Below are 111,805 nucleotides of genomic sequence, written 5' to 3'. Positions count from 1 at the left end.
GCCCGGATGGCGTTGTGATGTGTTCCCCGTTTGGCTATGACACGCTGTGCACGTATCGCGGCATGCGCCGGCTCGCCGAGCGCCTCGCCGCTCGCGGCATACCGGTGCTGCGCTTCGACTACCCGGCGAGCGGCGATTCGGCCGGCGATCCGACCGACGCCGGCCTGTGGCGCGCGTGGATCGACAGCGTCAAACAGGCGGTCGCGCAGCTGCGCGCAGCGACCGGTGTCGAGCGGGTCAGCTTGTGCGGTCTGCGTCTTGGCGGCATGCTGGCCGCGCTTGCCGCGCAGGAACTTGGCGACGTGCACGGTCTCGTGCTGATGTCGCCGGTGCTGTCGGGCAAGACTTATCAGCGCGAATTGCGCGCGCATTACCGGCAATGGTTGAACGATCCGGCCGCGATGGATTGCGTGGTCGAGCCCGATACCGACGAGTTCGTCGAAGCGTACGGCTTCCGCATGTATCGCGACACGCTGGAGAGCCTGCACACGGCGGATCTATATCGCGCGACGAGCCGGCCGGCCGCGCGCGTGCTGTTGCTCGATTCACTGAACCCCGTGCGCACCGGTGCGCTCGCCGCGCATTACAGTGAACATGGCGTCGAGCTCGAGCGTCACCCGTTCGACGAATACAGCCGCTTCATGATGGAGCCGCTCGAAAGCGAAATACCGCACGCCGCGTTCGAGACCATCGAGAACTGGCTGCTCGCGGGCAGCACGCGAATCAGCCCGGCGGTGGCGCGCGTGCCCGAGCGAGGCGAAGAGCCGGCGGGCGGCCACTATGTCGCGCCGACGCTGCACGAGACGCCGGTATGGCTGAACGACGGCAAGGTGTTCGGCATCTACTGCCGGCCCGACGGCGCCGCGGCGGCGCAGGCGCCGGCGGTGCTGCTGCTCAATACCGGCGCGGTGTCGCGGATCGGCAACGGGCGTTTCGGCGTACATTTCGCGCGGCGTCTTGCCCGTCAGGGGATCGCTTCGCTGCGCATCGACGTCGGCGGTGTCGGCGACAGCATGCCGTCGTGCGACACGCTGAGCCTCGACGCGCTGTACTCGCAATCGAGCGCCGCCGACGCCGCATGCGCATCGCGCTGGCTCGTCGCGCGCGGTCATGCGGGCGCGGTACCGGTCGGCATCTGCTCGGGCGCCTATACCGGCCTGCATGCCGCGACGCGCGAACCCGCCGTGGTGGGCGCGGTGATCGTCAACGTACAGAAGTTCAGATGGCACAACGTCTGCGACGAACACGGCAAGCCGATGATCCCGGTGTCCGCGTTCGGGTCGACGCGCAACTACATGCGCTCGATGAAGCAGCCCGGCAAATGGCTGCGCGTGCTCAAGGGCAAGACGGGCGGCTGGGGCCTCGTGCGCGAGCTGGTGGTACGGCAGCTCGCGAAGACCGGCGAAACGCTGGCCGACCGGATCGAGCGGTTGTGCGGCCTTGAACTCGGCGCGCGGGATGAGCGGCATCTGTTCGCCAACCTCGATGCGCGGGGCGTCGACACGCACCTGGTGTTCGGTGTGCTCGACGAAGGCGTCGAGGAGCTCGAGCGCTACTTCGGTGCGCGGGGCACGCGGCTCGCGCGCTTCACGCGCATTCACGTGGCCTTTTGCAAGCACACCGATCACGCGATCCTGTCGTCGGTGGCGCAGGAAAACATCATGTCCTACGTCGAGAACGTCTATCGCGGCGGCTTCACGAAGCTGCGTCAGCCCGACAGCGCCGCGCTCGACGGCGAACTGCACAGGCAGCACCCGGAACACGATGAGCATCGCGGCCCGGGGGCGTTGCGTCCGTTCGGAGAAGCATAGGGGAACACGCGGCGGACAGAGGGGCACGCGCGTACGACCAGAAACGATTGCGACCACGAGGCACCTGCCGGCGTCATGCCGGCCGGTGAACAGGAGTTGGATTCGAGAGGATCGCAAATGAACCGAATAGTAGAGCCAGGTAATCCGCTGGCGCCGGGGACTCGCGCCACCGGCGCGCTTCACGAACTGACCGTGCAACCGGTGATTCTCGTGGGCGACTCCGGTACGAGGCCGTGGCCGCTGTCGCGCGAACGCAATTCGAAGCGGCTGGCCGGTCCGATGGACGACCGCTGGCGGCTCGAAGCGACGCTGCGTTGGCTCGACGATGCATTCGACTCGGCCGCGCACGACGCGGCCCGTACCAGACCGTCCGCCGCGCCGCTGGTGGTCTGCCGCGACGAACCGCGGCTGCCTGCGCTAGAGCGAGTCGAGCGGCGGTACCGCAAGCCTGCGCGCTTGCTGCTCGAACCGATGGCGCGCAACACCGCGCCGGCGCTGAGCGTCGCGGCGCTCGCCGCGCGCGCGTCGGCCGTGGCTGGCGACGATCCGATCCTGGTCGTGCTGCCCACCGATCATCCGAGCGCCGATCACACTGCATTCGGTGCGGCGCTCAACGAGGCGCTCGCGCATGCCTCGCGCGGCGCGATCGTCGCGTTCGGGGTGCCACCGCAGCGTGCGGCGATCGGCTACAGCTATATCCGCACCGACGCGCCCTTGGGCAACCGTGGCGCGCGGACGATCGAGCGCTTTGTCGAGAAGCCCGATGCCGAGCTTGCCGAGCGCTACTTCGCAGCGGGCGAGTACTGGTGGAACTGCGGCATGTTCGTGGTGCGCGCGTCGGTATGGCTCGACGCGATCGGCTTGTGCCGTCCGCTGATCGCGGCGGCCTGCAAGGACGCATTCGCGGGCGCGAGCATCGACGATGCCGGCGCGGTGCATCTCGCGCGCGACGCGTTCGCCGCGTGTCCATCCGACTCGGTCGACCATGCGGTGATGGAGCGCATCGGTACCGACGCGCGTCTTCTCGGCGTGACGGTACCGCTCGGCGAGGGCTGGCCGGACGTCGCCGCGCCCAGGCGCGTCAATGCAGCTCAAGCCGATAAGCCAGCCGATGAAGCGCGGTCGCCGTCATTCGACGAGCGGCGCTTTCGTCATGCGCTCTCGCGCTTCGCAACCGGCGTGGTGGTGATCTCGACCGGCAGCGGCGACAGTCTTCACGCGATGACCGCCAACGCGTTCATGTCGGGGTCGCTGAAGCCGCCGCTGATCGTCGTGTCGGTCGGGCATCGTGCGCGCATGCATGCACGGCTGATGGATGCCGAGCTATTCGGCGTCAGCGTGCTGTCGGAGGCGCAGGAGTCGCACAGCCGCCATTTCGCGGGCGAGGCGCAAAGCCGCCTCACGCCGACTTGCGCACCGCGCTTCGCGGCGGTCGACGGCCTTGCCGGCGTCGTGCTGCTCGAGCACGCGGCCGCGCGCTTCGCCGCGCGCGTGGTGGACCGCCATCCGTGCGGCGACCATACGCTGTTCGTCGGCGAAGTGCTGGTGTTCTCGCTCGACGAGCACGCGCCGCTGCTGTTTTTCGGCGGCCGCTATGCGTCGGTGGCGGCGAGCGCGTCGAACGAGGATTCGGCGTGATGCGATTGCCATCGCATGTTTGTTCGCCCAAGCACGCAATCGCCGGACCACGTCCGTGCAGATCAGACAATTTCGTCTTGCCAACGTGCGAATGCGCACTAATTAAACCGGGTAACGCAGGCACGCTTTGACGGGCGAGCTTTGAGCCTGGCGGAACAGATTGCGTTACACGAACGAAACAAATCTTCAGAGGGATAACCCTGTCAGGAAGTGTCCCAACTGGCGCATCCGTTTCGAAGCTAGCAACGTATCGGAAAACGATCCTATTTGCATAGCAGATACGTACGGGCCCTTCATCAACAGGCCACGCGGGGTCAACACCGCTTCGGGGATATGTCATGGAACACGCAAACAAGGATCGCTCGCTGGTGAGCAAAGTAATGGACGGGCTCGTCAGCGGCATCGTCGAGGAAAAGTACGGCGCGATTCTGCCGCCGCAGGATGTGCTGTCGAAGGAATTCGACGTGAGCCGCACCGTGATGCGCGAGGCGCTATCGATGCTGCTCGCGCGCGACATGCTCGACGTGCGCCCGAAGATCGGCACGCGCATCCGGCCTATGAGCGATTGGCGCATGATCGACGAGGACGTCGTCAACTGGCGTTTTCGCGCGAAGCCCGATCCGATGTTTCTGCGTGACGTGATCGAGTTTCGCATCCTGATCGAACCGCGCGCTGCGGCGCAGGCGGCCGCACGCGGCAGTGCCGCGGATGTCGCCGCGATTCGCGAGGCGTTCGAGGCGTTTCGCGTGATCCGTCCGGGCGAGCCCGCCTATCAGGAAGCCGACGAGCTGTTCCACACGCGTATCGTGATCGCGAGCGGCAACCAGTTCTTCAAGCAGATGGCCGCGATCATTCGCGGCGCGCTGTCGACCGTCACCCCGATCGTGCATGACCGGACCGGGGTGTGGGAGGGCGCGATCGCGTCGCATCAGCGCGTCGTCGAAGCGATCGAGCGGCGCGATCCGAAGGAGGCCGAGATCGCCTCGCTGGCGATGATCGATTACTCGGCCGAGGAGATCGGCGGCCGGTTTTCCGCGGAGCCGCCGGCGCGGGTTTGAGACTCGGTGTGAGCGTCGGTTTGAGCCTGGCTGCGTGAGTGCCTGGCCGCGACAGCGGCGGCGCGGGTGTCGAAGGTCGGTGCGCGGCTGCGATGTCGCATGGTTCGGATTGGCCGGGTTCGCCGCATTCTCAAACGGCATCGGCGACAATAGCGGCTGTTCCGAACCGCATGGACCCTCGCACAACGATGACAGACACGACAGCGGCACCGCAGGCAGCCACCGCCCAACCGACCAATCGGGCAACGCAGGACACCACTTCATCGCGTGAGATCCGTTGGGGGATCGTCGGCACTGGCCGAATTGCGCGCCGCTTTGCGCAAGGTCTCGCCTTCGTGCCGCGCGCGCGGCTCGCCGCGCTGTGGTCGCGTCGCGTGGAACCGGCTCAGGCGTTCGCCGATGAATTCGGCGGTACCGTTTGCGACAGTTTCGATACGCTGCTCGCGAGCGGCATCGACGCGCTCTATATCGCGACGCTGCAGGACAGCCACGCCGACTATGCGATCGCCGCGTTGCAAGCCGGATTGCACGTGCTGTGCGAGAAACCCGCGTGTATCAATCGTGCGCAGCTCGAGCGCGTGCTCGAGACCGCGCGCGCTTCGCAACGGCTCTTCATGGAAGCGATGAAGCCGCCGTTCTATCCGCTTTACAGAAGGTTGCGCGAGCACCTCGCGGCCGATCCGATCGGCGAGGTCGGCCTCGTGCGCGCGGGCTGCTCAGTGCCGGGCGTGCCGGCCGATCATCCGTCGCTGTCGTTCGAGCATGCGGGCGGCGCGCTGCTCGATATCGGCATCTACGAGATGTTTCTTGCGGTGGATTGGCTCGGCGCCCCGCGCGACGTGCGGACCTTCGGCCGGCTCGGCGCCACCGGCGTGGATACGTTCGCGAGTCTGAACAGCCAGCACGAGCGCGGCGGCATCGCGCAGCTATTCTGCGGGCTCGATCTGCATGGCAAGGGCGATGCGCTGCTGATGGCCAAAGGCGGTCACGTGACGCTGCACGAGCCGTGGTGGAACCCGTCGCGCGCGACCATCCGTTACGCGGACGGCCGCGTCGTCGAACTCGACGAACCGTTCGAAGGCGGTGGTTTGAACTACGAGACCGCGCACTTTTGCGAGCTGATTCGCGCGGGTGTGCTGCAGAGTCCGCTGATGCCGCACGACACGTCGCGACAGATGATCGCGATGGCCGACGCGGCGCGCGCGGCGTTGGGGCTGAAGTTCGCTGGCGAATGAGCCGCGAGGGCAAAGAAAGGAGTGCGCGGCGCTCAGTGCCGCGTCGGTAGCGACAGCCGCCGCTCGTACCAGCGCTGCGCCCACTCGAGCACCTGGCACAGTACCCAGTACACGGCCGCGGCGGCCAGATAAAGCGGCAGCGGTTGGTAGGTCGACGCGATCATTTCCTGCGCGCTGCGCAGCAACTCGGTCACCGTGATCACGGACACGAGCGAGGTGTCCTTGACCAGGCTGATCAGGCTGTTCGACAGACTCGGCACCGCGATGCGCAGCGCCTGCGGCGCGATCACGTAGCGCAGCGTCTGGCGCCGCGACAGCCCAAGGCTGTACGACGCGAGCCACTGGCCCTGGTGAATGCCCAGAATCGCGCCGCGCATGCTCTCGGACAGATAGGCGGCGACGTTCGCCGACAGCGCGATTACGCCGGCCGGCGTCGGTTCGAGCGAAATGCCGAAGCTCGGCAGACCGTAGTAAATCACGAAGATCTGCACCAGCAGCGGCGTGCCGCGCATCACGCTCACATAAACGCGTGCGATCCAGTTCAGCGGCCGGCTGTGGCTGATCCCCATCAGTGCGAGCACGGCGCCGCCGATCAAGCCGAAGATCATCGACAGGATCGCGAACTTGATCGTCAGCAAGGCGCCTTGTGCGAGTACCGGCAGCGATTGGAGCAGCAGGGATGTGATGGACATGGGTAGTGTTCTTATTGACGCACAAAGCGCACATCATAAACTTTGGCGCGCGTTCAGGCGCGGGTCGCGCAATGCGGCTCGGGGTATACGTGACGCGCGGTTCGGGTCCAAGGCCCCGCGCGGGCCGCATAAACGCGAAGGGCGGCATCGTGATCGATGCCGCCCTTCGTTTGACTACACGGGTGTTACTTGATCGGCTTGCTGACGTCGATGCCGAACCATTTGTCCGAGATCTTCGTGAAGGTGCCGTCCGCTTCGAGCTGGGTCATCGCATCGTCGATCGCCTTTGCGAACTGCGGGTTGCCCTTCCGGAACGGAATGCCCGACGGGTTGCCCGGGCCGACGTTCGCGCCGGTGCGCAGCGGCAGGTTCGAGTTCTTCAGCAGGTACGCGAGCATCAGACGGTCGTTCAACGCCGCGTCGAGCCGGCCGGCGGCCAGGTCGCGCAGGTATTCGGGCGCGCCCGGATAGGTCTTCACGTCGATGCCGGGCACCGACTTCGCCATGTCCATGTAGTTCGTGCCGAGACCGACGCCGAGCTTCTTGCCCTTCAGGTCTTCGAGCGACGTGAACTGGCGCGTGTCGTCCTTGCGCTGGATCAGTTGCGCGGCCGAGTACGTGTACGCCGGCGAGAAGTCGAGGGTTTGCTTGCGCGCGTCGGTGATGCCGACCTGATTGACGATCACATCGAACTTGCCCGCCTGCAGACCGGCGATGATGCCGCTCCATTCGGTCGTGACGAACACCGGCTTCACGCCGAGCTTGGCCGCGACGGCCTTGGCGATGTCGACGTCATAGCCGACCAGCTCGCCCGACGGCGCTTTCGAGTTGAACGGCGGGAAGGTGCCTTCGAGACCGACGCGCAGCGTGCCGCGCTGCTTGACCTGGTCGAGCAGGTCTTCCGCGTGCGCGGCGACGGCGGTCAACGACGCGCCGATCAGCGCGGTGGCGAGGAGTTTCTTCAGCAGGCCAAATTTCATCGTGTTCCTTTGTACGTCTGACGTTTTGACGGTCGAGAGCATAGCAAACGAGACTATCGCAATCTAAATACCGTTTGTTTATGTCTATATGCACCGCGGGTGCGGATGCTTAGCGCAGCGCCTGCGCGCATTCGGCGACGAGCGCCGGACCGCGGTAGATGAAACCAGTATAAAGCTGCACCAGTGACGCGCCGGCCGCGAGCTTCGCTCGTGCGTCTTCCCCCGAGAAGATCCCGCCGACTCCGATGATCGGTACCGCCTCGCCGACTTCGGCGCGCAGCTTGCGGATCACTTCGTTCGACGCGTCGAATACCGGCTTGCCCGACAGGCCGCCGGCTTCGTCCGCATGCGGCATGCCGGTGACGGCAGCGCGCGACAGCGTCGTGTTGGTCGCGATTACGCCTTCGAATTGGTGGCGCAGCAAGGTGTCGGCGATCGACTTGATCTGCTCGTCGTCGAGGTCCGGAGCGATCTTGAGGGCGAGCGGCACCAGCTTGCCGTGCATGTCGGCGAGCCGTTGCTGCTTGTCCTTCAGCGCGGCGAGCAGCGCGTCGAGTTCGTCGGCGCCTTGCAGCTGGCGCAGGTTCTTCGTATTCGGCGACGAGATGTTGACCGTCACGTAGCTCGCGAACGGGTACACGCGCTCGAGGCAGTACAGGTAGTCTTCAGCGGCGCGCTCGATCGGCGTGTCGGCGTTCTTGCCGATGTTCAGACCGAGGATGCCGCGATAGCGCGCGGCCTGGACGTTCTTCACGAACTGGTCGACGCCGGCGTTGTTGAAGCCCATCCGGTTGATCACCGCGTTCGCTTGCGGCAGCCGGAACATGCGCGGGCGCGGATTGCCCGGCTGCGCGCGCGGCGTCACGGTGCCCACTTCGATGAAGCCGAAGCCGAGCGCCGCCAGACCGTCGATGCACGCGCCGTCCTTGTCGAGGCCGGCCGCGAGTCCGACCGGGTTGCGGAACGTGAGGCCCATCACGGTGCGCGGCGAATCCGGCACGCGCGCGGCGAGCGCGCCGGCGATGCCGGTGCGGCCGGCGGCGCCGAGCATGCGCAAAGTCAGATGGTGAGCGTCTTCCGCGTCCATGCGAAAGAGTTGGGCGCGAACGAGCGGATAAAGGGAACTGAACACGGGATGAAGCCGGACGGCCGGAAAATGGGAACCCGCTATTTTACCGGCTTTGGGCTTTGATGAGACTGTAGGGCGTTGCTGGCGGCGAGCAGGGCCCGGCGACGACTCGGCGGACGGCGCTTCGGCTACGGCCTGAGCGGACCGCGTCGTCCATGCATCGGCAGATCGACCGGCGGAAAGTCGATGCTGGCCGGATCGAGCACGCGCCACTCGCCGTCGATCAAGCCTTCGAGCGGCCGGAAATTCGCCTTGTACGCCATTTTCGGGCTTTCGCGAATCCAGTAGCCGAGATACACGTACGGCAGGTTCAGGCTGCGTGCCTGCTCGATCTGCCAGAAGATGTTGTACGTGCCGAAGCTCGCATGGGGCAGGCTCGGCTCGAAGAACGTGTAGACCGACGACAAGCCGTCGCCGAGGATATCGATCATGCTGATCATGCGCAGCGCGCCCTGTGCATCGGGGCGCGGATCGGGCCGTCCATCGGGACGCAGCGGCGCCGGCTCGCGAAACTCGACGAGCCGCGAGTTGATCCGGCTTTGCAGCAGGAACTGCTCGTACTGATCGCGGCTGTCGCGATCCATGCCGCCGCCTGCGTGGCGCGCCGACTGATAGCGCATATACAGCGCGTAATGCTCCTCGTCGTAATGCAGCGGCGCGACGGTCGCGATCAGCTCGCCGTGCTTTCTCCACACACGCCGCTGAGTGCGGTTCGGCTGAAAACGCTCGACCGGCACGCGCACCGGCACGCATGCGCGGCAGCCGTCGCAATACGGACGGTAGGTGAACACGCCCGAGCGCCGGAAGCCGGCCTTGACGAGATCCGTGTAGACGTCCGAATTGATCAGGTGACTGGGTGTGGCGACCTGCGAGCGCGCGATGCGGCCGTCCAGGTAACTGCAGGGATAGGGCGCCGTTGCATAAAATTGCAGCGCGGAAAGCGGCGAAAGAGGCAGCTCGTTGGGATGAGTCACGTTGGCAGCTCTCGAAGCGTCTCTGGTAATGCAAACCCGGCGCGCCTGGCGGTTGATGCCGCGATTCGATGGGCGGCGGACCCGGATTCGGCCTGATTTTTCCTACGCCGCGCGCACGAGGATTTCGAGCAGGGCGGTCTTGTCGAAGCGCCAAGGAATGGCCGGTGCACCGACAGACGCGCGAACATGCGCGACGAACGCCTTGCGCGCTATCTCGCGGCCGCCGAGCGACGCCAGATGCGACGTGTTCTGCTGGCAGTCTATCATTTCTATTTCGTGACGTCGCAAGTGGCCGACCAGCGCGGCCAGCGCCATTTTCGAGCCGTCGGTGACGTCGGTATACATCGATTCGCCGAAGAACATCCGGCCGAGCGACACGCCATACAAACCGCCTACGCGCTTGCCCTCGAACCACGTTTCGATGCTGTGCGCGTCGCCGAGGCGATGCAGCGACGAATAGGCTTCGACGACGTCGGCGGTGATCCACGTGCCGCGCTGGCCGCGGCGCGGCGCCTGCGCGCAGGCGCGCATCACGGCGGCGAAATCCTGATCGACGCGGATTTCCCACGCGTCGTCGCGCAACATCCGCTTGAGCGTCTTGCGCAGCGACGGCGACAGCTTGAACTCGGCGGGGCGCAGGATCATGCGCGGATCGGGACTCCACCACAACACGGGCTGGCCGTCCGAATACCACGGGAAAATGCCGCGCTGGTAAGCGTCGATCAGACGCGACGGCAGCAGATCGCCGCTTGCCGCGAGCAGACCGGGCGCGCCGCTCGCGGCGCCGAGCGCGCGCTCGACGGGCGGAAACGGATCGTCAGCTCCGAGCCAGGGAACCATGCGCGCCGCTCAACCTTCGCGCAGGGAGCGGAAGATGTCGCCGGTATGCAGGCCGAAACTGCCGGCCGCGCGGTCGGCGAAAAAAAAGCGCAGCGTCTGGCCGACGGTTGGAAACGCGATCTCGTCCCACGGAATCTCGTGCTCCTCGAACAGCTTCACTTCGAGACTTTCTTCGCCGGCGGCAATGTCGAGATCGAGCAGCCGCGCCATGTAAAACAGATGCACCTGATGCACGTGCGGCACGTTCAGCAGCGAAAACAGGTTCTGCACCTCGACGCGCGCGCCGGCTTCCTCGAGCGTTTCGCGCGAGGCAGCTTCGGCAGTCGTTTCTCCCATTTCCATGAAGCCGGCGGGCAGCGTCCAGTAACCGTAGCGCGGCTCGATCGCGCGGCGGCACAGCAGCACTTTGTCGTCCCACACGGGAACGGTGCCGACCACGTTACGCGGATTCTGATAATGCACGGTGCCGCAACTGCTGCATACGAAGCGCTCGCGATTGTCGCCCGGCGGAATGCTCAGACTGACGCCGTGGCCGCAGACAGAACAGAATTTCATTGGAAAGGGGACGAGAAAGGGTGATAGGAGTTTATCACCCGGGCGGGCGATTACTGAGGCGCCGGCGGGGACTGCGCGATGGGAGGTTCGATGCGGGGAGCGCCGCCGCGTCTGACACGCTTGACAGTCGATTTTCGAATGCGCTCGTCAGATCGTGGCCACAAAAACAAAAAAGGGTTACACGCCAATGCGTTGTAACCCTTCAATGATTTCGTTGTGGTTGCGGGGGTAGGATTTGAACCTACGACCTTCGGGTTATGAGCCCGACGAGCTGCCAGACTGCTCCACCCCGCGTCCGTCGAAGAAAAGATTATAGACCAGCCAGACAGACAGCGCAATAGCCATGTAAGGATTGGCTTCATTGCGCTTTGCGCCGCGACCGCTACGTCACCTATCGGAAAGGCTCCGGAAAGCCGCGCGCGGACGCTGCGCTAGAATTCAGATTCTCCACGCGGCTCGCTGGATCTTCACGACGGCGACCTCTTCGACTCTTCTTCCGACCCGTTCTGAACCCCATGGATATCGCTCACGATCTGCAGGTCATCGCTCTTCAGGAAAAGACCCTCGTGTTTCCCCGTTTCGATGCCGACCGTGCGTGGCAAGTCGGCGCGTATCTTCACGAGGTCGCGAAAGCGCGCGGCATTGGCGCCGCGATCGACGTGCGCACATTTGGCCAGCCGCTGTTCTTCAGCCTGCTCGACGGCGCGACGCCCGACAACGTCGACTGGGCGCGCCGCAAGGGCAACACGGTTGCACAATTTCGCCGTAGCTCGTACGCGATCGGTTTGAAAATGCAGCTCGCGGGTGCGACGCTCGCCGACAAGCACGGTCTGCCGGCCACCGAGTACGCATCGCACGGCGGCGCGTTTCCGCTGACGGTGGAAGGCGCGGGCGTGATCGGTTCGATCACGGTGTCCGGTCTGCCGCAGCGCGCCGATCATGAGCTCGTGGTCGAAGCGCTGTGCGCGCATCTGGGTCACGATTACGGCAAGCTCGCGCTCGCGAAAAGCTGACGCGATGCGCGTACCCCCGTATGCGCTGCTCGCGATCGCGATCGTCGCCGAGGTCATTTCGACTTCCGCGATGCAGGCCTCGGACGGTTTCTCGCGGCTGCTGCCGTCGATGGTCGTCGTGCTCGGCTACGGCGTCGCGTTCTATTGCCTGTCGCTGACGCTCAGGAGCATTCCGGTCGGCATCGTCTATGCGATCTGGTCCGGTGCCGGGATCGTGCTGATCACGCTGGTCGCGCTGGTGCTGTACCGGCAGGTACCCGACGTGCCGGCGATCATCGGGCTGGGATTGATCGTCGCTGGCGTCGCGGTGTTGAATCTCTTCTCGAAGATGCAGGCGCATTGAGCGCCCGCGCAAGCCGCCTCGGTTGCCGCACGGACCGTAAGTCGGCTTATTTGCAGCGCACGATCATCGAGCGGCCTTTCACATTCGCCGACGCCACGTTGGTGACGCTGCCGCCAGCGGTGCCACCCTCGTCGTTATCTTTCGACACGATGTCATAGCCGGTCGCGCCGCAGGCCTTACCCGCTTGCACGTAGCACGAGGCCCAGCTCGAGCCGGCGTTGGCGCCGCTGCAGTTGACCGCGAAGCCGGTCTGGCCGTTCGGCAGATTGATCAGCGTGGTCGTGTTCGACGACGCGCAGCCGCCGAGCCCCGCGGCGAGCAGCAGCGCGGCGGGCAATGCGGCCGTCAGCGACGCGCGACGCAAGAAGGCAAGCGCGGCGCTGGATCGGAGGCGGTGGAATCGGCCGGCGCGCCGCGGTTGCGTCGTGAAATGCATCGTGTTGTGTCCTTTCATTCAGATAGAGGTTGCGGCCGCGCTGGAGCCGGTCCGTGTGGAACACGCGGGCGCGCGCCAAGGCTCAGGTCGCTTCGACGGTGATGCCCGCCGCGCTGACGAGCCGCCGGGCTTCCGCGCCTTCTTCAGTGGCCGCGTCTTCCCAGATGCTGATCGCTTTTGGGATGTCGATCCCATGACTTTCGGCGTACTCGAACCAGCGGTTCGCTGCATCCGGCTCGGGCAGTTCGTGATTCTGCAGAAAATATTTTCCCATATTGCGCTCGCTGGCCTCGAAATGGTGTCGTCATAGTACCTTTTGACAGCATGGAGTATGCCGATCTGGACCGTTCGACCAGCGCGCGTGGCTGACGTGCGGCGCGGCCGTGGGGTGGGGCGAAAGTGGGGCTCGCGAGCGCGCAGAACTTATCGCGCTGTAACGCGCCTTATCGGAATGGGGCGGGGCGCCCGCACACCTCCGGTGCAGCGGCGCGCCGCATGCTGAAGCATCAAGGCGGCGCCGTCGCGACTGGCTCCAGCTCCGCAACCGCAACAGGAGGACGAAGATGGCTGAACGGGTCAGTGGCCCTTATCGCGGCTATTACATCAGCGCCACCGCGCGCCTCGTGCCGGGGGGCAGCACGTCGGGCGCGTCGGGCGAAGCGCACGCCAAAGCGGATGGTACTTACGTCGGCTCGGTTAGCCTCGCCGAAGCCGGCCCGGACGATCCGCATCGGATGGAAACGTTGCTCGAACTCGGCGACCGGCGACGCTTCAGTAGCGAAGAAGAGGCGCTCGCGTTCGTCGAACGGGCGGCGCGTGAATATGTCGACCGATTGCTGGATGGGCAGTGAGCGTGTCGGCGATTCCCGCACGATGCCCTGAAGCAGGCGCCCGCGCACGCTGGACCGTGATCCGGCGGCGCGGGTACCATAGCGGGACCCGCGCGGATCGGCGGCGCATAGCGGCTTTCCACGCGTGTTACGTTCCCGCCGCCACCTTTTGATGAGGCGACTATGGAAATCCGTTTTCCCGAAGACGCGCCTGCTTACCGTGACTCCAATCTGACCGTCGTGTTTTCAGCGCTGGTGGACGGTGAGCCGGTGCCGTGCGCGATCTCGGTGGAAGCGCTCGAGGATCATTTCGGCGCTTACAGCGAGGACCTCGACGGCTGGCTGCGTGCGTTCGATGCGGGCCGGCCGCGCATCGAGGCCGTTGCGCGTGAGCATTTGCAGATCAGCAACGGCACACCCGTGCTGCTCAAGAGTGGTCACTTTCCGCCAGGGCAGATGGCAGGCTGAGCGGAACTTTCCTTCCACCAACGCATCGTCAACGCGTTGCCGCTAATTCACGCCATGCGCCGGCACTGCCTCGCGCGCCGCTTCGAAGCACCGCCTGATCCCTTCCTGATACGAAGTCTTGCTGAACGGCCCGATCAACGTCGCCAGCGCGGTATCGTCGAGCACGATCGGCTCGGTCAACAGATAGTTCATCTCGACCAGTTCGCGCATCAGCGGATTGAACAGCCCGAGCACGCGCAGCATGCCCTTGCCGGCCACCATCAGCTTCGGCTCGCGGCCCGCGAGCGCGTAGGCCTCGTGCGCCACTTCGCGCTGCGTGATCGTGCCGACGCCGCCGAGATGCCACCAGCGGCCGTAAGCCTCGGGTGTGCGCGTGAGTCGTTCGACCACGGGGCCGACATCCGGCAGAAAGATGAATTCGTGCGGCACGTCGATGGGACCGAGCACCTGTGCGCGCTTACCGGTAGCGGCGCCAACGAAGACACCATGCAACAGGCTGCGCTCAACCCCCGGTCCGTAGAAATCGGGCAGCCGCAATACCAGCGTTTCGAGACCATTCCGGCCATGCGCGGCCAGCACGAGCTTTTCCTGTTCGAGCCGCATGCGGCCCTTGAACGTGTGCGGCTCGCGCGGATGATCTTCGCGAATCGGATTGCCATGCGCGCGGCCATACGGATACACGGTGCCGATCAGAATGAAGCGCTCGACGCCGGCGGCCGTCACGCCAGCCAGCGTTTTCTCCATCAACGGCGGGTGCTGCGCGAACTGGTCGTAGGGCACGCCGACGAGATAGATCACGGTTTGCAGACCGGCGGCCGCGGCGCGAATCGAGGCGGGGTCGTCGGGGTTCCAGGTGACGATCTCAGCGTGCGGATCGTCACCGAAGCAGCGTTGCAATGCCTCGCGCGAGCGGCCGACCACCCGATAATCGCGGCCCGCCGCACCAAGCGCCGCGGCAATGCTTTGACCCGCTGCGCCTGCGGCACCGAATAAACCGACCTTTCCCTTGGCTTGCATGACGACTCCTTCAGATGGCGGCGCGACCTCGTCGCGTGTGCACGTGGCGACTCAGTTTGACCGATGAAAATGTACTGAACACTGTTCAGTAAACAGCGTTCAGTTTAATTTGACTTTTCAGTTTGTCAACCTGAAAATTGCGAGTCATGGGAATCGCTGAACGAAAACACCGCCAGAAACAGGCGCTGCGCGAACGCATCCTCGATGCCGCGCGGCGCATCGTCGTGCGCGAGGGCTTTGCCGCGCTGTCGATGCGCAAGATCGCCGACGCGATCGAATATTCGCCCGCCACGTTGTATCTGCATTTCGCGAGTCGCGACGACATCGCGCGGGCCTTGTGCGAGGAGGGTTACGCGCAGTTGCTCGCGACCTTCGTGCCGCTCGTGCAGATCGCAGATCCCGCCGAACGGCTGAAGGCGCTCGGGCGCGCGTACGTCGCGTTTGGCGTTCAGCATCCGGAAACGTACCGGCTGATTTTCATGGAGGATCCGAGCTATACGGGCGCGGCGCTCGGTGGCGCGGCGGCGGGCGCAGGCAAAGACGGCGGCAACGGGGACGATGCAAGCGCGAACGCCGGGACCGGAGGTTCAACCGCGTCCCGAAGCAACGCCGACGACGACCCCGGCGACGCCGCGCTGCACATCATGATCGACGCGCTCGACGAGTTGCGAGCAGCGGGGCGTCTGTCGGCGTCGGTCGCATCGATGGAGTCGGCCGTGTGGGCCGAGGCGTTGTGGGCGAGTCTGCACGGCATCGTCGCGTTGAATCTCACGTGTCCGGTGTTTCCGAGTGCGCCGCTCGAGACGCTCGTCGGCGTAACGCTCGACGCTTGGCTCGGCGCGCCGCAGCCCGTGGCAGCGGGAGCATCGAAGAGCGCCGCAGTGCGCGGCAAGAAAACCGTCGCGCGGCGCCACTCCGAGCCTGCCGACTCCACGGACCCGGCTCCCGAGCCCGCCACCAAACGCAAAGCGGCAGGCCCGTGATAACGTTCAGTTCCACGTCAACCCGCGCCGCCACGCCCAGCTTTCCATGCCCACGTCCGCCTCGCCCGCCACTAGCGACGAAATCGCGACCCACGTAACCAACCGCATCGGTTTCATCGAACTGGAGCGGCCGAAAGCGCTGAATGCGCTGTCGACGAGCATGATTCGCGCAATCCACACGGCGCTCGACCAGTGGCGCGACGACCCCGAGGTGCTGGCCGTCGTCGTGCGCAGCCGGCATGAGCGCGCGTTCTGCGCGGGCGGCGACATCCGCTTCATGTACGAGGCGGCGCAACGCGGCGACCAGCAGGCCCGCGACACATTCTTCAGCGAGGAATACCGGCTCAATCACGCGATCTTCGTGTATCCGAAACCGTATATCGCGTTGATGAACGGCATCGTGATGGGCGGCGGCATGGGCATTTCGCAGGGCGCGCATCGCACCGGCGGCCTGCGCGTCGTCACGCAATCGACGAAGATGGCGATGCCCGAAACGCGTATCGGCCTCTTTCCGGACGTCGGTGCGAGCTGGTTTCTCGCGCGCACGCCCGGCGCGCTCGGCCGCTATCTGGCGGTGACGGGCGAGACGATCGGCGCGGCCGACGCGTTGTACGCGGGCCTCGCCGATGTCTACATCGACGACGCGGCGTTGCCCGCGCTCGTCGCTACGTTGAGCCGCGAACCGTTCGAGCGCGGCGCGGATGTGGTTGCGTGCGTCGAGCGCGAAACGCTCGCCTATCAGGTCGCGCCGCAGCCCGAGGAGAGCGCGCTCGCGAAGGCGCGCACGTTGATCGACCGGCATTTCGCGCAGCCCGACGTCGCGCGGATACTCGCGTCGCTCGAACAGGAGCGCGAGCGCGGCGGCGACGCGGCGGAGTGGGCCGAGCGGACGATCGCGGTGCTGCGCGAGCGCTCGCCGCTGTCGATGGCGGTCTCGCTCGAAGTGGTCACGCGCGCGGAAGGGTCGATGGCCGACGTGCTGCGTGTCGATCTCGATCTGACACGTTCGAGCTTCCTGCTCGGAGACACGGTGGAAGGCATTCGCGCGCGCATCATCGACAAGGACAACGCGCCGCGCTGGCGTTTCGCGCGCATCGAGGACGTCAACCAGGCCGATGTGGAGAAGATGTTCGACAGTCCGTGGCCGGCGAACGAGCATCCGCTAGTCGCTCTGCGCGGGTGAACGTGCACTGACCGTGCACTGAACGCGCCGCCTCGCGAACCCGTCCGCGAAAATCTACGCGTTGCGCGTATTCACGCGCGACGCGCTCATTCCTCGGCCTCGCTCGCCATGAACGCGCGCATGAACACGAGCGCGCCCCAGCCCCACATCGCGTTCGCCGCGAAGCCCACCGCGAGGCGCGGCAGCATGTTGCCGCTCGGCCAGATGCCGCGCAGCGGATCGACGACGAACACGCTCGCCGCCGTCAGCACGATGCCGCCGAACACGAACGCCGGTACCCACGGCGCGTGCCGATGCGGCGCGACGCGCAGCAGCCAGGCCATCAGCACGGCCCAGCACGCGCTCCAGATTGCGTTCGCGATGAATTCAGGCAGGCCTAGCGGCAAAAACGGCGCGGTCGAAAAACCGGTGGGGTCGATCATGCCGGCGGCGTGCATCAGCGCCAGCGTCGATTCGCGGAAGAACAAGGAAGCCAGAAAACCGGCGACGAACGGCAGAATTATTTTGTGCATGCATTGCACCGGCAACGTACTGGCGACGCGAATCGCAACGCCTGTACCGGGTGATTGGAAACGAGCGCCATTATATCGATCGAGGTGCGGCGGCCGCGGCCGCGTGTGTAAAGCGCAACAACCGTATGCGGTAGCGCCGGGCTAATCACGAAAGCGGAATTCCTAAGCTAAAAAAAATCGTTCAAAAGCCGCGGACCGCTCCATAGACTGTTTCCTCATGCAGACGGCGCTGGTGTCGCCGTCATCCGTTAAATCGAGCGCACCACGCGCACGTTGGTCCAGGAAAACCGTCGCAATGTCGAGCCTCATGCCGAATCTCCGTTGCCGCAGGGCCCGCGTGCGGTCGTGTTCGCGGTGTCGTCCGCCCGGCGCATAGGCTTTCAGCGCTTTTGCCGGTGGCCTGAGTCCACCGTCCGTTTCGCAATCCTTCAGCACGTCGCAGCGCCTTGCCGGTTGCCGGCTCGATGCGCGCGGCCGGCGCTCGCGCCCACCGTTTTCTTTCAAGAGCAGGCAGGAGCAACAACATGAATGTGTTCTGGTTCATTCCGACTCACGGCGACAGCCGCTATCTCGGTACGTCCCAAGGCGCACGCGCAGCCGATTACGACTACTTCCGGCAGATCGCCGTCGCCGCCGATACGCTCGGCTACGAGGGCGTGCTGCTGCCGACCGGCCGCTCGTGCGAGGACGCCTGGGTCGTCGCGTCGAGCCTGATTCCCGCGACCCAGCGGCTCAAGTTCCTCGTCGCGATTCGCCCGGGACTGTCGTCGCCGGGGCTCGCCGCACGCATGGCGGCGACGTTCGACCGGCTGTCGAACGGGCGGCTGCTGATCAACGTGGTGACGGGCGGCGACGCGGCCGAACTGGCCGGCGACGGCGTATTCGTCGATCACGACACGCGCTACGAAATCACCGACGAATTCCTGCATATCTGGCGCCAGCTGCTTACGGCTTCGCACAGCAACGAAGCGATCGATTTCGACGGCGAGCATCTGCAATCGAAAGGCGGCAAGGCGCTGTATCCGCCGGTGCAGAACCCGCATCCGCCGCTGTGGTTCGGCGGCTCGTCGGCGGCCGCGCACGATATCGCGGCCGAGCACATCGACACCTATCTGACGTGGGGCGAGCCGCCCGAAGCGGTCGCAAAGAAAATCGCCGACATTCGCGCACGCGCCGCGGCACGCGGCCGGCAGATCCGCTTCGGCATCCGTCTGCACGTGATCGTGCGTGAGACCGAGGAAGAAGCGTGGGCCGCCGCTGACAAGCTGATCAGCAAGCTCGACGACGACACGGTCGCGCGTGCGCAGGCGTCGTTCGCGAAGATGGATTCGGAAGGCCAGCGCCGCATGGCCGCGCTGCACGGTGGCAAACGCGGCGGGCGCGAACAGCTCGAGGTCTATCCGAATCTGTGGGCGGGCGTCGGGCTCGTGCGCGGCGGCGCGGGCACTGCGCTGGTCGGTAGTCCGGAGCAGGTGGCCGCGCGTATGAAGGAGTATGCGGCACTCGGCATCGAGACGTTCATCCTGTCCGGCTATCCGCATCTCGAGGAATCGTACCGCTTCGCCGAACTCGTGTTTCCGCTGCTGCCGCAACGCTTCAGCAAGGTCGCCAACGGGCCGCTGTCGGGGCCGTTCGGCGAAATCGTCGGCACCAGCGATCTGCCGAAGGCGGCGAGCGCGAGCTGAGTGAGCGCGAAGCGAGGGCGCGCGGTCTGCGCGATTCCTGCACGACGATCTCGACCGGCAAGGAGAAAAGCCAACATGAGTGACACTGCTTTGAAGGCGGCTACGGGAGCAACCCCGCAGCCCGCGTCCACCACGCGCGCTGACGTGTTGCGCCGCTTCGGCGCGCACCTGGTGCCGTGGCTCGCGCCCATCGCGATCCTGCTCGCGTGGGAAATCGCCGCGCGCAGCGGTGCGCTGTCGACACGCGTGCTGCCCGAGCCGCTCGCAGTCGTGAAGGCGGCCTGGTCGCTGATCCAGTCCGGCGAAATGTGGGCGGACGTGAGGGTCAGCACGTGGCGCGCGGTGTCGGGCTTCGCAATCGGCGGCGGAATCGGTCTCGTGCTCGGACTGGCGACGGGTTTGTTCAAGACCGCGGAAATCGTGCTCGATTCGACCGTGCAGATGATCCGCAACATCCCCGCGCTCGCGATGATTCCGCTCGTGATCCTGTGGTTCGGCATCGAGGAACAAGCGAAGGTGTTCCTCGTGGCGCTCGGCGTGTTCTTTCCGGTCTATGTGAACACGTTCCACGGCATCCGTTCGGTCGATGCGAACCTGATCGAGATGGCGCGCAGTTATGGCGTCAAAGGTTTCGCGCTGTACCGCCACGTAATCCTGCCGGGCGCGCTGCCGTCGATTCTGGTCGGCGTGCGCTTCGCGTTCGGCCTGATGTGGGTCACGCTGATCGTCGCCGAGACGATTTCCGCGCAATCGGGCATCGGCTACATGACGATGAATGCGCGCGAATTCCTGCAAACCGATGTGGTGGTGGTCGGCATTCTGCTGTACGCGGCGCTCGGCAAGCTCGCGGACATGCTCGCGAAGAGCCTCGAGCGCGTGTCGCTGCGCTGGCATCCGGCCTATCAGCGAGGAGCAAAAGCATGAGCGCAACGACACTAGCGACGACCTTCGGCGGCATCGCGGGCAGCGACCTCGAGACCGAGCTCGCGCAGCCGCGGCTCGCGGATCACGACGCGAACGAGGCCGCGGAGATCGAGCGGGACGGGGCGGCCGGCTTGCAACCCGCCATTGCACTGGCCCGTAGCGACGCGCGCCCCGCAAGCGACTACGCGGTGCAATTGCGCGGCGTCGGCAAACGCTATGGCGAGCGCGAGGTGCTGTCGGGCTTCGATCTGTCGATCGAGCGCGGCAGCTTCGTCGCGATCGTCGGCCGCAGCGGCTGCGGCAAGTCGACGTTGCTGCGACTCGTCGCTGGTCTCGAAGAAGCCAGCTGGGGCGTGCTCGAAAAACGCGCCGGCAATGGCGGTCCGCTCGACACCCGCATCATGTTTCAGGATGCACGTCTTCTGCCGTGGAAAAGCGTGCTGCAGAACGTGATGCTCGGCCTCGGCCGCGGCCGGGGTGCGCGCGACGATGCGCGCGCGGTGCTCGCCGAAGTCGGCCTGCTCGAACGCGCGAACGACTGGCCCGCGCAACTCTCGGGCGGTCAGCGGCAGCGCGTCGCGCTAGCGCGCGCCCTCGTGCATCGTCCGCAATTGCTGCTGCTCGACGAGCCGCTCGGCGCGCTCGATGCGTTGACGCGCATCGAAATGCACACGCTGATCGAACGGCTGTGGCGCGAGCATCGCTTCACCGCGCTGCTCGTCACGCACGACGTGCACGAAGCCGTCGCGCTCGGCGACCGGATTTTGCTGATCGAGGAGGGCCGCATCGCGCTCGATCAGCCGGTCGCGCTTGCGCGGCCGCGGGCGCGGGCGTCGGCGGGCTTCGCCGCGCTCGAAGATCACGTGTTGCAACGCGTACTCAAAAACGCGCCGAACGACGACACGCTCGCGCATCGCGCGTACGAGCCCTATGACCCGTATGGCTTGCCGGAACCGGGCCGTCTGACGCGGCCGACCGAAGTGCGCTGGGCCGTCTGAGCTTTCCAGCAAATCGATCCCATCTGATCCATTCCGTTATCAACCGCTTCTGTGGAGTTATCTGAAATGAGCATTTCCGCCATCAACGTGCGCAATCAATTCAAAGGCAAGGTCAAGGAAATCATTCGCGGCTCGGTGGTGTCCGAAGTCGACGTGGAGACGCCGTTCGGCATCGTCACGTCGGTGATCACGACGCGCTCGGTCGACGAACTCGAACTGAAAGTCGGCTCGGAGGTGGTTGCGCTCGTGAAGTCGACCGAGGTGTCGATTGCGCGGCTTTGACGAGGCTTTGACGACGTTGCGCTAGCGCGAGCGGCGTGCGCAGCGGCTACTTCGCGTTTGCGCTGCTTGCTGGCGGCTCGTGCGACATGTGGTCGTTGGTCGGCTTCGTCGGTCGCTTGATCGGCATGTTGTCCGGGTTGCTCGAACCTCCGGCGCCCGATGCCGCCTCGGGCGGTTTGGCCATCGGCGCATGGCTGTCCGGCGGTGCGCTGGACCCCGTCTGCGCGACGGCGTTCGCGCCGCTCGCGAGCAGCGCCGCCAGCGCTGCAGCAGTGGCCGTAAGGGTGGCCCAATTGACTCGCTTCATGTCGTTCTCCTTCGATGTCGCGCGTCGGCTGTAGACACGCGGCTGTATGCACCATTCACTAGTAGCAGACTGTGTTCCGGGGCCGCTGCGGGCGCGCACGCCTGCATCCGCCGATGAAACTTGCTACGATGAATTGACCATTCCGACGGAGACGGCCATGTCGAAGTCCTTGAGTCCCGAAGCGGTCGAAGCGTTGCGGCGTCTGAACGACGTCGGCGTCGGACAGACGGCGCCCGAAGTCGCGCAGTCCGTCGCGGCGGAGTTGCTGGCATGCGACCTCGTCGCCGAAGCGGGCAGCGGTGGGGTCGAAATCAACTGCAACGGCCGGCAGTATCTTTCCGGCGACTGCAATTGATCCGCTGATCGGCGGCCGGCCGCGCGGCCGGGGTGAAGAGCGAGGCGGCGCGTCGCGGGTGAGTCGCGCGCGTTCGTTTGCCCGCGATCAGCGAAACCACGGAGACGAACATGGAGCCGAAGGGCGTCGACATGGGCGACTATCAGGCGCGTTATGGCGACTATGACATCGAGGTGGCGGTCGAACAGGTGCTGACCGGCGTCAAGGCGCATTTCCGGGTGCTGCGCGACGATTCGACGGTGGTCGACTGGCAGCTCGTGCATATCGATAGCTTGTGGTCCACCGAGCATGCGGCCGCCCAGACGGCTTTCAGTGCGGCGCGCGAGTTGATCGATGCGGGGCTGGCCAGCTAATGGCGGATAGTCGCGACGGAACGGTGCCGGGCGCACTACAGCCGGCGTAAACGCAACTGGGCGCCGGCATCGATACTGCATGCGCGGCGCCCAGTTTGATCGCTGCCTGCAGAGGCAGCGGATCCGACGGTACTGCTACTGCTGGCGGCTTAGTGACCGAAGTACACCGATTGCGGGCCCGACTTGGACTCGCTGCGCGAGCCCGATTGGGTCGACACGCTATTCACGCCACCGTACGCATTCGATTGCGCGTTGGCGCGTTCAGCAGCGACGGTCTCGGCGTTCTGGCCTTGTTGTGAAGCCGGCGCGCCAACCGACGGACGATAGTACGGCGCCGGACCATAGCCGCTTGCGAAAGCGGGAGCGGCGATCGAGGCGGAAGCGGCAACCAGCAGGGCGGCGATAAACTTGGTCTTCATGGTAGGACTCCGATAACGTTTCGACTGCATTTCAGGAAGATGTTGCAGGAGCCAGTGAACCAGGTGTCTGCAACGTCGATGGAAGGCAGTGTATACCCCTACTATCGAGAATTTGTGCCGATAATCTGAAATTACTATTCCCGATGAGGAAACAATCGTTCAGACGTAAGCGCGGCAAGCCAGAGCGGTGATCCGGCCCTGCTGGCCAAGCGGTTTTTGAGAATAGGAAGGAGGCGGGAAGGGGTGATGCGGGCCGGAAGACCGCGCATTCTTCATGGAAAACGCAGAAGGCCGCCAGCAAAACGAAAACGGCGTTGTGATTGCTCACAACGCCGTTTGCTTGAATTCTTTGGGGTGGCTGATGGGACTCGAACCCACGACGACAGGAATCACAATCCTGGACTCTACCAACTGAGCTACAGCCACCACTAACATCCGCTTGACTTGCTTTAAAAACCTGTCTCGCCGACGAAGAAACGAGATTATAGGGACTAGATCTGGCTTTGCCTAGTCCTTTATTCAAAAATTTCGAGGGGCTCGCGCAGATGCTGTCTCGCTTCGTCGAAGATGGTCAGATCGCGGGCCGCAAGCCGCTTGCTGTCGGACAAAACTCGACGCCAACCGCGCGCGCCAGCTTCGCCGCGATACAGCCCGAGCGCATGGCGTGTGATCGCGCCGAGATAGGTGCCGCGCGCCATTTCGGTCGCGCAATACTCGATCAGTTTCGCTTCGACCTGATCGCGCGTCAGCGGCGCATGCGTTGCCCCATAGAAGCGCGCGTCGACATCGGCGAGCAAGTACGGGTTGTGATACGCCTCGCGCCCGAGCATCACGCCGTCGACGTGCTGAAGATGCGTGTCGACTTCGTCGAGCGTCTTGATGCCGCCATTGATGATGATCTCCAACTGCGGAAAATCGCGCTTCAGCTGATACGCGTAGTCGTACTTGAGCGGCGGAATCTCGCGGTTTTCCTTCGGGCTCAAGCCCTTCAGGATCGCGTTGCGCGCATGAACGATGAACACGTCGCAGCCGGCTTGCGCGATCGTGCCGACGAAATCGCGGACGAAGCCGTATTCCTCGACCGTATCGACGCCGATGCGGTGTTTGACCGTGACCGGCACCGATACGACGTCGCGCATCGCCTTCACGCAATCGGCGACGAGTTGCGGCTCGTTCATCAGGCATGCGCCGAACGCGCCGCGTTGCACGCGCTCGGACGGGCAGCCGCAATTCAGGTTGATTTCGTCATAGCCCCATTGCTCGCCGAGCTTTGCCGAACGCGCGAGATCGTCGGGCTCGCTGCCGCCGAGTTGCAGCGCGACCGGCGCTTCGTCGGGCGTGAACGCGAGATGGCGCGGCACGTCGCCGTGCAGCAGCGCACCGGTCGTCACCATTTCCGTGTAAAGCCACGTATGGCGCGAAATCATTCGATGCAGCGAGCGGCAATGACGATCCGTCCAGTCCATCATCGGGGCGACGGACACGCGGCGGGGGCTGGGAGTGCGGGGTAAAGACATGGAACGGCCGAGCGGGCTTGAATCAAAACGATAATTTTACCGCAAGGCCAGAAAGCGCCGGGCGCGCTGAGGCCGTGTCACTGTCGCGACGGAGGCGGGCACCGATTCGTCGATGCATCAAGGCCTCAATGCCTGAATGCCTCAGTGTCCATGTCCCCCCATCCCGCCACCGCCGGTCCACGCGCTGCCGCCGCCGTGCATGCCGCCGAATCCGCCCCCGTGCCATCCGCCGCGACCGTGCCAATGCCATCCGCCGCGACCGTGCCAATAGCCATGGCCGTAATAGCAGCACGGCCCGCCAAAACCGCCGTAGAAACCAATCGAGCCGTACACCGGCCCGTAGTAAGGCGGTCCGTACGCGTAGGGATAATAGGGTTGCGCATAGCCGTAGTCCGCTGGCGGCGCGACGGCGCATCCAGTGATGCTCGCTGCCACGGCCGCTAGCAGCGTCATCGATGCAATGAGCCTGGTCACGATTTTCTCCTTCACGTAAACCTCAGAAAAACCGCGCGCAACGGAGTTCGGCCGCGTTTGTGTCCGAGCGTTACCAGCGTCGGCGCGGTGCTGTGCGCTCGAGGCTTCGACTGTGCGAGCCGTTGCCGCGACGCTCGACCTTTCCGCCGATCTTCTCGCGTCTTACCGAGCGGCGCTGCGGTAACACTTCGTTAACCATTCGAAACGTTACTCAAGGGCATCGCTGCAAATTTCCGTCGGACGATTCGTCTTTTGAGTCGCAAGCGATGCGACGCAGACGATCCGCTGCGGATCGACGTCGAGATGCTGAACAAAGCGGGCGCGGCGCAGTGGAGTGCTCTCGGCGCGGACTATCTGTCACCGCGCCTACGATCAGTTGATGGCCCACTAACGGCGCGTTCTTCCCCCGGGCATGAGGCTCGAGATCGAATACGAGGAACTGGTCGACGATTTCGAACCGAACGTGCGTCGCATGCTCGCGCATCGCGGACTCGAGTGGGACGAACGTTGCCTCCTCCCATTTCACGAGACGACGCGGCCTGTGAGTGCCGCGAGTTCTGCGCAGGTGCGCCGGCCGTTGTATCGCACGTCGATGCGGCGTTGGCAGCCGCGACGCGAATTGCTCGAACAGCTATGGGAAGGCTTCGGTCCCGAGCTGGCGGCGGCGGGCGCTCAATGCGCGATCACCGACACATGATGCAGCCACGGGTACACGCCGGCAATGAACGCCGCGTAGATCGCCGCCATCGTCACGCCGGCGGCCGTGCCCCACACGTCTCGCGAGGCCGCGCCCTGGCGGAAATGCACGGGTAGTCCGACCACGACGTAGCCGATCACGAAGAACAGGATGACCGCATGCACCGGCGACAGATCGTGACCGATGAAGTCGAGCAACGCGGACAGATTGAATTGCGACATGGACATACAGGCAGTCACGAAGGCGGGGGGATCGCACGGCGCCGGAACACAAGAAACAGTGGAGTGAACGACGACTGAACCACTTCACTATCGACGTTCCACAGCGCGACGACCTAAGCCGATTAAAGGCCATGCAATCGCGATCCGCAAGGAAAAAACCTGTCTGAATTCGGACTGCCCGACATTGCTTGCGGCCTGCCTGCGCCGCGACTTTCGGCGGGCTTGGCAACGCTTTCACGGAGACGGTCTCAACGCTCGTTGGGCTTCGGTTTGCGCAAGGGATCGAGCAGCGGTTTCAAACCGTTGTGATCGATCTCGTGCATCAACGCGAGCAGCCGGCCGATCTCGCCGGGCGGAAAGCCCTGGCTCGCGAACCAGTTCAAATAGTGGCCGGGCAGGTCGGCGATCACGCGGCCTTTATATTTCCCGTAGGGCATCACGCGCGTGACCAGCAATTCGAGGTGTTCGTGATTCATGGCAACGAAGTCATGATGAAGCGCGCCTCATGAGCGCAAAGCGTGTACTACGCAAATCGCCAGGCGGCGCGCAGCAACGCATGGCCCCGCATTCTAGCCTTGCTGCAGGTAATGCGCCGGCGTGGTAACGTCTGCGCTTTCCGTTCATCTCTTCAACAGGACAAGTTAGATGGAATACCGCAGACTCGGCGACTCCGACGTGCAGGTCAGCCTGATTGGTCTCGGCACGATGACGTGGGGCGAGCAGAACACCGAGCAGGAAGCGCACGCGCAGATCGACTACGCGCTCGATCACGGCGTGAACCTGATCGACACCGCCGAAATGTATCCGGTGCCGCCGCGCGCCGAAACGCAAGGTTCGACGGAGCGCTACATCGGCACGTGGCTCGCGCAGCACAAGAGCGCGCGCGAGAAGATCGTGCTCGCCACCAAGATCGCGGGTCCCGCGCGTCAGCCGCACAATCCGCGTCATATTCGCGGCGAAGGCAACCAGTTCGACCGCAAGAACCTGACCGAGGCGCTCAACGACAGCCTCAAACGTCTGCAAACGGACTACGTCGATCTGTATCAGCTGCATTGGCCCGATCGCAGCACGATGACCTTCGGCCGTCCGTCATATCCGTGGGTCGACGACGCGTACACGGTGCCGATCGAGGAAACGCTGACTGTGCTCGCCGAATTCGTGAAGGCTGGCAAGGTGCGCCATGTCGGCGTGTCGAACGAAACGCCGTGGGGTGTCGCGCAGTTTCTGCGCGCGGCCGAAAAGCTCGGCTTGCCACGCATCGTCAGCATCCAGAATCCGTACAGCCTGTTGAACCGCACGTACGAAGCGGGTCTGTCCGAGTACGCGCATCGCGACAACATCGGTCTGCTCGCGTACTCGCCGCTCGCGTTCGGCTGGCTGTCGGGCAAGTACGAAGGCGGCGCACGTCCGGTCGGCGCACGCATCACGCTGTTCGAGCGCTTCGCGCGCTACAGCAAGCCGCAAGCCGTTCAGGCCACCACCCGTTATGTCGAGCTCGCGAAGCGCCACGGCATGTCGCCCGCGCAATTCGCGCTCGCGTTCGTCAACAGCCGACCGTTCGTTACCAGCAATCTGATCGGCGCGACGTCGCTCGAGCAGTTGAAGGAAAACATCGCGAGCGCGGACGTCAAGCTGTCGCCGGAAGTGCTTGCGGAAATCGACAAGCTGCACGAGCTGCAGCCGAATCCCGCGCCTTGATGTCGGTGCCGCGGTAAGCGCGACGCGCTTGCCTCGGTCGCCCCGGTAGAATGCCGGGGCGGCCGCGGCAGGCACCGCGAATCAATCGGCGCGAGCCGAACTCAAGTCGCGGCCTTTGCCGCATCCACTTCCTCGCGCTTCGCCGCAAGCGGCGAATTCTCGCCGAGATCCCAGAACAGTCCCGCCATCATCTGCAGGCCCTCACGCACCACCGGGCCTAGAAGGTGCTCGTTCGGCGCATGCTGCGAGCAGGCCGGATAAGAATGCGGCACCCAGATCGTCGGCAGACCGAGCGTGTCGGCGAATACCTCGTTCGGCAGCGTGCCGCCGAGATTCGGCAGCAGCGCGGTCTTCTTGCCGGTGGTCGCTTCGAGCGACGCTCGCGCCCATGTGACCCACGGATCGTCGGGATCGAGTCGTGTGGCCGGTGCGCCGCGTTCGACGTCGATTTCGACCAGCTGAAAGCCGTGCGCATCGAGATGCGCGCGCAGATGCTTGCCGAGATTTTCCCAATCCGTGCCGACCACGAAACGCAACTGGCAGACCGCGAACGCCGACGGCGGAATCGCGTTGACCGGGTTCTCCGGATTGCCCGCCTTGAAGGCCAGCACTTCGAAGCTGTTCCAGCCGAACACGCGCTCGGGCGCCGAAAGCCCCGGCTCGCCCCAGTTGTCGTCGACGGTGGGGTCGCCAGGACCGTCGCCCACCGTGATGTCGGCAAGCGCGCGGCGCACGGCCTCCGGGATCGGCGGCGGACGCAGGCCGTCGACTGCGATCACGCCGCGCGCATCGACGAGACTCGCGAGCGCGTTGGCGAGCACCGTCGCCGGATTGCGCAACAGGCCGCCCCAGTTGCCCGAGTGATGCGCGCCGTCGCGCAGGTTCAGCGACAGCTTGAAATTGACCGCGCCGCGCGAGCCGAGAAACACGGTCGGACGACGCGCGGCGAGACGCGGGCCGTCGGAGGCGATCAGCACGTCGGCGGCGAGTTCGTCGCGGTGCGCGCGGCAGATCGCATCGAGCCCCGGCGAGCCGGTTTCCTCGCCCATTTCGATCAGCAGCTTCGTGTTGAAGCCGAGTTTGCCGTCGCGCGCGGCGAGCGTGCACGCGAGCGCGGCGAGGTTGATCGAGTGCTGGCCTTTGTTGTCGGCGGTGCCGCGACCGAACCAGCGCTCGCCTTCGATGGTCACCGCCCACGGCGTCAGCGGCGCGCGCCACTGGCTGTCGTAGCCGCGCACGACGTCGCCGTGGCCGTAGATCAGCACGGTCGGCAGATGATCGCCTTCGTGACGGTTCGCGATCAGGAACGGACCGAAACCGTCGACCGGGTTATCGACGATGCGCGTGCTGAAGCCGAGGCGCTCCGCTGCGGGCTGGATTTCGTTGGTCAGATAAGACCGCAGCAGCGCGCCGCGATCGCTTTCCTGGCTTTCGGTGCGAATACCGACGCGGCGGTTCAGGTCGGTGAGAAAAGCGCCGGATTCGAAGTGCCGGGTGGCAAGCTCGATGGCCTGGTGGCGGCTCATGTCGGTGTCTCCAATGCGGGGGATGGGCGAGGCGGGCAGAGGGCCGCGGCCCGATGGCAGGGTCTTCGGGCGATTTGTCCGCGATCTCATTGCGATCGATTCTAGAAGCGCGTCATTTTTGTCACAATGATCATGTTTCGAAGCTTGCATTGCCGCAAAGGCAAAGCGTCATCGCACCGTTGCAACCGATTCGATCGAGGCGTCCCGGATGGCACGTTCACTGCATGGCATCGCGTTGCGTTATTTCGTCGAAGTCGCGCGCAGCGGCTCGCTGAGCGACGCGTCCGAACGGCTGCATGTCGCGGTATCGGCGCTCAGCCGGCAGATCGCGCGGCTCGAGAGCGAACTCGGCGTCACGCTATTCGAGCGGCGTCCGCGCGGCATGGCGCTGTCCGAGGCGGGCGAGCGGCTGCTCGCGTACGCACAACGCAGCCTGCTGGAAGCCGAGCACGTGATGAAGGAGCTCAGCGGTCTCGCTAGCCTGCACGGCAGCCGGATCAAGATCGCGACCGCCGAGGGCTTCGCGGTCGACTTCCTGCCCGCCGCGATCGCGGATTTCCGCGCCGAGCATCCCGGCATCGATTTCACGTTGACCGTGATGTCGCCGGCCGACGCGACCCGGCATGTGCGCGACGGTGACGTCGACATCGCGTTGTCGTTCAGCCTCGCGCCGGAGAAGGGCGTCAAGGTCGAGCACACCGAGCGCGCGCCGGTGTTCGTGCTGGTGCGTGTCGATCATCCGCTCGCGGCGCGCGCGAAGCTGTCGCTCGCCGAGGTGAGCCGTTATCCGCTGGTGTTGTCGGAGACCGGCACCACGCTTCGCCAGTTGATCGACATCACCTGCGCGCTCGAAGGCATCCTGCTCGAGCCGGACCTTATCTGCAACAACAGCGGCGCGAGTTATCGCTATGCGCAGAAGTCCGGCGCGATCATGTTCACGGGGCTGCTGTCGGTGCGCGACCGCTATGCGGCCGACGGCTTCGTCGTGATTCCGCTGACCGACCCGCAGATGCGCCAGCGCAGTATCCAGGTGCAGACGATGGCGGGGCGCGAGTTGCCGCCGTCGGTGCGGGCGTTTCGCGACCATCTGATCGCACGGATCGCGGATCCGAAGCCGGCCGGGGCTCAGGCCTCGAAGGCGGACCGAGGGCGCGGCAAGCGCACGCCGCGTCGCCCGCGAGCCGATGCATGAAATGCGACACATGCCACGCACTAAGCGGCAAATGTTCTCCCGGAATCCAAATCACGACCTAAACTGTGGTGGACGGCAAGGACGGCCCTGAGAAAACGACCCTGATGGTGCGCGCCACGATCAGGGGAAACGGCAGAACAATGGCAGTCGAAGCGCGGACCGGCCGCGCAACCCGCGATGCTGCGATGCACACAAGCGGCAATAGATGCACCCAAAAAGAAACGCGGCGCGTCGTCCCGATGGCGCGTTGCCCACAACAGAGCGATAGGACCAACACATCCATGGCGCAACAGAAAACCAATCCGAAACTCGAGCAGGCGCTCACGCGCGGTGATCTCGCGATCCGCCAGGCAAATTCGGCGAGAGCGACCGCGCTGTTGCGTGCGCTCGCCAAGATGATCGTCGATGCGTCGGCGACCATCGGTGTGGAAGCCTTCACATTGATTCACGACGGCGACAAGATTTACGATCCCGCCGATGGTCTGTGGCCGCAGGCGCTGCTGATCTCGCTCGACGGTCCGGTCGAGGATGCCGATCCCGACGAATTGCGTACGGTGCGGCTGATCGCGGACGATCCGGCCACCGTGTTCCGGGTCGAATGGCAGCGCGCCGATGGCAAGATCGGGCGTCACGAGGGCGGCCCGTTCGCGACGGTCGCGTTCATCTCCGACGTCGACATTCCGTGGACCGACGACGAGGACTGAGCGCGCAACGATAGCAAACGCTCATAGCGACCACCGGCGCGTTCGGCTTACTTCATCATGCGGCGCCGAAACAGGATCGCCGACACGATAAAGCCGCCGACTGCATAAGCGGCCAGTACGCTCACATGCAGCGCCGAGTGCTCCATCGGCCGGCCGAGCATCGCCGGGCGCATCAGATCGACCGCATTGGCGAGCGGCAGCGCGGCGGTCACCGCTTGAGCGGGGCCGGGCAGCTGCGAGATCGGAAAGAACACGCCGGAGAGCAGCAGCATCGGCGTGAGCACGAGCGTCTGATAGAACATGAAAAAGTCGTACGACGGCGCGAGCGCCGTCACGATCATCGCGAGGCTCGCGAACGCGAGACCGGCCAGCACGATGACCGGCAGCGCGGGCAGCATCGACGGAAAACTCGCATAGCCGAGCGCGCCCGCCACCAGCATGATCGCCACTCCCGACAACACCGATTTGCTGGCTGCCCACACTACCTCGCCGAGCACGATATCGCCGAGCGTGAGCGGCGTATGCATGATCGCCTCCCACGTTCGCTGCACGTGCATGCGCGAAAAGCCCGAATACATCGACTCGAAGCTCGCCGACATCATCACGCTCGACGCCACCGTGCCCGCCGCGAGGAACGAGATATACGACACGCCGTCGACGTGCCCGACCATCAGCCCGAGCCCCAAGCCGAGACCGAACAGATAGATCATCGGATCGGCGAGGTTGCCGAACATCGACGCAATCGCGAGCTTCTTCCACATCAGATAGTTGCGGCGCCATACCGCGATCCAGTTCGTGGCATTGGCGGGGAAGGCGCCGAACGGCTCTTGTGCCGATGGCGTGCCGTCGTGGGTTTCGTAGGTGCGTGCGTCCATCAAGTGTCTCGCTGCGGGTTCAGTCCTGCATTTCGCGGCCGGTGAGCCGCAGAAACACATCTTCGAGATTCGCCGGCCGATGCAGATAGCGCAAATCCGCGCGCTGCTTCAGGCGCATATGCACGGGCTGCGCGTCGTTCACGTAACAGAACAGGGTCTCGCCGCTGATCTCGGTGCGCTCAGCGAGCGGTGCGAGTTCGTCGCGCAATGCAAACGGATCGGGACCATAGATCTCGATCACGTCGCAGCCGATCTCGGACTCGATCAGCTCGCGCGGCGCGCCTTCTGCGATCTTGCGTCCTTCCTCGATCACGCACAGTCGATGACAGAGCCGTTCGGCTTCTTCCATGAAGTGCGTGGTCAGCAGGATGGTCTTGCCGCGCGCGAGCAGCGATCTCAGTCGCTCCCAGATCAGATGGCGCGCTTGCGGGTCGAGACCGGTGGTCGGTTCGTCCATGATCAGCACGTCGGGATCGTTGATCAGCGCGCGCGCCAGCGTGAGGCGCCGCTTCATGCCGCCCGATAGTTCGCTCACGCGTGCGTCCGCCTTGTTCTCGAGGCGGGCGAATTCGAGCAGACCCGGCACCGCCGCGCGACACTGCGCGGCGCTCAGACCGAAGTAGCGGCCGAACACGAGCAGATTTTCACGCACGGTGAAATCGGGATCGAGGTTGTCGAACTGCGGCACCACGCCCACGCGCGAGCGCGCGAGGCGCGCGCGGCCAGGGATCGGTTCGCCGCACAGGCGGATCGCGCCGGCGTCGGGCGCCGCGATGCCGAGCAGCATGCGCAGCGTCGTGGTCTTGCCGGCGCCGTTGGGGCCAAGCAGCCCGAAGCATTCGCCGGTGTTCACATGAAACGACAATCCGTCGACGACTGTTTTTTCGCCATAGTTTTTCCTGACCTGATGGAATTCGATGGGGGCTGCGGGCATGACTCGAGCGAGGCTCCGGAAGAAGACATAACGTACGCGCAAGACACACAACATACCTGCGACGCACGCATTGCGCACAGGCCGCTTATTCTAGGGTATCGGCCACTGACGCGAGCGGGTGTCCGGGAACGCGTAATGCATGGGGATGCGATGCGTTCGCATACGAACTTTTGCGGTGCCGCAAACGTGTGCGAACACTGCTCCAGGTGGCCCAACGCTTGTGCAGACGGCTTCAGCACGCACCGACTATGCACTTAGCGTTTTCCATCCCTTGCAAGCCGAATTGCGGCGCACCATGATTGATTCAGACCGCGCTTTCCGCGCGAATGGGAGAAGACAGATGGCGAGCTACCAGAAAATCCTGTTGTGCTACGACGGCTCGCGCGAAGGCCGCAAAGCCCTGCGTTGCGGCGCCGATCTGGCGTTGGACCTGAAGGCGGAAACGCATCTGCTGTCGGTAGTAGACATGCGTTCCAGCATCGCGCAAAGCGCGGGCTTATTGACCGATGTGGCCTGCGGAAGCTTCGAAAAAACGGCCCGCGAAATTCTGCAGGAGGGCGTGAACTGGCTGACCGAGCGAGGCGTGAACGCGCAGGGGCATTTCGCATTCGGTCATCCGATCGACGAGATCGCCAATCTTGCCAACGAGTTGCACGTCGACCTCGTGGTGGTGGGACATCGCTGCCGGACCGGTTTGTCGAGGTGGTGGATGGGGGCGGGCAACACGCCGCTGCTCGACCGCGTGTCGTGCAGCATTCTGGTGGCGTGCTCGTCCGCGCAGGAGCAGCAGCAGGCGGCCGCGGCGTAATACGAACAAACCTGACACGCGGCTGGCTCCAATGGCCAGCCCGCGCATCTCTTCAGTTCACGGCTTGAACCTCACTCGTTCAGATTGATCGCCGCGAGCTTCCACGTGACCAGCCCTTCGCGACGGAAGATAGCCGAATAGTTCGCGTTGCCTTCGCCGCGCCGGTACGTGACCACAAACTCGTTGAGACTCCGATAGCCGGCCGTGCTTTGGCGCCCGGGCGGCGGCGCGCTTGCGTGCGTGGTGGTGTCGCCCGCGGCCGATGCGGCCGGCGCTTCTCCGCCCGCGGCTGGCGGTGCTGACGGTTGCTCGCCCGGTGTGCCGCGCGGCGGCATGCCGTTCAGCAGTGCCGCGACGCCGTCGGGTGTCGCATAGGCATCGACGAGCGGGCCGATCAGTGTCACGCCGATCACCGCGCCGATCGTGGCCATCTTGTTCCCGGCATCCGCTTCGAGCCGGTGCGTCAGCATGGCGCCCACCTGCTGCTTCAGGCTATCGCGCAGCGCGGGGAAGTCGACGTACTGATTGACGGTTTGCACGTCACGCGCGTCTGCCGCGCGTTTGAGATTGTTCACCGCGAGATACGGTGACGCGTAAATAAAGCCTAGCGCGGCAATCACGATCACCACGATCAGCGTGATCAGCAGCGGCCGGGTGGCGCTGCCCTGTGTGCGTTTCGGAATTGTCATCGAATGGGACTCCACGTCAGTGATGATCTAACGTCGACCACGGCGAGGTCGAAACGATCCCATTCCACGCGAATCTCTGAACATCCGAAGTGCTTATTGCATGCGTGCTCAGAATTCGCTCAGGCTTCGAACACCGCGCCGTGCACGTTGGCTTCGTCGGCTATGCAACGATCGATCATACGGCATACGGCGTCGACGGTGCCGACCATGATCAGTCGCGACGGTCCATGATAGACCCGCACCGGAGCGCGGCGCGCGGGCTCCGCGATATTCAGCGCCGAATTCAGCGATACGCGCGCAAACGCCGGCAACGACGACGGCAGACCGGAAGCTTCGGCAGGCACGTCGAACAGCGGCGGCGTGCGCGCCGCGGGCGCGTCGATCGGCGCGCAAGGCGTGAGCTTGCGCAGATGGCGCAGACGGCCGAACTGGCGAAAAGGCAGCAGGCGGGCAAGGCGTTCCATGAGTCTCTCCAGACGATGCGGCTTGAATGCGCGGCGTAATGCGGGCGTTAATGCGGCTTGGTTCGGACAAACCGGCGCGAGCGTTCCGGCAACAAAGATCAGAACTCGCTGGGGCGAATCAGCCCGACCGCGATTCCTTCGAGCGCGAAATCCGCGCTGCCGGTTTCCACGAAGATGTTGTCGTAGTCGGGGTTTTCGGCGATCAGTTCGATGCCGTTCGGCCGGCGCTTCAGACGCTTGACCGTCACGTCGTCGCCAAGCCGCGCAATGATGATCTGGCCGTCTTTCGCTTCGCTGCGCTTTTGCACCGCGAGCAGGTCGCCGTCGAGAATGCCGGCGTCGCGCATCGACAGGCCGCGCACCTTCAGCAGGTAATCGGGCTTGCTCGAGAACAGCGCCGGGTCGCACGCGTAGTGCTGCGAGATATGTTCCTGCGCGAGGATCGGGCTACCCGCCGCGACCCGGCCGATCAGCGGCAATGACAACTGCATCAGGCCCGCATGCGGCAGCGTGAACTGGTGCGGCGCATCCTCCTGCCCGGACAGCAGGCGGATGCCGCGCGACGCGCCGGCCGCGAGTTCGATCACGCCCTTGCGCGCCAGCGCGCGCAGATGCTCTTCCGCGGAATTGGCCGAGCTGAAACCGAGTTCGGCGGCAATTTCCGCGCGAGTGGGCGGAAAGCCGGTGCGTTCGATCGCGCGGCGGATCAGATCGAAAACCTGCTGCTGTCGTGCGGTGAGTTTGGTCATGGCCACTGTATGTATGAACAGGTGACTGTATTTTTATACAGTATTCGGCGCATTTCAAGCTTTACTTTAAGTTCGACGCAAGGGGCGCGCTGGGGCGTCGTTTATCGGCGACATGGCGACGATTTCGGCGTCTGAACAGCCGGTGCGTCTGCCGTTACCACTTTTGGGCATTAAAAAATGAAGAAACATTATTTTTAATGATGAAAGCCCTTCGATAGACTGGCTTCCGGTTAGCGCTCATGTGCACGTGACCGCGACGCAAAACAACACCAGACGCTTATCAGCGGACCATCACGCGGAGAGAAACTGAAATGAACCATCGGCATACGGGGCTCGCGGCTCGAACCAGAAAACTGATCACGGCGCTTGCCGTCGGCGCGGTGGGTACGCTCGGCATGTTGGGCGCAAGCGGCGTCGCGCACGCCGACACCACGCTGCTGAACGTGTCCTACGATCCGACGCGCGAGCTGTATCAGGACATCAATCAGGCATTCGGCAAAGAATGGAAGGCCAAGACCGGCGAAGCCGTCACCTTCAAGCAGTCGCACGGCGGCTCGGGCGCGCAGGCTCGCTCGGTGCTCGACGGTCTGCAGGCCGACGTCGTGACGCTCGCGCTCGCATATGACATCGACGCCATCGCGAACAAGGGGCTCGTCGACAAGAACTGGCAGAAGCGTCTGCCGGACAACGCCTCGCCGTACACGTCGACGATCGTGTTTCTGGTGCGCAAGGGCAACCCGAAGCACATCAAGGATTGGGACGATCTGGTGAAGCCGGGCGTGTCGATCGTGACGCCGAATCCGAAGACCTCCGGCGGCGCGCGCTGGAACTACCTGGCCGCGTGGGCGTACGCCGAGCATCAGCCGGGCGGCAACGACCAGAAGGCCAAGGAGTTCGTCGGCAAGCTGTACAAGAACGCCGGCGTGCTCGATTCGGGCGCGCGCGGCGCGACCACCAGCTTCGTGCAGCGCGGTATCGGCGATGTGCTGATCGCGTGGGAAAACGAGGCGTTTCTGTCGGTGAAGGAGTTCGGTCCGGACAAGTTCGAGATCGTGGTGCCGACGGTGAGCATCCTGGCCGAGCCGCCGGTCGCGGTGGTCGACAAGGTCGTCGACAAACACGGCACGCGCAAGCTGGCCGACGCGTATCTGAACTTTCTGTATAGCGAGGAAGGGCAGGAGATCGCCGCGCGCAATTTCTATCGTCCGCGTTCGAACAAGGTGCCGGCCGACCTGACCGCGAAGTTTCCGAAGCTGAAGCTGTACACGATCGACGATTCGTTCGGCGGCTGGACCAACGCGCAGAAGACCCATTTCGCGGACGGCGGCGTATTCGATTCGATTTATCAGCCGCAGTAACAAGCATCGCCTGAAGCACGGGCACAGGCAACAAGGGCGCGCCCAATGGGCGCGCTTTCGGCTAACCGGGACCCGCTGGCCAGCAGGGCGGTAGTACCGCAACACCGCAACACCGCAACACGAACAACCGCGCGAGCATCAACCATGAACGAGTATCCAGCATGACCACGTTGACCTTCCGCAAGCCGAGCGCATTGCCCGGCTTTGGCCTGACACTCGGCATCACGGTGGCTTATTTGAGCCTCGTGGTGCTGATTCCATTGGCGGCGACCTTTCTGAAAACCGCGACGCTCGACTGGGACCAGTTCGTGCGCGCGGTCACGTCGCCGCGCGTGCTCGCGTCGTATCGGCTGACGTTCTTCTCGGCGCTCGGCGGCGCGCTGATCAACGCGGTGTTCGGCTTTCTCGTCGCGTGGGTGCTGGTGCGCTACACGTTTCCGTTCAAGCGCATCGTCGATGCGGTCGTCGATCTGCCGTTCGCGCTGCCCACCTCGGTCGCGGGCATTTCGCTCGCGGCCGTGTATGCGGGTAACGGCTGGATCGGCCAGTTCCTCGCGCCGCTCGGCATCAAGATCGCGTTCACGCCGGTCGGTGTGCTAGTCGCGCTGACGTTCATCGGCCTGCCGTTCGTCGTGCGCACGGTGCAGCCGGTGCTCGAGGAGTTCGAGCGCGAGCAGGAGGAGGCGGCCGCGTGCCTCGGCGCGTCGCGCTGGCTCACGTTTCGCCGCGTCGTGCTGCCGGCCGTGTTCCCGGCGCTCTTGACCGGCTTCGCGCTCGCCTTCGCGCGCGCGCTCGGCGAATACGGCTCGGTGATCTTCATCGCCGGCAATGTGCCGATGAAGTCGGAGATCACGTCGCTCCTGATCATCACGAAGCTCGAGCAATACGACTATGCGGGCGCGACGGCGCTCGCGGTCGTGATGCTGGTCGTGTCGTTCCTGATGCTGCTGCTGATCAATACGCTGCAGTGGTGGCTGCAGCGGCGCACGAGCCGCGGCAATGCGGGGCCGGCGCCAGTGGCCACGAGCGTCGCGGCAATCGGTGGAGGTGTGCAATGAGCCGTCTTCCGACCAACCCGGCGAGCGGTGCGCGTCGCCCCGATCCGGTCAGCGAACCGCCCGTGGTGCGCTGGCTGCTGATCGGCGTCGCGCTGCTGTTTCTCGCGCTGTTTCTGGTCGTGCCGCTCGCCGCGGTGTTCTATCAGGCGCTGAATAAGGGGCTGCGTTTTTATTTCGAAGCGCTCGCCGATCCGGATGCGCTGTCGGCGATCAAGCTCACGTTGCTCACCGCGTCGATCGCTGTGCCGCTGAACCTCGTGTTCGGCCTCGCGGCGTCGTGGTGTATCGCGAAGTTCGACTTCCGCGGCAAGGCACTGCTGACCACGCTGATCGATCTGCCGTTTTCGGTGTCGCCGGTGATCTCCGGTCTGATCTACGTGCTGATGTTCGGCGCGCAGGGCTGGTTCGGCCCGTGGCTCGAAGATCACAACGTGCAGATCATCTTCGCGGTGCCGGGCATCGTGCTCGCGACGATCTTCGTCACGTTCCCGTTCGTCGCGCGCGAACTGATTCCGCTGATGCAGGCGCAGGGCAACGACGAGGAAGAAGCCGCGCACGTGCTCGGCGCATCGGGCTGGCAGACGTTCCGTCGTGTGACGCTGCCGAACGTCAAGTGGGGCCTGCTGTACGGCGTGATTCTGTGCAATGCGCGCGCGATGGGCGAGTTCGGTGCGGTGTCGGTGGTGTCCGGCCATATTCGCGGGCAGACCGACACGATGCCGCTGCACGTCGAAATCCTCTACAACGAGTACAACTTCTCGGCCGCGTTCGCCGTGGCCTCGCTGCTCGCGCTGCTGGCACTGGTCACACTGGGGCTCAAGCTGCTGGCCGAGCGTCATATGTCGGCGGAACTGTCGGCGGCGCGTGAGGTGCCCGCGCATGCGGGACCGGCGCCGGCCGATGCGTCACAGGCCAATAGCGCGCAGTCCGCTTCTCATTCGTTTTTCGTCAACGCCACGCCTGCGTCGCAGCGACATCCGCTCAAGCAAGGAGAGCTGTAAATGGGTATCACCGTTCGTAACCTGCAAAAGCGCTTCGGCGATTTCGTCGCGCTCGACAACGTGTCGCTCGACTTTCCGCCGGGCGAACTCGTCGCGCTGCTCGGGCCGTCGGGTTGCGGCAAGACGACCCTGCTGCGCGTGATCGCCGGCCTCGAATACGCGGACGGCGGCCAGGTCGAGCTGCAAGGTCAGGACGTCGCGGCGGTCGGCGCGCGCGAGCGCGAGGTGGGCTTCGTGTTCCAGCATTACGCGCTGTTCCGTCATATGACGGTGTTCGAGAACGTCGCGTTCGGCCTGCGTGTGAAGCCGCGCAAGGAACGTCCGTCGGAGAAGGTGATTCGCGAGAAGGTGCATGAACTGCTGAAGCTCGTGCAACTCGATTGGCTCGCGCAACGCTATCCGTCGGAGCTGTCCGGTGGTCAGCGGCAACGCATCGCGCTTGCGCGCGCGTTGGCCGTCGAGCCGAAGGTGCTGCTGCTCGACGAGCCGTTCGGCGCGCTCGACGCGAAGGTGCGCAAGGAACTGCGCAGCTGGCTGCGCCGCCTGCACGACGATCTGCATATCTCGACGATCTTCGTCACGCACGATCAGGAAGAGGCGCTCGAAGTGGCCGATCGCATCGTCGTGCTCAATCGCGGCCATGTCGAGCAGGTGGGCAGCCCGCAGGACGTGTACGACCATCCGCAGACGCCGTTCGTCTACGAGTTTCTCGGCGCGGCGAACCGTCTGCACGGCAACGTCGATGCGCAAGGCTTCGTCGTCGATGGCGCCGCGCTGCCGGTCGCGATCACGGCGGGTTTCAGCGGTCCGGCGTTCGCCTATGTGCGGCCGCATGACCTGCAGCTGTATCCGCAGGCGGCCGGGCATCGCGACGGCATCGTCGTCGACGTGCGGCGCGTGGTGACGCTCGGCGGCTCGGTGCGCGTCGAGCTCGCCGGTCGCGCGGGCAATCTGCTCGAAGCCGAACTCGATCGCGAAACGTGGCGTGATCTGCAACTCGCGGTCGGCGACGGCGTGACCGCGGTGCCGCGCGCGCTGCGGGTGTTTCCGGCGCAGTGAGATGGCAGCGCCGCCGTGCGGCGCTCGAAGCAGGAGAAAAACGTATCGGCCGTACTGAGTGGTTCCATTTGGCATTTGGCGGCTCTAATAACTCAACTCTGGCAGAACCGGAGACATATCGATGAATTTCCAGCAATTGCGTTTCGTGCGCGAGGCCGTGCGGCAGAACATGAATCTGACCGAAGTGGCGAACGTGCTGTACACGTCGCAGTCGGGCGTGTCCAAGCAGATCAAGGATCTCGAGGACGAACTCGGCGTCGACATTTTCATTCGCCGCGGCAAGCGGCTGACGGGCCTCACCGAACCGGGCAAGGCCGTGCATCAGCTGATCGAGCGGATGCTGCTCGATGCGGAGAATCTGCGCCGCGTCGCGCGTCAGTACGCGGATCAGGACAGCGGCCACCTCGTCGTCGCGACCACCCACACGCAGGCCCGCTACGCGCTGCCGAAGGTGGTTCGACAGTTCACGGCGGTGTTCCCGAAAGTGCATCTGGCGCTGCGTCAGGGCAGCCCGCAGCAGATCGCGCAGATGATCATCAACGGCGAGGCCGATATCGGCATCTCGACCGAGGCGCTCGACCGCTTTCCCGACATCGTCACGTTCCCGTGCTATTCGTGGCATCACGTGGTGGTGGTGCCGAAGGATCATCCGCTGGTCGGCCGTGAAAACCTGACGCTCGACGAGATCGCCGAATTCCCGATCGTCACGTACGACCAGGACTTCACGGGCCGCTCGCATATCGACCAGGCATTCGCGAAAGCAGGCGCATTGCCCGACGTCGTGCTGACCGCGATCGACGCCGACGTGATCAAGACCTACGTCGAGCTCGGCATGGGCATCGGCGTGGTCGCGGCGATGGCCTACGACCCGAAGCGCGACACCGAACTCGTCGCGCTCGATACGCAGCATCTGTTCGAGGCGAGCACGACGCGCGTCGGCTTGCGCAAGGGCGCGTTCCTGCGTGCGTACGCGTATCGGCTGATCGAGATGTTCGCACCGCAGCTGAGCGAGACCGATATCGCGGCGCAGTTGCGCGAGGCCGCTTAGGCCTCGCGCTTTCACGCATGGCGGCGCGCGGCGCATCGCTTACAATCGCCGCCATGAATACCTCGACTTCCTCTCTCCCGACTCCTCCCAGCACGCCGGGCTCCACTTCCTCGTTGCCATGCATCGCCGTGCTCGCGACCGGCGGCACGATCGCCGGCGCGGCAGCGGACGCCGCCAACACGTCCGGCTATCAGGCGGGCGTCGTCGGCGTCGATCAGTTGCTCGCGGCGGTGCCGGCGCTGTCGACGGTTGCGCGGATCGCGCCGGAGCAGATCGCCAGCGTCGATAGTAAGGACATGGCGCTGCCGCTGTGGACCACGCTCGCGCAACGTATCAACACGCTGCTCGCGAGCGACGACGTCGACGGCGTGGTCGTCACGCACGGCACCGACACGCTCGAAGAAACCGCCTACCTGCTGCATCTGACCGTCAAGTCGGACAAGCCAGTCGTGCTGACCGCGGCGATGCGGCCGGCGTCGGCGCTATCGGCCGATGGTCCGTTGAATCTGCTGAACGCGGTGACGGTCACGGCGCATGCGGCTTCGCGCGGGCAGGGCGTGCTGGTCGCGTTCAACAACCGCATTCATAGCGCGCGCGACGTCGTAAAGACGAGCACCTATGCGGTCGACGCGTTCCAGTCGCCGGAAATCGGTGCGCTCGGCTGGGTGCAGGATGGGCGCGTCGAGTTTCAACGCAGTGTGGTGCGCGCACATACGCTTGCGAGCGAGTTCGCGATCGATACGGCGTGGCCGCACGTGGAGATCGTCGCGAGCTATGCGGGCGTGTCGCGCACTGCCGTCGATGCGCTCGTCGCCGCGGGCGTGCGCGGCATCGTCGTCGCGGGCACGGGCAATGGCTCGTTCCATCAGGCGTTGCAGCAGGCGCTCGCCGAGGCGGTGTCGCGCGGTATCGCGGTGGTGCGCTCGTCGCGTGTCGGCTCGGGGCATGTGATGCGCAACGGCGCCGCCGCCGACGACGCGCTCGGCTTCGTCAGCGCGGGTACGCTGAATCCGTACAAGGCGCGCGTGCTGTTGATGCTGGCGCTGGCAGCGGGCCATACGGCGCCGGCTGCGTTGCAGAAGGTGTTCGATACATACTGATTGACGAATCCGACAGCCGGACACCCGACGACGACGTCTGACCGACCAAGGCTTCCTCGGCGTCGCCGGGTGCCGCTGCGGACCCCACTTGCCGCTCTCAGCCCAGAGCGGCGCGATTTGCCCGTTCCACCGCGCCAGCAGCCGAAGCCGCCGGGCGACGAACGGGCGCCCCACCTGTGCTCATCATTACCGCGCGGATGCCGAAGCGGCCATCAGCGCAATCGACGACGAGCTCAATCACACAGGAACCACGAAGGCAGACCTCAGGCCGCCTTCGCCTCCTTGCTATCCGGCGTTTGCGCGACCTCGTGATTCGCCATGATCTCGAGCGCGCGCACCATCGCCGAGTGATCCCATGCCTTGCCGCCGTTTGCCGCGCACACGCTGAACAACTGCTGCGCGCTCGCGGTATGCGGCAGCGCGATGCCAAGCTTGCGCGCGCCATCGAGCGCGAGATTCAGGTCCTTCTGATGCAGCTCGATCCGAAAGCCCGGATTGAAGGTGCGCTTCGTCATGCGCTCGCCATGCACTTCGAGAATCCGCGATGACGCGAAACCGCCCATCAGCGCGCGGCGCACGCGCTCCGGATCGGCGCCCGAGCGCGACGCGAACAGCAGCGCTTCCGCGACCGCTTCGATGTTCAGCGCGACGATGATCTGGTTCGCGACCTTGCAGGTCTGACCCGCGCCGTTCTCGCCGATCAGCGAGATGTTCCTGCCCATCAGCTCGAACAGCGGCTTGGCTAAAGCGAAGGCCTTCTCGGGACCGCCGACCATGATCGTCAGCGACGCGTCGCGTGCGCCGATTTCGCCACCGGACACCGGCGCATCGAGATAGTCGACGCCGAGCGCGTTGATCTTCTTCGCGAACGCCTGGGTGTCGAGCGGCGAGATCGAGCTCATGTCGATCACGAGCTTGCCTTTGCTGAGGCCGGCGGCGACGCCGTCGTCGGCAAACAGCACGTTGGCGACGTCAGGCGTGTCCGGCACCATGATGATGACGATGTCGGTGGCCTGCGCGACCGCGGTCGAACTGGCGACCACGCTCGCGCTCTTCGCGATGTCGTCTGGCACTGGATACGCGCCGTTCACGAACAGCGAGTGACCTCCCTTGATGAGGTTGCGCGCCATGTGCGCGCCCATGATGCCGAGCCCGATGAAGCCGATCTTTGCCATGTGTGAATCTCCAGGGTTATAGGGGGCGTGCGTTGAGCCTGACGAGTCTCAAGCCGCCGCATGTGCCGCGCCGCGTGCCTGACCAGCGACGCTTTGCACCCAGCCGAGGCCGGCCTCGGTCGTCGTGCGCGGCTTGTATTCGCAACCGACGTAGCCGTCGTAGCCAAGTGAGTCGAGCAGCGCGAACAGATACGGATAGTTGATCTCGCCGGTGCCCGGTTCATGCCGTCCGGGGTTGTCCGCAAGCTGGATATGCGCGATCTGCGCGAGGTTCTTTTCGATCGTCGCCGCGAGTTCGCCTTCCATCCGTTGCATGTGATAGATGTCGTATTGCAGGAACAGATTGTCCGAGCCGACTTCGCGAATCACGTCGAGTCCATCGCGCGAACGGTTCAGCGCGAAGCCCGGAATGTCGTACGAGTTGCACGGCTCGACGAGCAGCCGGATGCCGGCCTTCTTCAACTCGCGCGCGGCAAAGCGCAGGTTTTCGACGATCGTCGCGCGGGCGGTGTCGGCGGAGACGTTCGCGCCCGGAATACCGACGAGGCAATTCAGTTGCGGCACCTTCAACGCGCTTGCGTATTCGATCGCGCGGCCGACGCCTTCCTGGAACTCGGCGACCCGGTCGGGCAGACACGCGATGCCGCGTTCGCCGGCTTCCCAGTTGCCCGCCGGCAGGTTGTGCAGCACCAGCTTCAGGCGGTTCTGCTGCAGACGTTCGCCCAACTCGGCGATCGAATACGGATACGGAAACAGGAATTCGACCGCGTGAAAGCCGGCGTTGGCTGCTGCCGCGAAACGGTCGAGGAACGGCACTTCGTTGAACAGCATCGTCAGGTTCGCTGCGAATTTCGGCATGGTGCTTTTGTCTCTCAGGTCGGTCAGGGAATGGCGCTGGGCGTGATGAGGCGAGGGCGCGGAGCGTGAGCCCGGCCCTCGCGCATCGTGCGCGCTGAATGCCTCGGGTACTTCGAACGCGCGACGCTCAATCGAGCAGGCTGATCGCGGTCGGCGCGTCCTCGCGCTTTTCAGCGAGTTCCTCGAACTCGTTGATCGCGTCGATCTCGGTGCCCATCGAGATGTTGGTCACGCGTTCGAGAATCACTTCGACGATCACCGGCACGTTGAACTCGACGAGCATCGACTGCGCTTTTTGCAGCGCCGGCTTCAGCTCTTCCGGCTTGAACACGCGAATCGCCTTGCAACCGAGACCTTCGGCGACCGCGACGTGATCGACGCCATAGCCGTTGGTCTCCGGCGAGTTGATGTTTTCGAAGCCGAGCTGCACGCAGTAGTCCATTTCGAAAGCGCGCTGTGCCTGGCGGATCAGCCCGAGATACGAGTTGTTCACGACGACGTGCACGTACGGCAGCTTGAATTGCGCGCCCGCCGCGAGCTCTTCGATCATGAACTGGAAGTCGTAGTCGCCGGACAGCGCGACGATCGGCCGTTGCGGATCGGCCGCGCGCACGCCGAGCGCCGCCGGAATCGTCCAGCCGAGCGGGCCGGCCTGGCCGCAGTTGATCCAGTTGCGTGCCTTGTACACGTGCAGGAATTGCGCGGCGGCAATCTGCGACAAGCCGATCGTGCTCACGTAGCAGGTGTCGCGGCCGAACACCTGATTCATCTCTTCATAGACGCGCTGCGGCTTCATCGGCACGTTGTCGAAGTGCGTCTTGCGCAGCATCGTGCGCTTGCGTTGCTGGCAATCGGCAACCCACGCGCTGCGATCCTTCAGCTTGCCCGCGGCCTTCCATTCGCCGGCGACTTCGACGAACAGTTCGAGCGCGGCCTTCGCGTCCGACACGATGCCGAGATCCGGGCCGAACACGCGGCCGATCTGCGTCGGTTCGATATCGACGTGCACGAACTTGCGGCCCTTCGTATACACATCGACGCTGCCGGTGTGACGGTTGGCCCAGCGGTTGCCGATGCCGAGCACGAAGTCGGATGCGAGCATCGTCGCGTTGCCATAGCGATGCGAGGTCTGCAGACCGACCATGCCGGCCATCAGCGGATGGTCGTCCGGAATCGCGCCCCACGACATCAGCGTCGGGATCACCGGCACGCCGACCGTTTCGGCGAACTTCACGAGCAGGTCTTCGGCCACCGCGTTCAACACGCCGCCGCCCGATACGATCAACGGCTTGTCGGCATCGTTGAGCAGCGTCAGCGCCGCTTCGATCTGCTTGCGGGTCGCCTTCGGCTTGTAGACGGGCAGCGGTTCGTACGTGTCGATATCGAATTCGATTTCGGCGAGCTGCACGTCGATCGGCAGATCGACCAGCACAGGACCCGGACGGCCCGAGCGCATCAGATGGAACGCCTGCTGGAACACCCGCGGCACAAGGGCCGGCTCGCGCACGGTCACGGCCCACTTGGTGACGGGCTTCGCAATCGCTTCGATATCGACGGCCTGGAAGTCTTCCTTGTACAGACGCGCGCGCGGCGCCTGGCCTGTGATAGCCAGAATAGGAATCGAGTCGGCCTGGGCGGAGTACAGACCGGTGATCATGTCGGTGCCCGCGGGGCCCGACGTGCCGATGCACACGCCGATGTTGCCCGGCTGGGCACGCGTATAGCCCTCGGCCATGTGCGACGCGCCCTCGACGTGACGCGCGAGCACGTGACTGATGCCGCCGGCTTTGCGCATCGCCGAGTAGAACGGGTTGATCGCGGCGCCCGGCACGCCGAACGCGGTATCGATGCCTTCTTTTTCGAGCACCAGAACGGCGGCGTCGACGGCTCTCATCTTGGCCATGGATGTCTCCTCAATGTCGGTAATTACGTCGGTTGAGGGACACTGTAGGCCTGCGCCAAAGGTTTGATAAGATCAGTCCGGGTCGCTTATTCCGAAACAAAAAGTATGGAATGGCGTGACGACCGGCGCACGGCCGGCATCAGCCCGGCAAGAGACAGGTGGGAGACGAGCATGGACCGCTTCAAACAGATCGAAACCTTCGTGCGGGTCGCCGATGCGGGCAGTCTCGCGGCGGCGGCGCTGGAGGAGGGCGTGTCGCCGGTGATTCTCGGGCGGCGCATCGACGCGCTGGAGAAGCGCCTCGGCGTGAAGCTGATGTATCGCACGACGCGGCGGCTGGTGGTCAGCGAGGACGGCGCGGCGTTTCTCGAACGCTGCCGCGGGCTCCTCAGCGAGTGGGATCAGGCGGAAAATGAACTGAGCGCGGGGCGCCGCGCGGTGAATGGCCATCTGATCGTGTCGGCGCCGGCCGCGTTCGGCCGCAAGCATGTCGCGCCGCTCGCGCCCGCATTTTTACGCGACAAACCCGGGTTGCAGATGTCGTTCAATCTGACCGACCGGGTCGTCGATCTGGTGCGCGAGGGCTACGACCTGTCGATTCGCATCGGCGGCACGGTCGATCCGAACTTCGTCGCGGTGAAGCTCGCGTCGAACCGGCGCGTGGTGTGCGGTACGCCCGAGTATTTCCGTCGTCACGGCAAGCCGAAGACGCTCGAGGATCTGCCGGCCCACAACTGCCTCGCGTTCAATCTGCAAGGCGGCCAGAACCGCGGCTGGTATTTTCGCCGCAACGGCAAGCTCGCGACGGTGCGGGTGGGGGGCTCCCTCGACTGCAACGATGGCGAACTGCTGCATCGCTGGGTTTCGGAAGGGCTCGGACTGGGCTGGCGCTCGACATGGGAAATCCAGCAGCAGCTCGCGCGCGGTGAGCTCGAAACCGTCCTCGACGAGTATGCGCTGCCCGATTACGACATCCTCGCGGTCTATCCGCAGCAGCGCTACGTGCCGGCGCGGGTGCGCTATTTCATCGACTATCTGAAAGACGTGTACGCAAGCGACGACTACTGGAACCGGCCGTCGTACTAGCGGGCGTATCAGTTGGCGAGAGGCGCGCGGGCGAGCCCGAACTTTTGGCGATTGCTGGCGGAAGTCGGGAATAAACTGGGTCTATGGCCAGTTCTGCTGTGAAAGACACGTCAGCACACCACGCGGCGCGCTCGACAGCAGCGACCCGCACGACGCAGCCGCCATGCCCTTGGAGGGACCCACGTGGTCCAGACCGATTCAGACGCCGCCCGCGCGCGGGGCGAGCCAAGTGCCCGCCCCGCCGCCGATGCCGATTCCGATGCCGCGAAAAGCCGCCGCTTCCAGCAGCTGGCGTTGCCGCATCTGGACGCCGCGTACAACCTCGCGCGCTGGCTGTGCGGCAATCCGAACGATGCCGAGGACGTCGTGCAGGAAGCGTTCATGCGCGCGTTCCGCTTCTTCGATACGTTTCGCGGCGACTCCGCACGGCCGTGGCTGCTCGCGATCGTGCGCCGGACCTGGTACACGGAATGGCGGCGGCGCGCGCCGTCACACGACATGCTCGAATTCGACGAAACGATGGACGACGCGACCCTCGACGGCTGGAGCGCAGGCGGTGACGATCCGCAGACACTGCTGATCCGCGACGAGGATGTGCGACTGGTGCACGATGCGCTGGCGCGTTTGCCGGTCGAGTATCGCGAGGTGCTGATCTTGCGTGAGCTCGAAGAGATGGGATATCGGGAGATCGCGGTGGTGGCCGATGTGCCGATCGGTACGGTGATGTCGCGGCTCGCGCGTGGGCGGCGCAAGCTGGCGGAGGTGTTGATGGCGCAGCAGCGAGGCGGAGGGGAGCCGGTTGGCAAGGGGCGTAAAGGCGGGCAGGGTGGCCGGCAGGAGGCGCCGTCGGATCGGGACGCGCAGTCCGGGCGACTCGCGAGGTCGGCGGCCACCGCGCCCGCCGCCCCCTGCGCCCAGCCGGCAAAAAGTTCCGGCGACGGTCGCCCGGCATCGTCGGCGGGCATGCCCGCCACCGCAACAGTGACACAGCTCCGGGCGTTTGCCGACGGCCGGCCCCTCAACATTCCCGGCGCTGCCGCCGACCCCGCTCAGGAGACGCCGGATGGACTGTAACGAAGCACGGCCGCTCCTCGATGCGAATGCCGATCACGAATTGCCGGCGCCCGATGCGCGCCGGGTCCAGCAGCATATCGAGAGCTGCGACGATTGCCGGCGCGCGAGCGACAACGTGCGCGCGCTGAGCGGCGCGCTGCGCGCGGCGCCGTATCATCGGGCGCCGCAGTCGTTGCGGGCGCGGATCGTGGCGGGCTTGCCCGGCGTCGTCGACGAAGGGGCCGCGGTGTCGGCCGCGACGGCGGCGCCCGACGATCTACCGAAGAAGTCCGCCGCCGGGATGACGCAACCGGTGACGCAGCAACCTCGGCGTCAGCGTCGCGGGGCGTGGTGGCCCGCGTGGCTCGACGGATGGCTCGGGGGCTTCGGCGGCCCGCTCGGCGCGGGCGGTGCAAACCGCGCGGCCGCGCACGGCGGTCTTGCGGCACTGGTGATCGCGTTGTGCGCGGCCGCCGCGGTCCTGACGCTGACGCTGCATCGTCCGGCCGAATCCTCGCCGTTCACCGACGAACTCGTCGAAAGCCATGTGCGCGCGCAGGTCTCCGGCCGCGACATCGACGTGATTTCGACGGACCGTCACACCGTGAAGCCGTGGTTCAACGGCCGGCTCGACTATTCGCCGCCGGTCGAGGACCTCGCGGCGGCCGGCTTCGCGCTTCAGGGCGGCCGGCTCGACTACCTCGCGCATCAGCGGGTCGCGGTGCTCGTGTACCGCTACGGCAAGCACGTGATCGACGTGTACGTGTTTCCGCAGTCCACGGCGGAGGGCGCAGCGCCGGCGGCGCTCGGTCACGACGGCTATTCGATCGCGCACTGGGACGCGGCGGGCATGACCTGGTGGGCGATCACGGACGCCGCGCCCAATGCGCTCACGGGCTTCGAAGCGGCGCTCAGAGCGCGCTTGCAGAGCGGCAGTCAACGCACGGAAGCGGGTTGAGGGGCTGCCGCTGCCCGAATTTCCCGGTTCTGCAACCCCTAAGCTCTTGAAAACACATCCGATTCCACGGCCGAATCAGCGGAGTGCCTTGCAACCCGTCCCCAATCGGGTTACACTTTCGGGCTTCTCACTTGCCGCACCGGTTCCGACGCCCGGGCGGCTTCTATCCAAAAGTCAGCACAAGGAGTGTGTAATGCGTCATTACGAAATCGTCTTTATCGTGCATCCCGATCAAAGCGAGCAAGTGCCCGCCATGATCGAGCGTTACAAGAGCACGATCACGTCGCACGGTGGTCAGATCCACCGCGTCGAAGACTGGGGCCGTCGCCAACTGGCCTACATGATCGAGAAACTCGCGAAGGCTCACTACGTCTGCATGAACATCGAATGCGACCAGACCACGCTCGACGAGCTGGAACACGCGTTCAAGTTCAACGACGCCGTTCTGCGTCACCTGATCGTCAAGATGAAGAAGGCCGAAACCGGCCCGTCGCCGATGATGAAGGAAGTGCAGCGCGAAGAAGCCAAGAAGTCGGCAGCCGCTCAGCCGACCGAAGCGCAGGCTTAAGTCACACTATTTAAGCTACCAGACGCGCAGCGTCGCTCCGCTCACGTACACGAAGGCATCTCAAGTACATGAACCGGCTGCAACTCACGGCGAGCGTCGTCGAACGCGAAGCGGTGCGGTACACGCCCGCCGGCGTTCCGATTGCAAGCTGCACGTTGCACCACCGCACGGAAGTCGTCGAGGCGGGCATTGCCCGTCAGGTCGAACTGACCATGCAGGCGGTCGCCGCGGGCGAAGCGAGCGGCAAGCTAGAAAACTGTCAGATGGGCGTCGAAACGCTCTTCACAGGTTTTCTGGCTAAAAAGCACCGAAACGCGCGAACTCTGGTATTTCACATCACAGCATTGCAGGACATTGGAAAGGACTAATCATGCCCCGCCCGACTGGTAAGAAATTCGACAAGCGTCGTCAGCAACAGAACCCGCTCTTCAAGCGCAAGAAGTTCTGCCGTTTCACGGCCGCTGGCGTCGAGTACATCGACTACAAAGACATCGAAACGCTGAAGGACTTCATCGGCGAGAACGGCAAGATCACGCCGGCACGTCTCACGGGTACCAAGGCGCACTATCAACGCCAGCTGGACACGGCTATCAAGCGCGCGCGTTTCCTCGCGCTGATGCCGTACACCGACCAGCACAAGGCTTAACCCGACGACGCGATAAGGAGCATCCGAATGCAAATCATTCTTCTGGAAAAAGTCGTCAATCTGGGTAACCTGGGCGACATCGTGAAGGTCAAGGACGGTTACGCACGTAACTTCCTGATCCCGAACAAGCAAGCTCGCCGTGCAACGAAAGAAGCCCTGGCTGAATTCGAAGTACGCCGCGCAGAACTCGAAAAGGTCGCCGCTGAAAAGCTGGCAGCCGCTCAGGCTCAAGGCGAAAAGCTGGCAGGCCAGACGGTTCAGATCAATCAGAAGGCTGGCGTCGACGGCCGTCTGTTCGGTTCGGTGACGAATGCCGACATCGCTGAAGCACTGGGCAAGCAAGGCTTCGCGGTGGAAAAGGCGCAAGTGCGTCTGCCGGAAGGCCCGCTGAAGATGGTTGGTGAGCACCCGGTTCAAGTTTCGCTGCACACCGACGTTCTCGTCGATGTGACGGTGGCGGTGATCGGCGAGCACGTCTAAGTCGACCGCTGAGCGTTACGCAGGATCAGCCAGCACTTCGCTGGTGAAGGGCAGGGGCCGGGTAACCGGCCCCTGCTTTTTTTGTGCCCGACTATCCGTCGAGTATCCCCGAGTTGGCGTTTTTTCCGCTCGCAGCCGTCGTCGGATTGCCCGATAATTCCTCCCCATGAACGCACCGTCCAAAGATCCCCAACTCGAGTCGCTGAAAGTCCCCCCGCATTCGATCGAAGCCGAGCAATCGGTGCTGGGCGGCTTGCTGCTCGACAACGCGGCATGGGACCGCATTGCCGACTTCCTCGCGCAGAGCGACTTCTACCGTTACGACCACCGCATCATCTTCGAGCACATCGGCAAGCTGATCGCGGCCACGCGTCCGGCCGACGTGGTCACCGTCTACGAAGCGCTCGGCACTTCGGGCAAGGCGGAAGAGGTCGGTGGCCTCGCTTACCTGAACGCGCTCGCGCAGAACACGCCGAGCGCGGCCAATATCCGCCGCTACGCGGAAATCGTGCGCGACCGCGCGGTGCTGCGCCGGCTTGTGTCGGTCGCCGATGAAATCTCCGCCGACGCGTTCAACCCTCAAGGCAAGGAAGTCCGGCAATTGCTGGACGAAGCGGAATCGAAGGTGTTTTCGATCGCCGAAGACGGCGCGCGCGGCACCCAGGGCTTTCTCGAGATCGGGCCGCTGCTGACCCAGGTGGTCGAACGGATCGATACGCTCTATCACACCGCCAATCCGAGCGACGTGACCGGCACGCCAACCGGCTTCGTCGATCTGGACCGCATGACCTCGGGCATGCACGGCGGCGAGTTGATCATCGTCGCGGGCCGTCCGTCGATGGGTAAGACGGCGTTTTCGATGAACATCGGCGAGTACGTCGCGGTCGAGTACGGACTGCCCGTCGCGGTGTTCTCGATGGAAATGCCGGGCACGCAGCTCACGATGCGTATGCTCGGCTCGGTCGGCCGGCTCGATCAGCATCGCATGCGTACCGGGCGTCTGACCGACGAGGATTGGCCGAAGCTCACGCACGCGGTGCAGAAAATGAGCGAGGCACAGATCTTCATCGACGAAACCGGCGGTCTGAACCCGATGGAACTGCGCTCGCGCGCGCGCCGGCTGTCGCGCCAGTGCGGCAAGCTCGGGCTGATCATCATCGACTATCTGCAACTGATGAGCGGCTCGTCGGCGGGCGAAAACCGCGCGACCGAAATCTCGGAAATCTCGCGTTCGCTGAAGGGCCTCGCGAAGGAGCTCGACGTGCCGGTGATCGCATTGTCGCAGCTGAATCGCGGCCTCGAGCAGCGGCCGAACAAACGGCCGATCATGTCGGACCTGCGCGAATCGGGCGCTATCGAACAGGACGCCGACGTGATCCTGTTCATCTACCGCGACGAAGTGTACAACCCGGACAGCCCCGACAAGGGCACCGCGGAGATCATCATCGGCAAGCAGCGGAATGGCCCGATCGGCCCGGTTCGCCTCACGTTCCATGGTCAATACACGAAATTCGACAATTTTGCGGGTGCGCAGAACTTCTACGGCGGCGAGTGACGCGACGCGCCTTGGGCTGTTGTAACGGCGCTGTAGCGAGTGCGGCAATGATGGCGGAACGGTACAATATGGCGGTTTTATGTCAGCCATTACGTGACCCATTTCCAGGATCCCAATGTTCGGTCGATTCATGCCCACCGAGGGCAAGTTCTTTGAAATCTTCAATTCGCACGCAACGTGCATCATCTCGGCAAGCCGCGAACTCGAGCTCCTGATCGACAATCTGCAGGACGCCGAAATCCACAAGCAAAACGTGCAAAAGGCCGAGAAAGCGGCCGACAAGCTCACGCACGAAGCCATCGACCTTCTGCATAAGACTTTCATCACGCCGCTCGACCGTGACGAGATCCACAAGCTGATCACGACGATGGACGACATCCTCGACCTGATGGAGGACGTCGCCACCGCGATCTCGCTGTACGACGTGCAAGCGGTCACGTCGGAGGCGAGCCAGCTCGCGCATATCTGCACGGCGACCTGCGAGCGCGTGCAGTTCGCGGTCAGCCTGCTGTCGGACATGAAGCAGGCGCGCCAGATCCTGAAGGCCTGCGAGGAAATCGACCGGCTCGAATCGGAAGCCGACCGCGTGCTGCGCGCGGCGATGTCGAAGCTGTTCCGCGAGGAAGACGACGTCAAGGTCCTGATCAAGCTGAAGGCGATCTACGAGCTGCTCGAAACGATCACGGACAAGTGTGAGGATGTGGCGAACATCATCGAAGGCATCGTGCTGGAAAACGCATAATGCAATCGATACAACTCGCTATCTGGGTCGTAACCGGCCTGGTTGCCATTGCGCTGGTGTTCGACTTCATGAACGGCTTTCACGACGCGGCGAATTCGATCGCCACGGTCGTATCGACCGGCGTGCTGAAGCCGCAGCAGGCGGTGGCGTTCGCGGCGGCGTTCAACGTCATCGCGTATTTCGTGTTTCACCTGAAGGTGGCCGCAACCGTCGGCAAGGGCACGATCGATCCGGACATCGTCGATCACTACGTGATCTTCGGCGCGCTGGCCGGCGCGATCGCGTGGAACGTGATCACCTGGGTCTACGGCATTCCGTCCAGTTCGTCGCACGCGCTGATCGGCGGGCTCGTGGGCGCGGCGCTCGCCAAGTCGGGCTGGGGGGCGCTGAACTGGGACGGTCTGATGAAGACCGTCGCGTTCATCTTCGTTTCGCCGCTGCTGGGCTTCGTGCTCGGCTCGCTCTTCATGCTGCTGGTGTCGTGGCTGTACTTCCGCACGCCGCCGAGCAAGGTCGACCGGCGCTTCCGCCGTCTGCAACTGCTTTCCGCTGGCCTGTACAGCCTTGGTCACGGTGGCAACGACGCGCAGAAGACCATCGGCATCATCTGGATGCTGCTGATCGCAACCGGCTTTGCGTCGATGAAGGCGAATGCGCCGCCGCTGTGGGTGATTGGCGGCTGCTATCTGTCAATGGGTCTCGGCACGCTGTTCGGCGGCTGGCGAATCGTGCGCACGATGGGGCAGAAAATCACGAAGCTGAAGCCGGTCGGCGGCTTCTGTGCGGAGGCGGGCGGAGCGCTCACGCTGTTCACCGCGTCGGCGCTCGGTATCCCCGTCTCCACCACGCATACGATCACCGGCGCGATCGTCGGGGTCGGCGCGACACAGAAGTTGAGCGCGGTGCGCTGGGGCGTCGCCGGTAACATCGTGTGGGCGTGGATTCTGACCATCCCGGCGTCCGCGCTGCTGTCCGGCGGAGCATGGTGGCTGGGTCACCACTTCCTGTAATCACCTTGCGATGCAGGCCTGCGCTTCTCGATTTGGCTGAGTTTGGCTAAACAGCACGCGCGGGCTTCGGCTTGATGCCGCCCGTTGCATCGCATCGGTTTCCCTGCACAAGTTCGATTGAAAGCGCAATTGCGCCGTCCTGAAGGCCGTCGCGTCGCTCTTTCCGTTCAGATCAGCGGTGCGTTTGCGCCGTCCATCGGGATGATCGCGCCCGTCACATAGCTTGCACGGCGGCTCGCGAGGAACAGCGCCACGTCGGCAATTTCCTCAGGCTTTGCGTAGCGGCCGAGCGGCATCCGGGCCTGGCCGCGCGCGAGCGCCTCCTCGTTGCCGATGCCTTGCTGCGCCGCCTCCAGCTGGACCGCTTCCTCGACCCGCTCGGTCAGCGTCGCACCCGGATTGATCGCGTTGATGCGGATGCCATAGCGCGCGTAGTAGTGCGCGAGGCCAACGGTTGCGAGCATCAGCGCCGCGTTGGCCGCGCCGCCCGCGATATGGATGTCGCTCGCGACCTTGCCGCCCATGCCGATGATATTGACGATCGTGCCCGGCTCGGCGCCGCCGTTGGCCTTTGCGCGCTGGGCCATACGGCGCAGCACTTCCTGCTGCGGATAGATATACGGAAAATACTTCGCCTCCATCGTCGCGCGAAATGCGTCGGCATCGAGTGTCTCGGGGTCGTACCGGCGCGCGGCGCCGGCGCTATTGATCAGCACGTCGATCGGGCCTACCGCGGCGCTGACTTCTTCGACGATATCGGCGGCACTATGCGGTTCGTGCAGGTCGGCACGCGTGCGATGCACGTGGAATCCTTCCTGTTTCAGTTGCTCGTAGGCGCGCGCGAGGTTGGCGGGGTCGCGCGACACGATCGCGACCTTCGCGCCTTCCTGCGCGAAGGCCCGCGCGCAGGCGAAACCGATGCCTTTGCTGCCGCCGGTAATGAGCACCACCTTATTTTTGAGTCCGAGTTCCATGGTCGTTACCCGCCGTCGAAAGAATATCGATGACGATAGCAGATCACGGCCTCAGAAGTTGCCGTTCGCGAAACGGGCGATCGGGTCGTCGCTGCTTTGCGTGGGTGCGGGCGCGCCGTGGGAAGCAGTCGACGCGCGCATCAGCTGCACGGCGCCAGCGCCGTCGGTCGGCTGTGCCTGACGGGCCTGGCGTTCCGCGATGGAAGCGGGCGGCGGTGGTTCGAATGCATCGGCGGCGGCGTCGATCGCGTCGGTTGCGGTTGGCGGGAGGACGCGGGCAGTCGTGGCGGTCTGCATCGGTTGAGCGGGTGAAGGAGCACCGCTTTCGTACATGCGTGTCTGAGCCGCCGGGACCAGCGGCGGTGCCACGGCGCCCGCCGAGCGCGCCTGCAGTTGCGCGTCGCTGAGGCCCGACGGCGGCGGCTCGAATTGATCGGTTTGCGCGACGGGCGTGCTGCCACCTGCACCGGTCGCGGGGATCGCGCCGGTAGAGGTCGATGCTGGCCGAATCGCCACCGTCGCCGCGGCGCCCGCGGCAGCGCGCTCCGTCTGCGGCGCCGCCGCCTGATAGCTCGGCGTATCGAATGGCGCGGGCGTCGCGGCCGGTCCCGCCATCCGGCGGATGCCGTCGAAACGCTTCGCCCAGTAGGGATTGGTCAGATAGTCGAGCCGCACCGTGCCGCCAGTCGATGGTGCGTTGACGAAGCGCAGTTTGCCTACGTAGATGCCGACGTGTGAATGCGCGCGTCCCGTCGTATTGAAAAAGATCAGATCGCCGGGCGCGATTTCCTCGGGCTCGACGGATTCGCCGCGCCCGCTCATCTCGGCAGTCGTGCGCGGCAGGTTCACCGACGCCGCGCGCAGCACCACGTAGCGCACGAGCCCGCTGCAGTCGAAGCCGCTGTCGGGCGTGTTGCCGCCCCAGCGGTAGGGCACGCCGACGAGGCTCATCGCCTGAATCGAGATTTCCTCGCGGCCGATGCTGTGATCGACGAAATGGGGGAAGCCGGGCGGCGGCGCGTGATAGGCGCCGTTCGCGACGACGGTGCCGCCAGACCCGCGCGAGCTCTTCTGCGGCGCGCCGGCGCAGGCGGCGAGCAGCAGGACGGGCAGCAGCGATAGGGCGAGTCGGCGCATGAAGACGGCACGGGCGGTAAGCGCCCATTTACTCACTGACGATGTCGGGATGGTAGCCGCCCAGCAAGGCTGCCGCAAGAATTGTTGATAAATTACTTGAAGTTTGTGCGCTAAGTGTTGCCTGCGGAGAACGTCGGCGCAATAAAAAAGCCGCGCCCGGAACGAACCGGACGCGGCTTGCGATGAAAAGCCGGAAAGGGACCTCCGAACGCCTAGAGAATCTCCGACGCGTAGTCAGCGAGGCGCGAGCGCTCGCCGCGCGCGAGCGTCACGTGTCCGCTGTGCGCCCAGCCCTTGAAGCGATCGACCACATAGGTCAGGCCCGAACTGCCCTCGGTCAGGTAAGGCGTGTCGATCTGCGCGATGTTGCCGAGGCAGATGATCTTCGTGCCCGGACCCGCGCGCGTGACGAGCGTCTTCATCTGCTTCGGCGTCAGGTTCTGCGCCTCGTCGATGATCAGATACTTGTCGACGAACGTCCGGCCGCGCATGAAGTTCATGCTCTTGATCTTCAGGCGCGAACGGATCAGCTCCTGGGTCGCGGCGCGGCCCCATTCGCCGGCGGCGTCGTCGGTTTTTTGCAGCACTTCGAGGTTGTCGTCGAACGCGCCCATCCACGGCTGCATCTTTTCCTCTTCAGTGCCCGGCAGGAAGCCGATGTCTTCACCGACCGGCACCGTCGCGCGCGTCACGATGATCTCGTTGTAGCGCTTGTCGTCGAGCACCTGCGCGAGGCCCGCCGCGAGCGCGACCAGCGTCTTGCCGGTGCCGGCCTGGCCGAGCAGCGTGACGAAGTCGATTTCCGGATTCATCAGCAGGTTCAGCGCGAAATTCTGCTCGCGATTGCGCGCCGTGATGCCCCACACGTTGTTCTTGTGGTGGCCATAGTCACGCAGCGTTTGCAGCAACGCGGTCTTGCCGTTCAGCTCGCGCACCAACGCATGAAACGCGGGCTCGCCGTTTTGCGGCTCCAGATAAACGAACTCGTTGACCAGCATCGAAGCGCACAGCGGACCCGTCACACGGTAGTACGTGGTGCCGGTTTTGGTGTCCTGCCAGCTTTCCATGCCCTTCGCGTGCCGGGTCCAGAAGTCTTGCGGCAGCGCGCGGATGCCCGTGTACAGCAGGTCGCTGTCCTCGAGCACCTGGTCGTTGAAGTAATCTTCGGCGGGCAGGCCGAGCGCATGCGCCTTGATGCGCATGTTGATGTCTTTCGACACCAGCACGACCTGGCGATCCGCGCGATCGCGCTGCAGCGCGCGCACGACGCCGAGGATCTGGTTGTCGGCCTTGCCTTCGGGCAGCCCTTCGACGGGCTCGATCGCGGTCAGCCGGGTCTGGAAGAACAGGCGTCCGGATGCCTCGCGGCTGCCCAGCCGCGCGAGCGAAATGCCGCCGGTGATGTCGCCCGCGTTCGCGACGAGCGCGTCGAGCGTGCGGCTCACCTGACGCGCGTTGCGCGCGACTTCCGACATCCCCTTCTTGTGGTTGTCGAGCTCTTCCAACGTCATCATCGGCAGATAGACGTCGTGCTCCTCGAAACGGAACAGGCAGCTCGGATCGTGCATCAGCACGTTGGTGTCGAGCACGAAAAGCTTCTGCACCTCGACTGGCGCGGCGCTGGTGCCGCGTTTCTTGCGGGTGGCGGCCGGGGTCGCCGCGGCGGGTGCGGCGGCTGTTTCGGCCGTGGGGTGCTTCGCGCGTGCGACGACCGGCTGCGCTGCGGCCTCGTCGTCCCCGAGCTGCGAGCGCCCGGATGGAACCGGCTGCAACAGGGCGGCGGTCTGTTTGGTCTTGCGGCCACGCGCCGGCGCGGGTTGCGCGGCGGGCGGCGATTCGACGGCGGGCACGGGCCACAACGTGGTGGCGGCGTTGGCGGCGTGCGCCATCGGGGTGGCAACATTGGCGCGGCCGTAATCGGCCGACTCTGCGGATTCCCCTTCACGCGCCTGTTTTTTCGCAGTGGAGCGCGCGGGCGTGACGGCTTTGGCCTTGTATTCGTCAGGCGACAAAAGATTGCCGAGCTTGCTGGGGGGAGTAGGCAAAGGCATGGTTTCCCTCGAAATGATCGGGTCGCATATCGTGCGCCGCCCGTCGCATTCTGACGATGCCTTCATGGGGCACCCAGTCTGCGCGAGGAGGCGCGCATTCGGTCTAGAGATGCCGGTTCGCCTGGTCTTCGATAGGCTCCTTGACGGAAGCGCGCGAACCAGTGAACGAGCGGTCGCGCGCAATTAAAAAAGCCGCCGCCCCGGTATTCGGGGCTAGCGGCTCGACGATGATGCTCGCATTGCGCCTCACGCTCGGAACGGCACCGGTGGACCCGGTCAAGCGGCCGTCAGAGCTGGCGCAGCGGAGAAAAATATGGGGTGGACAGGCACTCATTGCGGCCCAATATAACGCGCATCAAAGCGCTTGTACAGCCTCCAGAATTTCGGCGACGTGGCCCGGCACCTTGACGCCGCGCCACTCCTGGCGCAGCACGCCAGCGGCGTCGATGAGGAACGTGGAGCGCTCGATTCCCCGTACCTCTTTGCCATACATTTTCTTCATTTTGATGACGGCGAAGAGGGTGCACAGCGTTTCTTCCGGATCGGAAATCAGCGGGAAGGGCAGTTCGAGCTTGGCCTTGAAGTTGTCATGCGAACGCAAGCTGTCGCGCGACACGCCGATCACTTCCGCGCCGGCCTTCTTGAACTTCGGATACAGATCGCGGAACTGCAGACCTTCGGTCGTGCAGCCCGGCGTGTTGTCCTTCGGATAGAAATACAGCACCACCTTCTTGCCCCGCAGCTTTGACAGCGTGATTTCGCCGCCCGTCGCGGCGGCGGTGAAGTCGGGGATGGGTTGGTCGACTGCGATGGACACGAGGTTCTCCGGTGGTTGGGGTCGGCGTCGCTAGGTGCCGCGGCGTCGGCCGGTCTGTCGTCGAGGTTGTTGTTGTTCGGGGATTCGGTCGGCGTGCGGCCTTGCGGTTGCCTTGCGGCTGCCCGATCGGCAGGCCACGCGGTGAACGGGCAGGCAGCAAGCGGCGTGCTTGCCGACGACGACTTTCGCACCGCGCCGCGGCCCTTCAGGGCTGGACGATCAGTTCGCCGGAGCGCCCCGGAATCTCGCCCCACGTAACAGGGTACGATGGCAGCGTGTCGCGGTCTAGCGTGGCGTAGTAATCGCCCATCGTGGCGAACGTGTGGCCCTGCGCGCGCCAGCCTTCGAGCAACTGTTCGAATACCGGCGCGAGCTTCTGTCCTTCGAGTTCCGCGTGCAGCGTGAACACCTGGTCGTGCGGATTTTTTTCGGTTTGTTTCAGCATCCACGCGGCGACGTTGTGCGTGTCGACACCATCGACACCGAGCACTTCGTCGAGCGTCGGCAGCGTGGTCGGCATCTGCACGTGCCTGAGCGTCCTGCCGTCGACCACCGGCAGATAAGGCGAGTGGCCGCGACCATCAGACGCGTAGTGCATGCCCCACGCGTCGATCTGCTCGAACGCGTGGCCGTTCATCTGCCAGCCCGCCGCGCCGTGCGTGACGGGCGGCGTGCCGAATACCTCGATGAAGCGCGCGTGGCTCTGCTGCATTTGCGCGACGGTCCACGCGCGATCTTTGGCGCGCACGTTGTCCTGCCAGTACACGTGATCCCAGGTATGGATGCCGCACTCGAAGCCGGCTTCGTGGATCGCGCGCATCTCGGCCGCCGCCCTCGCGCCGATGTCCGGACCGGGCAGCAGCACGCCGTACATCAGCTGTTTGACGCCGTAATGCTCGACCACCGACGTGCGCGACACCTTCTTCAGAAAACCCGGCCGCAGCACGCGGCGCATCGCCCAACCGGTGTGGTCGGGCCCGAGGCTGAACAGGAAGGTGGCGCGCGCCTTGAAACGGTCGAAGATGCGCGCGAGATTCGGCACGCCTTCGCGGGTGCCGCGCAGCGTGTCGACGTCGATCTTCAGGACGATGCGAGCCAAGGATGCGCCCTTATTGCTGTTCGACGAGTGCGCGGGCGTCCGCGACGTGGCCGCGATACGCTTCGAAAATCTTGCGCAGCGCTTCGTCGAAAGTCGACGTGGGTGCCCAGCCGAGTTCCTGCTTCGTGTTGTCGATCTTCGGCACGCGGTTCTGCACGTCCTGATAGCCGTTGCCGTAGTACGCGCCCGACGACGTTTCGACCAGTTGCACTTTCTTGGCCGAGTCCGCGTATTCGGGGAATTCGGCCGCAAGTGCCAGCATCTTGTGCGCGAGCTCGCGCACCGAGAAGTTGTTGGTCGGATTGCCGATGTTGTAGATCTTGCCGGTGGCGACGCCGTTCTTGTTCTCGATGATCTTCATCAGCGCGCTGATGCCGTCGTCGATATCCGTGAATGCGCGCTTTTGCGCGCCGCCGTCGACGAGGCTGATGTTCTCGCCGCGCACGATGTGGCCGAGGAACTGCGTGACCACGCGCGAGCTACCTTCCTTCGGCGTGTAGATCGAGTCGAGGCCCGGGCCAATCCAGTTGAACGGACGGAACAGCGTGAAGTTCAGGCCTTCCATGCCGTAACCCCAGATCACGCGGTCCATCAGCTGCTTCGAGCACGCGTAGATCCAGCGCGGCTTGTTGATCGGGCCGTACGACAGCTGCGATTCTTCCGGATCGAACTGCTCGTCCGTGCACATGCCGTAGACCTCGGAGGTCGACGGAAACACGAGGTGCTTGCCGTACTTGACGGCCGAACGCACGATCGGCAGGTTCGCTTCGAAGTCGAGTTCGAACACGCGCAGCGGCTGCTTCACATAGGTTGCGGGCGTGGCGATCGCGACGAGCGGCAGGATCACATCGCACTTCTTGATGTGATATTCGACCCACTCCTTGTTGATCGTGATGTCGCCTTCGAAGAAGTGCATCCGCTCATGATTGACGAGGTCGCCGAGACGTTCGGTCTGCATGTCCATCCCGAACACTTCCCAGTCGGTCGTTTCGAGAATGCGTTTGGACAGGTGATGGCCGATAAAGCCATTCACACCCAGAATCAGGACTTTTTTCATGAATGAGATTGGATGAGCTGGGCGAATTTCGCCGGACTGACGGCAGTCTCGCCGCCATCATGCTGGTGCCGCAATTCGCGGATGTTGATTGCGCGGCCGTCGCCGCAAATTGCGAAAACGGCATTATCGCTTACGTGCAGGCCCGGGGGCAAATCCGAGCGGAGCGCGCCGGGCACGGCCAGACGCGCGCGTGCGACGATGAAACGATGGCCGTTCAGATCCGTGAAAGCGCCCGGATACGGCGGTGCGACCGCGCGGATCAGGTTGTAGACCTGCTGCGCGGACTGGCTCCAGTCGATGCGGCCGTCTTCCGGTTTGCGCCCGCCGTAGTAGCTGCCGTGCGCGAGATCGTTCGGCAGATGCGGCGCCTCGCCCGCGAGCAGCGCCGGCAGCACGCGCCAGAGCGTTTGCTCCGCGGCGACCGTGACCTTATCGAAGACCTGCGCAGCGGTGTCGTCGGGCAGGATCGGCACCGGTGTTTGCGCAATGATCGCGCCGGCGTCGGGTTTTGCGGCCATTTCGTGCAGCGTCGCGCCGGTTTCGCTCTCGCCGTTGAGCACCGCCCAGTTGGTCGGCACGCGGCCGCGATACTTCGGCAGCAGCGAGCCGTGCATGTTGTAAGCGCCCCGTGCGGCGATCGCGAGCAGATCGGGCGGCAGCATGTGGCGGTAGTAGAACGAGAAGATGAAGTCCGGCCGCGCGGCGCTCACCGCGGCGCGCAGTTCCGGGCTCTTCGGATCGGCCGGTGTGACGACGGCGATGCCGTGCTCGGCCGCCACCGATGCCACGCTGCCGAACCAGATGTTCTCGCTCGGGTTGTCTTCGTGCGTGACGACGAGCGCGACGTCGACGCCGCGCGCCAGCAGCACCTGCAGGCAGCGCACGCCGACGTTGTGATACGCGAATACGACGGCGCGCGGCTTCATGGCTGGTGTCCCTGATCGGCGACCGGCACCGGCTGCACGCCTTGCGCGACGGTCTGACGCGGCGTTTCGGCGACGGCGCCGCCGTCGCGTTCTTCGAGAATGGTCTGCACCAGATAACGCGGCCGCGCACGCACCTGCTGATAGATCCGGCCGATGTATTCACCGAGCAGGCCGAGCGCGAAGATGATCACGCCGAGCAGGAAGAAGGTGATAGCGAACAGCGTAAACACACCTTGAACTTCCGCGCCGATGATGAAGCGCCGAATCAGCAGCAGGACGAACAGCGCCGCGGAGCCTAGCGACAGGATCACGCCGATGAACGACAGCCATTGCAACGGCACCACCGAGAAGCCGGTGACGAGGTCGAAATTCAGGCGGATCAGCGAGTACAGCGAGTACTTCGACTCACCGGCGAAGCGTTCTTCGTGCGCGACCTCGACTTCCACCGGATTCTGCGCGAACGTGTACGCGAGCGCGGGGATGAACGTGTTGATTTCGCCGCAGCGGTTGATCGTATCGATGATGTGACGGCTGTACGCGCGCAGCATGCAGCCCTGGTCGGTCATCTTGATGCGCGTGATGCGCTCGCGCAGATGATTCATCGCGCGCGACGCCTTGCGGCGCCACAGGCTGTCCTGACGCTGCCGACGGATCGTGCCCACGTAGTCGAAGCCCTCGCGCATCTTCGCGACGAGCTTGCCGATTTCCTCGGGCGGATTCTGCAGGTCGGCGTCGAGCGTGATTACGATGTCGCCGCGCGACTGCTCGAAGCCCGCGAGAATAGCCATGTGCTGGCCGTAGTTGCCGTTCAGCAGGATCACGCGCGTCGTGTCGGGCCGCGCGCGGAACTGCCCGGCGAGCAGCGCCGCGGATTTGTCGCGGCTGCCGTCGTTGATGAAGATCACTTCATAACCGGTGCCGAGCGCATCGAGCGCCGGATAGAGGCGCGCGAACAGCGCGGCCAGTCCGGCTTCCTCGTTGTACACCGGAATGATGATCGACACTTCCGGTGCGACGGCGCGATGTTCCGAATAAGTCATGTCCGCTTACTTTCCGTAGTGTTCGCAAATTTCGTTGACCGCGCGGCACACGCGCTCGACGTCGCCTTCGTTCATCAGCGTGAAGAGCGGCAGCGTGACGGTGGTGGCGCCGAAGCGTTCGGCGTGCGGGAACATGCCTTCCTTGAAGCCGCGCGCGCGGTACAGGGAAAACAGGTGCAGCGCAGGGTAGTGCACGCCCGAGCCGATGCCGCGTTCCTTCAGTTCGCCCATGAAGCCGGCGCGGTCGATCGACAGTTTTTCGAGCGGCAGCGTGATCTGGAACATGTGCCAGTTGCTGTTTTCGAAGTCCGCGACGGGAAGGCCGACGCCGAGCTTCACGGCCGCGCCGCCTTCGAACTGCGCGAAGTACGCGCGCACGAGCTTCTTGCGCTGTGCGATGAAGCGCTCCAGATGCGGCAGCTGGCCGAGGCCGACGCGCGCGGCGACGTCGGTCAGGTTGTACTTGCCGCCGAGCACGTCGCAGTCCATGCCGTCGAAACCGGTGCGCGTGATGCCCTGCAGCCGGTATTTTTGAGCGAGCACCGCTTCTTCCTCGTTGTTCAGCACGAGCGCGCCGCCTTCGACCGAGGTCAGGTTCTTGTTCGCGTGGAAGCTGAACGACACGATGTCGCCGAGCTTGCCGATGCGCTCGCCGTTCCAGGTCGAGCCGAACGCCTGCGCGGCGTCTTCGATCACGCGAAGCTTGTGCTCGCGGGCGATCGCGTACAGACGGTCCATGTCGACCGGCAAGCCGGACAGGAACACCGGCAACAGTGCCTTGGTGCGCGGCGTGATGGCTTTTTCGAGCAGATCGAGATCGATGTTGCGCGTGACCGGGTCGATGTCGGCGAACACCGGCGTCGCGCCGGTTTCGAGGATCACGTTGCAGGTCGACACCCAGGTGGCCGGCGTCGTGATGACTTCGTCGCCGGGACCGACGCCGGCGATGCGCAGGCCGATTTCGAGCGTCGCCGTGCCGGAATTGAACGTGCGCACCGGGCGGCCGCCGCAGAACTCGGACAGCGCTGCCTCGAACTTCTGGTTCTGCGGGCCGGTGGTGATCCAGCCGGAACGCAGCACGTCGGCGACGCCCTGGATCGTTTCCTCGTCGATCTCGGGCTTGACAAACGGCAAAAACGGGACTTGTGACTGGCTCATGAATGCATCGCTCGATTGAAAGGGGCGCGGCCCGACGGGCGCGAAGTAAACCACAAACTACGCGCAAACCCAAGGCCGCGGCGGAAAAAACGCAACCGTGCAGCTTACCGCGCCCTACCTTACGTCAGGCTTAGGCGGCTCGTGTGCCGCGCGGGTTCCTGCGCGAGGCCCGGCGCCTAGCTGCGCGCGAGCACGACCACGCCGACCAGAATGATGCCGATGCCGACCAGCTTCTGCACCGACATCACTTCGCCGAACAGGTACCACGCGGCGATCGCGTTGACCACGTAGCCAAGCGACAGCATCGGATACGCGATCGACACGTCCACACGCGAGAGCCCGATGATCCATACCGCCACGCTGATCACGTAGCAGGCGAGCCCGCCGATGATCGGCGGCTGGGTTGCCAGCTTGAAGCCGATGGGCAGGATGTTCGCACGGGTGAATTCGAAGTGTCCAACGGCATTCGTGCCGGCCTTGAGCAGCAGCTGCGCGCCGGCGTTCAGCGTGACGCCGGCGAGGATGCAGAAGAGGGAAATCGGGTTCATCGAACGGTCTGGTTCTCGAGAGGATTAGGGCTTTGCCGCGGGCGTGGAGGCGGGGGCAGCGGCGGCGGGAGCCCCGTCGGCGAGCGGCTTCATCACCACCACGCGACGCGGATCGCGCGCGATCACCTGCATCGGCACGCCTTGCTTGACGAGGCGCTCGTAGGTCGGCGGCGGGATCAGCGCGAGCGCGTAGCGATCGGCCTTCCAGCGCTCGATCCACGCTTGTTCCGTCGGTACCCATTTTTGCGGCTCGACGGACACGCCGAACGCGAGCTCGTCCGGGTGCGCGACCATGATCATCGTGTGGCCGATGTAGAACGGCAGCGTGTGGTCGAGCACGCCGACCGAGTAGAACGGCGTGTCGGGCGGCAGTTGCGCGAGTTTTGCCTTGATCGCGGGCGCGAGCGGCGCGCCGGAGCTCAGGCGTCCGAACACGTCGTGGCCGGTGCCCGCGATCGTGGCGAGCAGCAGCCAGCCCGCGCCGAACGCGGCGAGGCTGCCGAGGCCGACCCGCGCGTTGGCGCCCACGCCATCCTCGCCGCGGCGGTTCAGCCACAACGCGACCAGCGTGAGCACGAAAGCCACGGCCAGCCCGGCGAGCACCCACACGCGGAATTCGGCGTACAGCGCGGCTGGATTACGCTGGGAGCCGAGGCGCGGCAGGAACAGCGCCGCAAACGCGGCGACCACGAAAAACAGCGCGTAGCCCGCCAGATGCCGGCGCAGCTGCTCGCGCGTGACGAGCGGCAGGTACATGCCGATCAGCATCGCGATCGGCGGCGCGATCGGCAGCGTGTAGGACAGCAGCTTCGAGTGCGACGCGCTGAAGAACAGGAAGATAAAGACGATCCACGTGAGCATCAGCGTGACCGGCGCGAAGCCGTTCGGCTGGCGCGGCTGACGCCACGCGTGGCGCACGCTTTGCACGGTTACCGACAGCCACGGCAGGAAGCCCACCAGCAGCACCGGCACGAAGTAGTAGAACGCGCCGGGGCGATTCTGCTCGGGCGTCAGATAGCGCTTGAACTGCTGGACGACGAAGAAGAAGTTCAGGAATTCCGGATTGCGCTGCTGCACGAGGACGAACCACGGCGCGACGATCGCGAAAAAGACGATCAGGCCGCTCACCAGGTGAAGCCGCTTCCACAGCGCCCAGTCGCGCGCGATCAGCGTGTAGAGCACCAGCACCGCGCCCGGCAGGATCAGTCCGACGAGGCCCTTGGAGAGCACCGCCAGCGCCATCGACGCCCAGCACACCCACATCCAGCCGCGCACGCACGGGAGGCGCAGGTTCGGGCGCTGCGCGAGCAGCAGCGCGCACAGCGTGAGGGTCATCCAGAACGACAGGCCCATGTCGAGCGTGTTGAAGTGGCCCATCAGGTTCCAGTACGGCGCGCAGGCGAGCACGAGCGCCGCGAACACGCCGGTCGCTGCGTTGAACACGCGCGCGCCGGTGAAGCCGATCAGCAGCACGCCGGCGAAGCCCGTCAGCGCGGTATAGAGGCGCGCCTGCCATTCGCCGATGCCGAACCACGCGAACGTCAGCGCGTTCGCCCAGGTTTGCAGCGGCGGCTTCTCGAAGTACTTGTAGGCGTTGTAGCGCGGCGTGATCCAGTCGCCGGTCAGGAACATTTCGCGCGCCATTTCGGCGTAGCGGCCTTCGTCGCTCGGCAGCAGATGGCGCCAGCCGAGCGGCACGAACCAGATCACGGCGAGAACCAGCACCAGCAACAGGATTGCGGTGCGGTTGAGCGGTAGCCTCGACGGCGTATCGTTCATGAAATATCAACCCTTCTTGTTATCGACGACGCGCGCACCGGCGCGGCGCGGGGGCCAGAACGGGGCCGGCGCCGGCGCGGGCTCGCGCGGGATGCGCCGGCGCCGGGCCCGCTCAGGCTTCGATCAGCAACGCGGCCGCGACCTTGCGGCCCTCGGCCATCAGAATGTTGTAGGTGCGGCAGGCGGCCTTGAAGTCCATCGTTTCGACGCCGATGCGTTTCGCGGTGAGCGCGGCGGTCAGCCGCGGGTGCGGAAAGCGCAGCCGCTCGCCACTGCCGAACACGACCACTTCGGGCGCGGCGTCGACCAGCATCGCGAAATGCTCGGCGCTCAGCCGCTCGAACGACGAGACGGGCCAGGGAATGACCGGCGCGTCCGGCAGCACGAGAATACTGCCCGCGTGACGCACCAGATTGATTTCGACGTAGTCGGCGCCGTAGCCGGTAACGGTATTCAGCGCGCCGCTGGAATCCTGATGTAATTTCAAATTGGTTTTCCGAAGTCGTCGTGAGACGTCATGCGTATTACCGGCCTGGATGCACGTCGCACAGGCGGTGCGGTTCGACGCGTGTGACGCACGAGAAGGCCGAAAAGGCTTGCCGTTGCGAGTGGTGCATTGCGGAAGTCGGCCAAAATCCGCTAAATTATAACTTTTTGTGCGACGCGAGTCGCATCGACTGGACGGCGAAAGCCGTCCCATTGGTGGCACCTTGTGGCCACCCCTTGTGTAGCAAGCGAAACCGAGCGCCGTCTGGCTTGGAATTGCGGCCTTACACGCTCGCAGGTCTTAGGACCCACGAGCGTAATTGCATTGACCTGATTTCCGTCAGGTTCCGCCCGGTTAGCGGCCTCACCTCCGCTAACAAGGCGGATTGGGGTATGTGATTTTAAGGTATGTCGAGCGCAAGCTCGGTGTGTCATTGTTCCAGCCCGCGGCTTAGTGCGGGACAGGGAACCTGCTGTACGACCAGCAGTAGCCTAGGAGAACATGCGTCACTGGTAACGGTGGGGTGTGAAGCTTCTCTGACAACGTAGCCCCCGGATGGTTTTCGGGCGACTGCTTGCCGTGAGGTAGGCATTCGGAGACTCCCAGCAGCAAGGGGGTCGAGGAGCTAGGCTGGCTGATAGGGTTAATGTAAGTGAACTGCTGTTAAACCTCGTTAATAATGCAGTGCCAAAGCTGCTGATAGGCACTAACCAAAAGGTGTGCGGTCGGTCAATCCGCTAGAAGGTCGGATTGCGTCGTCGTTGGACCGTCGGGGAATAGGCAGAACCTACGTCAGTCGTGTGACATGCCGGGAACGCGGTAAGCCCGTATCGTTGCCAGCGCGGTTTGGCTGGCAGGTGGACCGTAAGGAACGCTGTTGACGGTGCGGGTATGGGAGGACGGAAAAAGCGAATGCCGGGCTGTAATGGTCCGGATAGGGGTTGGGACATTATCCCACGCGAAAGCGGGCAGACTTCCGTCTGGTCTACCGTCGCAAGATGGCTGACAGACCTTGATGCTTTGGTAGACACGGGCGTTCGCGCTCGTGAGTCGTACATGGATGACATGTGGGCGCATGCGGCCACATTTGTTCAACTGTTGTTCCCCAGCGGGGTGTGTCTACCCCGTTGGGGAAGATGCGCCTTCTGCTGCGGGAATGATCAACCCAAGGTAGGAGAGCAGCATGAAAGTATCCGTCCGAAAGGATGGATCTGCGCTTTCCCACGTGCCTGACAACTGGTACGCCGTAGATTGGCGTCGGGTCGAACGGAACGTGAGAGGGATGCAGATTCGAATTGCGAAGGCGACGCGGGAAGGTGACTGGCGCAGGGTGAAAGCCCTGCAACGGATGCTGACCCGCACGTTGTCCGCAAAGTTGTATGCGGTACGACGTGTTACGCAGAACCAAGGTGCGCGAACGGCGGGAGTCGATCGCGAACTGTGGGATTCGCCTGAAAGCCGATGGGAAGCCGTCGGCAGGTTGAAGCGGCGCGGATACAAGCCTCTGCCATTATGGAGAGTCTTTATCCCCAAGGCCAATGGGAAGGAGCGCCCTTTGGGCATTCCGACCATGCGGGACCGGGCGATGCAAGCCCTGTATCTGCTGGCACTGGAGCCGGTGTCGGAATCGACGAGCGACCCGAACTCCTATGGGTTCAGGATTAACCGCTCGACTGCCGATGCCATGTCGCAGATATTCGTCGCTATGTCCCAGAAAGGCTCTGCCAAATGGGTATTGGAAGCGGATATCAAAGGCTGCTTTGACTGGATCAATCACGACTGGTTGATTGCGAATGTCCCAATGGACAGAAGCATTCTGCGGAAGTGGTTGAAAGCTGGCCTGATTTATAAAGGGCAGCTACAGGCGACTGAGGCCGGTACGCCACAGGGAGGAATTATCTCCCCGACGTTGGCTAACGTGACGCTGAACGGGCTGGAACGTGAACTGAATTCGCACCTCGGTGCGAAGCTAGGGATTGCAAAAGCCAAGAAGCTGAAAGTGAATTTGGTGCGGTACGCGGACGATTTCGTCATCACCGGTGACTCGAAAGAGGTGCTGGAGAGCGAAGTCCAGCCTTGGGTGGAAGCATTCCTTGCTGTTCGGGGACTGCGACTGTCGGAGGAGAAAACGCGCATCACCCATATTGATGACGGTTTCGATTTCCTTGGGTGGAATTTCCGGAAATACTCGGGAAAACTGCTCATCAAGCCGAGCAAGAAAAACGCGCAAGCGTTCTATCGCAAGGTGTCGGAAACGATCAGCGGCAACAAGACGGTGAGGCAGGAGGATCTGATCCGGCTGCTGAACCCGATGTTACGGGGCTGGGCGCAATATCACAGTCCCGTCGTGGCCAAACAGGCGTACAACCGCATGGAGTATCTGGTTTTTCGGAGACTCTGGTGGTGGTCTAAGAGGCGGCATCCGCAAAAGAACGCCCGGTGGGTGGGACAGAAGTATTTCCGCTCAGTTGGCGAACGTCAGTGGGTGTTCGCTGCTCCTGTGGTTTGGAAAGACGGTAGCAAGGGGCTATTTGAGCTATACCAGATCAACGGTACGGTTATCAAACGGCACAAGAAGGTGAAAGGGGACTACCACCCCTTTGATCCGACGTGGGAGCAGTATGGCGAGCAGTTGCGTCAGGAACGCATGCGGGAATCCGTGCGGTACCGGAAGCAATGGGCGACGCTATTTATGTCACAGAGCGGGTTGTGTGCGCACTGTGGTTGTGCTCTGACGGACGACACCGGCTGGCACGATCATCATCTGGAATATCGGATGCATGGCGGGTCGGACGCGTTGTCCAACCGGGTACTGCTTCACCCGCACTGCCACCAGCAAGTGCACGCTGGTAGACTTGTAGTAACGAAGCCGGTCCCGTTGTAAACGGGGCATTGTTTGTAGGCTCGAGCTGTATGCGGTGAAAGTCGCACGTACAGTTCCAAGGGGGCCCCTTTTCCGAGAGGAAAGGGGGCTACCCTACAGCCGCCTTGCGGCGCCCCTCGCTCAAGTGCCGCCACAAGCCGCGCTGGGCGCATCGGCGTGGTCCACCGGCTACCTGTGCTGGCATCGCCCGCTTTCGCTGCGTTTTTTTCCGCGCCGGAACCCGGAAAGCTGCGGCTACTCGACAGTTCGACCCCATTTCGCAGTTGGCCGCCTTCGGTGGCGCCGCCGCGTCCGAATTCCCGTATCGGTGAATCCGAGCGGCCCGGTGACGTCAGCCGGGCCCCGTTTGCCCAAGGTTTGCCCCAGCCATCAACCAGGATGAAGTGCCCGCCGTGAAACCGATTCTCAAATCCAACAAATTGTTGAATGTCTGCTACGACATTCGCGGGCCCGTCCTCGAACACGCGAAGCGGCTCGAAGAAGAGGGCCACCACATCATCAAGCTGAACATCGGCAATCTGGCGCCGTTCGGTTTCGAGGCACCCGATGAAATCATTCAGGACATGATCCTGAACCTGCCCAGCTCGTCGGGCTACTCCGATTCGAAGGGCGTGTTCGCCGCGCGCAAGGCGATCATGCACTACACGCAGCAAAAGGGCGTGCACGGCGTCGAGCTCGACGACATCTACATCGGCAACGGCGCGTCCGAGCTGATCGTGATGGCGCTGCAGGGCCTCGTCAACGACGGCGACGAAGTGCTGCTGCCCGCGCCTGACTACCCGCTGTGGACCGCCGGCGTGAGCCTCGCGGGCGGCACGCCGGTGCACTACATCTGTGACGAGTCGAATAGCTGGATGCCCGACCTCGACGACATCCGCGCGAAAATCACGCCGAACACGCGCGCGCTCGTCGTGATCAACCCGAACAACCCGACCGGCGCGCTGTATTCGGACGAACTGCTGCTCGGCCTGATCGAGATCGCGCGCCAGCACGGCCTCGTGATCTTCGCCGACGAGGTGTACGACAAGATCATCTACGACGGCAAGAAGCACACGTCGATGGCGTCGCTGTCCGAAGACGTGCTGACCGTCACCTTCAACAGCCTGTCGAAGAGCTACCGCTCGTGCGGCTACCGCGCCGGCTGGATGGCCATTTCGGGCCTGACCGGCGAGAACCGCCGGCTCGCGAAAGACTATCTGGAAGGGCTCGGCATCCTCGCATCGATGCGGCTGTGTCCGAACGTGCCCGGCCAGTATGCGATCCAGACCGCGCTCGGCGGCTATCAGAGCATCAACGACCTGATCGTGCCGAGCGGGCGCCTGTACAAGCAGCGCGAGCTCGCGTATGAGATGCTCACGGCGATCCCCGGTGTAAGCTGCGTGAAACCGGAAGCGGCGCTGTACATGTTCCCGCGCCTCGACCCGAAGGTGTATCCGATCCAGAACGACCAGCAGTTCATCCTCGACCTGCTGCTCGAAGAGCGCGTGCTGCTCGTGCAGGGCACCGGCTTCAACTGGAAGACGCCGGATCACTTCCGCGTCGTGTTCCTGCCGAACGTCGACGACCTCGCGGATTCGATCAACCGGATCGCGCGCTTCCTCGATGGCTACCGCAAGCGTCACACAGCCTGAGCCGGCCTCGCGTACGATGTGGCGCGTGACGCGGCGCATCAGGCGCGCCGCTCGTGCCACCCCAGACACCCTTTTCAAACCTCTAATAGAAACACACGCTGCATGGAACCGATCAAAGTTGGACTGCTGGGCTTCGGCACGGTAGGCAGCGGCACCTTCACGGTACTGCGCCGCAATCAGGAAGAAATCAAACGTCGCGCGGGTCGCGGTATCGAGATTGCGCGTATCGCCGTGCGCAACCCGGCCAAGGCGACCGCGGCGCTCGGCGGCGAAGCCGGCAGCGTCGCGCTGACCGATGACTTCCACGCGGTCGTCGACGATCCGTCGATCGCGATCGTCGCGGAAATGATCGGCGGCACCGGCATTGCGCGCGACCTCGTGCTGCGCGCGATCAACAACGGCAAGCACGTGGTCACCGCCAACAAGGCGCTGCTCGCCGTACATGGCACGGAGATTTTCGAGGCGGCGCGCGCGAACGGCGTGATGGTCGCGTTCGAAGCGGCGGTGGCGGGCGGCATTCCGATCATCAAGGCGCTGCGCGAAGGCCTGACGGCGAACCGTATCCAGTACATCGCCGGCATCATCAACGGTACGACGAACTACATCCTGTCGGAGATGCGCGACCGCGGGCTCGATTTCGCCACCGCGCTGAAGGCCGCGCAGGAACTCGGCTACGCGGAAGCGGACCCGACCTTCGACATCGAAGGCGTCGACGCCGCGCACAAGGCGACGATCATGAGCGCGATCGCGTTCGGCGTGCCGGTGCAGTTCGACCGCGCGTACGTGGAGGGCATCAGCAAGCTCGCCGCGATCGACATCAAATACGCCGAGGAACTCGGCTATCGCATCAAGCTGCTCGGCATCACGCGGCGCACCGACAAGGGCATCGAACTGCGCGTGCATCCCACCCTGATTCCGGAAAAGCGCCTGCTCGCGAACGTGGAAGGCGCGATGAACGCGGTCGTCGTGCATGGCGACGCGGTCGGCACGACGCTGTACTACGGCAAGGGCGCGGGCGCGGAGCCGACGGCGTCCGCGGTGGTTGCCGATCTGGTCGACGTGACGCGTCTGCACACGGCCGACCCCGAGCACCGCGTGCCGCATCTGGCGTTCCAGCCGGACAGCCTGTCGAACACGCCGATCCTGCCGATCGAAGAAGTCACGAGCGGCTACTACCTGCGCCTGCGCGTCGCCGACGTGACCGGCGTGCTCGCCGACATCACGCGCATTCTGGCGGACACCGGCATTTCGATCGACGCGCTGCTGCAGAAGGAATCGGAACTCGTCGACGCGAACGGCAAGGGCGAAACCGACATCCTGCTGATCACGCACGAGACGGTCGAAAAGCAGGTCAACGCCGCGATCAAGTCGATCGAGGCGCTGCAGACCGTCGTCTCGCAAGTCACGAAGCTGCGCATGGAAGCGCTGAACTAGGCCGAACTATGAACTACCTCTCCACGCGCGGCGCCGGAGCCGGCGAGCGCCATACCTTCTCCGACATCCTGCTCGGCGGTCTCGCGAAAGACGGCGGCCTGTATCTGCCGGCCGAATATCCGCGCGTCACCGCGGATGAACTCACGCGCTGGCGCACGCTGCCGTACGCGGATCTCGCGTTCGAGATCCTGTCGAAGTTCTGCGACGACATCCCCGCCGACGATCTGCGCGCGCTGACGCGCAAGACCTACACGGCCGCGACCTACTGCAACGTGCGCGACGACGAAAGCGCCGCGCAGATCACGCCGCTGAAGACGCTCGGCGTCGAAGACGGCGCGCCGCTGTCGCTGCTCGAACTGTCGAACGGGCCGACGCTCGCGTTCAAGGACATGGCGATGCAGCTGATCGGCAACCTGTTCGAGTACGCGCTCGCGAAGCACGGCGAAACGCTGAACATTCTCGGCGCGACCTCGGGCGATACCGGCAGCGCCGCCGAGTATGCGATGCGCGGCAAGCAGGGCATCCGCGTGTTCATGCTGTCGCCGCACAAAAAGATGAGCGCGTTCCAGACCGCCCAGATGTACAGCCTGCAAGACCCGAACATCTTCAACCTCGCGGTGGAAGGCGTGTTCGACGACGCGCAGGACATCGTGAAGGCGGTGTCGAACGATCACGCGTTCAAGGCGAAGTACAAGATCGGGACGGTCAATTCGATCAACTGGGCGCGGGTCGTCGCGCAGGTCGTCTATTACTTCAAGGGCTACTTTGCCGCGACGAAGTCGAATGACGAGCGCGTGTCGTTTACGGTGCCGTCTGGCAACTTCGGCAACGTGTGCGCGGGTCACATCGCGCGCATGATGGGTCTGCCGATCGAGAAGCTCGTCGTCGCGACCAACGAAAACGACGTGCTCGACGAGTTCTTCCGCACCGGCATCTACCGCGTGCGCAAGGCGGCCGAGACGTATCACACGAGCAGCCCGAGCATGGACATCTCGAAGGCGTCGAACTTCGAGCGTTTCGTGTACGACCTGCTCGGCCGCGATCCGGCGCGCGTGCTGCAACTGTTCCGTGACGTCGAGGAGAAGGGCGGTTTCGACCTCGCGGCGAGCGGCGACTTCGCGCGCGTGAGGGAGTTCGGTTTCGTGTCCGGCAGCAGCAACCACGACACCCGCGTCGAGACGATCCGCGACGTGTTCCAGCGCTACGACACGATGATCGACACGCACACGGCCGACGGCGTGAAGGTCGCGCGCGAGCATCTGCAACCGGGCATTCCGATGATCGTGCTCGAGACCGCGCAACCGATCAAGTTCGGCGAGACGATCCGCGAAGCGCTGCTGCGCGAACCGGAGCGGCCGGCGGCGTTCGCGGGGCTCGAGTCGCTGCCGCAGCGCTTCGAGGTCGTGCCCGCGGACTCGCAGCGGGTGAAGGACTTCATCGTCGCGAATACCGGCGAATAATGGCGACCGGCGAGGGCAAGCGGGCCGTGTGGGCCGTTTTCGGCTCACGCGGCATCCCGACTCCCACGCCCGCTCTACGAAAAAACGCTGGCCGCACCCCTCGCGGCCACGCAGCGAAATTCACAAAAAACTCTCCATGACGCCCGGCCGCCCAGGCTAACGGCATCGGCCGCTACAATGTTCTTTTAACCTGCGGCTTCGACACTCCAGATGTCCACACCCACGCCCCGCGCTCCGATGCTCGCCACTGCCGATGCGTTGGCGATCCTGCTCGACGCCGCGCGAGCGATCGACGGTATCGAAACGCTGCCGACGCTCGACGCGCTGAATCGCGTGCTCGCCACCGACGTCACCTCGCCGCTCGACGTGCCGCCGATGCACACGAGCGCGATGGACGGCTACGCAGTCCGTATCGCCGATCTCGCGCACGGCAGCCGCCTGCCGGTCTCGCAACGGATTCCGGCCGGCCATGCGCCGGCGCCGCTCGCGCCCCATAGCGCGGCGCGCATCTTCACCGGCGCGACGGTGCCCGCTGGCGCGGACGCGGTCGTGATGCAGGAGCAGACTGAGGTGGCCGGCGACGAAGTGACGATCGTGCATCGTCCGCAGGCGGGCGAGTGGATCACCGCGCAGGGCGCCGATATTCGCGCGGGCTCGGTGATCCTGCCGGCCGGCACGCGGCTCACGCCGCAGGCGTTGGGGCTTGCCGCGTCGGTCGGATGCGCGCAGCTCGAGGTGCGTCGGCGCGTGAAGGTCGCCGTGTTTTTCACCGGCGACGAACTGACGATGCCCGGCGAGCCGCTGAAGCCCGGCGCGATCTACAACTCGAATCGCTTCACGCTGCGCGGCCTGCTCGAGAAGCTCGGCTGTGACGTGACCGACTACGGCATCGTCGCCGATCAGCTCGACGCGACCCGCGCAACGCTGCGCGAGGCCGCTGAGGCGCACGATCTGATTCTCACCTGCGGCGGCGTGTCGGTCGGCGAGGAGGATCATGTGAAGCCGGCGGTCGAGGCCGAAGGGCGTCTGTCGATGTGGCAGATCGCGATGAAGCCGGGCAAGCCGCTCGCATTCGGCGCGGTGCGCCGTGGCGCGGCGGGCACGGCCGAAACGTTTTTCATCGGCCTGCCGGGCAATCCGGTGTCGAGCTTCGTCACGTTCCTGCTGTTCGTGCGTCCGTTCGTGCTGCGGCTGGCCGGCGTGCAGGCGGTCGCGCCGCGCGCGCTGTCGCTGCGCGCGGACTTCACGCAGGGCAAGGCCGATCGTCGCAACGAATTCCTGCGCGCGCGCGTCAACGCGGCCGGCGGGCTCGAACTGTTTGCCAATCAGAGCTCGGCCGTGTTGACGTCGACCGTGTGGGGCGACGGCCTGATCGACAATCCGCCGAACCACGCGATCAGCGCCGGCGAAACCGTGCGCTTCATTCCGTTTTCCGAACTGCTGAACTGAGGCAGGCTATCCGAGGCATGCGCGGCATGCGCGGCACAAACCCGGCGGTATCCCGATGAAGATTGAACTCCGATACTTTGCGAGCGTACGTGAAGCGCTCAATACCTCCGACGAAACCGTCGAGGTGCCCGACGGCATCGCGACCGTCGGCGACGTGCGCGCGTGGCTGCGCGTGCGTGGCGGCATCTGGGCCGAGACGCTCGCCGAAGGCCGCGCGCTGCGCATGGCCTGCAACCACGTGATGACCGACGCGAGCACGCGCATTACCGAGGGCTGCGAGGTCGCGTTCTTTCCGCCCGTTACCGGCGGCTGAGCCGCGCTCACGCCCATCATCACGTTCACGCCAGCGACAAAAGCCATCAGGAGTCACCCATGCCCGTTCGCGTCCAGACCGAAGACTTCGACCTCAGCGCCGAGGTGGCCGCGCTGCGCGCGCGCAATCCGACGATCGGCGCGGTCGCGTGCTTCGTCGGCACCGTGCGCGACCTGAACGAGGGCAGCGCGGTCGAGACGATGGAGCTCGAACACTATCCGGGCATGACGGAGAAGTCGCTCGAGGCGATCGTCGAGCGTGCGCGCGAACGCTGGCCGGGCATCGAGGTGCTGATCGTGCATCGTGTTGGCAAGCTGTATCCGCTCGATCAGATCGTGCTCGTGGTGACGACGGCCGCGCATCGCGGTGACGCGTTTGCGTCGTGCGAATTCGTGATGGACTATCTGAAGACCGAAGCGCCGTTCTGGAAGAAAGAGAAAACCGACGCGGGCGAGCGCTGGGTCGACGCGCGCGTGACCGACGATGCCGCGCTCGCGCGCTGGGGCATCGCATCGGGAAACCAGACGGCGGAGTAGCCGAACCGCGGGCCACGGCGCTGCGGTGGCGCACGCGGCGCGTTTGTGTCAGGCGGGTCGGCGCCGACCGACGTTCACTGCTCCCGTGAGCGTCCGATGATCGGCACTGGAAACGGCTCCCCAGCCGGCCGCGACGGCTGCTCGCCATCGTCGTCAGCATCGCGGGGCCGACGCTTCGGCGCCACCCGCTCGAGCAGCGCCTGCTGCTCAGCCGGAATCTTGTAATCCCAGCCGTAACGGCTCAGTTGCAGACTCTGCGCAATCCGTAGCGCCGGCTCCATGAAGCGGACCGCCGCGGCCGGTTGATAGCGCGATTCGACCGTATCCAGGAACAGGTACAGCCAGCGGCTGAAGTGCTGCGGCTCGATGCCTTCGAGCGGCTGATGCACCTGCTGCACGTTGCCGCGATACTGCTTCGCGCCGAGCACGAGGCTGTTCCAGAATGTGCACATCTTCGGCAGATGGTCGTCCCAGCGGCCCTCGAGCTTCGCGTCGAAGACCGGACCGAGCAGCGGATCGGCGCGCACACGATCGTAAAAGCCGTAGACGAGCTCGCGGATATTGGCCTCGGTGGGTTCGGCCGCGCGCTCGACCGGTGGCGCGGCGGGGAAAGACGGATTCATGCGGATTCCAGAAAAATACGTTTGCCGATGGCGGCGGCTTAACTGAACTTCGAACCCCCCGTTTTTCTAACAAACGGTTGATGCGGAAAAAGCTACTATTGCTATCCGACACAGCTTTGCAACGCGATTCGAGCAACGACGCCGCCAGCCACTGATGTTAGGGCGCGGCGCAGATTCACGGCAACCCTTGCGTCGACGCGGTTATCGGGCACGTTCAACGCACTTGCTCGCAGCTTTTCAAGCTATACCAGGACCTATGAGACTTACCGACTATACGGATTACGCGCTGCGCGTGCTGCTGTACCTCGCGGTGCGGGGCGACGGATTATCGACGATTCATGACATTTCGGAAGCTTACGGCATCTCGAAGAATCATCTGATGAAGGTCGTGCAGCAACTGGGTGAACTGGGCTGGGTCGAAACCGTGCGCGGCCGCAACGGCGGGTTGCGGCTCGCCGCACAATCGCTGTCGCTGACCGTCGGCGACGTGGTGCGGGTCACGGAAAGCGACTTTGCGCTGGTCGGCTGTCTGCCGGACCGGCAAGGCCAAGAGCGGCCTTGCGTCATCACGCCGCACTGCCGGCTGCGCGGCGCGCTGCAGGCGGCGAGCCTCGCTTTTCTCGCCGAACTCGATCGCTTTACCATCGGCGAAGTCGCGCAACCGAAAAGTCCGCTCGCGGCATTGCTCGGGTTGGGACCCAACGTTCAGAGGGTGCCGCTGCCGATTCCGGTGGCATCGGATGGCACGCGTGGCGGCAGTTCGGCGACGTTGGGCCACAAGAGCTAGGACATCGGGTCGGCTCGAGGGTGCGCAAACCCGTCCGGCCGCCTCACCGGGGAAGGATCGCGGCAGTTCTTGCGCTCAAATGTTAAATAGTTGCGACCGAGGCCAAAAAAGCGCTTGAAACCCTAATAAATCGCCTCATTTTGGTGGTAATCGAAATTGGAGGTCTCTTGATGAGAATCGACAAACTCACCACTAAATTCCAGGAAGCACTCGCGGACGCCCAGAGTCTGGCGGTTGGCCACGACAATCAGTACATCGAACCCGTTCACGTGCTGGCGGCACTCGTCGCGCAGCAGGACGGCTCCGCTCGCTCGCTGCTATCGCGCGCCGGCGTGCATGTACAACCTCTACAGACCGCACTGAACGACGCGATCACGCGGCTGCCCCAGGTGCAAGGCACTGACGGCAACGTGCAGATCGGCCGTGAACTGACCGGTCTGTTGAACCAGGCCGACAAGGAAGCGCAAAAGCTCAACGACACGTTTATCGCGAGCGAAATGTTCCTGCTCGCGGTCGCCGACGACAAAGGCGACGTGGGCCGTCTCGCGCGCGAGCACGGCTTGTCGCGCAAGGCGCTCGAAACCGCGATCGCCGCGGTGCGCGGCGGCTCCCAGGTGCATAGCCAGGACGCCGAAAGCCAGCGCGAAGCGCTGAAGAAATACACGATCGACCTGACCGAGCGCGCCCGCGCCGGCAAGCTCGATCCGGTGATCGGCCGCGACGACGAAATCCGCCGTTCCATCCAGATCCTGCAGCGCCGCACCAAGAACAACCCGGTGCTGATCGGCGAGCCGGGCGTTGGCAAGACCGCGATCGTCGAAGGACTCGCGCAGCGCATCGTCAACGGCGAAGTGCCGGAAACGCTGAAGAACAAGCGCGTGCTGTCGCTCGACATGGCCGCGCTGCTCGCGGGCGCGAAATATCGCGGCGAGTTCGAAGAGCGCCTGAAGGCCGTGCTCAACGACATCGCGAAGGACGAAGGCCAAACCATCGTCTTCATCGACGAGATTCACACGATGGTCGGTGCCGGCAAGGCCGAGGGCGCGATGGACGCGGGCAACATGCTGAAGCCGGCGCTGTCGCGCGGCGAACTGCATTGCGTCGGCGCGACCACGCTCGACGAATACCGCAAGTACATCGAGAAGGATGCCGCGCTCGAGCGCCGTTTCCAGAAGGTGCTGGTGGACGAACCGTCGGTCGAGGCGACCATCGCGATCCTGCGCGGTCTTCAGGAGCGCTATGAGCTGCACCACGGCGTCGACATCACCGACCCGGCGATCGTCGCGGCGGCGGAGCTGTCGCATCGCTACATCACGGACCGCTTCCTGCCGGACAAGGCGATCGACCTGATCGACGAAGCCGCGTCGAAGATCAAGATGGAAATCGACTCGAAGCCGGAGGAGATGGACCGGCTCGACCGTCGTCTGATCCAGCTGAAGATCGAACGCGAAGCGGTGAAGAAGGAGAAGGACGAAGCGTCGCAGAAGCGTCTGCAACTGATCGAAGAGGAAATCGAACGCCTGAACCGTGAATATTCGGACCTCGAAGAAATCTGGACCGCCGAAAAAGCAGCGGTGCAGGGCAGCGCGCAGTTGAAGGAAGAGATCGAGAAGACGCGCGCGGAAATCGTGCGTCTGCAGCGCGAGGGCAAGCTCGAGAAGGTCGCCGAACTTCAGTACGGCAAGCTGCCGGGGCTCGAAGCGCAGTTGAAGGAAGTCACGCGCGCCGAAGCCGAGGAGCAGAACAGTCCGAAGCGTCCGCGTCTGTTGCGCACGCAGGTCGGCGCGGAAGAGATCGCCGAAGTGGTGTCGCGGGCCACCGGTATTCCGGTGTCGCGCATGATGCAAGGCGAGCGCGAAAAGCTGCTGCAGATCGAGTCGAAGCTGCATGAGCGCGTGGTCGGCCAGGACGAGGCGATCAGCGCGGTCGCCGATGCGATCCGCCGCTCGCGGGCGGGTCTGGCGGACCCGAACCGCCCGTACGGCTCGTTCCTGTTCCTGGGGCCGACCGGCGTCGGCAAGACCGAGCTTTGCAAGGCGTTGGCGTCGTTCCTGTTCGATTCGGAAGATCACCTGATCCGTATCGACATGAGCGAGTTCATGGAGAAGCACAGCGTCGCGCGTCTGATCGGCGCGCCGCCGGGATACGTCGGCTACGAGGAGGGCGGCTATCTGACCGAGGCCGTGCGCCGCAAGCCGTATAGCGTGATCCTGCTCGACGAAATCGAGAAGGCGCATCCGGACGTGTTCAACGTGCTGCTGCAGGTGCTCGACGATGGCCGCATGACCGATGGCCAGGGCCGCACCGTCGACTTCAAGAACACGGTGATCGTGATGACCTCGAACCTCGGCTCGCAGGTGATCCAGGCGATGGTCGGCGAGCCGCAGGAAGCGGTGAAGGACGCGGTGTGGGAAGAGGTGAAGCTGCACTTCCGGCCCGAGTTCCTGAACCGGATCGACGACGTCGTGGTGTTCCATGCGCTCGATCGCTCGAACATCCAGTCGATCGCGCGGATCCAGTTGCAGCGTCTGCACGAGCGGCTCGCGAAGCTCGACATGCAGCTGGTGGTATCGGACGCGGCGCTCGAGCACATCGGCAAGGTCGGCTACGATCCGCTGTTCGGTGCGCGGCCGCTGAAGCGCGCGATCCAGCAGGAGATCGAGAACCCGATCGCGAAGCTGATTCTGGCCGGCAAGTTCGGTCCGAAGGATGTCATTCCGGTCGAAGTGGACGACGGTGAGCTGCGGTTCGAACGCGTCGTGCACTGAGCGCGATGGCTGGATGACGCGACGGGACGGCGGCAGTCGAGTCGTTCCCGCCAACGTTAAGAAACCGGCAACGAAGGCGACTTCGTTGCCGGTTTTTTTTGCCCGCCGTTTTCAAACCGGGCGTCGACCTCGACCGGCAGCATGAGCCGCCGTCGGCGCATCGCGCACTTCGTGGTCAAGCGTTGCCCTTGTTGCCGAGCAGCGCCGACAGGCCGCCGAGCGCGCCGAGCACCGTGGTCGCGTTCAGCTTGCCATCGGCCGGCACTTCGCCTTCCGGCGTGGCCGCGTTGACGACGTGCGGCAGGATCTGCGACAGCAGACCTGTCACCTGATCCGGCTGGACGCCGGCCTTGGCGGCGAGGCCGCTCACGGCCTCGGAGCCGAGCACGTTATGCAGCGCGTCGGGCGCGATCGGCTGGTTTTCGCCGTTGCCGACCCACGACGACACGACGTCGCCGAGGCCCTTTTCCTGGAAGCGCTGGATCAGGCCGTTCAGGCCACCAGGCTGGTTGTTGACGAATTCGAGCGCGGCTGCGATCAGCGCTTGCTGGCCGCCGCCTTCTGGCGATTTGCCAAGCAGGGAACCGATGGTGTCGAGTAGGCTCATGACGGTCTCTCTTGAGTGCCGGCGCGTGCATGACGGCCGGGCGGGTGACGACGACGCGCGGTTGCGCGTCGCGGTGAAACGCAAGGGCGGCAGCCCCGCCGGCCTCAAGCGCCGGACGCGGCCGCGGCGGATGCCGCCTTGCTCTTCTTCGCTTTCTTCTTCGAAGCCTTGGTGCCGGATGCTTCGGCCGGTGCGCTAGCTGCCGCGGCGGCCGGCGCCGCAGCGGCTGTCGCGTCGGATGCAGCGGCCTTCTTCTTCGACTTCGACGGCTTCGCGGCCGACGCGGGAGCAGCCGCGGCCGGCGCTGCCGTCGTGGCAGCGGGCGCGGCGGCGGTGGTTGCCGCGGGAGCCGCCGGCGTCGTCTTCGTGGCCGACTTGGTCGACGTCTTCGCGCCGGTCGGCGGCGCCGACGAGCCGTTGATCGTCAGTCCGGCCGCTTCGAGGTTCTCGACCGATTTCTGGCCGAGGCCCTTCACGCGCGCGGCGAGATCGTCGGCATTCTTGAACGGGCCGTTTTTGGCGCGTTCGTCGAGGATCGCTTTCGCATGCACGGGGCCGATGCCCTTGACCGATTCGAGCGCGGCCTGATCGGCGGTATTCACTTCCACGGCCGCGGCAAATCCGGCCGACAGCGACAAAGCCACAGCGACGCAAAGCATGAAAAGCTTCTTCAGCATGGCAAGCACTCCATTGAGGGCAAAAAGTTAGCCGGGAACGGACGACCTATCCTGTCAGCGGGCGCTGCGTTTAAGCATAGAACAAATCGCAGACCCGATTTGAGATAGCGGTCGATTTATACCGATCGATCGATGACAAGTAAATCCGGCCACACAATCTTTAAAACTTTTAGCCGCATGCAATTCCGGTGAATTTATCGGTGGATACCGGTCACGATAAAGCGCTTGCGATAAAGAATGGGTAACGCCGGCGGATGACACCGTCCGACGCTTGACTTAGAGTGCACTCGAAGTCCTAACCTGAGTCCGTCATGTCGAAACACTCAACCGCGCTCACCATCGGTCAGGTCGCCGAAACGATCGGCGTATCCACGCACACGCTGCGCTATTACGAGCAGGCCGGCCTGATCCGGCCGGTCGGGCGCACGCAGGCGGGGCACCGGCTGTACTCGCCGGCCGATCTCGACTGGTTACGCTTCGTGATGCGTCTGAAGACGACGGGCATGTCGATTTCCGGCATGCAGCAGATCGCCGCGCTGCGCGCGCAAGGCCATCTGACGATGCGCGAGCGCCGCGACCTGCTGGTCGCGCATCGCACCGTGCTGCTCGCGCGGATCGCCGAACTGCAGAGCAACCTCGGCGCGATCGACGACAAGATCGCGTACTACGAGGCAGCCACGAGCGGCGCGCTTGAGCCCGATCCGGCACGACAGGACGACGAAGCCTCGTCGTCCTCACACGCCAATGAGGACTTGCAATGGACTACGCAGACAACGACCGCTACACGCGCGGATGGGACAAGCTCAGGGAAATCGACGGTTCGGCGGGCGAGCAGGTAATCGCCGCGCTTGCACCGATCGCGCCGGAATTCGGGCGCCTGCTGATCGAATTCGGCTTCGGCGACATCTACAGCCGGCCGCAGCTCGATCTGCGCACGCGTGAGATTGCGACGATCGCGTCGCTCGCGACCCTCGGCTGTGCGCAGCCGCAGTTGAAAGTGCATATCGAGGCGGCGCTGAACGTCGGCTGCACGCGCGAGCAGATCGTCGAGGTGTTCATGCAGATGGCGCTTTATGCGGGCTTTCCGGCCGCGCTCAATGCGTTGTTCGCGGCGCGCGAAATATTCGAGGCCAGGGATCGGGAGGGGGAGGCCGCGTGCGCCGCGTGAGAGGGCTGATCTGCACGGGGAGAGGGATGGCGGATGCAGGACGGCTAGAGTCTCGCCCCCGGTTTTGGGGTGCAACTAACGGTCCCATCAGTTCGATTCGAGGCCTTCCTGAGCCCCCATCGCCTCATACAGCCGAATCAACCCGCACTGCAGCGGTCTTGCGCAAATAGCGCTGGCTCACGATCCGCCAATACACGAGCAAGCCGGCCCCGGCAATCGCGAGACTGGCAGTATTTGCGACCCAGAACCCGCGCGCGCCGGTGAGCCAGGACGGCGTGAGGCCGGTTGTATCGAAGCCGAGCGCATAGCCGCCGCCGAGCCCGACACCCCACAGCGCGACTGCATAGATGACGGTCGGCACGACCGCGACCTTGTAGGCGCGCAGCACGAACGCGGTCGTGATCTGCAAAGCGTCGAACAGGTGGTAGCAGGCGACGATCAGCACCAGTGGCAACGCCTTCGTCGCGACCTGCGCGTTCGTCGTATAGCCGTCGACGATATACGGCCGCAGCACCAGCACGAGCGCGCCATAGCAGCACGCGAGCGCAACCGCCATCGCGATGCCGTGACGCGACAGCGTGCGCGCCGCTTGCGGCCGATGCGCGCCGAGCGCCTGCGCGACCAACGTCGACGACGCGATGCCGATCGACAGCGGCGTCATATACAGCACCGCGCCGATATTGCCGGCGATCTGATGCCCGGCGAGCGTCGTCGTGCCGAAGCGCGCGATGAAGAGCGCCATGAACGTGTACGACGTGACCTCGATCAGATACGACAACCCCATCGGAATACCGAGCCGCAGTTGTGCGGCCTGGCGCTTCCAGACCGGCCAGCAGAATTGCGTGAAGATACCGAGCGCCTTGAAATCGTCGACGCGCGCGAGCAGCAGCATGCCAAGCGCCGCGAGCGCCCAGTTGAGCAGCGTGCTCGCAAGCGCGCAGCCCGGACCGCCCAGCGCCGGCACGCCGAGGCCGCCGAAAATGAACCAGGTATTGAGCGGAATTTTCAGCAGCAGCGCGGCGATCTGGAGGAACATCACGAGCCGCGGTTTGCCGAGCGCGTTGGCAACGGAACTGTAGACCCGGAACGCGAGGCCGGCGGGCAGCCCGAACGCGAGAATCCGCAGATACGCGAGGGTTCGCTCGTGCAGCGCGTCGGGCACGTGCGACAACGACAACAGCGGCCCGGGGAAGAACAGGATCAGAAAGCCGATCACGGTCAGCGCGGCGGCGAGCCACCATGACTGGCGCACCTCTTCGCCGATCTCGCCGTAGCGGCGCGCGCCGTACAGTTGCGCGGCGATCGGCTGCAGCGCGGTCAGGATGCCGGTCAGGCCGATATAGACCGAGACGTAGATCGACGAGCCGAGACCGAGGGCGGCCAGATCGACGGCCGAGTAGCGCCCGACCATCGCCGTATCGATTACGCCGAACGCGATGATGGCCAGTTGGCCGATCAATACGGGCCACGCGAGCGCGGCGATTTTCCGTACGTCGGCGAACATGGTCAGTCGGGCTTTTTGTGCCAGTTGCGGCGCTTGCCGGGCGGCGGCTTCGGACGGTCGATGCGCACGTACAGGCGGAAGCGCTCGTCGCGGTCGGCCGCGCGGCGGCCTTCCCACACGAGCTTCCAGATGTAGTCGGGCAGCGCGCTCGGGTCGCCGTAGTCCTGCGAGTCCTGACGCAGGATCACGTCGCAGTCCTGGTCGAACGAGAAATGCATGTCGCCGAAATACGCGAACGTCGCGATTTGCGCATTGCCGAGGCGCACCGGCGAGATGCAGGTGTAGTCATCGGGCAAGTGGTTGGCGATCTGCTGCGCGACGTCGCGATAAGTCCGGCTGTAGTTGACGACCGGCAGCCACAGCGTCATCAGCAGCACCCACATCAGCGTCGTGCCGGCGCTCGACAGCACCACGCTGCGCCACAACACCTTCGGATGACGCGCGAGACGCCAGCGCACCAGCAGGAACCAGCAGACGGTCACCGCGATCGCGCAGATAAACGACAGAATCTTGAACTGCGGCACGAAGCCGGGCGCGAGCCGCGCGAGATTGCGCGCAAGCGGATGCGGAAAACCGGTCAGACTCGCCACATACACGGCCCACACGAAGCTGCCGAGGATCGTGAAGCTCAGCAGCGCGAACCAGTCGATCGCGTTGATCGCGCCGCGCTTGAGCGTCGGCAGCGCAAAAGTGGCGAGCACCGCGAGCGGCGGCAGCAGCAGCATGTAGAGTCGATTCGATTGGTGGCTTTGCAGCACCACGAGCACGAACAGCGGCCCGATCACCGACAGTGGAATCGCCACGTGCGGCGCGCGCCGCAGGCCCTTCCAGCTGAACCACGACCACAGCGCGAGCGGCCACGCGGGCCATGTGAAGAGCGGCAGGTTTTTCAGCGCATAGGCGGCGACCGAACCGGGTGGGCCCGCGAACGAACTCAGGCTCACGTGCAGCCACTGGTTCAGATACCAGACGGCGTCGTCGGGGAATGCGGCAAGCGCGATGATCGGCCACGATACCGCGAGCACCAGCGCGACGGGCAGACCCGCGAGCAGCAGCCAGCGCGAACGCGTTTCGCGCACGATCAGCGTCATCGCGAGCGTGCCGAGCAGCAGCGCGCCGACCAGCACCGGGCTGCTCGCGAGCGTGACGAGGCCGATCGCGAGGCCCCAGATCAGCGCGCCCTGGATCGGCTTGTCGATCATGCGCACGAGGCCGTAGACGAGCATCGCGATGCAGACGAACTGGACGAGCTGCGGCGTGGTTTCGTGGCCGCGCTCGGCGAGGCCGAAGCACGCGAGCAGGATGAGCAGTGCGCCATCGGCGAGCGTGCGGCCGTAGTCGCGCGGTTCGGGCTCGCCTCCAAACGCGTATTTGAACGGCTGCACTTCGGCGCGCCGGCCGAGCAGATACGCCGCGTACCAGACGAACGCGCAGCCCGCGCAGAACAGCAGGCCGGTGAACACGCGCGACGCGTTGCTCGAGTCGACCCAAGGTGCGAGGACGCGGATCGCGCTCGCTCCGAGCCAGTAGCCGAGCGGGCCGTCCTCGGTCAGATATTTGCCCACGAGGTTAGGCAGCAGCCAGTCGTGCGCGCCGCCATTCGCCATCGTCCACATGACGCCGAAGCCAGCCGCGTCCTCGTTCTTCCACGGATCGCGACCGAACAGGCCGAACGAGGCGTAGAGGATACAGATGGCCAGCAGCAGCCAGCGCGGCAACGCACTGGTCGCAGAGGCGGTGAGGCGGACGACAGGTCTCATGCGGTGTGTGGAGTCTGGATAAACGATGCAGCCGGAGCGGTCCGGCAAGTCAGGGCGGGAGGGCCCGTTTCGAGCATCCGGCATTGTAGTCGTGCGGTGCGATGCACGTCACGGCCGGTAACGCCCGGCAACGTCGATGGACAACCTGTAACAGGTGTCGTGAAAGCGCGGTGTGCTGGTTACGGGTTATGCCGTCGCGGGTATGCGACCCAGCGGCCGCCCACGCGCAGGCGACAAAAAAGGGCAGCTCGCGCTGCCCTTTCTGTTTGCTCCGTTGCCGGCCGGAAGCCGGCACCGTTGCGGTATTACTTTGCTGCCTTGCCGGAAGCGCGGGCGCCGAACTTCTTGTTGAACTTCTCGACGCGGCCGGCCGTGTCCATGATCTTTTGCTGGCCGGTGTAGAACGGGTGCGATTCCGACGACACTTCGATCTTCGCGAGCGGGTAGGTCTTGCCGTTGAATTCCGCGGTTTCGCGCGTCTGGATGGTCGAGCGCGTCACGAACTTGAAGTCGTTCGACATATCGATGAACAGGACTTCGCGGTAATCCGGGTGAATGCCTTCTTTCATGGTCTTTCCTTTAATCTGGCGGTAGCCAACCCGCGTGCAGTCTTAATTTAGACTGCCTTCAGGCGCGAGCCACTTGCCTACGGTCGAAAAACCGCGATTATGCCAGAAAATCAGTCGCTTGGCGATTTTTCTGCCACTAGATTCTATTGCGGCGCAAGCGGCGCCCGTTTGCAGCGTCTCAAACCGGCGTGAACGTCAATCCGACGCGCGCAGGATCTTGCCGATAGTAGCGCGCGAGCAGCCGGTACAGTTCCGGATACTCCGCCTCGAACGCTTGTGGCTTCACGAACAGCGCCTCGCTGCATACGGCGAAGAATTCCGACGGATGGTCCGCCGCATACGGATCGATCAGCGACTCGCGTTCGAAACGCGTCCAACGTCGCTCGGGCACAGCGTCGACTTTCGCGCAGAAATGATCGTATGCGTGGTCGAACACGTCGGCCCATGCCTGCGCATCGAGCGGCGCGTGCCAGCGGCGCATCAGCGGCGGGTGGCCATCCGCTTCGCCGTTCAGCATGTCGATCTTGTGCGCGAACTCGTGGATCACGACGTTGTATGCGTCGCTGCCGTCGGTCATCTGCGCGTCTTCCCACGACAGCACCACCGGGCCGCCTTCCCACGCCTCGCCACTGGCGTCGTGTTCGATCTCGTGCACGACGCCGTCTTCGTCCTCGACGGTCTTGCGGATCACGAACTCGCCCGGATAGACGATTACGCCAACCCAGCCGCGATACAGATCGAGGCTCAGGTTCAGCACCGGCAGGCACGCCTGCGCGGCGATGCCGACCGTCATCGCATCGGTCAGTTCGAGCTCGTGCGCAGTCGAGAATTCCTTCTGCGCGAGGAAGAGACTCGTCAGCTCGCGTAGCCGTGCGAGATCGGGGGCTTCCAGATGTGTGAGAAAGGGCAGGCCGGCGAGTGTTGCCTGCCATAAGGAATCGTCGATCGCGTAGTCGCGCAGCGCGCGCTCGCGACGCCGTGTGCCCAGCCAGTTCGTGAGTTTCGACAGCATGCTTGAGCCCACCTTCAGTCGATCTGTTTTTACCACGCGGCGAACAGGCCGCCGCAAATCGTGACGCCGATCAGAAAATGGAAGCCGTCGAGCGACGCGAGAAAATTGGCCTACTGCGCGACCGACCGGCTGATCGTCGCGATTCGCGAGCGTCTTCTAGTAGACCGAATTGTACGGATTCACGGACTCCGCGAGGCGACTTTGATGCAGCGCGAGCCGGTGCTGTTCGATGATGATCACCGAGGCGGTCGCGAAGGAGATGGTCAACTGCCACACGATGTTTTTCAACCGGTAGCCGTACGTGAACTCTTCGATCGCGAAGATGCGGAAAGTCAGATTCGCGATCAGCTGCGCGATGAACAGCAACACGAGCGCATAGGCGCTCGACGCCCACGCGAGCTCGTCCGGCGGTGCATTGACGCCACCCGCGATATAGCTGGCCAAAAAAAACAGCTCGCAATCTGCGAGCGGTTTTTCATGCTGTGCAGTTGCCGGCCGCTACGGCCGGCACGAACGTCGCGCGTTAGCTGCCGCCACCACGACGCATCATGTCGAAGAACTCGGAGTTGCTCTTCGTCTGGCGGATCTTGTCGAGCAGGAATTCCATCGACTCGACTTCGTCCATGTCGTGAATGAACTTGCGCAGTACCCAGATCTTCTGCAGCACTTCGGGCTTGATCAGCAACTCTTCGCGGCGCGTGCCCGACTTGTTCAGGTTGATCGACGGGTAGACGCGCTTCTCGGCGAGACGGCGCTCGAGGTGCACTTCCATGTTGCCGGTGCCCTTGAACTCTTCGTAGATCACGTCGTCCATGCGGCTGCCGGTTTCGATCAGCGCCGTGCCGATGATGGTCAGCGATCCGCCTTCCTCGATGTTGCGCGCCGCGCCGAAGAAGCGCTTGGGACGCTGCAGCGCGTTCGCGTCGACACCACCCGTGAGCACCTTGCCGGAGGCCGGTACCACCGTGTTGTAAGCGCGCGCGAGACGGGTGATCGAGTCGAGCAGAATCACGACGTCGTTCTTCATTTCGACGAGGCGCTTGGCCTTCTCGATCACCATTTCGGCGACCTGCACGTGACGCGCGGCGGGTTCGTCGAACGTGGAGGCGATCACTTCGCCTGCCACCGAACGCTGCATTTCCGTCACTTCTTCCGGGCGCTCGTCGATCAGCAGCACGAACAGCACGACGTCGGGATGGTTCTGTTTGATTGCGTGCGCAATGTGCTGAAGCATCACCGTTTTGCCCGACTTCGGCGAGGCGACGAGCAGGCCGCGCTGGCCCTTGCCGATCGGCGCGATCATGTCGATGATGCGGCCCGTCACGTTCTCTTCGCCACGCATTTCACGTTCGAGCAGCAGCACCTTGTTCGGGTGCAGCGGCGTCAGGTTTTCGAACATGATCTTGTGCTTCGAGGCCTCCGGCGGCTGGCCGTTGACCTTGTCGACCTTCACCAGCGCGAAATAGCGCTCGCCGTCTTTCGGCGTGCGCACTTCGCCTTCGATCGTGTCGCCCGTATGCAGATTGAAGCGGCGGATTTGCGACGGGCTGATGTAGATATCATCCGTGCTGGCGAGGTAGGAGGTTTCCGGCGAACGCAAGAAGCCGAAACCGTCCGGCAACACTTCGAGGGTGCCGTCGCCGAAGATCGTGTCGCCCGCTTTGGCTCGTTTTTTTAGAATGGCGAACATCAATTCCTGCTTGCGCAGGCGGTTCGCGCTTTCGATCTCGAGGCCATTGGCCATCTCGATCAATTGGGACACGTGCAGAGTCTTAAGCTCGGATAAATGCATACGGAGAACCCGCAGGAGAAGGTGCGACGAAATGAAATCTGGGAGGAGGGTGAGCGGAACCGCTCAAAGACTTACACGTCTTTTCGACGTTTTCTGGATTCTAGCATAGCACACGCCAATTTCCGCCAGTGCGGCGGAGTGGCATCTTTGTCGTAAAGCGTGTTGCCGGTTGACAACACGCTTGACCGGCGGGCGCGGTGGTTTGCATCCACCGATGCGCCCGATTCTCAACTGCTCGCGGCGCGCGATCAACCCGCGAGCGCCGCGACGTGCTTCTGTATGTCTTACAGGTTGCCGTCGAGGAACGCGGTGAGTTGCGACTTCGACAGAGCGCCGACCTTCTGAGCGGCGACGGCGCCATTTTTGAACAGGATCAGCGTGGGGATGCCGCGCACGCCGAACTTGACCGGCGTGGACTGATGCTCGTCGACATTGATCTTCGCGACTTGCAGACGATCGGCGTAGTCCTTCGCGACTTCGTCGAGGATCGGCGCGATCATCTTGCAGGGACCGCACCATTCGGCCCAGAAATCGAGCAGCACGGGTTTATCGGATTTCACGACGTCCTGTTCGAACGATGCGTCGCTAATATGCTTAATTTGTTCGCTCATTTATGAATACCTCTGTCGGTTCGAGGCCCGCCTGAATTGCTCGCCACGATACGTCAAAAACCGGGAAAATTTCCGTTCGCTTTGCCGCATCCGGAGACCCGCCGCGCATGCCTGTGAAAATCAGAAAAACCGTCTGAAAAAATGCCGGATTTTCACGGAATGCGCGGAAAGAGTCGCGTATGCGGGTCTTTCAACTGGCAGTGTAGCTTAATTCGCTATGCGTTGCCGATGGCGATAGTACTCATTAGGTCAGTGGGGCTAATAGGTCGCCGCCGCGGCGTCGGCCGGTGTCTGCGGCACACGGATACCGCGTTGCAATCTAAATGGTGGCGGGCCCGGCGAACTCAAGTGCCTTGCGTGGCGGGTGTCGTCGCGGCGGCTGGGATGACGTCGGGCGGCGTGCAGCAAGCGGACGTTGACACTATGAAGCGGTTCGAAGCGGAGCGTCGTTCGCGTTTTGCGCATATCAACAGTCGCACAATGCGCGCGGCAATGATAGAATCTTTCGTGACGGGCCTCCTCGCATGGAGGGATGGTCAACCTGGTCAGGTCGGGAACGAAGCAGCCACAGCCGTTTTCCACCAGTGCCGAGGGTCGGGCTCGTCACCTTCCTTTGCTTCTTTCTCCGCGGCCGTTCTCACGGATTCTCCGCAGGCTGTCCTTCATAGTATTCCCCGCTTCAATATTGATCGTTCGCCGTGTTCGGACCGAGCATCGTCGTGGCCGTGTCGCGCGTTCGCGCGTCTTGCCGAATAGGTTTTGCGCGCCATTGTTACTGATACAATTTCCGGATGACCTATCAAGTTCTCGCACGCAAATGGCGGCCGAAGGATTTCGCTTCGCTCGTCGGACAGGAGCACGTGGTGCGCGCGCTCACCCATGCGCTCGACGGCGGCCGTCTGCACCATGCCTATTTGTTTACAGGTACGCGCGGCGTCGGCAAGACCACGCTGTCGCGCATCTTCGCGAAGGCACTCAATTGCGAGACCGGCGTGACGTCGACGCCGTGCGGCGTGTGCCGTGCGTGTCGCGAGATCGATGAAGGGCGCTTCGTCGATTACGTCGAGATGGACGCGGCGAGCAATCGCGGCGTCGATGAAATGGCCGCGCTGCTCGAGCGCGCGGTGTATGCGCCCGTCGATGCGCGCTTCAAGGTCTACATGATCGACGAAGTGCACATGCTGACGAACCACGCGTTCAACGCGATGCTGAAGACGCTCGAAGAGCCGCCGCCGCACGTCAAGTTCATCCTCGCGACCACCGACCCGCAGAAGATTCCTGTCACCGTGCTGTCGCGCTGCCTGCAGTTCAATCTGAAGCAGATGCCGGCCGGCCATATCGTGTCGCATCTCGAACGCATTCTCGGCGAAGAAAACGTGCCTCACGAGGCGCAGGCGTTGCGCCTGCTCGCGCGCGCGGCCGACGGTTCGATGCGCGACGCGCTATCGCTGACTGATCAGGCGATAGCCTATTCGGCGAACCAGGTCAGCGAAGACGCGGTGCGCGGCATGCTCGGCGCGCTCGACCAAAGCTATCTGATCCGCCTGCTCGACGCGCTCGCGCAGGGCGACGGCGCGGCGGTGCTCGCGGTCGCCGATGAAATGGCCTTGCGCAGTCTGTCGTTTTCGACGGCGCTGCAGGATCTGGCGAGCCTGCTGCATCGGATCGCGTGGGCGCAGTTCGCGCCTTCGTCGGTGCTCGACGAATGGCCGGAGGCGGCCGAGTTGCGCCGCTTCGCCGACAGCTTGAGCGCCGAGCAGGTGCAACTGTTCTATCAGATCGCAACGATCGGCCGAAGCGAGCTGGGCCTCGCGCCCGACGAATACGCTGGCTTCACGATGACGCTGCTGCGCATGCTCGCGTTCGAGCCGGCGCCAACAGCCGGCGGAGGTGGGGCGGCGGGAGCCGCTGGCGCGCAGACCGGTGCGGCCGGCGCCGGTGCGAAGCGTTCTGGTGCACCGACGGTTGCCGCGCTGCGCGCGCTGTCGCCTTCGTCCGCGACGGCCATGGCGGCCGCTGCGCCGACTCGCGGACCTCAGGTGGGCGTCGCCGGCGAGGAACCGGGCGATGCGATGAAATCGACCGCGCCGGTCGCAAAGCCGATCGCGAAGCCCGCAGCCGACACCGCGCAAGCTGAAGCAGCGCGCGTGACAGACGCACCGGCTATGTCGGCACGTCCGCTGGCACCTTGGGAAGACTCGCCCCCGAATGATGGCGCCGCGATCGTCGGTTCGACTGCGCCGGTCTCGAACCAAGCTTCTGACCTCGCACCTGCGTCCGCGCCGAGCGCGCTGGCCCGCGCGGAAGAGGCCACGGCACCGGAGCCGGAAGCGCGCCAGGAATTGGCTGCACCCGCTTCAACGCCGGCACCGGCGGCCTCGGCCGACTCCGCGCCGCGTCGCGCGGGCGGCGCGAGCGCCGCGCTCGACGTGCTGCGCAACGCCGGCATGAAAGTATCGTCCGACCGTGGCCGCCCCAACACGCCCGCGGCCGCCAAGCCGGCCGCGCCGGTCGCCCCGAAACCCGCCGCGCCGCGCGTGGTCGCGCCGGTGCCGACCCCCGGCGCGCCACGCCGCGCGTCGCAAGACAGCGCCGTGCAGGCTGGGCCCATCCGAGACGCCCACACCGGCGCAAGCGGCAACGCGCAACAGACCAGCCCGTCAAGCCCACCTTGGGACGATATGCCGCCCGACGACTACATGCCGCTGTCGGCCGCGGACGACGCGTACTTCATTCCGCCAGACGACAACTTCGTGCCGGTGTTCGACCACGGCCCCGACGACGTCCGCATGGGCGGCCCGGCCGCGCAGGCCGCCGCACCGGCGCCGGTCGTCGACACACGCCCGCTGCCGCCCGCGGTGCCGCTCGATCCGCTCGGTTTCACCGGCGACTGGCCCGCGCTCGCGGTCGATCTGCCGCTGAAGGGCATCTCGTATCAGCTTGCGTTCAACAGCGAACTGATGGCGCTCGAAGGCAGCACGCTGAAGCTCAACGTGCCGGTGCCGCAATACGCGGAAGCGTCGCAGGTCGCTAAACTGAAAGCAGCGCTCGTCGAGCGGCTCGGCCAGAACGTCGACGTGCAGGTCGAAGTCGGCCCGGCGCGCCGTACCGCTGCAGCGCACGACGCGAAGCTGCGCGCGCAGCGCCAGCAGGAGGCCGAGCGCGAAATCAGCGCCGATCCGTTCGTGCAGTCGCTGATTCGCGAATTCGGCGCGAGCATCGTGCCGGGCTCGATCCGCCCGATTAACCCGGACGCCGCTCCGAACGGCGCGGCGCCGGCCCGCTGATCCATCGTTCGCGGCGTCGTCGCAGCGCGGCGCCGGAATGCCAGCTTTCACGCTATCTAGAAGGAGCACGTCCATGATGAAAGGCCAACTCGCCGGGCTGATGAAGCAAGCCCAGCAGATGCAGGAAAACATGAAGAAGATGCAGGAGCAACTCGCGCAGATCGAAGTCGAGGGGCAGTCGGGTGCCGGTCTCGTCAAGGTGACGATGACCTGCAAGAACGACGTGCGCCGCGTGTCGATCGACCCGAGCCTGCTCGCGGACGACAAGGACATGCTGGAAGACCTCGTCGCCGCCGCGTTCAACGACGCCGTGCGCAAGGCCGAGGCGACCGCGCAGGAAAAGATGGGCGGCATGACCGCCGGCCTGCCGCTGCCGCCGGGCTTCAAGCTGCCGTTCTGAACCTGCCCTGATTGAGACCGGGCTGAGCGGTTGAGCGCCGCGGCGGTTCATTGCCGCGGTGCGAAAGTGCGCCCGGGTCCGAGCACCACCCCGCATCCCGATTCGCCCACCCAAGCACCACCCACGTCGACGCCGATCCGCATGAAACAACCTTCCGCCCTGTCGGCGCTCGTCGAAGCGCTGCGCGCGCTGCCCGGTGTCGGGCCGAAGTCCGCGCAACGCATGGCGTATCACCTGATGCAGCACGATCGCGAAGGCGCCGAAAAGCTCGGCCGTTCGCTGTTGTTCGCGACCGAGCATCTGCGTCACTGCGAAAAGTGCAACACGTTTACCGAAGCGCAGATCTGCGAGGTCTGCCTCGATGAGGAGCGCGATCCGTCGCTGCTGTGCGTCGTCGAAACGCCGGCCGACCAGATCATGCTCGAACAGACGATGACCTATCGCGGCCTCTATTTCGTGCTGATGGGGCGGTTGAGTCCGCTCGACGGCATCGGCCCGAAGGAGATCCATTTCGACCGGCTCGTGAAGCGCGCGTCGGATGGCGTCGTCAAGGAAGTCGTGCTGGCCACCAATTTCACCAACGAAGGCGAGGCCACCGCGCATTACCTCGGACAGACACTGAAGGCGCGCGGCCTTGCCGTCACGCGTCTCGCGCGCGGCGTGCCGGTGGGCGGCGAACTCGAATATGTCGACGCGGGCACGATCGCGCGCGCGATGCTCGACCGTCGTTCGATGTAGCCATGCGGCTTGCGTTGGCCGGCGTGGTACCCGTGAAGACACGCGTCGTCGCGAGTCGTGCAGACAGTGCGCACGGCGATACAAAATAATGCAACCCACTTGCAGGGGATCAGAGTAAGCGCTGTGCACCAACTCTGGCCGACAAAGGAGACTCATGAGCGCCACCCCCGATTCAGGCGCGAGCACCGCACAGCATGACGCACGCGGTCCGCTCGCCGGCGTCAAGGTGCTGGAACTCGGCACGCTGATCGCCGGGCCGTTCGCTGCGCGTTTTCTCGGCGAATTCGGCGCCGACGTCATCAAGATCGAAGACCCCAAAGGCGGTGACCCGCTGCGCAAATGGCGCAAGCTGTATCCGGAAGTGGGCGGTACCTCGCTGTGGTGGGCCGTGCAGGCGCGCAACAAGAAGTCCGTCACGATCAACCTGAAAGCCGAAGAGGGCAAAGAGATCGTGCGGCGGCTCGCGAAAGAGGCCGATATCGTCGTCGAGAATTTCCGGCCGGGGCTGCTCGAAAAACTCGGGCTCGGCTACGACGTGCTGTCCGCCGAGAACCCCGGTCTGGTAATGGTGCGTCTGTCGGGCTATGGCCAGACGGGTCCGTATCGCGACCGGCCCGGCTTCGGTGCGATCGCCGAATCGATGGGCGGTCTGCGCCATATCACCGGCTATCCGGATCTGCCGCCGCCGCGCATCGGCATTTCGATCGGCGATTCGATCGCCGCGCTGCACGGCGTGATCGGCGCGCTGATGGCGCTGCATCACACGCAGGTGAACGGCGGCAGGGGGCAGGTCGTCGACGTCGCGCTGTACGAGGCCGTCTTCAACATGATGGAAAGCGTGGTGCCCGAATACGGCGTCTACGGGATGGTGCGCGAGCGTACCGGCGCGTCGCTGCCGGGCATCGTGCCGTCCAATACTTATCCGTGCAGCGACGGCAGCATCGTGATCGGCGGCAATAGCGATCCGATCTTCAAGCGGCTGATGATCGCGATCGAACGCGACGATCTCGCGAACGATCCGGCGCTCGCGCATAACGACGGCCGCGTGCCGCGCACCCAGGAAATCGACGCCGCGATCGCCGCGTGGCTGTCCACGCGCACGATCGACGAAGCGCTCGCGGTGCTGAACGCGGCGGATGTACCGGTGGGCCGCATCTACAGCGTCGCCGATATGTTCACCGATCCGCAGTTCATCGCGCGGCAGATGATCCAGCGTTTCAAGTGGCAGGACGGCAAGGAAATCACGCTGCCCACGGTCACGCCGAAGCTGTCGGCGACGCCCGGCGAGACGCGCTGGCTAGGGCCGGAACTGGGTGAACATACCGATGAAGTCCTTCAATCACTGGGTTATGATGCTGATGGCATCGCGCGGTTGCGGGCGCAACAGATCGTCTGATGCGCACAGTGCAACGCATTGAGAAGAGCGCTTAAAGCGCGGCGCTGACGCACGATCGGCTCCGCGCGACCGGCAAGCCACACACCGTGCCCAAGCGCGTGCGCAACGCGCACCCGGGCGGTCAAAAGCCGGACTAAAAAAATCTGGAGACAACGGACCATGCAACGCAGAACCTTCCTCGCCGGCGGTGCGGCGCTCGCGGGCGCCTCGCTCGCGGCCACACCGTTCGCTTTCGCGCAGGCCAAACCCGAGACCACCAGGGTCGCCGTCGCGGTCGGCGGCAAGAACCTGTTCTACTACCTGCCGCTGACGATCGCCGAGCGCCGCAACTACTTCAAGGACGAAGGGCTCGAAGTCGAGATTTCCGACTTCGCGGGCGGCTCGCAGGCGCTGAAGGCGGCAGTCGGCGGTAGCGCCGACGTGGTCTCCGGCGCGTTCGAACACACGCTGCTGTTGCAGGCGCAAAAGCAGATGTTCCGTGAGTTCGTGCTACAAGGCCGCGCGCCGCAGATCGTGCTCGCGGTGTCGAAGAAGACGATGCCGAACTTCAAGTCGATCGCCGATCTGAAGGGCAAGAAGATCGGTGTGACCGCGCCGGGTTCGTCGACGTCGATCATGGCGAGCTTCGTGCTCGCGAAAGCCGGGCTCAGTCCGAAAGACGTCGCGTTCATCGGCGTGGGCGCGGGCGCCGGTGCAATCGCCGCGCTGCAGTCCGGCCAGATCGACGCGATCGCCAATCTCGATCCGGTCGTCACGCGCCTCGAGCGCGCCGGCGAAGTGCGCGTCGTATCCGATACGCGCACGCTCGCCGACACGCACACCGTGTTCGGCGGCGACATGCCGGCGGGCTGCCTGTACGCGTCGCAGTCGTTCATCACGAAGAACCCGAACACCACGCAGGCGCTGACCAATTCGATGGTGCGCGCGCTCAAGTGGCTGCAGAACGCGAGCGGCAGCGAACTGATCAATACGGTGCCGGAGAGCTATCTGCTCGGCGACCGCGCACTCTATCTCGACGCGTGGCAGCACGTGCGCAAAGCGATGTCGCCCGACGGCCTGATGCCCGCCGACGGCCCCGCGACGTCGCTGAAGACGCTGAAAGCGTTCGATCCGATGATCCAGAATGCGCAGATCGATCTGTCGAAGACGTGGACCAACGACTTCGTGAAGAAGGCGCTGACGACCGTCAAGGCGTAAACGACGCGGCGCGCGCGGTCTCCAGCGTCGCCGCGAAATCTCCCCGCAAACCCGATCCATGAAGCGAGCCGTACGATGACCGTTGCTGCCCTGGCGCTCGAAAACATCACCTGCACGTTCGCCGCGCGCGACAACCGCGCGCAGCGCTACACAGCGGTCAAAGACACGACGCTGCGTATCGAGCCGGGCGAGTTCGTGTCGGTGGTCGGGCCGACTGGCTGCGGCAAGTCCACGTTGCTGAACATCGGCGCGGGGCTGCTGCAGCCGTCCACGGGCGCGGTCAGCGTGTTCGGCGAAAAGCTCGATGGCCTGAATCGCCGCGCGGGCTACATGTTTCAAGCCGATGCGCTGATGCCGTGGCGCTCGGCGCTCGACAACGTGATGGCCGGCCTGTCGTTTCGCGGCATGTCGGCCGCAGACGCGCGCGCGAAGGCCGAAGAGTGGTTGAAGCGCGTTGGACTCGGCGGCTTCGGCGACCGCTATCCGCATCAGCTGTCGGGCGGCATGCGCAAGCGCGTCGCGATGGCGCAAACGCTGATCCTCGATCCCGACATCATCCTGATGGACGAGCCGTTTTCCGCGCTGGACATTCAAACTCGGCAGCTGATGGAAAACGAACTGCTCGATTTATGGGCCGCGAAGCGCAAGGCGGTGCTGTTCATCACGCACGATCTCGACGAAGCGATCGCGATGTCGGATCGCGTGGTCGTGCTGTCGGCCGGCCCCGCCACGCATCCGATCGGCGAGTTCCGGATCGATCTGCCACGGCCGCGCGATGTCGCCGAAATCCGTTCGCATCCGCGCTTCGTCGAATTGCATGCGCAGATCTGGGGCGTGCTGCGCGATGAAGTGCTCAAGGGGTATCAGCAGCAACTGACTGCTGTTTAAGCGTGCCGCGCATCCCTGCATGCGCATTAACAGAGAAGACGCATTCAACAATCGTCCGAGGCAATCCAAGTCATGTGGAAGACGTTGCGCCCAAACCGGGCGAATCTGGTGATCTGGCAGTGGCTGCTGCTCGTGCTGTGCTTCGTGCTGTGGTACGTGCTGACGAGTCCGACGCTGGTGCCGCCGTTCTATTTCGACGATCCGAACAAGGCGGCATTCTTCTTCGGCGAGCCGCAGAAAGTGCTGCAGCGGATCTGGGAGTGGTTCACGAGCGGCGAGATTTATCTGCACCTGTGGATCACGCTCGTCGAGACCGTGCTCGCGTTCGTGTTCGGCACCGCGATCGGGCTCGGCGTCGGCCTGTGGCTTGCGCTCGCGCCGACCGCGAGCGCGCTGTTCGATCCGTACGTTAAGGCCGCGAACTCGATGCCGCGCGTGATTCTCGCGCCGATCTTCGGCGTGTGGTTCGGCCTCGGCATCTGGTCGAAGGTCGCGCTCGGCGTCACGCTGGTGTTCTTCATCGTGTTCTTCAACGTCTACCAGGGCGTGAAGGAAGTGAGCCCGGTCGTGCTCGCAAACGCGCGCATGCTCGGCGCGAACCGCAAACAGCTGCTGCGCTTCGTGTATCTGCCGAGCGCGATGAGCTGGGTGTTTTCGAGCCTGCATACGTCGGTGGGGCTGGCGTTCGTCGGCTCGGTGGTGGGCGAGTATCTGGGCTCGGCGCGCGGCGTCGGCTATCTGATCCTGCAGGCCGAAGGCACCTTCGACATCAACACCGTGTTCGCGGGCATTCTGGTGCTCACCGCGTTCGCGCTGATTCTCGACGCGATCGTCGGGATCGCGGAGCGGCGTTTGATGAAGTGGCAGCCGCGCACCGGAGATACCGAGAAGCTGTGAGTGTGGATCGCAAGCGGCGCGGCGCCCGAAATCGCCTTCGGGCGCCGCGCCGTTTTTCATGCTGCCTGATTGGATGCGCTACGGCGTGATGACCACCTTGCCGATCACGCGACGCTCGGCCATGTCGCGCAACGCGCGGCCGGTGTCGTCGAGCGAATAGCAGGCGGACACATAGGGCTTGAGCTTGCCTTCGCGAATCCAGCCGGTCATCTGCTCGAATGCCGCGCGGTTGCGCTGCGGCTCACGCCTCGCGAAATCGCCCCAGAATACGCCGACTACGCTCGCGCCCTTGAGCAACATCAGGTTCAGCGGCAGCTTCGGGATCTCGCCGTTGGCAAAGCCGACCACCAGATAACGCCCCCTCCACCCGATGCTGCGAAACGCCGGCTCCGCATACACGCCGCCGACCGGGTCGTAGATCACGTCCGGGCCTTTGCCGTCGGTGAGTGCCTTGATGCGCTCGCGCAGATCCTCGCTGCTGTAGTTGATCGTCGCGTCCGCGCCGTGCTCGACGCAGGTCGCGAGCTTTTCGTCGCTCGATGCCGCCGCGATCACGCGCGCGCCGAGCGCCTTGCCGATTTCGACCGCAGCCAGCCCGACGCCGCCGGCCGCGCCTAGCACGAGCATCGTCTCGCCAGGCTGCAGCGCGCCGCGATCGACCACCGCGTGATGCGAGGTGCCATACGCGAGCGTGAACGCGGCCGCGAGTTCGAACGACACATCGTCGTCGAGCGGCACGCAGGCTGCGGCGGGTGCGAGCGCCTGTTCGGCGAAACCGCCGGAGCCGGTGAACGCGGCCACGCGCGAACCGGGCCTGAACTGCGTGACGCCTTCGCCCACCGCGCGCACGATGCCCGCGGCTTCCGAACCCGGCGTGAACGGCAGCGGCGGTTTGAACTGGTATTTGTTCTCGATGATCAGCACGTCGGGAAAATTGACGGCTGCGGACTTCACGTCGATCACGACATGGCCTGGCGGCGGTTCGAGATCCGGCAGGTTATCGACGACCAGGCTCTCGGGTGGCCCGTACTGTTTGCAGCGAATCGCGCGCATCGTGGCTCCATATCGTTCAGGGTTCGCAACGGTTTCGAGTGTAAAGCAAAGCGCACGACCGTACGATTCATTGCGCTGCGGATTGCGACTCAAAGCAGCATCCTTGCGTTCGGCACAAGCCTCCGCGCACCTGAATAAACCCGGCTCGCACGACGCTCGTGCGCGCCATGCAGAGACGCCGACCATGTCGTTCGCGTGCCATCTTTCCTCGGTTACAATCGGCGCATGCGAATCCTACTCAGCAACGACGACGGTTATCTGGCGCCGGGCCTCGCCGCGCTTTACGAAGCGCTGAAGCCGATCGCCGACGTCACCGTGATGGCTCCCGAACAGAACTGCAGCGCCGCGTCGAATTCCCTGACGCTGTGGCGGCCGCTCTCGGTCCTGCGTTCGGCGAATGGCTTCTACTACGTGAACGGCACACCGACCGACTCGGTGCACATCGCACTGACCGGCATGCTCGACCACACACCGGACCTCGTCGTGTCGGGTATCAACAACGGCCAGAACATGGGCGACGACACGCTGTATTCCGGCACCGTCGCGGCCGCCACCGAAGGCATCATGTTCGGCGTGCCGGCCATCGCGTTTTCGCTGGTCGACAAAGACTGGGTGCATCTCGAAGACGCGGCGCGCGTTGCCGCCGAAATCGTCGCGCATTATCTCGAGCGGCCGTTGCCGGGACATCCGCTGCTGAACGTCAATATTCCTAACCTGCCGTATGACCAACTGCGCGGCTGGGAGATCACCCGACTCGGCAAACGTCATCCGTCGCAGCCGGTGATCCGCCAAACCAATCCGCGCGGCGAACCGATCTACTGGATCGGCGCCTCGGGCCAGGCGCGCGACGCGAGCGAAGGCACGGACTTCCACGCGGTCGCGAACGGCGCCGTGTCGATCACGCCGCTGCAGCTCGATCTGACCTACACGCAAATGCTGCCCGCGGCGCGCGACTGGCTACGCGCCGGGAGCGGCAGTTCATGACCGGCGAGCGCGCGAAGCGCTTTCCGCTAGGTCTCGAGGACCTGGTGCGCGAACCGCGCCGGCCCGAGGGACGTCCGGGGGAGATGCGCGCGGCGGCGCTCGCGGCGAGCGCGGCGTTGAATGCGCGGCAGCAGTCGGCGAAACCGACGCAGGGCGGCGCGGCCGCGCGAGCGCAAGCGAGGACCTCCGCTGCGGCGCAAACAACGTCAACGCCGGCGACGCGACCCCAGGTGATTCCCCAGGCGAAGACGCAGAGCGCTACGTTGGGCTCGCCAACGGGAAGCACCGGAGGGATGCCGCCGAAGCCGCAGGCCGCGCCAGTCGCAAAGACAACGGCGAACTCGTTGTCCAGCGCATTGGTAGGGCAGCCTGTCAAGCAAGCACCGAAGTCGTCGGTCAAGCCAGGCAAAACCTCGACGCGTGCGTCTGCACACAGCGCACGTCCGACACCACCACTTCAGCCGCAACCGCAGCAAAGCGCGAAACCCGCGTCGAACGCCGCGCTAGCCGGTGCGATGAGCGGCGCATTCGGCGGCGCAAGCAGCAGCGCGATGAACAACGCCCTCGCGCTGACCTCGGAACGGGTTCGCGAACGGATGGTCGAACGCCTGCGAGCCAATGGCGTCAGCGACCAGCGTGTGCTGAACGCGATGGCGGCGGTGCCGCGCCACATGTTCGTCGATCCGGGTCTTGCGGCTCAGGCGTACGAAGATGCCGCGCTGCCGATCGGTCATCACCAGACCATCTCGAAGCCGTCCGTGGTCGCGCGGATGATCGAACTCGCGGCGGCCGGGCGCGCGCCGAACACGGTGCTCGAAATCGGCACCGGTTGCGGCTATCAGGCAGCGGTGCTGAGCCAGGTCGCGCGCGAGGTTTATTCGATTGAACGCATCAAGCCGCTGTCCGAGCGCGCGAAGACGAATCTGCGTCCGCTGCGCATTCCGAATATCCGGCTGCATTACGGCGACGGGCGGCTCGGTTTGCCGTCGGCGGCGCCGTTCGACGCGATCGTGATCGCGGCTGCCGGGCTCGACGTTCCGCAGGCGCTGCTCGAGCAGCTTGCGATCGGCGGACGTCTGGTTGCGCCGGTCGGCTCGCAGGAAGGACAGAGCCAGGTGCTGACGCTGGTCGAGCGCCTCGGGCCCGCGCAATGGCGCGAGTCGCGGCTTGATCGCGTTTTCTTTGTACCCTTAAAATCCGGAGTGATTTGACACCGATGAGTATGTTGCGCGCGATGCAGAGAACCACCCCGAATTCCCCCCTGACCGTAACCCAGCGCAGCGTGTGCGTGCTCGCCTTGTCCCTGTTGATGACGGCCTGTGCATCCCGGCTCGACCAGGCGCCCGTCGTCGACCGCTCCGGTGGCGGCGTGCTTTCCACCGCGCAGGGCGCGGCGCAACCGGCGGTGCCCCTCGGTCCGCCGCCGCCCGGTTACTATCGCGTGAAGCCGGGCGATACGCTGTACCGCATTGCGCTCGAAAACGGCCAGAATTACCGCGACATCTCGACGTGGAACAACCTGACCAATCCGAATCAGATCGAAGTCGACCAGCTGCTGCGCGTCGTGCCGCCGGGTGCGAATACCGCGGCCATGACGCCGGGCGTGTCGACCGCGCCGATCGGCAGCACGGGCGCGGTGCAAAGCGCGCCGCTGAACAGCAACGCGCCGGCCGCGGTCGGCGCCGCGATGCCGCCGCTCTACGGCGGCGCGACGAACGGTACGCCCGCGAACGGCGCGGTAGCTGCGCCTCCGGCCAATTCCTCTGCGGCGAACGCCGAGCTCGGCAGCGCGGCGGCGGGCAACGTAGCATTTGCATGGCCGGTGCGCGGTCCGCTGCTCAACACGTTCAACGACTCGACCAACAAAGGCGTCAATATCGGCGGCTCCGCGGGCGAGCCGGTTAAAGCGTCGGCCGATGGTCGCGTCGTCTATGCGGGAAATGGGCTGCGTGGTTACGGCAATCTCATTATCATCAAGCATGATGCAACTTATCTCACCGCGTATGCACACAACCGCGCTTTGATGGTAAAAGAGGGGGACGCGGTAACGAAAGGGCAGAAGATCGCTGAGATGGGCAATAGCGATTCCGACCGCGTGATGTTGCATTTCGAAGTTCGCCGACAGGGTAAACCAGTCGACCCACTGAAGTATTTGCCGCCGCAATAAGCGATACGACCATGCCGAAATCGAAGCGCCGCCCGCCGCAAGCCGAGTCTGAGACGATCAGCGAAGTCACGTCCGCCGCAGTGGACGAAAGCGGCGCTTCGGAAGTGGAAGAGGAGATCGTCGAGGAGCGCGATCTCGACGAACGCCAGAGCGGCCTCGACGACAGCGAGGGCTCCGACGCGCGCGAAAGCACCGGCGACGCCGTGCCCGACGCCGACGATTTCCGCGCACTGCTGCAGGCCGAACTCACGGCCGACACGATCCAGCATTATCTAAACCGCATCAGCGTGAAGCCGCTGCTCACCGTCGAGGAAGAGCAGAAATATTCGCGCCTTGCCAAGGCCGGCGAGTTCGAAGCGCGGCAGGTGATGATCGAGCGCAATCTGCGGCTGGTCGTCAGCATTGCCAAGGGTTATCTGAATCGCGGCGTGCCGCTGCTCGATCTGATCGAGGAGGGCAATCTCGGCCTGATGCACGCAATCGAAAAATTCGATCCGACTCGCGGCTTCCGTTTTTCGACTTACGCGACATGGTGGATTCGCCAGAGCATCGAGCGCGCGATCATGAACCAGGCGCGCACCGTGCGCTTACCGGTGCATGTGATTCGTGAGCTCAACCAGGTGTTGCGTGCGAAGCGCCATCTGGAAAAGAACTCGATGAATTCGGGCGAAGCCGCCGAGCGCCGCGACGCGAGCATCGATGACATCGCCTATCTGACCGGCAAGACCACCGACGAAGTCACCGACATCCTTGCGCTGAACGAGCACACCGCGTCGCTAGACGCGCCGCTCGACCTCGATCCGGCGAGCAGCCTGCTCGATTTGCTGTCGGACGACCAGAGCCAGTCGCCAGACGCCGAGGTGCAGCATCGCGAGCTCGAAACTCTGACACGCGCATGGCTCGCGCGTTTGTCGGACAAGCACCGCCATGTGATCGAGCGGCGCTTCGGTCTGAATCATATCGAGCCCGCCACGCTCGAGGAGCTGGCCGACGAAATGGGCCTTACGCGCGAGCGTGTGCGCCAGATCCAACAGGAAGCACTGGTGCGGCTCAAGCGCTTCTTCGCCTCAAACGGTGTCCGCAAAGACGCCGTTCTCTGACCTGATGACACCGATTCTTGTTTTCGACATCGAGACGATTCCCGATGTCGCCGGCATCCGCCGTCTTGAAGATTTGCCCGCGTCGATGAGCGACGCCGATGTCGCCGAGCATGCGTTCGCCGCGCGCCGCGAAAAAACCGGCAGCGATTTTCTGCCGCATCACCTGCAACGGGTCGCGGCGATTTCCTGCGTGTTCCGCGACAACAACGGTTTTCGCGTGCGCTCGCTCGGCACGCCCGAGGACGGCGAGGCGACGCTCGTGCAGTCGTTCTATCGTGTGATCGAAAAGTACACGCCGCAGCTCGTGTCGTGGAACGGCGGCGGATTCGATCTGCCGGTGCTCAACTATCGCGCGCTCGTCAACGGCATCCCGGCCTACCGGTTCTGGGATCTCGGCGAGGACGACCGCGACTTCAAGTGGAACAACTACATCAGCCGCTACCACGCGCGCCACACCGACCTGATGGACGTGCTGGCAATGTACCAGGCGCGCGCTAACGCGCCGCTCGACGCGCTCGCGAAGATGTGCGGCTTTCCGGGCAAGATGGGCATGGACGGCAGTCAGGTGTGGCAGGCGTTCCAGCAAGGGCGCATCGAGGAAATCCGCAATTACTGCGAGACCGACGTCGTCAATACGTATCTGCTGTATTGCCGCTTCCAGTTGATGCGCGGCGGCTTTTCGCCGTCGGAGTATGCTGATGAGATCAACCTCGTGAAGAATGCGCTGGCGCTGGAAACCGCGCCACAGTGGGCCGAGTATCTGGCGGCGTTCGAGCCGTAACGGCGCGCAAGTAGTGCGTCCGCCGGGGCGCCGCGCCGCAATCCGGGCCGCGATCCACACGCGCTCCGGGCGTGGTCCCGACCACGCCACTGGCAGGCTCGGCGCTTGGTCTACAATCTCGCCTTTCCCCATAGTTTGTCAGGAAGTCCGCAGGTGTCCCGAACTGCCCCCCAACGTCGCTCGCCGCGGCGCTCATCGAAGCATGCGAAGGCGCACGCCCCGGCGCCGGCGCCCGTCATTACCGGCAACGAACCGGTCATCGAAATCGTTTCGCTCGATATGGAAGCGCGCGGCGTGGGCCGCACCGCGAGTGAAGACGGCACGCCAGGCAAGGTTGTGTTCGTCGAAGGCGCACTGCCGGGTGAACTCGTCAGTTATTCGACGCATCGCAGCAAGCCGAAATTCGAACAGGCCGAAGTCGTCCAGGTGTTCCGCGAAAGCGTGATCCGCACGACGCCGAAATGCACGTACTTCAACATCTGCGGCGGCTGCTCGATGCAGCATCTGGACATGCGCGCGCAAGTGGCGGTCAAGCAGCGCGTGCTCGAGGACAACCTGCAGCATCTGGCGAAGCTGCGCCCCGAAACGGTGTTCCGGCCGATTCACGGGCCGTCCTGGGGTTATCGCTATCGCGCGCGGCTCGCGGTGCGCTATCTGCCGGAGCGCGGCGGCATGCGCATCGGCTTTCACGAGAAGAAGAGCAGCTATATCGCCGATATGAAGACCTGCGAGGTGCTGCCGCCGCATGTGTCGGCGATGCTGATGCCGCTGCGCTTCATGGTCCGCAAGCTGTCGATCTACGACCGTATGCCGCAGCTCGAGCTCGCAGTCGGCTCCTCGGTCACGGCGCTCGTCGTGCGCAACCTCGAACCGCTGACAGCCGCGGACGAGCAGGTGCTGCGCGAGTTCGCGGACGAGCACAAGGTGCAGTTCTGGGTCCAGCCGGGTGGTCCCGACACAGTCACGCCGCTTTATCCGCTCGACGTGCAGCTCGACTACACGCTGCCGGAATACGGCATCTGCATGCCGTTCAAGCCGACTGATTTCACCCAGGTCAATCACGCGATCAACCGTGTGCTGGTGAGCCGCGCGTTGCGCCTGCTGGCGCCGGCGCGCACGGACCGCGTGCTCGACCTGTTCTGCGGTATCGGCAATTTCACGCTGCCGCTCGCGCGAATTTCGCGGGAAGTGGTCGGTATCGAGGGCAGCGAAGTGCTGACCCAGCGCGCGCTCGCGAACGCGGAGCTCAATGGCGTCGCCGGGCATACGTCGTTCGCGTGCCGCAATCTGTTCGAAGTCACCGCCGACGACCTGCGCGCGCTCGGCCACTTCGACAAGTTCCTGGTCGATCCCCCGCGCGAAGGCGCGCTCGCGATCGCGAAGGCGCTCGCGGAGATCGCGCAGAGCGGCAACGGGCCGCTGCCGAAGCGCATCGTCTACGTGTCGTGCGCGCCGGCCACGCTCGCGCGGGATGCCGGGCTGCTCGTGCATGAGGCCGGCTATCGGCTGGTGGGCGCGGGCGTCGTCAATATGTTCCCGCATACGTCGCACGTGGAATCGATTGCGCTGTTCGAGCGCGATTGAGTCTCGCGGCGCGCATGAACGAAAACGCCACGACCGAGGTCGTGGCGTTTTCGTTTTCAGACGACGGTCAGTGTGCCGTCGGCGCGTGGGGAATCAGAACTGCCACCACGACTTCGCCGTGCCGGGCCGTGCGTGGCCGGTCACGTACGGGCTGTCGGGGAAAGTGCCGGCCAGCACGCGGCGCGTGTCGTCAGCGAGTTGCTGGTTGTTCAGCTTCTGGTACGACAGAATCATGATGTGCAGCGCGTCTTCGATGGCCGGCGCGTTCTTGTACTCGCGCAAGGCGAGCTGCGCGCGGTTGATCGCGGCGACATAGGCGCCGCGGCGGTAGTAGTAGTCCGCCGCGTGGACTTCGTGCGATGCCAGCGCGTTCACGATGTAGCGCATGCGCTGCGCAGCGTCCGGCGCGTACTTGCTGTTCGGGAAGCGGTCCACCACGACCTTGAACGCGTCATACGACTCGCGCAGCGACTTCGGATCGCGCTCGCTCATGTCCTGGCCCGAGAAGCGGCCGAACAGACCGAGGTCGTCATTGAAGTGGATCATGCCCTTCAGGTAATACGCGTAGGCGATGTCCGGGTGATCCGGGTGCAACTGGATGAAGCGGTCGATGGCCTGGTCGGCGGCGGCGTTTTCGTTGTCTTTCCAGTTGCAGTACGCGACGTTGATCTGCGCCTGCTGGGCGAAGTGGCCGAACGGGTCGCGGCCCTCGAGAAGCTCGAAATACTTCGCGCACTTGCCCCAGTCACCACCGGTCAGGGCGTCGTTCGCCTCCGTATATAATTTGTTGTTGTTCCACGTTGCCGTTTCGTCGGTCTTCTCCGGCAGGCCGTGGCAAGCCGCAACAGCGACGACGGCCGCGGCGCACGCAATGTATCCGGCCACTTTCCGGGCCGCCTTCTTGATGGCCGCCAAATTGATCGCCGCTTCAGTGATGGTGTTCAAGGCTCGCATTTTCCAGTCTAGCTTTACGTCCAGGTGACCCAGATTCAATGACCCGCTCAAATACTCCAGGCACCGCAGGCGCCGGGAATAGCAACAAAGATTATAGCGTAAGCGCCGACCCGGCCGACGCGTTGGGCGTCGATTCCCTCGATGACGATTTCGCCGGCGACGCGCTCGCCGAAAGCGGTCCGCAAGGCTCCGCGGCCACGGCGGCGCCCGTACCCGCGCGCGCGGCCGACGAAGCGCCGCGTAGCGTCGTGGTGCCCGACGAACTGGCCGGCGAGCGCCTCGACAAGGTGCTCGCCAAAGTATTCCCGGAATTCTCGCGCAGCCGTCTGCAAAGCTGGATCGAGGCGCAGCGGGTGCGTGTCGACGGCAAGCCTGCGAAGATTCGCCAGCCGGTGCCGCTCGGTGCCACGATCGAGCTCGTGCCCGATCTGCTGCCCGAGCAGCTTGCCTTCACGCCCGAGCCGGTGCCGCTCGAGATCGTCTACGAGGACGACACGCTGGTCGTCATCAACAAGCCGGCCGGCATGGTCGTGCATCCGGCGGCCGGCAATTGGAGCGGCACCGTGCTGAACGGACTGCTCTACCGCTATGGCGAGGCCGCGGCGGGTCTGCCGCGCGCGGGCATCGTGCATCGGCTCGACAAGGAGACTTCGGGACTGATGGTGGTCGCGCGCACGCTCGAGGCGCAGACCGACCTCGTGCGTCAGTTGCAGGCGCGCACGGTCAAGCGCCGCTACCTCGCGCTCGTGTGGGGCAACATGCCCGATGGAGGCACGATCGACGCGCCGATCGGCCGCGACCCGCGCGAGCGCACGCGCATGGCCGTGGTGACGGGCGCGGCCGGCAAGCCGGCGCGCACGCATTTTCGACGCGTGGCCGCGGCGATCTGGCAGCGTCAGCCGGTCACGGCGATCCACTGCGACCTGGAGACCGGGCGCACGCATCAGATTCGCGTGCATTGCGCGCATATCGGTCATCCGCTGCTCGGAGACCCCGTCTACGGACGCGCGCGCGGCAAGCGCTCGGTCACGCCGCTGCCGGACGGCTTCGCGCGCCAGGCGCTGCACGCATGGCGGCTCGGCCTGATCCATCCGAAGACCGGCCGCTCGATGCAATGGCGCGCCGACGTGCCGGCCGACATCGAGGCATTGTCGGCCGCGCTCGGCCTCGGTCGCGACGACGCCGGGGAGTTCGACGACGCGTATGACGAGGACGAGGACTACGATGCATCGTTCGACGATGGCGCGTACGATGAAGACAGCGACCACGACGAGGACGATCACGCATGAGCGCCAATCTGCCGGAGCTGGGTTTTGCCAATGTCGTGCAGCCCGCATGGAACGTCTCGCCGCGCGTGCGCGCGCTCGTGACCACGCGCGACGGCGGCGTCAGCGACGCGCCGTTCGGCCGCTGGCGCGACGGCGCCGACCAGCCCGGCGGGCTGAACCTGGGCATGAAGACCGGCGACGATCCGGCCGCGGTCGCGAGCAATCGCGCACGGCTCGTCGCGCTGACCGGTGTTCGCGAAACCGCGTGGCTCGAACAGATTCACGGCGCCGGCATCGTGCGCGCCGAGGATGCAGTCGCGCACGCGCGCGAGCATGGCGCGCCGGCGCGCGCCGACGCGAGCGTCACCGATCGCGCGGGCATCGCGTGCGTCGTGATGGTGGCCGATTGCATGCCGGTGCTGTTGTGCGACGAAGCGGGGCGCGCGGTCGGCGCCGCGCATGCGGGCTGGCGCGGACTCGCGGCGGGCATCGTCGAGCAGACCGCCGCGCGGGTCGCGGCGCTGGCGGGCGTGCCGGCCGCCGAGTTGCATGCGTACCTCGGACCGTCGATCGGGCCCAACGCGTTCGAAGTCGGTGCAGACGTCCGTGACGCCTTCATGACTGGTGTCGACGACGCACAACGCGATGCGACCGCGAAGGCGTTCGTCGCACATCTCGCGAATGCCGGCAAATATCTCGCCAATCTGCCAGCGCTGGCGCGCTTGCGCCTGCAGCGGCTCGGCGTTACGCGTATCAGCGGCGGCGACCTGTGCACGGTCACGCTGCGCGAGCGTTTTTATTCGTATCGCCGTGACCGCGAAACCGGCCGTATGGCCGCGTTGATCTGGATCGACGAACACGCGCAATCAATTGCCGATTGATTCTGGGTGGCGCGCGCATCTCGTCATATTTTTAGAATCGAACGGTAGTTTCATTCTGCGTGAATGCGCACCGGTTCGAGATTCACGAATGGCACGGCAGGTCCGTCACTGAAGGCCTTCCGCCGGCCTTCAAGCACATTTTTTGTTGCACTGCCGGAAGGATTGCCGATAGCGGGAATCCCCCGCCTGCTCTGCGGGCGAGCGAACGGACAAATACGCTTAAGTGCCATGCGCCGTTGGACTTTTTTCGATCCGCGTGCGGCATGGAACATTTATTCGCAAAAGCGCGATTTGCCATACAGGGAAAACGATAATTAAAAAAATATCGCACCGCGGCAAAATCGGGAACAAGCATTGACATGCCTTGTGATGGGGAGCAAGAATGTTCCTTCTAAGCTCCTCCTCGTTCATGAGACAGGGTGTGACGAAGTCGCGAGCAATCGCTCCGTGCGCACGAACCTGCCTCTCAACCCGTCCGCAAGGACTTACCGGTCAAAAGCAGGCATGGCAGCATCTCATTCCTCAGCTTCCCCCAGCACGGACTCCTCGAAGGAGCAGACGCAGCAGGCCGGTACGAGCGGTGCATCGTCGGCCGCAGGCATGCAGCAATTTCTCGACGCCTGGATGAACGCCTGGCGTTCGTTCGGCGGTCCGCCCAATGGCGCGGCATTCCAGATGCCTTCAATGCCGCAGATGCCGGACCTCGCGCAGATCACGGCGGGCTTTCCGCAAATCCCGGCATTTCCCGGCATGCCCGACTTCAGCAAGCTGGCCGTCGGCGCGCTGCCGGGGCTCAACATTCCCACCGCCGCGATTCCGCCCGAGCGTTTGCAGAAGCTGCAAACCGACTATTCGCGCGAGGCGATGGAACTGATCCAGCAGGCCACCACGTCGGCGATCAAGGCGCCCGAGCTCAAGGACCGGCGCTTTAGCGCGGACGCCTGGAGTCAGGCGCCGGCCTACGCGTTCACCGCCGCGTGGTATCTGCTGAACGCGCGCTATCTGCAGCAGATGGTCGACGCGCTCGATACCCAGCCGAAAACCCGCGAGCGCATTCGCTTCGCGGTCCAGCAGTGGACTGCGGCGGCCTCGCCGAGCAACTTCTTCGCGCTGAATCCCGAAGCGCAGAAAACGCTGCTCGACAGCAAGGGCGAGAGCCTGCGCCAGGGTGTGATGAACCTGCTCGGCGACATGCAGCGAGGCAAGATTTCTCAAACCGACGAATCGCGTTTCGCGGTCGGCGAGAACCTCGCGAACACCGAAGGCTCGGTCGTGTTCGAGAACGATCTGCTGCAGCTGATCCAGTACAAGCCGCGCACGGCGACCGTGCGCGAGCGGCCACTCCT

The 111,805-nt window shown here is 64.5% G+C and carries 113 protein-coding genes, 2 tRNA genes, 1 other RNA gene and 2 pseudogenes (2 of these 118 running past the window's edge); 66 read left to right on the top strand and 52 right to left on the bottom strand.

Annotated features, from left to right (window positions below; all coding sequences use genetic code 11):
* The 5 genes and pseudogenes from G5S42_RS22090 to G5S42_RS22070 form a co-directional block, all read left to right on the top strand.
* Positions 1–1,811, top strand: partial view of an alpha/beta fold hydrolase gene (locus G5S42_RS22090; protein WP_176108729.1) — the 3' portion only. 52 nt of this gene lie to the left of the window's left edge; 1,811 of the gene's 1,863 nt are visible here — the last part of the coding sequence; the start codon falls outside the window, past its left edge; the stop codon is at positions 1,809–1,811.
* Between the two features lie 75 nt (positions 1,812–1,886).
* A pseudogene (locus tag G5S42_RS45480) lies at positions 1,887–2,657 on the top strand (sugar phosphate nucleotidyltransferase); the annotation flags it as partial.
* Between the two features lie 183 nt (positions 2,658–2,840).
* Positions 2,841–3,449 carry a flavin reductase family protein gene (locus tag G5S42_RS45475; protein ID WP_176110590.1) on the top strand — a complete coding sequence of 203 codons (609 nt, stop codon included), beginning with the start codon at positions 2,841–2,843 and terminating at the stop codon, positions 3,447–3,449.
* 338 nt (positions 3,450–3,787) lie between these two features.
* Positions 3,788–4,507, top strand: a complete 720-nt coding sequence (locus G5S42_RS22075; protein ID WP_176108728.1) for a FadR/GntR family transcriptional regulator — start codon at positions 3,788–3,790, stop codon at positions 4,505–4,507.
* Positions 4,508–4,695: 188 nt separating this feature from the next.
* On the top strand, positions 4,696–5,742 hold the full coding sequence (locus G5S42_RS22070; RefSeq protein WP_217709932.1) for a Gfo/Idh/MocA family protein: 1,047 nt from the start codon (positions 4,696–4,698) through the stop codon (positions 5,740–5,742).
* A gap of 32 nt (positions 5,743–5,774) precedes the next feature.
* Here the strand turns inward: G5S42_RS22070 and G5S42_RS22065 are convergent, their stop codons facing one another.
* The 7 genes from G5S42_RS22065 to G5S42_RS22035 form a co-directional block, all read right to left on the bottom strand.
* Positions 5,775–6,434 (bottom strand): amino acid ABC transporter permease, encoded by a 660-nt coding sequence (locus G5S42_RS22065; RefSeq protein ID WP_176108727.1) that lies wholly within the window; start codon positions 6,432–6,434, stop codon positions 5,775–5,777.
* 185 nt (positions 6,435–6,619) lie between these two features.
* Entirely contained in the window at positions 6,620–7,414 is a 795-nt protein-coding gene (locus G5S42_RS22060) for a cystine ABC transporter substrate-binding protein (protein ID WP_176108726.1), read from the bottom strand.
* Between the two features lie 109 nt (positions 7,415–7,523).
* Complete coding sequence (locus G5S42_RS22055; RefSeq protein WP_176108725.1) at positions 7,524–8,546, bottom strand: quinone-dependent dihydroorotate dehydrogenase; 1,023 nt, start codon at positions 8,544–8,546, stop codon at positions 7,524–7,526.
* A 125-nt stretch (positions 8,547–8,671) separates the two neighbouring features.
* On the bottom strand, positions 8,672–9,517 hold the full coding sequence (locus tag G5S42_RS22050; RefSeq protein ID WP_176108724.1) for an arginyltransferase: 846 nt from the start codon (positions 9,515–9,517) through the stop codon (positions 8,672–8,674).
* A 102-nt stretch (positions 9,518–9,619) separates the two neighbouring features.
* The gene (aat, locus tag G5S42_RS22045) at positions 9,620–10,357 is read right to left on the bottom strand and encodes a leucyl/phenylalanyl-tRNA--protein transferase (RefSeq protein WP_176108723.1); all 738 of its coding nucleotides are present in this window, start codon (positions 10,355–10,357) and stop codon (positions 9,620–9,622) included.
* A 9-nt stretch (positions 10,358–10,366) separates the two neighbouring features.
* On the bottom strand, positions 10,367–10,912 hold the full coding sequence (locus tag G5S42_RS22040; RefSeq protein WP_018432136.1) for an NUDIX hydrolase: 546 nt from the start codon (positions 10,910–10,912) through the stop codon (positions 10,367–10,369).
* A 217-nt stretch (positions 10,913–11,129) separates the two neighbouring features.
* Positions 11,130–11,206: transfer RNA gene (locus G5S42_RS22035), tRNA-Met, on the bottom strand.
* Positions 11,207–11,427: 221 nt separating this feature from the next.
* Here G5S42_RS22035 and G5S42_RS22030 point away from each other — a divergent pair.
* Complete coding sequence (locus G5S42_RS22030; protein ID WP_176108722.1) at positions 11,428–11,925, top strand: heme-degrading domain-containing protein; 498 nt, start codon at positions 11,428–11,430, stop codon at positions 11,923–11,925.
* Positions 11,926–11,929: 4 nt separating this feature from the next.
* Positions 11,930–12,268, top strand: coding sequence for a DMT family transporter (locus G5S42_RS22025; protein ID WP_176108721.1), 339 nt, complete (start codon positions 11,930–11,932; stop codon positions 12,266–12,268).
* Between the two features lie 46 nt (positions 12,269–12,314).
* Here the strand turns inward: G5S42_RS22025 and G5S42_RS22020 are convergent, their stop codons facing one another.
* A complete protein-coding gene (locus G5S42_RS22020; RefSeq protein ID WP_176108720.1) occupies positions 12,315–12,704 on the bottom strand; it encodes a hypothetical protein in 390 nt (129 codons plus the stop codon).
* An 82-nt stretch (positions 12,705–12,786) separates the two neighbouring features.
* Entirely contained in the window at positions 12,787–12,978 is a 192-nt protein-coding gene (locus tag G5S42_RS22015; protein ID WP_176108719.1) for a hypothetical protein, read from the bottom strand.
* 289 nt (positions 12,979–13,267) lie between these two features.
* Here G5S42_RS22015 and G5S42_RS22010 point away from each other — a divergent pair, with 289 nt between their 5' ends.
* Positions 13,268–13,555 (top strand): hypothetical protein, encoded by a 288-nt coding sequence (locus G5S42_RS22010; RefSeq protein ID WP_176108718.1) that lies wholly within the window; start codon positions 13,268–13,270, stop codon positions 13,553–13,555.
* 162 nt (positions 13,556–13,717) lie between these two features.
* A complete protein-coding gene (locus tag G5S42_RS22005; protein WP_013089272.1) occupies positions 13,718–14,002 on the top strand; it encodes a DUF1488 family protein in 285 nt (94 codons plus the stop codon).
* Positions 14,003–14,044: 42 nt separating this feature from the next.
* Here the strand turns inward: G5S42_RS22005 and G5S42_RS22000 are convergent, their stop codons facing one another.
* The gene (locus tag G5S42_RS22000) at positions 14,045–15,019 is read right to left on the bottom strand and encodes an NAD-dependent epimerase/dehydratase family protein (RefSeq protein WP_176108717.1); all 975 of its coding nucleotides are present in this window, start codon (positions 15,017–15,019) and stop codon (positions 14,045–14,047) included.
* Positions 15,020–15,165: 146 nt separating this feature from the next.
* Here G5S42_RS22000 and G5S42_RS21995 point away from each other — a divergent pair, with 146 nt between their 5' ends.
* Both G5S42_RS21995 and G5S42_RS21990 read left to right on the top strand, forming a co-directional pair.
* Entirely contained in the window at positions 15,166–16,002 is an 837-nt protein-coding gene (locus tag G5S42_RS21995) for a TetR/AcrR family transcriptional regulator (RefSeq protein WP_176108716.1), read from the top strand.
* Positions 16,003–16,048: 46 nt separating this feature from the next.
* A complete protein-coding gene (locus tag G5S42_RS21990; RefSeq protein WP_176108715.1) occupies positions 16,049–17,185 on the top strand; it encodes an enoyl-CoA hydratase/isomerase family protein in 1,137 nt (378 codons plus the stop codon).
* An 86-nt stretch (positions 17,186–17,271) separates the two neighbouring features.
* Here G5S42_RS21990 and G5S42_RS21985 read toward each other — a convergent pair whose 3' ends face one another.
* Both G5S42_RS21985 and G5S42_RS43840 read right to left on the bottom strand, forming a co-directional pair.
* On the bottom strand, positions 17,272–17,697 hold the full coding sequence (locus G5S42_RS21985; protein ID WP_176108714.1) for a hypothetical protein: 426 nt from the start codon (positions 17,695–17,697) through the stop codon (positions 17,272–17,274).
* A gap of 162 nt (positions 17,698–17,859) precedes the next feature.
* Positions 17,860–18,006, bottom strand: a complete 147-nt coding sequence (locus G5S42_RS43840; RefSeq protein ID WP_217709931.1) for a hypothetical protein — start codon at positions 18,004–18,006, stop codon at positions 17,860–17,862.
* A 215-nt stretch (positions 18,007–18,221) separates the two neighbouring features.
* Here G5S42_RS43840 and ssuD point away from each other — a divergent pair, with 215 nt between their 5' ends.
* The 4 genes from ssuD (at position 18,222) to G5S42_RS21960 (ending at position 21,586) form a co-directional block, all read left to right on the top strand.
* On the top strand, positions 18,222–19,382 hold the full coding sequence (gene ssuD, locus G5S42_RS21975) for an FMNH2-dependent alkanesulfonate monooxygenase (RefSeq protein WP_176108712.1): 1,161 nt from the start codon (positions 18,222–18,224) through the stop codon (positions 19,380–19,382).
* A 75-nt stretch (positions 19,383–19,457) separates the two neighbouring features.
* The gene (gene ssuC, locus G5S42_RS21970) at positions 19,458–20,306 is read left to right on the top strand and encodes an aliphatic sulfonate ABC transporter permease SsuC (protein WP_176108711.1); all 849 of its coding nucleotides are present in this window, start codon (positions 19,458–19,460) and stop codon (positions 20,304–20,306) included.
* On the top strand, positions 20,303–21,304 hold the full coding sequence (locus tag G5S42_RS21965) for an ATP-binding cassette domain-containing protein (RefSeq protein WP_176108710.1): 1,002 nt from the start codon (positions 20,303–20,305) through the stop codon (positions 21,302–21,304). Before ssuC ends, G5S42_RS21965 begins: the two co-directional genes overlap by 4 nt.
* Before the next feature lie 66 nt (positions 21,305–21,370).
* Complete coding sequence (locus G5S42_RS21960; protein ID WP_008922916.1) at positions 21,371–21,586, top strand: TOBE domain-containing protein; 216 nt, start codon at positions 21,371–21,373, stop codon at positions 21,584–21,586.
* A gap of 46 nt (positions 21,587–21,632) precedes the next feature.
* Here G5S42_RS21960 and G5S42_RS21955 read toward each other — a convergent pair whose 3' ends face one another.
* On the bottom strand, positions 21,633–21,893 hold the full coding sequence (locus G5S42_RS21955; RefSeq protein WP_176108709.1) for a hypothetical protein: 261 nt from the start codon (positions 21,891–21,893) through the stop codon (positions 21,633–21,635).
* 157 nt (positions 21,894–22,050) lie between these two features.
* On the opposite strand from G5S42_RS21955, the gene G5S42_RS21950 reads away from it, so the two are divergent.
* Both G5S42_RS21950 and G5S42_RS21945 read left to right on the top strand, forming a co-directional pair.
* Positions 22,051–22,248, top strand: a complete 198-nt coding sequence (locus tag G5S42_RS21950; protein WP_013089281.1) for a hypothetical protein — start codon at positions 22,051–22,053, stop codon at positions 22,246–22,248.
* A 110-nt stretch (positions 22,249–22,358) separates the two neighbouring features.
* On the top strand, positions 22,359–22,601 hold the full coding sequence (locus tag G5S42_RS21945) for a DUF6566 family protein (protein WP_176108708.1): 243 nt from the start codon (positions 22,359–22,361) through the stop codon (positions 22,599–22,601).
* Between the two features lie 149 nt (positions 22,602–22,750).
* Here G5S42_RS21945 and G5S42_RS21940 read toward each other — a convergent pair whose 3' ends face one another.
* From G5S42_RS21940 to G5S42_RS21925, 4 genes are all read right to left on the bottom strand, one after another.
* Positions 22,751–23,020 carry a hypothetical protein gene (locus tag G5S42_RS21940; protein WP_176108707.1) on the bottom strand — a complete coding sequence of 90 codons (270 nt, stop codon included), beginning with the start codon at positions 23,018–23,020 and terminating at the stop codon, positions 22,751–22,753.
* A gap of 350 nt (positions 23,021–23,370) precedes the next feature.
* Positions 23,371–23,446 (bottom strand) — tRNA-His (locus tag G5S42_RS21935).
* Between the two features lie 89 nt (positions 23,447–23,535).
* Positions 23,536–24,537: a tRNA dihydrouridine(20/20a) synthase DusA gene (gene dusA / locus G5S42_RS21930; RefSeq protein ID WP_176108706.1), complete on the bottom strand. Its 1,002-nt coding sequence runs from the start codon at positions 24,535–24,537 to the stop codon at positions 23,536–23,538.
* Positions 24,538–24,678: 141 nt separating this feature from the next.
* Positions 24,679–25,011 carry a hypothetical protein gene (locus G5S42_RS21925; protein WP_176108705.1) on the bottom strand — a complete coding sequence of 111 codons (333 nt, stop codon included), beginning with the start codon at positions 25,009–25,011 and terminating at the stop codon, positions 24,679–24,681.
* A gap of 412 nt (positions 25,012–25,423) precedes the next feature.
* On the opposite strand from G5S42_RS21925, the gene G5S42_RS21920 reads away from it, so the two are divergent.
* Complete coding sequence (locus G5S42_RS21920; protein ID WP_176108704.1) at positions 25,424–25,708, top strand: hypothetical protein; 285 nt, start codon at positions 25,424–25,426, stop codon at positions 25,706–25,708.
* Here G5S42_RS21920 and G5S42_RS21915 read toward each other — a convergent pair.
* Complete coding sequence (locus G5S42_RS21915; RefSeq protein WP_176110588.1) at positions 25,684–25,929, bottom strand: hypothetical protein; 246 nt, start codon at positions 25,927–25,929, stop codon at positions 25,684–25,686. The two genes, G5S42_RS21920 and G5S42_RS21915, sit on opposite strands and share 25 nt — an antisense overlap.
* Before the next feature lie 248 nt (positions 25,930–26,177).
* Positions 26,178–26,405 carry a DUF3820 family protein gene (locus G5S42_RS21910; protein WP_176108703.1) on the bottom strand — a complete coding sequence of 76 codons (228 nt, stop codon included), beginning with the start codon at positions 26,403–26,405 and terminating at the stop codon, positions 26,178–26,180.
* A 169-nt stretch (positions 26,406–26,574) separates the two neighbouring features.
* Between G5S42_RS21910 and G5S42_RS21905 the strand changes: the two genes are divergently transcribed.
* A complete protein-coding gene (locus tag G5S42_RS21905; protein ID WP_176108702.1) occupies positions 26,575–27,627 on the top strand; it encodes an NADP(H)-dependent aldo-keto reductase in 1,053 nt (350 codons plus the stop codon).
* 101 nt (positions 27,628–27,728) lie between these two features.
* Here G5S42_RS21905 and G5S42_RS21900 read toward each other — a convergent pair whose 3' ends face one another.
* Positions 27,729–29,153: a M20 family metallopeptidase gene (locus tag G5S42_RS21900; protein ID WP_176108701.1), complete on the bottom strand. Its 1,425-nt coding sequence runs from the start codon at positions 29,151–29,153 to the stop codon at positions 27,729–27,731.
* Positions 29,154–29,361: 208 nt separating this feature from the next.
* Between G5S42_RS21900 and G5S42_RS21895 the strand changes: the two genes are divergently transcribed.
* Positions 29,362–30,345, top strand: a complete 984-nt coding sequence (locus G5S42_RS21895) for a LysR family transcriptional regulator (protein WP_176108700.1) — start codon at positions 29,362–29,364, stop codon at positions 30,343–30,345.
* A gap of 281 nt (positions 30,346–30,626) precedes the next feature.
* A complete protein-coding gene (locus G5S42_RS21890; protein WP_013089291.1) occupies positions 30,627–31,049 on the top strand; it encodes a hypothetical protein in 423 nt (140 codons plus the stop codon).
* A 47-nt stretch (positions 31,050–31,096) separates the two neighbouring features.
* Here G5S42_RS21890 and nodJ read toward each other — a convergent pair whose 3' ends face one another.
* Complete coding sequence (gene nodJ / locus G5S42_RS21885; protein WP_176108699.1) at positions 31,097–31,924, bottom strand: nodulation factor ABC transporter permease subunit NodJ; 828 nt, start codon at positions 31,922–31,924, stop codon at positions 31,097–31,099.
* A 19-nt stretch (positions 31,925–31,943) separates the two neighbouring features.
* Positions 31,944–32,858 carry a nodulation factor ABC transporter ATP-binding protein NodI gene (gene nodI / locus G5S42_RS21880; protein ID WP_176108698.1) on the bottom strand — a complete coding sequence of 305 codons (915 nt, stop codon included), beginning with the start codon at positions 32,856–32,858 and terminating at the stop codon, positions 31,944–31,946.
* Positions 32,859–33,198: 340 nt separating this feature from the next.
* Between nodI and G5S42_RS21875 the strand changes: the two genes are divergently transcribed.
* On the top strand, positions 33,199–33,666 hold the full coding sequence (locus tag G5S42_RS21875) for a universal stress protein (protein ID WP_013089294.1): 468 nt from the start codon (positions 33,199–33,201) through the stop codon (positions 33,664–33,666).
* A gap of 71 nt (positions 33,667–33,737) precedes the next feature.
* Here G5S42_RS21875 and G5S42_RS21870 read toward each other — a convergent pair whose 3' ends face one another.
* The 3 genes from G5S42_RS21870 to lexA form a co-directional block, all read right to left on the bottom strand.
* Entirely contained in the window at positions 33,738–34,355 is a 618-nt protein-coding gene (locus G5S42_RS21870) for a DUF2939 domain-containing protein (protein WP_176108697.1), read from the bottom strand.
* Positions 34,356–34,474: 119 nt separating this feature from the next.
* On the bottom strand, positions 34,475–34,819 hold the full coding sequence (locus G5S42_RS21865; protein ID WP_176108696.1) for a hypothetical protein: 345 nt from the start codon (positions 34,817–34,819) through the stop codon (positions 34,475–34,477).
* Between the two features lie 98 nt (positions 34,820–34,917).
* The gene (gene lexA / locus G5S42_RS21860) at positions 34,918–35,568 is read right to left on the bottom strand and encodes a transcriptional repressor LexA (protein WP_008922406.1); all 651 of its coding nucleotides are present in this window, start codon (positions 35,566–35,568) and stop codon (positions 34,918–34,920) included.
* Between the two features lie 311 nt (positions 35,569–35,879).
* Between lexA and G5S42_RS21855 the strand changes: the two genes are divergently transcribed.
* The 6 genes from G5S42_RS21855 (at position 35,880) to G5S42_RS21830 (ending at position 42,192) form a co-directional block, all read left to right on the top strand.
* Positions 35,880–36,926, top strand: coding sequence for a sulfate ABC transporter substrate-binding protein (locus G5S42_RS21855; protein WP_176108695.1), 1,047 nt, complete (start codon positions 35,880–35,882; stop codon positions 36,924–36,926).
* A 161-nt stretch (positions 36,927–37,087) separates the two neighbouring features.
* A complete protein-coding gene (gene cysT, locus G5S42_RS21850; RefSeq protein WP_176108694.1) occupies positions 37,088–37,984 on the top strand; it encodes a sulfate ABC transporter permease subunit CysT in 897 nt (298 codons plus the stop codon).
* Complete coding sequence (gene cysW, locus G5S42_RS21845; protein WP_176108693.1) at positions 37,981–38,985, top strand: sulfate ABC transporter permease subunit CysW; 1,005 nt, start codon at positions 37,981–37,983, stop codon at positions 38,983–38,985. The genes cysT and cysW overlap by 4 nt, the downstream gene beginning before the upstream one ends.
* Positions 38,986–40,044 carry a sulfate/molybdate ABC transporter ATP-binding protein gene (locus tag G5S42_RS21840; RefSeq protein WP_176108692.1) on the top strand — a complete coding sequence of 353 codons (1,059 nt, stop codon included), beginning with the start codon at positions 38,986–38,988 and terminating at the stop codon, positions 40,042–40,044.
* A 121-nt stretch (positions 40,045–40,165) separates the two neighbouring features.
* Positions 40,166–41,092, top strand: a complete 927-nt coding sequence (locus G5S42_RS21835; protein WP_176108691.1) for a CysB family HTH-type transcriptional regulator — start codon at positions 40,166–40,168, stop codon at positions 41,090–41,092.
* Between the two features lie 53 nt (positions 41,093–41,145).
* The gene (locus G5S42_RS21830) at positions 41,146–42,192 is read left to right on the top strand and encodes an asparaginase (RefSeq protein ID WP_176108690.1); all 1,047 of its coding nucleotides are present in this window, start codon (positions 41,146–41,148) and stop codon (positions 42,190–42,192) included.
* Between the two features lie 263 nt (positions 42,193–42,455).
* Here the strand turns inward: G5S42_RS21830 and G5S42_RS21825 are convergent, their stop codons facing one another.
* From G5S42_RS21825 to gcl, 3 genes are all read right to left on the bottom strand, one after another.
* On the bottom strand, positions 42,456–43,367 hold the full coding sequence (locus tag G5S42_RS21825; RefSeq protein WP_176108689.1) for a 2-hydroxy-3-oxopropionate reductase: 912 nt from the start codon (positions 43,365–43,367) through the stop codon (positions 42,456–42,458).
* Positions 43,368–43,415: 48 nt separating this feature from the next.
* Positions 43,416–44,225, bottom strand: a complete 810-nt coding sequence (hyi, locus tag G5S42_RS21820) for a hydroxypyruvate isomerase (protein ID WP_176108688.1) — start codon at positions 44,223–44,225, stop codon at positions 43,416–43,418.
* Positions 44,226–44,352: 127 nt separating this feature from the next.
* Positions 44,353–46,128: a glyoxylate carboligase gene (gene gcl / locus G5S42_RS21815; RefSeq protein ID WP_176108687.1), complete on the bottom strand. Its 1,776-nt coding sequence runs from the start codon at positions 46,126–46,128 to the stop codon at positions 44,353–44,355.
* A 171-nt stretch (positions 46,129–46,299) separates the two neighbouring features.
* Between gcl and G5S42_RS21810 the strand changes: the two genes are divergently transcribed.
* The 10 genes from G5S42_RS21810 (at position 46,300) to G5S42_RS21765 (ending at position 54,226) form a co-directional block, all read left to right on the top strand.
* Positions 46,300–47,214 (top strand): LysR family transcriptional regulator, encoded by a 915-nt coding sequence (locus G5S42_RS21810; RefSeq protein WP_018432103.1) that lies wholly within the window; start codon positions 46,300–46,302, stop codon positions 47,212–47,214.
* Between the two features lie 183 nt (positions 47,215–47,397).
* The gene (locus G5S42_RS21805) at positions 47,398–48,288 is read left to right on the top strand and encodes an RNA polymerase sigma factor (RefSeq protein ID WP_176108686.1); all 891 of its coding nucleotides are present in this window, start codon (positions 47,398–47,400) and stop codon (positions 48,286–48,288) included.
* Positions 48,278–49,225, top strand: a complete 948-nt coding sequence (locus tag G5S42_RS21800; RefSeq protein WP_176108685.1) for an anti-sigma factor family protein — start codon at positions 48,278–48,280, stop codon at positions 49,223–49,225. Before G5S42_RS21805 ends, G5S42_RS21800 begins: the two co-directional genes overlap by 11 nt.
* Before the next feature lie 193 nt (positions 49,226–49,418).
* Entirely contained in the window at positions 49,419–49,793 is a 375-nt protein-coding gene (gene rpsF / locus G5S42_RS21795; protein ID WP_013089311.1) for a 30S ribosomal protein S6, read from the top strand.
* Between the two features lie 68 nt (positions 49,794–49,861).
* Positions 49,862–50,161, top strand: coding sequence for a primosomal replication protein N (gene priB / locus G5S42_RS21790; protein ID WP_176108684.1), 300 nt, complete (start codon positions 49,862–49,864; stop codon positions 50,159–50,161).
* A 2-nt stretch (positions 50,162–50,163) separates the two neighbouring features.
* Positions 50,164–50,439, top strand: a complete 276-nt coding sequence (gene rpsR, locus G5S42_RS21785; protein ID WP_008922421.1) for a 30S ribosomal protein S18 — start codon at positions 50,164–50,166, stop codon at positions 50,437–50,439.
* 27 nt (positions 50,440–50,466) lie between these two features.
* A complete protein-coding gene (gene rplI / locus G5S42_RS21780) occupies positions 50,467–50,919 on the top strand; it encodes a 50S ribosomal protein L9 (protein WP_013089313.1) in 453 nt (150 codons plus the stop codon).
* A gap of 166 nt (positions 50,920–51,085) precedes the next feature.
* Positions 51,086–52,474, top strand: a complete 1,389-nt coding sequence (locus G5S42_RS21775) for a replicative DNA helicase (RefSeq protein WP_176108683.1) — start codon at positions 51,086–51,088, stop codon at positions 52,472–52,474.
* Between the two features lie 115 nt (positions 52,475–52,589).
* Positions 52,590–53,216 (top strand): DUF47 domain-containing protein, encoded by a 627-nt coding sequence (locus G5S42_RS21770; protein WP_013089315.1) that lies wholly within the window; start codon positions 52,590–52,592, stop codon positions 53,214–53,216.
* A complete protein-coding gene (locus G5S42_RS21765) occupies positions 53,216–54,226 on the top strand; it encodes an inorganic phosphate transporter (protein WP_176108682.1) in 1,011 nt (336 codons plus the stop codon). Before G5S42_RS21770 ends, G5S42_RS21765 begins: the two co-directional genes overlap by 1 nt.
* Before the next feature lie 167 nt (positions 54,227–54,393).
* Here G5S42_RS21765 and G5S42_RS21760 read toward each other — a convergent pair whose 3' ends face one another.
* The 12 genes from G5S42_RS21760 to G5S42_RS21705 form a co-directional block, all read right to left on the bottom strand.
* The gene (locus G5S42_RS21760; protein WP_176108681.1) at positions 54,394–55,200 is read right to left on the bottom strand and encodes an SDR family NAD(P)-dependent oxidoreductase; all 807 of its coding nucleotides are present in this window, start codon (positions 55,198–55,200) and stop codon (positions 54,394–54,396) included.
* 51 nt (positions 55,201–55,251) lie between these two features.
* On the bottom strand, positions 55,252–56,337 hold the full coding sequence (locus G5S42_RS21755) for a C40 family peptidase (RefSeq protein WP_176108680.1): 1,086 nt from the start codon (positions 56,335–56,337) through the stop codon (positions 55,252–55,254).
* Positions 56,338–56,549: 212 nt separating this feature from the next.
* Positions 56,550–58,388 carry a PhoH family protein gene (locus G5S42_RS21750; RefSeq protein WP_176108679.1) on the bottom strand — a complete coding sequence of 613 codons (1,839 nt, stop codon included), beginning with the start codon at positions 58,386–58,388 and terminating at the stop codon, positions 56,550–56,552.
* 355 nt (positions 58,389–58,743) lie between these two features.
* Positions 58,744–59,205 carry a peroxiredoxin gene (locus G5S42_RS21745; protein ID WP_176108678.1) on the bottom strand — a complete coding sequence of 154 codons (462 nt, stop codon included), beginning with the start codon at positions 59,203–59,205 and terminating at the stop codon, positions 58,744–58,746.
* A 205-nt stretch (positions 59,206–59,410) separates the two neighbouring features.
* The gene (locus G5S42_RS21740; protein WP_176108677.1) at positions 59,411–60,304 is read right to left on the bottom strand and encodes a polysaccharide deacetylase family protein; all 894 of its coding nucleotides are present in this window, start codon (positions 60,302–60,304) and stop codon (positions 59,411–59,413) included.
* Between the two features lie 10 nt (positions 60,305–60,314).
* A complete protein-coding gene (locus G5S42_RS21735; protein WP_176108676.1) occupies positions 60,315–61,361 on the bottom strand; it encodes a bifunctional UDP-4-keto-pentose/UDP-xylose synthase in 1,047 nt (348 codons plus the stop codon).
* Entirely contained in the window at positions 61,358–62,287 is a 930-nt protein-coding gene (locus G5S42_RS21730) for a formyltransferase (RefSeq protein ID WP_176108675.1), read from the bottom strand. Before G5S42_RS21730 ends, G5S42_RS21735 begins: the two co-directional genes overlap by 4 nt.
* Positions 62,284–63,327 carry a glycosyltransferase gene (locus tag G5S42_RS21725; protein WP_176108674.1) on the bottom strand — a complete coding sequence of 348 codons (1,044 nt, stop codon included), beginning with the start codon at positions 63,325–63,327 and terminating at the stop codon, positions 62,284–62,286. The genes G5S42_RS21730 and G5S42_RS21725 overlap by 4 nt, the downstream gene beginning before the upstream one ends.
* Before the next feature lie 6 nt (positions 63,328–63,333).
* The gene (locus G5S42_RS21720) at positions 63,334–64,485 is read right to left on the bottom strand and encodes a DegT/DnrJ/EryC1/StrS family aminotransferase (protein ID WP_176108673.1); all 1,152 of its coding nucleotides are present in this window, start codon (positions 64,483–64,485) and stop codon (positions 63,334–63,336) included.
* Positions 64,486–64,661: 176 nt separating this feature from the next.
* On the bottom strand, positions 64,662–65,033 hold the full coding sequence (locus G5S42_RS21715) for an SMR family transporter (protein ID WP_013089326.1): 372 nt from the start codon (positions 65,031–65,033) through the stop codon (positions 64,662–64,664).
* Positions 65,034–65,057: 24 nt separating this feature from the next.
* Positions 65,058–66,812: an ArnT family glycosyltransferase gene (locus G5S42_RS21710; protein ID WP_176108672.1), complete on the bottom strand. Its 1,755-nt coding sequence runs from the start codon at positions 66,810–66,812 to the stop codon at positions 65,058–65,060.
* Positions 66,813–66,924: 112 nt separating this feature from the next.
* Entirely contained in the window at positions 66,925–67,299 is a 375-nt protein-coding gene (locus G5S42_RS21705) for an Mth938-like domain-containing protein (protein ID WP_176108671.1), read from the bottom strand.
* 1,183 nt (positions 67,300–68,482) lie between these two features.
* Between G5S42_RS21705 and ltrA the strand changes: the two genes are divergently transcribed.
* The 7 genes from ltrA to G5S42_RS21670 all read left to right on the top strand — a co-directional run bounded on the left by ltrA (position 68,483) and on the right by G5S42_RS21670 (position 77,006).
* The gene (gene ltrA / locus G5S42_RS21700) at positions 68,483–70,183 is read left to right on the top strand and encodes a group II intron reverse transcriptase/maturase (RefSeq protein WP_176108670.1); all 1,701 of its coding nucleotides are present in this window, start codon (positions 68,483–68,485) and stop codon (positions 70,181–70,183) included.
* A gap of 383 nt (positions 70,184–70,566) precedes the next feature.
* Positions 70,567–71,814: a pyridoxal phosphate-dependent aminotransferase gene (locus tag G5S42_RS21695; RefSeq protein WP_312883589.1), complete on the top strand. Its 1,248-nt coding sequence runs from the start codon at positions 70,567–70,569 to the stop codon at positions 71,812–71,814.
* Positions 71,815–71,916: 102 nt separating this feature from the next.
* Positions 71,917–73,248: a homoserine dehydrogenase gene (locus tag G5S42_RS21690; protein WP_176108668.1), complete on the top strand. Its 1,332-nt coding sequence runs from the start codon at positions 71,917–71,919 to the stop codon at positions 73,246–73,248.
* 8 nt (positions 73,249–73,256) lie between these two features.
* Positions 73,257–74,708 carry a threonine synthase gene (gene thrC, locus G5S42_RS21685; protein WP_176108667.1) on the top strand — a complete coding sequence of 484 codons (1,452 nt, stop codon included), beginning with the start codon at positions 73,257–73,259 and terminating at the stop codon, positions 74,706–74,708.
* 237 nt (positions 74,709–74,945) lie between these two features.
* The gene (locus G5S42_RS21680) at positions 74,946–76,157 is read left to right on the top strand and encodes a molybdopterin molybdotransferase MoeA (protein ID WP_176110587.1); all 1,212 of its coding nucleotides are present in this window, start codon (positions 74,946–74,948) and stop codon (positions 76,155–76,157) included.
* A 55-nt stretch (positions 76,158–76,212) separates the two neighbouring features.
* On the top strand, positions 76,213–76,470 hold the full coding sequence (moaD, locus tag G5S42_RS21675) for a molybdopterin converting factor subunit 1 (protein WP_176108666.1): 258 nt from the start codon (positions 76,213–76,215) through the stop codon (positions 76,468–76,470).
* Between the two features lie 59 nt (positions 76,471–76,529).
* A complete protein-coding gene (locus G5S42_RS21670) occupies positions 76,530–77,006 on the top strand; it encodes a molybdenum cofactor biosynthesis protein MoaE (protein WP_176108665.1) in 477 nt (158 codons plus the stop codon).
* Between the two features lie 74 nt (positions 77,007–77,080).
* On the opposite strand, the gene G5S42_RS21665 is transcribed toward G5S42_RS21670, so the two are convergent.
* On the bottom strand, positions 77,081–77,629 hold the full coding sequence (locus tag G5S42_RS21665) for a group III truncated hemoglobin (RefSeq protein ID WP_176108664.1): 549 nt from the start codon (positions 77,627–77,629) through the stop codon (positions 77,081–77,083).
* Between the two features lie 256 nt (positions 77,630–77,885).
* Here G5S42_RS21665 and G5S42_RS21660 point away from each other — a divergent pair, with 256 nt between their 5' ends.
* Both G5S42_RS21660 and clpB read left to right on the top strand, forming a co-directional pair.
* Complete coding sequence (locus G5S42_RS21660; RefSeq protein WP_176108663.1) at positions 77,886–78,416, top strand: Rrf2 family transcriptional regulator; 531 nt, start codon at positions 77,886–77,888, stop codon at positions 78,414–78,416.
* Between the two features lie 170 nt (positions 78,417–78,586).
* The gene (gene clpB / locus G5S42_RS21655; protein WP_176108662.1) at positions 78,587–81,184 is read left to right on the top strand and encodes an ATP-dependent chaperone ClpB; all 2,598 of its coding nucleotides are present in this window, start codon (positions 78,587–78,589) and stop codon (positions 81,182–81,184) included.
* 175 nt (positions 81,185–81,359) lie between these two features.
* Here clpB and G5S42_RS21650 read toward each other — a convergent pair whose 3' ends face one another.
* Both G5S42_RS21650 and G5S42_RS21645 read right to left on the bottom strand, forming a co-directional pair.
* Positions 81,360–81,875: a YidB family protein gene (locus tag G5S42_RS21650; RefSeq protein ID WP_373685672.1), complete on the bottom strand. Its 516-nt coding sequence runs from the start codon at positions 81,873–81,875 to the stop codon at positions 81,360–81,362.
* A gap of 20 nt (positions 81,876–81,895) precedes the next feature.
* The gene (locus G5S42_RS21645) at positions 81,896–82,468 is read right to left on the bottom strand and encodes a ComEA family DNA-binding protein (protein ID WP_176108660.1); all 573 of its coding nucleotides are present in this window, start codon (positions 82,466–82,468) and stop codon (positions 81,896–81,898) included.
* 311 nt (positions 82,469–82,779) lie between these two features.
* Between G5S42_RS21645 and G5S42_RS21640 the strand changes: the two genes are divergently transcribed.
* The gene (locus G5S42_RS21640; protein ID WP_176108659.1) at positions 82,780–83,307 is read left to right on the top strand and encodes a MerR family transcriptional regulator; all 528 of its coding nucleotides are present in this window, start codon (positions 82,780–82,782) and stop codon (positions 83,305–83,307) included.
* Positions 83,226–83,636: a carboxymuconolactone decarboxylase family protein gene (locus tag G5S42_RS21635; RefSeq protein ID WP_176108658.1), complete on the top strand. Its 411-nt coding sequence runs from the start codon at positions 83,226–83,228 to the stop codon at positions 83,634–83,636. Before G5S42_RS21640 ends, G5S42_RS21635 begins: the two co-directional genes overlap by 82 nt.
* Positions 83,637–83,760: 124 nt before the next feature.
* On the opposite strand, the gene G5S42_RS21630 is transcribed toward G5S42_RS21635, so the two are convergent.
* The 7 genes and pseudogenes from G5S42_RS21630 to trxA form a co-directional block, all read right to left on the bottom strand.
* Complete coding sequence (locus G5S42_RS21630; RefSeq protein ID WP_176108657.1) at positions 83,761–85,140, bottom strand: MATE family efflux transporter; 1,380 nt, start codon at positions 85,138–85,140, stop codon at positions 83,761–83,763.
* 2 nt (positions 85,141–85,142) lie between these two features.
* On the bottom strand, positions 85,143–86,900 hold the full coding sequence (locus G5S42_RS21625) for an ArnT family glycosyltransferase (protein WP_176108656.1): 1,758 nt from the start codon (positions 86,898–86,900) through the stop codon (positions 85,143–85,145).
* A gap of 305 nt (positions 86,901–87,205) precedes the next feature.
* The gene (locus G5S42_RS21620; protein ID WP_012400355.1) at positions 87,206–87,469 is read right to left on the bottom strand and encodes a type B 50S ribosomal protein L31; all 264 of its coding nucleotides are present in this window, start codon (positions 87,467–87,469) and stop codon (positions 87,206–87,208) included.
* A gap of 178 nt (positions 87,470–87,647) precedes the next feature.
* Positions 87,648–88,481, bottom strand: a complete 834-nt coding sequence (locus G5S42_RS21615; RefSeq protein WP_176108655.1) for a M90 family metallopeptidase — start codon at positions 88,479–88,481, stop codon at positions 87,648–87,650.
* A 168-nt stretch (positions 88,482–88,649) separates the two neighbouring features.
* Positions 88,650–88,853: pseudogene (locus G5S42_RS45775) on the bottom strand (MFS transporter); the annotation flags it as partial.
* A 151-nt stretch (positions 88,854–89,004) separates the two neighbouring features.
* A complete protein-coding gene (gene rho / locus G5S42_RS21605; protein ID WP_008921615.1) occupies positions 89,005–90,273 on the bottom strand; it encodes a transcription termination factor Rho in 1,269 nt (422 codons plus the stop codon).
* Between the two features lie 284 nt (positions 90,274–90,557).
* Positions 90,558–90,884 (bottom strand): thioredoxin TrxA, encoded by a 327-nt coding sequence (trxA, locus tag G5S42_RS21600; protein ID WP_013089343.1) that lies wholly within the window; start codon positions 90,882–90,884, stop codon positions 90,558–90,560.
* 509 nt (positions 90,885–91,393) lie between these two features.
* On the opposite strand from trxA, the gene ffs reads away from it, so the two are divergent.
* From ffs to G5S42_RS21560, 8 genes are all read left to right on the top strand, one after another.
* An RNA gene (ffs, locus tag G5S42_RS21595) (signal recognition particle sRNA small type) lies at positions 91,394–91,492 on the top strand.
* 183 nt (positions 91,493–91,675) lie between these two features.
* Positions 91,676–94,171 (top strand): DNA polymerase III subunit gamma/tau, encoded by a 2,496-nt coding sequence (locus tag G5S42_RS21590; protein ID WP_176108654.1) that lies wholly within the window; start codon positions 91,676–91,678, stop codon positions 94,169–94,171.
* A gap of 73 nt (positions 94,172–94,244) precedes the next feature.
* Positions 94,245–94,571, top strand: a complete 327-nt coding sequence (locus G5S42_RS21585) for a YbaB/EbfC family nucleoid-associated protein (protein WP_008923976.1) — start codon at positions 94,245–94,247, stop codon at positions 94,569–94,571.
* 141 nt (positions 94,572–94,712) lie between these two features.
* Positions 94,713–95,309 (top strand): recombination mediator RecR, encoded by a 597-nt coding sequence (gene recR, locus G5S42_RS21580; protein ID WP_018418135.1) that lies wholly within the window; start codon positions 94,713–94,715, stop codon positions 95,307–95,309.
* Between the two features lie 154 nt (positions 95,310–95,463).
* Complete coding sequence (locus G5S42_RS21575; RefSeq protein WP_176108653.1) at positions 95,464–96,705, top strand: CaiB/BaiF CoA transferase family protein; 1,242 nt, start codon at positions 95,464–95,466, stop codon at positions 96,703–96,705.
* Between the two features lie 159 nt (positions 96,706–96,864).
* Complete coding sequence (locus tag G5S42_RS21570) at positions 96,865–97,902, top strand: ABC transporter substrate-binding protein (RefSeq protein ID WP_176108652.1); 1,038 nt, start codon at positions 96,865–96,867, stop codon at positions 97,900–97,902.
* Positions 97,903–97,977: 75 nt separating this feature from the next.
* Positions 97,978–98,790 (top strand): ABC transporter ATP-binding protein, encoded by an 813-nt coding sequence (locus G5S42_RS21565; RefSeq protein ID WP_176108651.1) that lies wholly within the window; start codon positions 97,978–97,980, stop codon positions 98,788–98,790.
* A 72-nt stretch (positions 98,791–98,862) separates the two neighbouring features.
* Positions 98,863–99,687, top strand: a complete 825-nt coding sequence (locus G5S42_RS21560; RefSeq protein ID WP_176108650.1) for an ABC transporter permease — start codon at positions 98,863–98,865, stop codon at positions 99,685–99,687.
* 78 nt (positions 99,688–99,765) lie between these two features.
* Here G5S42_RS21560 and G5S42_RS21555 read toward each other — a convergent pair whose 3' ends face one another.
* Positions 99,766–100,740: an NADPH:quinone oxidoreductase family protein gene (locus G5S42_RS21555; protein WP_176108649.1), complete on the bottom strand. Its 975-nt coding sequence runs from the start codon at positions 100,738–100,740 to the stop codon at positions 99,766–99,768.
* 225 nt (positions 100,741–100,965) lie between these two features.
* Here G5S42_RS21555 and surE point away from each other — a divergent pair, with 225 nt between their 5' ends.
* The 6 genes from surE to rlmD all read left to right on the top strand — a co-directional run bounded on the left by surE (position 100,966) and on the right by rlmD (position 107,356).
* Positions 100,966–101,724 carry a 5'/3'-nucleotidase SurE gene (gene surE / locus G5S42_RS21550; RefSeq protein ID WP_013089351.1) on the top strand — a complete coding sequence of 253 codons (759 nt, stop codon included), beginning with the start codon at positions 100,966–100,968 and terminating at the stop codon, positions 101,722–101,724.
* Positions 101,721–102,935: a protein-L-isoaspartate(D-aspartate) O-methyltransferase gene (locus G5S42_RS21545; protein WP_176108648.1), complete on the top strand. Its 1,215-nt coding sequence runs from the start codon at positions 101,721–101,723 to the stop codon at positions 102,933–102,935. Before surE ends, G5S42_RS21545 begins: the two co-directional genes overlap by 4 nt.
* A 5-nt stretch (positions 102,936–102,940) precedes the next feature.
* Complete coding sequence (locus G5S42_RS21540) at positions 102,941–103,891, top strand: peptidoglycan DD-metalloendopeptidase family protein (protein WP_176108647.1); 951 nt, start codon at positions 102,941–102,943, stop codon at positions 103,889–103,891.
* Between the two features lie 11 nt (positions 103,892–103,902).
* Positions 103,903–104,991, top strand: coding sequence for an RNA polymerase sigma factor RpoS (gene rpoS / locus G5S42_RS21535; RefSeq protein ID WP_176108646.1), 1,089 nt, complete (start codon positions 103,903–103,905; stop codon positions 104,989–104,991).
* 4 nt (positions 104,992–104,995) lie between these two features.
* Positions 104,996–105,772: a 3'-5' exonuclease gene (locus G5S42_RS21530; protein ID WP_176108645.1), complete on the top strand. Its 777-nt coding sequence runs from the start codon at positions 104,996–104,998 to the stop codon at positions 105,770–105,772.
* Between the two features lie 153 nt (positions 105,773–105,925).
* Positions 105,926–107,356 (top strand): 23S rRNA (uracil(1939)-C(5))-methyltransferase RlmD, encoded by a 1,431-nt coding sequence (gene rlmD, locus G5S42_RS21525; RefSeq protein ID WP_176108644.1) that lies wholly within the window; start codon positions 105,926–105,928, stop codon positions 107,354–107,356.
* A 93-nt stretch (positions 107,357–107,449) separates the two neighbouring features.
* Here rlmD and G5S42_RS21520 read toward each other — a convergent pair whose 3' ends face one another.
* Positions 107,450–108,310, bottom strand: coding sequence for an outer membrane protein assembly factor BamD (locus G5S42_RS21520; RefSeq protein WP_176108643.1), 861 nt, complete (start codon positions 108,308–108,310; stop codon positions 107,450–107,452).
* A 38-nt stretch (positions 108,311–108,348) separates the two neighbouring features.
* Here G5S42_RS21520 and G5S42_RS21515 point away from each other — a divergent pair, with 38 nt between their 5' ends.
* The 3 genes from G5S42_RS21515 to phaC all read left to right on the top strand — a co-directional run.
* Positions 108,349–109,599 (top strand): RluA family pseudouridine synthase, encoded by a 1,251-nt coding sequence (locus G5S42_RS21515; RefSeq protein WP_176108642.1) that lies wholly within the window; start codon positions 108,349–108,351, stop codon positions 109,597–109,599.
* Entirely contained in the window at positions 109,596–110,459 is an 864-nt protein-coding gene (gene pgeF / locus G5S42_RS21510) for a peptidoglycan editing factor PgeF (protein ID WP_176108641.1), read from the top strand. Before G5S42_RS21515 ends, pgeF begins: the two co-directional genes overlap by 4 nt.
* Positions 110,460–111,059: 600 nt before the next feature.
* Positions 111,060–111,805, top strand: partial view of a class I poly(R)-hydroxyalkanoic acid synthase gene (gene phaC, locus G5S42_RS21505; RefSeq protein WP_176110586.1) — the beginning only. The gene runs 1,060 nt beyond the window's last position; only the first 746 of its 1,806 coding nucleotides appear in the window; its start codon is at positions 111,060–111,062; the stop codon falls past the right edge of the window.

It is taken from the genome of Paraburkholderia youngii (assembly GCF_013366925.1).
Classification (GTDB): domain Bacteria; phylum Pseudomonadota; class Gammaproteobacteria; order Burkholderiales; family Burkholderiaceae; genus Paraburkholderia; species Paraburkholderia youngii.
Note: the sequence above shows the minus strand (reverse complement) of the source record. Positions and strands in the feature narration are given on the sequence as shown.

Coding starts and splice junctions, on each gene's coding strand:
- G5S42_RS22075 (WP_176108728.1), top strand. CDS start 3,788: ATGGAACACGCAAACAAGGATCGCTCGCTGGTGAGCAAAGTAATGGAC.
- G5S42_RS22070 (WP_217709932.1), top strand. CDS start 4,696: ATGACAGACACGACAGCGGCACCGCAGGCAGCCACCGCCCAACCGACC.
- G5S42_RS22065 (WP_176108727.1), bottom strand. CDS start 6,434: ATGTCCATCACATCCCTGCTGCTCCAATCGCTGCCGGTACTCGCACAA.
- G5S42_RS22060 (WP_176108726.1), bottom strand. CDS start 7,414: ATGAAATTTGGCCTGCTGAAGAAACTCCTCGCCACCGCGCTGATCGGC.
- aat (WP_176108723.1), bottom strand. CDS start 10,357: ATGGTTCCCTGGCTCGGAGCTGACGATCCGTTTCCGCCCGTCGAGCGC.
- G5S42_RS22040 (WP_018432136.1), bottom strand. CDS start 10,912: ATGAAATTCTGTTCTGTCTGCGGCCACGGCGTCAGTCTGAGCATTCCG.
- G5S42_RS22030 (WP_176108722.1), top strand. CDS start 11,428: ATGGATATCGCTCACGATCTGCAGGTCATCGCTCTTCAGGAAAAGACC.
- G5S42_RS22025 (WP_176108721.1), top strand. CDS start 11,930: ATGCGCGTACCCCCGTATGCGCTGCTCGCGATCGCGATCGTCGCCGAG.
- G5S42_RS22020 (WP_176108720.1), bottom strand. CDS start 12,704: ATGCATTTCACGACGCAACCGCGGCGCGCCGGCCGATTCCACCGCCTC.
- G5S42_RS22015 (WP_176108719.1), bottom strand. CDS start 12,978: ATGGGAAAATATTTTCTGCAGAATCACGAACTGCCCGAGCCGGATGCA.
- G5S42_RS22010 (WP_176108718.1), top strand. CDS start 13,268: ATGGCTGAACGGGTCAGTGGCCCTTATCGCGGCTATTACATCAGCGCC.
- G5S42_RS22005 (WP_013089272.1), top strand. CDS start 13,718: ATGGAAATCCGTTTTCCCGAAGACGCGCCTGCTTACCGTGACTCCAAT.
- G5S42_RS22000 (WP_176108717.1), bottom strand. CDS start 15,019: ATGCAAGCCAAGGGAAAGGTCGGTTTATTCGGTGCCGCAGGCGCAGCG.
- G5S42_RS21995 (WP_176108716.1), top strand. CDS start 15,166: ATGGGAATCGCTGAACGAAAACACCGCCAGAAACAGGCGCTGCGCGAA.
- G5S42_RS21990 (WP_176108715.1), top strand. CDS start 16,049: ATGCCCACGTCCGCCTCGCCCGCCACTAGCGACGAAATCGCGACCCAC.
- G5S42_RS21985 (WP_176108714.1), bottom strand. CDS start 17,697: ATGCACAAAATAATTCTGCCGTTCGTCGCCGGTTTTCTGGCTTCCTTG.
- G5S42_RS43840 (WP_217709931.1), bottom strand. CDS start 18,006: ATGAGGCTCGACATTGCGACGGTTTTCCTGGACCAACGTGCGCGTGGT.
- ssuD (WP_176108712.1), top strand. CDS start 18,222: ATGAATGTGTTCTGGTTCATTCCGACTCACGGCGACAGCCGCTATCTC.
- ssuC (WP_176108711.1), top strand. CDS start 19,458: ATGAGTGACACTGCTTTGAAGGCGGCTACGGGAGCAACCCCGCAGCCC.
- G5S42_RS21965 (WP_176108710.1), top strand. CDS start 20,303: ATGAGCGCAACGACACTAGCGACGACCTTCGGCGGCATCGCGGGCAGC.
- G5S42_RS21960 (WP_008922916.1), top strand. CDS start 21,371: ATGAGCATTTCCGCCATCAACGTGCGCAATCAATTCAAAGGCAAGGTC.
- G5S42_RS21955 (WP_176108709.1), bottom strand. CDS start 21,893: ATGAAGCGAGTCAATTGGGCCACCCTTACGGCCACTGCTGCAGCGCTG.
- G5S42_RS21950 (WP_013089281.1), top strand. CDS start 22,051: ATGTCGAAGTCCTTGAGTCCCGAAGCGGTCGAAGCGTTGCGGCGTCTG.
- G5S42_RS21945 (WP_176108708.1), top strand. CDS start 22,359: ATGGAGCCGAAGGGCGTCGACATGGGCGACTATCAGGCGCGTTATGGC.
- G5S42_RS21940 (WP_176108707.1), bottom strand. CDS start 23,020: ATGAAGACCAAGTTTATCGCCGCCCTGCTGGTTGCCGCTTCCGCCTCG.
- dusA (WP_176108706.1), bottom strand. CDS start 24,537: ATGTCTTTACCCCGCACTCCCAGCCCCCGCCGCGTGTCCGTCGCCCCG.
- G5S42_RS21920 (WP_176108704.1), top strand. CDS start 25,424: ATGAGGCTCGAGATCGAATACGAGGAACTGGTCGACGATTTCGAACCG.
- G5S42_RS21915 (WP_176110588.1), bottom strand. CDS start 25,929: ATGTCGCAATTCAATCTGTCCGCGTTGCTCGACTTCATCGGTCACGAT.
- G5S42_RS21910 (WP_176108703.1), bottom strand. CDS start 26,405: ATGAATCACGAACACCTCGAATTGCTGGTCACGCGCGTGATGCCCTAC.
- G5S42_RS21905 (WP_176108702.1), top strand. CDS start 26,575: ATGGAATACCGCAGACTCGGCGACTCCGACGTGCAGGTCAGCCTGATT.
- G5S42_RS21900 (WP_176108701.1), bottom strand. CDS start 29,153: ATGAGCCGCCACCAGGCCATCGAGCTTGCCACCCGGCACTTCGAATCC.
- G5S42_RS21895 (WP_176108700.1), top strand. CDS start 29,362: ATGGCACGTTCACTGCATGGCATCGCGTTGCGTTATTTCGTCGAAGTC.
- G5S42_RS21890 (WP_013089291.1), top strand. CDS start 30,627: ATGGCGCAACAGAAAACCAATCCGAAACTCGAGCAGGCGCTCACGCGC.
- nodJ (WP_176108699.1), bottom strand. CDS start 31,924: ATGGACGCACGCACCTACGAAACCCACGACGGCACGCCATCGGCACAA.
- nodI (WP_176108698.1), bottom strand. CDS start 32,858: ATGCCCGCAGCCCCCATCGAATTCCATCAGGTCAGGAAAAACTATGGC.
- G5S42_RS21875 (WP_013089294.1), top strand. CDS start 33,199: ATGGCGAGCTACCAGAAAATCCTGTTGTGCTACGACGGCTCGCGCGAA.
- G5S42_RS21870 (WP_176108697.1), bottom strand. CDS start 34,355: ATGACAATTCCGAAACGCACACAGGGCAGCGCCACCCGGCCGCTGCTG.
- G5S42_RS21865 (WP_176108696.1), bottom strand. CDS start 34,819: ATGGAACGCCTTGCCCGCCTGCTGCCTTTTCGCCAGTTCGGCCGTCTG.
- lexA (WP_008922406.1), bottom strand. CDS start 35,568: ATGACCAAACTCACCGCACGACAGCAGCAGGTTTTCGATCTGATCCGC.
- G5S42_RS21855 (WP_176108695.1), top strand. CDS start 35,880: ATGAACCATCGGCATACGGGGCTCGCGGCTCGAACCAGAAAACTGATC.
- cysT (WP_176108694.1), top strand. CDS start 37,088: ATGACCACGTTGACCTTCCGCAAGCCGAGCGCATTGCCCGGCTTTGGC.
- cysW (WP_176108693.1), top strand. CDS start 37,981: ATGAGCCGTCTTCCGACCAACCCGGCGAGCGGTGCGCGTCGCCCCGAT.
- G5S42_RS21840 (WP_176108692.1), top strand. CDS start 38,986: ATGGGTATCACCGTTCGTAACCTGCAAAAGCGCTTCGGCGATTTCGTC.
- G5S42_RS21835 (WP_176108691.1), top strand. CDS start 40,166: ATGAATTTCCAGCAATTGCGTTTCGTGCGCGAGGCCGTGCGGCAGAAC.
- G5S42_RS21830 (WP_176108690.1), top strand. CDS start 41,146: ATGAATACCTCGACTTCCTCTCTCCCGACTCCTCCCAGCACGCCGGGC.
- G5S42_RS21825 (WP_176108689.1), bottom strand. CDS start 43,367: ATGGCAAAGATCGGCTTCATCGGGCTCGGCATCATGGGCGCGCACATG.
- hyi (WP_176108688.1), bottom strand. CDS start 44,225: ATGCCGAAATTCGCAGCGAACCTGACGATGCTGTTCAACGAAGTGCCG.
- gcl (WP_176108687.1), bottom strand. CDS start 46,128: ATGGCCAAGATGAGAGCCGTCGACGCCGCCGTTCTGGTGCTCGAAAAA.
- G5S42_RS21810 (WP_018432103.1), top strand. CDS start 46,300: ATGGACCGCTTCAAACAGATCGAAACCTTCGTGCGGGTCGCCGATGCG.
- G5S42_RS21800 (WP_176108685.1), top strand. CDS start 48,278: ATGGACTGTAACGAAGCACGGCCGCTCCTCGATGCGAATGCCGATCAC.
- rpsF (WP_013089311.1), top strand. CDS start 49,419: ATGCGTCATTACGAAATCGTCTTTATCGTGCATCCCGATCAAAGCGAG.
- priB (WP_176108684.1), top strand. CDS start 49,862: ATGAACCGGCTGCAACTCACGGCGAGCGTCGTCGAACGCGAAGCGGTG.
- rpsR (WP_008922421.1), top strand. CDS start 50,164: ATGCCCCGCCCGACTGGTAAGAAATTCGACAAGCGTCGTCAGCAACAG.
- rplI (WP_013089313.1), top strand. CDS start 50,467: ATGCAAATCATTCTTCTGGAAAAAGTCGTCAATCTGGGTAACCTGGGC.
- G5S42_RS21775 (WP_176108683.1), top strand. CDS start 51,086: ATGAACGCACCGTCCAAAGATCCCCAACTCGAGTCGCTGAAAGTCCCC.
- G5S42_RS21770 (WP_013089315.1), top strand. CDS start 52,590: ATGTTCGGTCGATTCATGCCCACCGAGGGCAAGTTCTTTGAAATCTTC.
- G5S42_RS21765 (WP_176108682.1), top strand. CDS start 53,216: ATGCAATCGATACAACTCGCTATCTGGGTCGTAACCGGCCTGGTTGCC.
- G5S42_RS21760 (WP_176108681.1), bottom strand. CDS start 55,200: ATGGAACTCGGACTCAAAAATAAGGTGGTGCTCATTACCGGCGGCAGC.
- G5S42_RS21755 (WP_176108680.1), bottom strand. CDS start 56,337: ATGCGCCGACTCGCCCTATCGCTGCTGCCCGTCCTGCTGCTCGCCGCC.
- G5S42_RS21750 (WP_176108679.1), bottom strand. CDS start 58,388: ATGCCTTTGCCTACTCCCCCCAGCAAGCTCGGCAATCTTTTGTCGCCT.
- G5S42_RS21735 (WP_176108676.1), bottom strand. CDS start 61,361: ATGAAAAAAGTCCTGATTCTGGGTGTGAATGGCTTTATCGGCCATCAC.
- G5S42_RS21730 (WP_176108675.1), bottom strand. CDS start 62,287: ATGAAGCCGCGCGCCGTCGTATTCGCGTATCACAACGTCGGCGTGCGC.
- G5S42_RS21725 (WP_176108674.1), bottom strand. CDS start 63,327: ATGACTTATTCGGAACATCGCGCCGTCGCACCGGAAGTGTCGATCATC.
- G5S42_RS21720 (WP_176108673.1), bottom strand. CDS start 64,485: ATGAGCCAGTCACAAGTCCCGTTTTTGCCGTTTGTCAAGCCCGAGATC.
- G5S42_RS21715 (WP_013089326.1), bottom strand. CDS start 65,033: ATGAACCCGATTTCCCTCTTCTGCATCCTCGCCGGCGTCACGCTGAAC.
- G5S42_RS21710 (WP_176108672.1), bottom strand. CDS start 66,812: ATGAACGATACGCCGTCGAGGCTACCGCTCAACCGCACCGCAATCCTG.
- ltrA (WP_176108670.1), top strand. CDS start 68,483: ATGAAAGTATCCGTCCGAAAGGATGGATCTGCGCTTTCCCACGTGCCT.
- G5S42_RS21690 (WP_176108668.1), top strand. CDS start 71,917: ATGGAACCGATCAAAGTTGGACTGCTGGGCTTCGGCACGGTAGGCAGC.
- thrC (WP_176108667.1), top strand. CDS start 73,257: ATGAACTACCTCTCCACGCGCGGCGCCGGAGCCGGCGAGCGCCATACC.
- G5S42_RS21680 (WP_176110587.1), top strand. CDS start 74,946: ATGCTCGCCACTGCCGATGCGTTGGCGATCCTGCTCGACGCCGCGCGA.
- moaD (WP_176108666.1), top strand. CDS start 76,213: ATGAAGATTGAACTCCGATACTTTGCGAGCGTACGTGAAGCGCTCAAT.
- G5S42_RS21670 (WP_176108665.1), top strand. CDS start 76,530: ATGCCCGTTCGCGTCCAGACCGAAGACTTCGACCTCAGCGCCGAGGTG.
- G5S42_RS21665 (WP_176108664.1), bottom strand. CDS start 77,629: ATGAATCCGTCTTTCCCCGCCGCGCCACCGGTCGAGCGCGCGGCCGAA.
- G5S42_RS21660 (WP_176108663.1), top strand. CDS start 77,886: ATGAGACTTACCGACTATACGGATTACGCGCTGCGCGTGCTGCTGTAC.
- clpB (WP_176108662.1), top strand. CDS start 78,587: ATGAGAATCGACAAACTCACCACTAAATTCCAGGAAGCACTCGCGGAC.
- G5S42_RS21645 (WP_176108660.1), bottom strand. CDS start 82,468: ATGCTGAAGAAGCTTTTCATGCTTTGCGTCGCTGTGGCTTTGTCGCTG.
- G5S42_RS21640 (WP_176108659.1), top strand. CDS start 82,780: ATGTCGAAACACTCAACCGCGCTCACCATCGGTCAGGTCGCCGAAACG.
- G5S42_RS21635 (WP_176108658.1), top strand. CDS start 83,226: ATGGACTACGCAGACAACGACCGCTACACGCGCGGATGGGACAAGCTC.
- G5S42_RS21630 (WP_176108657.1), bottom strand. CDS start 85,140: ATGTTCGCCGACGTACGGAAAATCGCCGCGCTCGCGTGGCCCGTATTG.
- G5S42_RS21625 (WP_176108656.1), bottom strand. CDS start 86,900: ATGAGACCTGTCGTCCGCCTCACCGCCTCTGCGACCAGTGCGTTGCCG.
- G5S42_RS21620 (WP_012400355.1), bottom strand. CDS start 87,469: ATGAAAGAAGGCATTCACCCGGATTACCGCGAAGTCCTGTTCATCGAT.
- G5S42_RS21615 (WP_176108655.1), bottom strand. CDS start 88,481: ATGCTGTCGAAACTCACGAACTGGCTGGGCACACGGCGTCGCGAGCGC.
- rho (WP_008921615.1), bottom strand. CDS start 90,273: ATGCATTTATCCGAGCTTAAGACTCTGCACGTGTCCCAATTGATCGAG.
- trxA (WP_013089343.1), bottom strand. CDS start 90,884: ATGAGCGAACAAATTAAGCATATTAGCGACGCATCGTTCGAACAGGAC.
- G5S42_RS21590 (WP_176108654.1), top strand. CDS start 91,676: ATGACCTATCAAGTTCTCGCACGCAAATGGCGGCCGAAGGATTTCGCT.
- G5S42_RS21585 (WP_008923976.1), top strand. CDS start 94,245: ATGATGAAAGGCCAACTCGCCGGGCTGATGAAGCAAGCCCAGCAGATG.
- recR (WP_018418135.1), top strand. CDS start 94,713: ATGAAACAACCTTCCGCCCTGTCGGCGCTCGTCGAAGCGCTGCGCGCG.
- G5S42_RS21575 (WP_176108653.1), top strand. CDS start 95,464: ATGAGCGCCACCCCCGATTCAGGCGCGAGCACCGCACAGCATGACGCA.
- G5S42_RS21570 (WP_176108652.1), top strand. CDS start 96,865: ATGCAACGCAGAACCTTCCTCGCCGGCGGTGCGGCGCTCGCGGGCGCC.
- G5S42_RS21565 (WP_176108651.1), top strand. CDS start 97,978: ATGACCGTTGCTGCCCTGGCGCTCGAAAACATCACCTGCACGTTCGCC.
- G5S42_RS21560 (WP_176108650.1), top strand. CDS start 98,863: ATGTGGAAGACGTTGCGCCCAAACCGGGCGAATCTGGTGATCTGGCAG.
- G5S42_RS21555 (WP_176108649.1), bottom strand. CDS start 100,740: ATGCGCGCGATTCGCTGCAAACAGTACGGGCCACCCGAGAGCCTGGTC.
- surE (WP_013089351.1), top strand. CDS start 100,966: ATGCGAATCCTACTCAGCAACGACGACGGTTATCTGGCGCCGGGCCTC.
- G5S42_RS21545 (WP_176108648.1), top strand. CDS start 101,721: ATGACCGGCGAGCGCGCGAAGCGCTTTCCGCTAGGTCTCGAGGACCTG.
- G5S42_RS21540 (WP_176108647.1), top strand. CDS start 102,941: ATGAGTATGTTGCGCGCGATGCAGAGAACCACCCCGAATTCCCCCCTG.
- rpoS (WP_176108646.1), top strand. CDS start 103,903: ATGCCGAAATCGAAGCGCCGCCCGCCGCAAGCCGAGTCTGAGACGATC.
- G5S42_RS21530 (WP_176108645.1), top strand. CDS start 104,996: ATGACACCGATTCTTGTTTTCGACATCGAGACGATTCCCGATGTCGCC.
- G5S42_RS21520 (WP_176108643.1), bottom strand. CDS start 108,310: ATGCGAGCCTTGAACACCATCACTGAAGCGGCGATCAATTTGGCGGCC.
- G5S42_RS21515 (WP_176108642.1), top strand. CDS start 108,349: ATGACCCGCTCAAATACTCCAGGCACCGCAGGCGCCGGGAATAGCAAC.
- pgeF (WP_176108641.1), top strand. CDS start 109,596: ATGAGCGCCAATCTGCCGGAGCTGGGTTTTGCCAATGTCGTGCAGCCC.